This is a genomic window from Belliella calami, from assembly GCF_022549695.1.
In the GTDB taxonomy this organism is placed as follows: domain Bacteria; phylum Bacteroidota; class Bacteroidia; order Cytophagales; family Cyclobacteriaceae; genus Belliella; species Belliella calami.
Genome location: NZ_JAKZGS010000002.1, coordinates 115343 through 208483 on the forward strand (window position 1 = coordinate 115343; position 93141 = coordinate 208483).

Annotated in this window: 63 protein-coding genes (1 of these 63 running past the window's edge); 29 read left to right on the forward strand and 34 right to left on the reverse strand. The window is 36.1% G+C overall.

What is annotated here, in order from left to right:
• Both MM236_RS02880 and MM236_RS02885 read left to right on the forward strand, forming a co-directional pair.
• On the forward strand, nucleotides 1-763 hold the 3' end of the coding sequence (locus MM236_RS02880) for a SusC/RagA family TonB-linked outer membrane protein (protein ID WP_241273428.1). 2234 nt of this gene lie to the left of the window's left edge; only the last 763 of its 2997 coding nucleotides appear in the window; its start codon lies off the left edge, out of view; it ends in the stop codon at nucleotides 761-763.
• Between the two features lie 12 nt (nucleotides 764-775).
• Entirely contained in the window at nucleotides 776-2116 is a 1341-nt protein-coding gene (locus MM236_RS02885) for a RagB/SusD family nutrient uptake outer membrane protein (protein WP_241273429.1), read from the forward strand.
• A 448-nt stretch (nucleotides 2117-2564) separates the two neighbouring features.
• On the opposite strand, the gene MM236_RS02890 is transcribed toward MM236_RS02885, so the two are convergent.
• From MM236_RS02890 to MM236_RS02930, 9 genes are all read right to left on the reverse strand, one after another.
• Nucleotides 2565-4268, reverse strand: coding sequence for a sodium:solute symporter family protein (locus tag MM236_RS02890; protein ID WP_241273430.1), 1704 nt, complete (start codon nucleotides 4266-4268; stop codon nucleotides 2565-2567).
• 87 nt (nucleotides 4269-4355) lie between these two features.
• Entirely contained in the window at nucleotides 4356-6815 is a 2460-nt protein-coding gene (locus tag MM236_RS02895; protein ID WP_241273431.1) for a PIG-L family deacetylase, read from the reverse strand.
• 460 nt (nucleotides 6816-7275) lie between these two features.
• Nucleotides 7276-8484, reverse strand: a complete 1209-nt coding sequence (locus tag MM236_RS02900; RefSeq protein WP_241273432.1) for a tetratricopeptide repeat protein — start codon at nucleotides 8482-8484, stop codon at nucleotides 7276-7278.
• Nucleotides 8485-8498: 14 nt separating this feature from the next.
• Nucleotides 8499-11048 carry a DNA gyrase subunit A gene (gene gyrA / locus MM236_RS02905; RefSeq protein WP_241273433.1) on the reverse strand — a complete coding sequence of 850 codons (2550 nt, stop codon included), beginning with the start codon at nucleotides 11046-11048 and terminating at the stop codon, nucleotides 8499-8501.
• A 93-nt stretch (nucleotides 11049-11141) separates the two neighbouring features.
• Nucleotides 11142-12017, reverse strand: coding sequence for a hypothetical protein (locus MM236_RS02910; protein ID WP_241273434.1), 876 nt, complete (start codon nucleotides 12015-12017; stop codon nucleotides 11142-11144).
• Between the two features lie 296 nt (nucleotides 12018-12313).
• Complete coding sequence (locus tag MM236_RS02915; protein ID WP_241273772.1) at nucleotides 12314-12823, reverse strand: hypothetical protein; 510 nt, start codon at nucleotides 12821-12823, stop codon at nucleotides 12314-12316.
• 156 nt (nucleotides 12824-12979) lie between these two features.
• A complete protein-coding gene (rpe, locus tag MM236_RS02920) occupies nucleotides 12980-13633 on the reverse strand; it encodes a ribulose-phosphate 3-epimerase (protein ID WP_241273435.1) in 654 nt (217 codons plus the stop codon).
• A 55-nt stretch (nucleotides 13634-13688) separates the two neighbouring features.
• Nucleotides 13689-15335 carry a S8 family serine peptidase gene (locus tag MM236_RS02925; protein ID WP_241273436.1) on the reverse strand — a complete coding sequence of 549 codons (1647 nt, stop codon included), beginning with the start codon at nucleotides 15333-15335 and terminating at the stop codon, nucleotides 13689-13691.
• Nucleotides 15322-15981: a hypothetical protein gene (locus MM236_RS02930; RefSeq protein ID WP_241273437.1), complete on the reverse strand. Its 660-nt coding sequence runs from the start codon at nucleotides 15979-15981 to the stop codon at nucleotides 15322-15324. The genes MM236_RS02925 and MM236_RS02930 overlap by 14 nt, the downstream gene beginning before the upstream one ends.
• A 111-nt stretch (nucleotides 15982-16092) precedes the next feature.
• On the opposite strand from MM236_RS02930, the gene MM236_RS02935 reads away from it, so the two are divergent.
• Genes MM236_RS02935 through MM236_RS02945 form a run of 3 tightly spaced genes read left to right on the forward strand, consistent with a single transcriptional unit; the run spans nucleotide 16093 to nucleotide 18228 of the window.
• Nucleotides 16093-16719 (forward strand): beta/alpha barrel domain-containing protein, encoded by a 627-nt coding sequence (locus tag MM236_RS02935; RefSeq protein ID WP_241273438.1) that lies wholly within the window; start codon nucleotides 16093-16095, stop codon nucleotides 16717-16719.
• Nucleotides 16720-16746: 27 nt separating this feature from the next.
• A complete protein-coding gene (gene hemF, locus MM236_RS02940; RefSeq protein ID WP_241273439.1) occupies nucleotides 16747-17637 on the forward strand; it encodes an oxygen-dependent coproporphyrinogen oxidase in 891 nt (296 codons plus the stop codon).
• A gap of 12 nt (nucleotides 17638-17649) precedes the next feature.
• A complete protein-coding gene (locus MM236_RS02945) occupies nucleotides 17650-18228 on the forward strand; it encodes a phosphatase PAP2 family protein (protein WP_241273440.1) in 579 nt (192 codons plus the stop codon).
• Nucleotides 18229-18330: 102 nt separating this feature from the next.
• Here MM236_RS02945 and MM236_RS02950 read toward each other — a convergent pair whose 3' ends face one another.
• On the reverse strand, nucleotides 18331-18924 hold the full coding sequence (locus MM236_RS02950; RefSeq protein ID WP_241273773.1) for a riboflavin synthase: 594 nt from the start codon (nucleotides 18922-18924) through the stop codon (nucleotides 18331-18333).
• Nucleotides 18925-19050: 126 nt separating this feature from the next.
• Between MM236_RS02950 and MM236_RS02955 the strand changes: the two genes are divergently transcribed.
• From MM236_RS02955 to MM236_RS02975, 5 genes are all read left to right on the forward strand, one after another.
• Entirely contained in the window at nucleotides 19051-19707 is a 657-nt protein-coding gene (locus MM236_RS02955) for a protein-L-isoaspartate(D-aspartate) O-methyltransferase (RefSeq protein ID WP_241273441.1), read from the forward strand.
• 335 nt (nucleotides 19708-20042) lie between these two features.
• On the forward strand, nucleotides 20043-20579 hold the full coding sequence (locus MM236_RS02960; protein WP_241273442.1) for an acyl-CoA thioesterase: 537 nt from the start codon (nucleotides 20043-20045) through the stop codon (nucleotides 20577-20579).
• Between the two features lie 397 nt (nucleotides 20580-20976).
• Nucleotides 20977-21513, forward strand: coding sequence for a hypothetical protein (locus MM236_RS02965; protein WP_241273443.1), 537 nt, complete (start codon nucleotides 20977-20979; stop codon nucleotides 21511-21513).
• A gap of 171 nt (nucleotides 21514-21684) precedes the next feature.
• Entirely contained in the window at nucleotides 21685-22008 is a 324-nt protein-coding gene (locus MM236_RS02970) for a DUF3817 domain-containing protein (RefSeq protein ID WP_241273444.1), read from the forward strand.
• Nucleotides 22009-22017: 9 nt separating this feature from the next.
• On the forward strand, nucleotides 22018-23040 hold the full coding sequence (locus MM236_RS02975; protein WP_241273445.1) for a hypothetical protein: 1023 nt from the start codon (nucleotides 22018-22020) through the stop codon (nucleotides 23038-23040).
• Between the two features lie 56 nt (nucleotides 23041-23096).
• Here MM236_RS02975 and MM236_RS02980 read toward each other — a convergent pair whose 3' ends face one another.
• From MM236_RS02980 to alaS, 7 genes are all read right to left on the reverse strand, one after another.
• Nucleotides 23097-25553, reverse strand: a complete 2457-nt coding sequence (locus tag MM236_RS02980; RefSeq protein WP_241273446.1) for a leucine-rich repeat domain-containing protein — start codon at nucleotides 25551-25553, stop codon at nucleotides 23097-23099.
• The gene (locus tag MM236_RS02985; RefSeq protein WP_241273447.1) at nucleotides 25540-26379 is read right to left on the reverse strand and encodes a hypothetical protein; all 840 of its coding nucleotides are present in this window, start codon (nucleotides 26377-26379) and stop codon (nucleotides 25540-25542) included. The genes MM236_RS02980 and MM236_RS02985 overlap by 14 nt, the downstream gene beginning before the upstream one ends.
• Nucleotides 26376-26954: a hypothetical protein gene (locus MM236_RS02990; RefSeq protein ID WP_241273448.1), complete on the reverse strand. Its 579-nt coding sequence runs from the start codon at nucleotides 26952-26954 to the stop codon at nucleotides 26376-26378. Before MM236_RS02990 ends, MM236_RS02985 begins: the two co-directional genes overlap by 4 nt.
• A 27-nt stretch (nucleotides 26955-26981) precedes the next feature.
• A complete protein-coding gene (locus tag MM236_RS02995) occupies nucleotides 26982-27452 on the reverse strand; it encodes a nucleoid-structuring protein H-NS (RefSeq protein WP_241273449.1) in 471 nt (156 codons plus the stop codon).
• A gap of 257 nt (nucleotides 27453-27709) precedes the next feature.
• The gene (locus MM236_RS03000; RefSeq protein ID WP_500793348.1) at nucleotides 27710-28825 is read right to left on the reverse strand and encodes a redoxin domain-containing protein; all 1116 of its coding nucleotides are present in this window, start codon (nucleotides 28823-28825) and stop codon (nucleotides 27710-27712) included.
• Between the two features lie 5 nt (nucleotides 28826-28830).
• Nucleotides 28831-30291 carry an Asp-tRNA(Asn)/Glu-tRNA(Gln) amidotransferase subunit GatB gene (gene gatB / locus MM236_RS03005; RefSeq protein ID WP_241273450.1) on the reverse strand — a complete coding sequence of 487 codons (1461 nt, stop codon included), beginning with the start codon at nucleotides 30289-30291 and terminating at the stop codon, nucleotides 28831-28833.
• Between the two features lie 90 nt (nucleotides 30292-30381).
• Nucleotides 30382-33012, reverse strand: coding sequence for an alanine--tRNA ligase (gene alaS, locus MM236_RS03010; protein WP_241273451.1), 2631 nt, complete (start codon nucleotides 33010-33012; stop codon nucleotides 30382-30384).
• A gap of 124 nt (nucleotides 33013-33136) precedes the next feature.
• On the opposite strand from alaS, the gene MM236_RS03015 reads away from it, so the two are divergent.
• On the forward strand, nucleotides 33137-34114 hold the full coding sequence (locus tag MM236_RS03015; protein WP_241273452.1) for a M23 family metallopeptidase: 978 nt from the start codon (nucleotides 33137-33139) through the stop codon (nucleotides 34112-34114).
• Between the two features lie 506 nt (nucleotides 34115-34620).
• On the opposite strand, the gene MM236_RS03020 is transcribed toward MM236_RS03015, so the two are convergent.
• Nucleotides 34621-36372, reverse strand: a complete 1752-nt coding sequence (locus MM236_RS03020; protein ID WP_241273453.1) for an ABC transporter ATP-binding protein — start codon at nucleotides 36370-36372, stop codon at nucleotides 34621-34623.
• A 628-nt stretch (nucleotides 36373-37000) separates the two neighbouring features.
• Here MM236_RS03020 and fsa point away from each other — a divergent pair.
• The 5 genes from fsa to MM236_RS03045 all read left to right on the forward strand — a co-directional run bounded on the left by fsa (nucleotide 37001) and on the right by MM236_RS03045 (nucleotide 41261).
• Nucleotides 37001-37660 (forward strand): fructose-6-phosphate aldolase, encoded by a 660-nt coding sequence (fsa, locus tag MM236_RS03025; protein WP_241273454.1) that lies wholly within the window; start codon nucleotides 37001-37003, stop codon nucleotides 37658-37660.
• Between the two features lie 115 nt (nucleotides 37661-37775).
• The gene (locus MM236_RS03030) at nucleotides 37776-37979 is read left to right on the forward strand and encodes a fructose-6-phosphate aldolase (RefSeq protein WP_241273455.1); all 204 of its coding nucleotides are present in this window, start codon (nucleotides 37776-37778) and stop codon (nucleotides 37977-37979) included.
• Between the two features lie 2 nt (nucleotides 37980-37981).
• Complete coding sequence (locus MM236_RS03035; RefSeq protein WP_241273456.1) at nucleotides 37982-38695, forward strand: cell division ATP-binding protein FtsE; 714 nt, start codon at nucleotides 37982-37984, stop codon at nucleotides 38693-38695.
• A gap of 545 nt (nucleotides 38696-39240) precedes the next feature.
• Nucleotides 39241-40689: a S41 family peptidase gene (locus tag MM236_RS03040; RefSeq protein WP_241273457.1), complete on the forward strand. Its 1449-nt coding sequence runs from the start codon at nucleotides 39241-39243 to the stop codon at nucleotides 40687-40689.
• A 122-nt stretch (nucleotides 40690-40811) separates the two neighbouring features.
• Complete coding sequence (locus MM236_RS03045; protein WP_241273458.1) at nucleotides 40812-41261, forward strand: GNAT family N-acetyltransferase; 450 nt, start codon at nucleotides 40812-40814, stop codon at nucleotides 41259-41261.
• On the opposite strand, the gene MM236_RS03050 is transcribed toward MM236_RS03045, so the two are convergent.
• Complete coding sequence (locus tag MM236_RS03050) at nucleotides 41248-42357, reverse strand: glycerate kinase family protein (protein WP_241273459.1); 1110 nt, start codon at nucleotides 42355-42357, stop codon at nucleotides 41248-41250. The genes MM236_RS03045 and MM236_RS03050 overlap by 14 nt on opposite strands.
• Nucleotide 42358: 1 nt before the next feature.
• Complete coding sequence (locus MM236_RS03055) at nucleotides 42359-43717, reverse strand: alanine/glycine:cation symporter family protein (protein WP_241273460.1); 1359 nt, start codon at nucleotides 43715-43717, stop codon at nucleotides 42359-42361.
• Between the two features lie 309 nt (nucleotides 43718-44026).
• On the opposite strand from MM236_RS03055, the gene MM236_RS03060 reads away from it, so the two are divergent.
• Nucleotides 44027-45490, forward strand: a complete 1464-nt coding sequence (locus MM236_RS03060; RefSeq protein ID WP_241273461.1) for a Gfo/Idh/MocA family protein — start codon at nucleotides 44027-44029, stop codon at nucleotides 45488-45490.
• Nucleotides 45491-45622: 132 nt separating this feature from the next.
• Nucleotides 45623-47488 carry a mucoidy inhibitor MuiA family protein gene (locus MM236_RS03065; protein WP_241273462.1) on the forward strand — a complete coding sequence of 622 codons (1866 nt, stop codon included), beginning with the start codon at nucleotides 45623-45625 and terminating at the stop codon, nucleotides 47486-47488.
• 85 nt (nucleotides 47489-47573) lie between these two features.
• Here the strand turns inward: MM236_RS03065 and MM236_RS03070 are convergent, their stop codons facing one another.
• The 6 genes from MM236_RS03070 to MM236_RS03095 all read right to left on the reverse strand — a co-directional run bounded on the left by MM236_RS03070 (nucleotide 47574) and on the right by MM236_RS03095 (nucleotide 55163).
• Nucleotides 47574-48776 (reverse strand): DUF4934 domain-containing protein, encoded by a 1203-nt coding sequence (locus tag MM236_RS03070; protein WP_241273463.1) that lies wholly within the window; start codon nucleotides 48774-48776, stop codon nucleotides 47574-47576.
• A 73-nt stretch (nucleotides 48777-48849) separates the two neighbouring features.
• A complete protein-coding gene (locus tag MM236_RS03075; RefSeq protein WP_241273464.1) occupies nucleotides 48850-49320 on the reverse strand; it encodes a hypothetical protein in 471 nt (156 codons plus the stop codon).
• Between the two features lie 718 nt (nucleotides 49321-50038).
• Nucleotides 50039-51424 carry a TolC family protein gene (locus MM236_RS03080; RefSeq protein WP_241273465.1) on the reverse strand — a complete coding sequence of 462 codons (1386 nt, stop codon included), beginning with the start codon at nucleotides 51422-51424 and terminating at the stop codon, nucleotides 50039-50041.
• Between the two features lie 6 nt (nucleotides 51425-51430).
• On the reverse strand, nucleotides 51431-52780 hold the full coding sequence (locus MM236_RS03085; protein ID WP_241273466.1) for an HlyD family secretion protein: 1350 nt from the start codon (nucleotides 52778-52780) through the stop codon (nucleotides 51431-51433).
• A gap of 12 nt (nucleotides 52781-52792) precedes the next feature.
• On the reverse strand, nucleotides 52793-54493 hold the full coding sequence (locus tag MM236_RS03090; protein ID WP_241273467.1) for a peptidase domain-containing ABC transporter: 1701 nt from the start codon (nucleotides 54491-54493) through the stop codon (nucleotides 52793-52795).
• A complete protein-coding gene (locus MM236_RS03095) occupies nucleotides 54483-55163 on the reverse strand; it encodes a TetR/AcrR family transcriptional regulator (protein ID WP_241273468.1) in 681 nt (226 codons plus the stop codon). Before MM236_RS03095 ends, MM236_RS03090 begins: the two co-directional genes overlap by 11 nt.
• Before the next feature lie 213 nt (nucleotides 55164-55376).
• On the opposite strand from MM236_RS03095, the gene MM236_RS03100 reads away from it, so the two are divergent.
• The 3 genes from MM236_RS03100 (at nucleotide 55377) to MM236_RS03110 (ending at nucleotide 60451) form a co-directional block, all read left to right on the forward strand.
• Complete coding sequence (locus MM236_RS03100) at nucleotides 55377-58622, forward strand: TonB-dependent receptor (protein ID WP_241273469.1); 3246 nt, start codon at nucleotides 55377-55379, stop codon at nucleotides 58620-58622.
• Between the two features lie 132 nt (nucleotides 58623-58754).
• A complete protein-coding gene (locus MM236_RS03105; RefSeq protein WP_241273470.1) occupies nucleotides 58755-59432 on the forward strand; it encodes a Crp/Fnr family transcriptional regulator in 678 nt (225 codons plus the stop codon).
• The gene (locus MM236_RS03110) at nucleotides 59426-60451 is read left to right on the forward strand and encodes an alpha/beta hydrolase (RefSeq protein WP_241273471.1); all 1026 of its coding nucleotides are present in this window, start codon (nucleotides 59426-59428) and stop codon (nucleotides 60449-60451) included. The genes MM236_RS03105 and MM236_RS03110 overlap by 7 nt, the downstream gene beginning before the upstream one ends.
• Before the next feature lie 464 nt (nucleotides 60452-60915).
• Here the strand turns inward: MM236_RS03110 and MM236_RS03115 are convergent, their stop codons facing one another.
• On the reverse strand, nucleotides 60916-62007 hold the full coding sequence (locus MM236_RS03115; protein WP_241273472.1) for a 6-phosphofructokinase: 1092 nt from the start codon (nucleotides 62005-62007) through the stop codon (nucleotides 60916-60918).
• Nucleotides 62008-62103: 96 nt separating this feature from the next.
• Here MM236_RS03115 and MM236_RS03120 point away from each other — a divergent pair, with 96 nt between their 5' ends.
• The gene (locus tag MM236_RS03120) at nucleotides 62104-64206 is read left to right on the forward strand and encodes a M28 family peptidase (RefSeq protein ID WP_241273775.1); all 2103 of its coding nucleotides are present in this window, start codon (nucleotides 62104-62106) and stop codon (nucleotides 64204-64206) included.
• A 249-nt stretch (nucleotides 64207-64455) separates the two neighbouring features.
• On the opposite strand, the gene MM236_RS03125 is transcribed toward MM236_RS03120, so the two are convergent.
• From MM236_RS03125 to MM236_RS03145, 5 genes are all read right to left on the reverse strand, one after another.
• Nucleotides 64456-70944, reverse strand: coding sequence for an alpha-2-macroglobulin family protein (locus tag MM236_RS03125; protein WP_241273473.1), 6489 nt, complete (start codon nucleotides 70942-70944; stop codon nucleotides 64456-64458).
• 451 nt (nucleotides 70945-71395) lie between these two features.
• Nucleotides 71396-73201 carry a hypothetical protein gene (locus MM236_RS03130; protein WP_241273474.1) on the reverse strand — a complete coding sequence of 602 codons (1806 nt, stop codon included), beginning with the start codon at nucleotides 73199-73201 and terminating at the stop codon, nucleotides 71396-71398.
• 101 nt (nucleotides 73202-73302) lie between these two features.
• On the reverse strand, nucleotides 73303-74466 hold the full coding sequence (locus MM236_RS03135) for a THUMP domain-containing class I SAM-dependent RNA methyltransferase (RefSeq protein WP_241273475.1): 1164 nt from the start codon (nucleotides 74464-74466) through the stop codon (nucleotides 73303-73305).
• A 43-nt stretch (nucleotides 74467-74509) separates the two neighbouring features.
• Nucleotides 74510-75346 (reverse strand): DUF4249 family protein, encoded by an 837-nt coding sequence (locus MM236_RS03140; protein ID WP_241273476.1) that lies wholly within the window; start codon nucleotides 75344-75346, stop codon nucleotides 74510-74512.
• Nucleotide 75347: 1 nt separating this feature from the next.
• Complete coding sequence (locus tag MM236_RS03145; protein WP_241273477.1) at nucleotides 75348-77747, reverse strand: TonB-dependent receptor; 2400 nt, start codon at nucleotides 77745-77747, stop codon at nucleotides 75348-75350.
• Nucleotides 77748-78043: 296 nt separating this feature from the next.
• Between MM236_RS03145 and MM236_RS03150 the strand changes: the two genes are divergently transcribed.
• From MM236_RS03150 to MM236_RS03180, 7 genes are all read left to right on the forward strand, one after another.
• A complete protein-coding gene (locus MM236_RS03150; RefSeq protein WP_241273478.1) occupies nucleotides 78044-79117 on the forward strand; it encodes a Gfo/Idh/MocA family protein in 1074 nt (357 codons plus the stop codon).
• Between the two features lie 240 nt (nucleotides 79118-79357).
• Nucleotides 79358-81499, forward strand: coding sequence for a PAS domain-containing sensor histidine kinase (locus tag MM236_RS03155; RefSeq protein ID WP_241273479.1), 2142 nt, complete (start codon nucleotides 79358-79360; stop codon nucleotides 81497-81499).
• A 447-nt stretch (nucleotides 81500-81946) separates the two neighbouring features.
• Entirely contained in the window at nucleotides 81947-85021 is a 3075-nt protein-coding gene (locus MM236_RS03160) for a PAS domain-containing sensor histidine kinase (protein ID WP_241273480.1), read from the forward strand.
• Between the two features lie 224 nt (nucleotides 85022-85245).
• Complete coding sequence (locus MM236_RS03165) at nucleotides 85246-85680, forward strand: response regulator (RefSeq protein ID WP_241273481.1); 435 nt, start codon at nucleotides 85246-85248, stop codon at nucleotides 85678-85680.
• Nucleotides 85681-85751: 71 nt separating this feature from the next.
• Nucleotides 85752-86186 (forward strand): response regulator, encoded by a 435-nt coding sequence (locus tag MM236_RS03170; RefSeq protein ID WP_241273482.1) that lies wholly within the window; start codon nucleotides 85752-85754, stop codon nucleotides 86184-86186.
• A 6-nt stretch (nucleotides 86187-86192) separates the two neighbouring features.
• Entirely contained in the window at nucleotides 86193-87200 is a 1008-nt protein-coding gene (locus tag MM236_RS03175; RefSeq protein ID WP_241273483.1) for a PAS domain S-box protein, read from the forward strand.
• Nucleotides 87197-87604 carry a response regulator gene (locus MM236_RS03180; protein WP_241273484.1) on the forward strand — a complete coding sequence of 136 codons (408 nt, stop codon included), beginning with the start codon at nucleotides 87197-87199 and terminating at the stop codon, nucleotides 87602-87604. The genes MM236_RS03175 and MM236_RS03180 overlap by 4 nt, the downstream gene beginning before the upstream one ends.
• 259 nt (nucleotides 87605-87863) lie before the next feature.
• Here MM236_RS03180 and MM236_RS03185 read toward each other — a convergent pair whose 3' ends face one another.
• Together MM236_RS03185 and MM236_RS03190 are read right to left on the reverse strand one after the other, a co-directional pair.
• Nucleotides 87864-89507 carry a T9SS type B sorting domain-containing protein gene (locus MM236_RS03185; RefSeq protein WP_241273485.1) on the reverse strand — a complete coding sequence of 548 codons (1644 nt, stop codon included), beginning with the start codon at nucleotides 89505-89507 and terminating at the stop codon, nucleotides 87864-87866.
• Nucleotides 89508-89726: 219 nt separating this feature from the next.
• Nucleotides 89727-93141 (reverse strand): beta strand repeat-containing protein (locus MM236_RS03190; RefSeq protein ID WP_369415183.1); only part of this gene is annotated, 3415 nt, incomplete at its 5' end.

Here is a 93141-nt window from a genome sequence, read left to right on the forward strand (position 1 = left end):
CCTAACGGGGAAATTCATATGGAACACTAGTTTGAATATGACTTTCAATCAAAATAAAGTAACTGAGTTACCAGAAGGAGATCTTTTGGGTGGCATTGGCAATTTCAATCTAGCACGTGCAGGTTATCCACTGGGTAGTTTCTATGGTTGGGTCGCTCAAGGAGTCAATCCTGAAACTGGAATGATCGACTTTCTTCTGAATGATGGAACTTTAGGTGCTCCAAACAGAGAAGAAGATAGACAAATTATCGGCAATCCCCACCCACGTCTTTTCGGAGGTATTACCAATGATTTCTTCTACAAAAATTTCGACCTTAGTATCATGGGACAGTTTGTGGGTGGAGTTGATCTATACAATTACACTGCATTTTACAGACTAGCTGGAACAAATTTAAGTAGCAATGGAGATGAGGCATGGACGCGAAGATGGAGGCAGCCTGGCGATGTCACAGATGTACCAAGACCTTCTCCTGGAAACTTTGATAATGCAGCTACATCTACCCGCTGGGTAGAAGATGGAAGCTTCTTTAGAATTCGTAATATCACCTTTGGATACACACTTCCGCAAAACGTCTTGGAAAGGTTAAAGATTACAAACTTAAGAATATATACAACCATCCAAAACGCTTTTGTATTCACAAAGTATAGCGGTTTTGATCCGGAAATAAATGCGTTATCCAGTGATGGAATAGCTTATGGAACAGATCATAGTAATTACCCTCAGCCAAGAATTTTCACAGGAGGTATCAATCTAACTTTCTAACCAAGATCCATCATGAAAAATATAAGTAAAAATTCTATTTTGATGATAATGCTAACAATCATCTTAATTGCTTGTGACGACTTTATAGACCGTTCTCCTCTCGATCAATTGAACCAGGAAACATTTTTCACAGATGTGGCTACTACACAAACAGCTGTAATCGGTGCATATCGTACCCTAACAAGCAGTAGTTTGTATGGCCAAGCATTTATTGTAATTCCAGAATTTGCAGCAGGACATATGCGTCATATCAGTAACTTCCCTGAATATGTAGAGTATCAAAATTTCAACATTCGGATAGACAATCCATGGGCTTTGAATATATGGACAGCATCCTATGAAACCATCAATTCATGTAACAACATCATAGCTTATGCCCCGAATATAAATGAATATTCTATGAATGAAAATTTACAAAACATGGTAAAGGAAGCCCATTTCATTCGTGCATTGACTTATTTCAATCTTGTCCGTGCTTGGGGAGATGTTCCATTAATAACCAATCCTACTACTCCACAAACTACATCCGCAGAGATTCGAGTACCAAGAGATGCTGCAAGCTCGGTTTGTAATCAAATTGTAGCAGACTTGGAATTTGCATCAGATTTACCTAACAACAATGCAGGAAGCAAAGGAAGAGCTAATGGAATGAGTGTGAAAAGTCTATTGGCAAAAGTTCACCTTTATATGGGAAATATGCAAGAAGCAGCTGATCTCGCATCACAGGTGTTACAATCTGGAGAATTCACTTTGTTGGAAAATTATTCTGATATATGGACAGTAGAGAACTCAGCGGAATCAATATTTGAATTGCAGTTTGACGAGCAAGTCCCCAATACTTTTGTTCAAAATGCAAACCCTGCATCAAGACAAGAGTTTTTTGCATCTGATGCTGCAAGTCTACTGTTTGATGAAGAAGATGCAAGAAGGGAATTTACAATCAGAGAAGCTGAAGATAATTCAGGAAATATAAACCTCTATGTAGGAAAATACCGAACCTTTAATCCACCTACCCAAAATGTTCCTATTATTCGATTGGCAGAAGTCTATCTTATCTATGCTGAAGCAGTCTCATTTAGCAATCTGCAAGAAGGAATAACTGCTCTGGCAGCTATCCGAACTAGAGCTGGTTTGGCAACGGACTTTACTGGTAGTCAGGATGACTTGATTGCATTGATACAGCAAGAACGAAGAAAAGAATTGATGTTTGAGTTTGAAACTTGGTTTGACCATTGTAGAACAGGAGCTGCTGACGATATTTTGGAGGTTCCAAACTCTGATCGCTATTTATTTCCAATACCTCAGTTGGAACTTGATCTCAATGAAAATTTAACTCAGAACCCAGGCTATTAAAGTGTAAATCCCAGACAGAATCGTCTGGGATTTTTTTATGGCAATACAAATATTGAAGAGGATGCTCTTAAAGCTTCCCTTCTTAAACTTTGAACTATTTCAAATAGATTGTTTAATCTGCTTAGCCACAATAACACCAGTAGATGAATAAATCAATCGTAATTATGCGAAGAATCATCGGCAGTCCTCAGTCATTGCACAACAGTTGATTGAAATAAACTTCAAACAATACGATTAATGGTTTCTAGTTTAAAAGCGGATTTACAAATAAAAAATAATTCAAAGTCTAAACCAACTAGTATGAATACAATTGGGACAAGATCTGGAAACTTAAATCTCATTTACTTTTAAAGGCATTATCATCAAAGCCCTCTACAAGAATGAAACAGCTATTTAGTTTATTTTTTTTTATTTTGTATTACCATGAAAAAATCTGATCAATTGATTCTCACTTCCCCCTCATCAATTGAATGATTGCCGCAAACAACATTACTAAAAGACATCCGATGGCATTGTACCACAAATATCCAATATCAATGTTTACACCAAGCAATGACTCACCATTATGCCAATGGATAATCAGAATAACAGATTCGGCTAGCAAGGCAGCGATAAATACAGCATTTCCTTTCACCCATTTCATGTAAAAACCAACTAAGAAAACACCTAAAATTGTCCCATAAAACAAAGATCCTAATAAATTGACTGCTTGAATAAGGTTTTCGAACAGCGTGGCATAGGTTGCAAACAATATTGCAAACACTCCCCAAAATGCTGTCAGCCATTTTGAAGACAACATATAGTGTCGATCGGTACCTTTCTTGTTCAATGATCTTTTGTAAATATCAACAGTAGATGTAGAGCCCAAGGCATTCAACTCTGATGCTGTAGAGGACATGGCCGCGGAAAATATTACTGCAAAAAGCAACCCTATTATCCCCTTGGGCAAATAATCCATCACAAAACGCATAAAGATATAATCAGTATCCCTTGTTTCTGCACCTGCATCATTTTTTACAATCAAAGCTTTTACATCATCTCTGATTTGCTCTTGCTTGGCATAGCTTTCATGCATAGCTGACTTAGCTTGCTCTATCCCGTCGACATTTTCAGCCCTTACAGCTTCAAGCAAACTTTCAATACTTCCTGACTTTTCTGCAAATGCTTTTGAAAAATCTTCTTCCAAACTTAAATAATCTGTTCTAAATTGTGATTCTACCAATTTTTCTGTTTGAACTTTATTGAATACAACTGGAGGTTGAAAAAACTGATAAAATACAAAAACCATGACTCCTATAAATAGAATTATGAACTGCATCGGTACTTTGAGAAGTCCATTCATAATCAATCCCTTTCTACTTTGGGAAAGTGTTTTTCCAGTCAAATATCTCTGTACTTGAGATTGATCCGTTCCAAAATATGATAGAAATAAAAACAAGGCGGCAGTCATTCCTGACCAAAAATTATATCTATCGGACCAGTTGAAATCAAAATTCACAATATTCAAACGCTCCATTTTTCCCGCAACGTGCAAAGCTTCTGTGAATTTTACAGGAAGCATATTTATAACTAATATTCCCGCTAAAATCATCCCTCCCATCATCACCATCATTTGTTGCTTTTGAGTAATTGAAACTGCCTTTGTACCTCCAGAAACTGTATATACAATAACTAAAACTCCAATAAAAATATTTGTCAAAGTAAGGTTCCATCCCAATAACGTAGATAAAATTATAGAAGGCGCATAAATCGTAATTCCAGCTGCCAATCCTCTTTGGGTAAGAAAAAGCAAGGCTGCAAGTGTTCTAGTCTTAAGGTCAAATCTATTCTCCAAAAATTCGTATGCAGTGTAAACTTTTAGCTTGTAATAGATAGGAATAAAAGTGACTGATAAGATAATCATGGCAACAGGAAGCCCAAAATAAAATTGGATAAATCGCATCCCGTCTTCATAAGCCTGGCCAGGTGTGCTCAAAAAAGTGATTGCTGATGCCTGAGTTGCCATGATTGACAAACCAATGGTCCACCAATTCATGTCACTATCACCTCGCAGGTAATTGTCCATGCTCTTAGGACCGTATGTTTTGTACACTCCATAGCCAACAATCAAAGTTAGCGTCCCAAATAAAACTATCCAATCTAAATTGCTCATGAAAAAGCTTTGGTTAACCAGTAAAAAAGACCAATTAAAACAAATAAAGTAACTATCAATGCAATATACCAGTTATTCCAATTGACTTTATTTTCCACTTGGTTGCTCGATTAAGTTTACAAATATCTTGATAGCGCCAGGTACTCCAGCAGGAAGTTGCCTGAACCAAGAAATTCCCGAATATGTGTATGTCCCATCACCATATTTGGTGTGCAACAAGGAACCCTTACTTGATTTCTCCCCAGGATCTTGCATGGTGAATGGAACAGTATATTTGGAATCCCAATCAGTAGTAAAATAAAGTCCACGCTCTTGCACCCAGCCATCGAAATCTTTTTCTTTAATCTGGTTTGGATAACGCATCAAAGGATGATTGAAATCTACTTCAACAGGAGATTCTTCTACTGTCACTCTGTCTCTAGACAAAGAAAAAGGATAAGGCCCTAGGTCTCTTGTCAAAAGTGGCGAGGAAGTGTTATACTGAACAATAAGATTTCCTCCTTCTTTGACATATTCCATCAATTGATCTACATTGTTTGCAAGCTCTTGGTTTGTATTGAAAGCTCTGATTCCAACAATAATTGTCTCGAATTCTTTGAATTTGTTTTTCCTAAGGTCTCCATTTTCTAAAAATGAAACTTGGTAACCCAAATTTTTCAAAACTTCGGGAACATCATCTCCTGCTCCATTGATATATCCAATTTTTTGGCCACTGGTTGAAATATCCATTTTGATTAGGTCAAATGCAGCATCTACAAAATAGGTCAAATTTGGAATGTGTTTATAAATTATACGTTTTGTATCTTGGAAAAACACCCTTTCATCGCTAGAATTGAAGGATGCCAAAACAACTACTTTTTCTTTGTCAGAGTTCTTAATTCTAATCGAATAAATCTTTCTTTTCTTTCTTTCATCATTTTCAACAGCCAAAATTTCATATTGATCTTTTTTCAATCCTTCCAGTTCAATTTCACCATCAAGGATTTTATCCCTAAAAGAAACTTCAACCTTAAGATCAGGAAGAGCTCCTTTTACCAAAAACACACTGGACTTGTCAACATTGACATTTACTTCTGGCACCAATGTAAACGGCTGATTGATTTCTCCATCTACTTGATCATTATATTTATAACTGAGTGGTAGATTTAAGTTGATTTGCTCTCCTTCAATCTCAGTAAGTATTTTCAATTCAATCGTTGATTGATTGATTGGAGGTCCAATTTTCTTTGGGTCTTTAATATCAAATAAACTGTTGTCAATAGGATTTTCTAACCAAAATGGTTGTGATGTGGGAAAGTCTTGAGGAATCTTAAGCTTAATTAATTTATTAACAGGCTGATTGCCAACTGCATTTTGATCTAACTTCAAATTCAAAAAAGAATTTGTTGCTTCGATTAATCTTAGCGTCATATTTGATGGATTGTTAAAAATCAACTCTGCATCAACAGTTTCACCAGGGAATCCTATTTCTTTTTTTATTATAAACTCTGCCTTGACACCAAGTGCTCCTAGAATCAAATCATCAATTAACTTTTTCTTTTCCAAAAACCACAACTCCTCAGAATTTGATTGCTTCAAAAGTCTCTTTAATTTCAAAAAATTCTCAACATTTTGCGCTGGATTGATAAAATCAAATTCTTCAATCGCTTTATTGATTGATTTTTGAATTTGATCACCACCCTCAATTTGCAACCATCTATTTGGAATTCCTTCAAATGGATTATCCTTAAAATTTTCTCCTTTAATCTGTTCAATAAAATCCTTACCTGCTCCAATTTGGGAAGTTGAACCAAATCCTTGGGATTTATGCATCGTACGACTATCTGCAGCTATTTGAGAATAAGTAGTACCCAATAATGGATTAAAATCACCAACAGGAAATATATGGTAACTTTTCCCTCCTTCAGGCTCATACTGTCCTCCCCAATTATATGCATTCCAAAAAAGTCTTTTTGCTTTCCAGGTATTGGTGAATTTCAGCTGATCTTTGAAGAAATTTTGATTTCCAGAGATATCAAATGCCTCGGAAGAAAGGATAGCAGAAGTGGTATGATGACCATGGGTAGTCCCAGGGATGGTATTGAATCTATTGATGATAATATCTGGCTGAAAATTCCGGATAATCCAAACCACATCTGAAAGCAGTTTCTCTTTATCCCAGTTATTCAAGGTTTCATCAGGGTTTTTGCTAAATCCAAAATCCAAAGCTCTGGAAAAGAATTGCCTTCCACCATCAGTTTCTCTTGCTTTTAGCAATTCGTGGGTTCGGATCAAGCCAAGCTCTATTCCCAATTCTTTTCCTATTAAATTCTGACCTCCATCTCCTCTTGTTAGAGACAAATAGGCAACTTGGGCATGCTCACCATTTGCCAAATATGAAATCAATCTTGTATTTTCATCATCAGGGTGCGCCGCTACAAATAGGATCCTTTTTGTCTCTTTAAAAATCAATAAATCATGGTAAAGCTTAGAGGATGGATTTTGGGCAAAAACTTGAAGCAATATAAAACCAAATAACATGGTCAATAAACTGGTACGTTTCAACATATGGATTTACTGTTTGAAAGCTAAAATTTAGTCTTTGAATTTATTTAATAAAAACAATTTTTTACCAAAGGGTTTTGAATGATGTAAACATCTTTGTCGAAAGGTAAAAAATTCATGGAATTTATACACAAGTATATCGGTTTGTTAGGCTAAAATAGATCCTAAAAATATTCTATGACTATCCGTTTTTATCTAATTAGTCCCAACGATAGATTATTTGATGAGTAATTTCAAGTTTAGTTAACTATGCATCTGCATATCAATACGGGCTACGGTCTACTCACACAAGTTATTCACAAAAATCTAAAACAACCAAGGTCTCTTGACACCCAAAATTTCAGCTTATGTATGACCATCGTATATATTCAATTGCGAATTGATTAAACCTTTTAACGAAAAACCATAAAATAAAAAAAGCTACCAAATTGGTAGCTTTTTCTGTTTTATGGTTGAATAAAGATTAACCTTCCATCCAGTTTTCGCCTAAAATTTCAATCAACTTTTGATTGTATTTCTCAGCTTCTTCTTTGTTATCCAATCTTGTGTGTATTTGGAACAAGGTTTCCAATATCTCAGTCGATTCAGGCTTCAACTCTGATGCTTTTGTAAAATAAGGAACAGATTCTTTGTAAAGACCTTCTGCTTCTTTGTTCATAGCATCTGATTTTTCTTCCCATTCATCATCCGATAAACCACCAACTTCATTCAAGATTGTTCTTGCTTTTTCGATGAATATAGCACCAGCATAATAATTTCCTTCAAAGAAATCAGGGTCAGCTTCTACTGATTTTTTGTATTGAACCAAAGCTCCATCCAAATCTCCAGATTGCTCCAACAAGTAACCGTATCTTAAAAGAATACCGGTGTTCTCAGGATCATTTTTCAAAGCATCTTTTACAGAAACAAGTGCTTCATCCATTTTATCCAATTGAAGTAAGAATTGAATTTCAAATTCTGCAAGTGTTTTATCTGTAGGATCTTCTTCCTTAGCCAACTTAACTAATCTATATGCTTCTTCTGGATCTTTATCGATAGCACTAGCAATTTGAATTAAATAGTAATATGTGTTTAGTTTATTGTACTCTTCAATTTCCAAAAGTCTATTGAAAAACACTTTTGCTTCTTCAGTTTTGTCAAGCTGATTCGCCAAGAAACCTGCATTGAAATTCATTGTAGTATCAGTAGGGCTAATGTTACTTGCCAATGCAAAATATTCGTAAGACATCTCAAGGTTATCTTCCTCATATGTTGTTATTGCTTTTGCAAAAGCAGAATTCTTCAAAGTTTCTATACCATATGGTCTTAGATTTTCAGGCATTCCTGGTACATCGTCTTTCCAAAGGTCTTTCCCAACTTTACTGTCTTTGTCATTGTTGATCATTTCCATTGTCTTAGAAAAGGTATCGAAAGCTTCTTTTCCAACCTCTACTGTTGACATTTCATTTTCATCACCTGCGTCAAACATTTTCGTTTGAATCTGACCTTTAAGTAAAGTCGTAGCAGGATCATCTTTTGTTTCAGGATCAGATAATGCATCTTCTACTTCTGACAAGGCTGTAGTCAACTCGCCTTTTTTGTAGTTTTTTTCAGCAGATTTCACCACTTTCTTTTGGGCAAAACTGACAGTGACAAAACCTACTAATGCTAATGATAAGATTAACTTTTTCATTTTGTTCTTTTTTCTTAATTGTTTGGTTCCTCGGTTACATTGTTTTCTGAATCTGGGCTATCATCTTGGTTTGATCCTTCCTCTGGAATGGTCAAGTTTAATTCTTCCTCAGTTTCTTCTTCTTTTTTGATTTTTTCAACTGAAGAAATTTCATCATTTTCTCCAAGTTTGATAAGTCTAACACCTTGTGTGGCTCTACCCATGACCCTTAGATTTGAGACAGGAGTCCTTATGGTGATTCCGGACTTATTGATAATCATCAAATCATCTGTGTCAACTACTTCTTTGATTGCAACTAGACTTCCGGTTTTTTCAGTGACACTCATTGCTTTTACTCCTTTTCCTCCTCTATTTGTGATTCTGTAGGCATCAAGCTCGGAGCGCTTTCCGTAACCCTTTTCTGATACGACCAAGAGCGTCGCATCCTCTCGAGATGCACATACCATGCCAATTACATGGTCATTAACATCACTTAACTTAATTGCTTTTACTCCTGTAGCTGTCCTACCCATTGGTCTGACTGTAGATTCATGGAAATGGATGGCTCTACCTGATTTGGCTGCAATGATAATATGGGAATCTCCATTCGTCATTTCCACTTGCATCAGTTGATCTTCATCCCTGATATTCAATGCAATGATACCATTGGTTCTCGGTCTTGAGTATTGCTCCAAAGTGGTTTTTTTGATGATTCCTTTTTTGGTAACCATCACTAGGAAATTATTGTTTATATAATCTTCGTCTCCTAAATCTCCTACTTGAATTATCGATCTAATTCTATCTTCTGATGTAATATTGATCAAATTTTGAATAGGCCTGCCTTTCGATGCTTTCGAACCTTCTGGAATTGCATATGTTTTCAGCCAGAATAACTTTCCTAAATCTGTAAATATTAAAAGATAATTATGTGTCGATGCTGTAAATAGGTACTCAGTCCAATCATCATTCTTGGTTGTCGCACCTCTTGAACCCACTCCTCCTCTACTTTGAGTTCTGTATTCGGTCAATGCTGTCCTTTTGATATAACCTTCATGGGAAACTGTAATAACAACTTCCTCATTTGGAATCATGTCTTCATAACTAAAATCTTCCGCATTATGCTCGATCTCAGTTCTTCTATCATCAGCATATCTTTGTTTGATCTCTGCAAGTTCATCTTTGATGATTTGCATACGTTTATCTTCATTGGCAAGAATTTCCTTCAACTCTTCAATTAGAAGCATGATCTGATCATATTCTTCCTGGATCTTATCTCTCTCCATGCCTGTGAGGCGCTGAAGTCTCATATCCAGAATTGCTCTTGCTTGAATTTCACTCAACTCAAAGCGTTCCATCAAACCGTTTCGGGCAGTCTCAGGATCTCTCGAACTTCTGATCAATGAAATCACCTCGTCAAGATTATCCAAAGCAATCAAATAACCCAACAAAATATGGGCTCTTTTCTCAGCTTCCCTCAGTTCATATTCAGTCCTTCTTATGACTACTTCGTGACGGTGATTGACATAATGCACAATCATGTCTTTCAAGTTCAACGTATAAGGTCTTCCTTTAACTAGAGCGACGTTATTCACTGAAAATGAAGTCTGTAACTGCGTTTGTTTATAAAGATTATTCAACACCACATTTGAAATGGCATCTCTTTTCAGTTCATAGACAATCCGCATTCCTTGTCTATCAGATTCATCTCTGATAGCTGAAATACCATCTATTTTTTTCTCTGTAATCAGCTGAGCAGTCTTCTCGATCATATTGGCTTTGTTCACCAAATATGGAATCTCAGAGATGATGATCATCTCCTTGCCACTGTCTTTAGTTTCTATCCCAGCTTTTCCTCGTACGATGATCCTTCCCCTTCCTGTTTCGAATGCAGCTTTTACACCATTATAGCCATAGATGATTCCTCCAGTAGGGAAATCTGGGGCTACAATAAATTCCATCAATTCAGAAATAGTAATATCTCTATTATCAATGTAGGCGGTAATGCCATCTACAATTTCCCCTAGATTATGGGGAGCCATATTTGTTGCCATACCAACTGCAATTCCCGAAGCACCATTCAATAGAAGTGCAGGGATTTTTGCTGGTAATACAACAGGCTCCTTCAATGAATCATCAAAGTTCAGTTGAAAATCAACAGTTTCTTTGTTGATATCGATCAAAAGCTCTTCAGCGATTCTTTTCAATCTTGCTTCTGTATATCGCATCGCAGCTGGATTATCTCCATCTACCGAACCAAAGTTACCCTGACCATCCACCAAAGGATATCTCAAAGACCAAGGTTGCGCCATACGAACCATTGTTTCATATACCGCAGAATCACCGTGTGGGTGGTACTTACCAAGTACCTCACCAACGATTCTAGCTGACTTTTTAAAGGATTTGTTGTGCAAAACGCCTAGTTCTTGCATTCCGAAGAGTATTCTTCTATGAACAGGCTTTAGTCCGTCTCGGACATCTGGAAGTGCTCTGGAAACAATAACCGACATCGAATAATCGATGTAGGCTCCACGCATTTCGTCTTCAATGTTAATCGGTATGATATTCTCTCTTTCTCCTTGAGCCATATTTATCTATTCTCAATAAGCTTGCAAGATAATAAAAAGATAACGGTTTTAAAATATGATTTTACACTCAAAAAGGGGGAATTTGAATAAGTTTTAATACCACTGACCTACTCTTCTATTCTGGAGATTGAATATAGAACTTCCTCTATATTCTACCCCATCATGTAAGTGCTTCATTACCACACCACAACCTTGCACTTTACATCTTTTTGTTCCTGGTAGGCTTATGGAAAGGCCAATTTGTGCAGCATATAAAGTCTGCCTAATATTTTGAAATTCTTCAATATTTGTACCCTCAAATGTCAAATTTCTGAATTCCGCACCCGTTTTCACAAAAAATCTTGCGTATTCCGAAAATTGCCGTTCTATTCTGAACGCAACTCCATAGTATGGTTCATTACTATTTACCAGGCGCGGGTCTGGTGATCTGCGAACGATTAAGCTCCCATATTCACCTTCCAAGATAAATCTCCAAGGATAATTTTGGCGAATCCTTTGATTTTTTTCAGACTGCATGTATATATTCTGTGTCGAATATCGTCTATACTTCCATTTTAGAAAACTTGCACGCTTTTTTGCATCATATAAAACCAACCCTAAATTCCCATAAAGCTTGTCGAATGTGTAGGAGCTGTTTTGAAACTCAAAACTATAATCAGAACCTTGCAAATTATTCATATTCCCAATTTCCCGACCATATCCTCCTCCCAAAATAAATAGGTTAAATACATTTAGCTTTACACCCAAATTAACTGGGACACCAAAGCCATTTCCATCAAACTTGGTAACTTCATTGGCTGGTATTTCTGTCGTATTCTCTAAATTCTGAAATTGGCTTATTGGGTATTCGCTCGGACTGGTTGACAAGAAGTCCATGTTGCTTTGTAGATAACTGCCTCCTGAAGATAGCTCAAAGCTGAAATTGCTAATACCTTTTCTGAAAACATTTCCAATATTGCTTTCACTCATTCTTCCACGATTTGCTTTCGTATCAATCCCGAAAATATCATCTTGTTGTGCATTTATTTCTATAATAGAAAATAAAAGAATTGTTGATACTAAAATTATCGACTTCAGATTCATAGATTTACTATAATTGGTGAAAAGAAAGCATATTTTGAAAGGTTGAAGATATTTGAATTTATCATATATCTAAAAATATCCAATGATTAAATAACGGGATTTCAACAAAAAAAATACTCTTTATGCATAAAAAAAGGAGACATTCAAATTGAACATCTCCTTTTCTAAATACTTATAGGAAATTACTTGTCTGTAACAGGATCTTCTCCTCCTTCAGCATTTTGCTTTTTCATTTCTGCAATCATGGTATCCACTTTTTCCTTTACTTCAGGGTTTTCTTTGATAGCTTTGTTTACCTTATTATATGTAGCTATTCCTAATATTTCATCATTTTTAATAAGATCAGTTTTATATTCTCTTGCTACATCTCCAAGGGAAGCTATAAAATCCTGAATTCTTTGGAACTCTGCTTTTTCTTCTTCCGTCAGATTGATTTCTGCTAACTTCTCTTCATTTCCCCAAGCACCTTTGATTTCATTATATCTTGCTCCTCCTCCTTCTATGATCTCGTTAGATTTGATCATATCTTCGACTTCAGACTGTTTGCTGGACATGAAATTCAAAAAATTGGCCTCCATAGCAGCAAATTTCATCATTTCCTCTTCCGTAACTTCTTCCGACTCATCTTGTGCATTAGCTTGCACACTCATCATACCTAACATTAAGAAGGCAAATACAAATACTCTTTTCATCATGACAATAGATTTAAATTAAGTTTTATGTTCAAAAACGATCCTCTAATAAAACGTTAAAAGACCATTATACCAAAAAAATATGCAAAAGATGTGCCTTAAATATTGTTAAAAGGTAATTATTTTAGATTAAAGGATTCTTTTACATAAATTAAACTAGTCAATTGTTTTCAGTTTTTTAATCGTATCCAAAGGATCGGTTGAAGAAAACACAAAGCTTCCTGCTACTAGAACATCAGCACCAGCTGCTCTCAACAATGGCGCATTGTTTTCATTTACACCTCCATCAATTTCAATTTCTGTTTGTGCACCATTTTCAGTGATTATCTCTTTTAGCCTCTTTACTTTGGCATATGTGTTTTCGATAAATTTCTGCCCTCCAAATCCTGGATTTACAGACATGATACAAACTAAATCAATATCATTGATAACATCTTTCAAAAGCTCAACAGATGTATGTGGATTAATCGCCACACCAGCTTTACAGCCCAATTGTCTGATTCCTTGTAGGGTTCTATGCAAATGGGTACATGCTTCGTAGTGAACAGAAATGATGGTGGCCCCTGCATTCTTAAATGCTTCCAAGTATTGATCGGGATTTACAATCATCAAGTGGACATCAAGTGGCTTTTTTGCATGTTTGTTTACAGCTTCTGTCACTGGAATTCCAAAAGAAATATTTGGCACAAACACACCATCCATTATATCAACATGGATGTAATCGGCTTCAGAGATATTGATCATTTCGATCTCTTTTTGCAAATTCGCAAAATCAGAAGCTAGGATTGAAGGGGCTATTTTAACTGACATTATTATTTTAGTAGGGTTATTATCCTGCAAAGGAAATAAAAAAGACTTAAGCCCCCTATCTTTTTATTAATTTTGTCCTTTTGACATCTTTACCTGACTGAAGTTCCAATAAATACATCCCCTTCACTAAAATAGGCAAATTCAATGAAAAAGGATTTTTATTCGAATCACGAGAAATTTCCCTATCGATAATCAAGGCCCCACTCACATCAAAAAGTCTAATTGCAACTTGATTTGACTGGCCGAAATCTACAAAAAGTTCTTGCCCCTCACTGGGGTTTGGATAGATTTTCCAATCTTCTACTTCTGCATTTTCTTCGACTGATAAAACCTCACCATAGTAAGCCCTCACAAAGTCTGGAATTCCATAACCCAATTCATTATCGGGATTTTCTGCCTGAGATCCACTTTTCAACAATGCATCGATCAATTGATTTTTTGTCCACTCTGGCTTTGCTTGCCAAAGTCCTGCAGCCAATGCTGTAATCTGTGGTGCCGAAAATGATGTGCCATTAGCGGGATTAACAGCTCCACTTGACCGAATCAAAAACACGCCATTGCCATAAGTGACTAATTCGGGTTTCAATTCACCAAGAGCATTAGGCCCTTGGGAACTGAAATTTGCCCGTTGTAAATTTATATCTACTGCACCGATGGACAAAATCCCTTTCGCGTCAGCTGGTGCAGCTATAGACCTTTCACCTCTTCCCCCATAATTACCAACACTGTTCACCACCAAAATACCTTTTTGACCAGCGATGGATGCACCTTGAGAAATCACTGCTTTGGAACCATCAAGGTCTTCAGCAAAATAATCCATACGTGGGTCATCAAAGTCTATATAACCCAAAGATGAATTAATGATATCTACACCCAAACTATCGGCAAACTCGGCAGCTTTCACCCAATTATACTCTTCTATTCTGTATTCCGAAAGCACATCCTCAGTAATACAAAGGATAAAATCCGCATCTGGTGCTCCAGAAACCAATTGCTCAGGCATATTTGCCCCGATCAACGATAGGACGTTTGTCCCATGTTGATTCCTTGTATATACATCTGTATTTGTGCAATCAATAAAATCCTTTGTTGCAACAATCTGATTGTTTTCAAACAAATGATTAAAACCTTCTAACTTATCCACTCCAAGAAATCCACCATCAAAAACGGCTATTATAACCCCTCTTCCAGTAAATCCCTCTTCATGCATTTGCTGAATACCCAATAGCGAATTCTGAAAATCATAGACTTCAGAAGTGGATTTCGTGGATTTACTTTTCTGTTTCAGGTTTTGGATATTCGCTCTTTTATCCCTTCGAATTATCCTCCCTCCCACGTTGGAAACTGGTGAAACAAATTCTACTTTTTCTACAAAATCAAAACTGGAGATCACATCTATCTGTTCCTGATTTGCAATGACCAAAGAAGCATTCATCCACTTTGTATTATAAATCAATTCCATTGAATTCTCCAATACTAGCACTTCATATTCTTTAGAAATTGGAAGATCCAAGCTATCTAATGGAATGCTTTGCTTTACTCTTCTTTCAAGTGATTTTGCAGTTAAAAATCCAGAGCCATCCTCCAATGTAAATTGCTCTTGGGGTTTGTATTTATAATGCACAGCATACTTGCCCTGTCCACTTGATAAATGGAAAACCAAAGCAAAAATTAATGCAAATAAGATTCTAATTTTTACCATAGTTGATAATCCTCAAATGTCTCAAACTCCCTGAATCTATCAACTCCTCACCCAAACAATCATTTCTGGAACAATAAGTAAAAACCTCATAAAATTGCTCTATCATTCCAATACCTTTCGCATAAACTTCATACCTATTATCCCGCAAAGTGATTTTGTCGTCTTCTTGACTTTGCGAAACCTGAACAACTTGTGAGTAATTAGTTGGCCCTAGTTGATAGGTTCCAAAAAGGTCAATATTGAATATTTCTGATTCTTTTGATGAATAAACTCGTCCATCCCAAGATTTGTTAAGACGAGGGGGAAAAGAAAAAGTGACGACAACTTCATTTTCTTGCATCCTGACCAATGTCTGGTTTCTAATCAATAGGGAAAAATTCCCTTCTATCAACCATTCAACCCTATCAATGGATTTTTCTCTCAAAACTACAAAAACCTCTTCTGCAGCTTCATTGATATAAGAATAGTCAATCACATCCCTAAAAAAATAGACAAATTCCTCTGAGTCATTTTCACCAAATGTGACTTTTTCTTCAACTTCATATTCCCAAAACATTCCAGTTTCCAAAGGTTGATAGTCTAAGCCCAAGTCCACATTCACATCATCCATTTCCCTACAAGAAAACAGACCTACTGTAACTACCATTAAATAAAGTTTAATCAAATCTCGCATATGCGCATACTATCAAGGGGCTAAAAATACATTTTTCGAACGAAATCTTTTACCTTCGCATCTATAAAATCAATAATACTTGTCATGTCATTAAAAACTTTTGTAAAAATAAGCAACATCAATAACCTAAGCGATGCCAGATATTGTGCCGGAATGTACGTTAACTTGATGGGATTCAGTCTTGAAGAAAACAATAAAAACTTTATCTCCCCTGAAAAGTTCAAGGAAATCACAGATTGGCTGTCAGGTTTGGAATATGTTGCAGAATTTGAAGAAAGTCACCCAGATACTATTTTGGAAATTGTAAAAGCCTACCCTGAGATTAATTATCTGGAAATTCAAGAAGAAATCCATCTAAAAATGCTTGTAAATTCAAGCTTCGGACTGATTTTGAAATGTAAAGTTGAGGATTTAGACACAATCGATGATCTAATCTCCAAGTCAAAGTCGTATGCTGATTTCGGGGTTACGTTACATTTGATAAGTGACACCTTGGAATTAGACGAAGCGACGTCCTCAAAAATCAAAGAACTTGCAGAAAAATGCCAAGTACTCTTGGGATTTGGGCTGGATGCATCGACAATTGAGGATGTTTTGGTTGAAACCAAGGTAAAAGGAATATCACTTGAAGGAGGTGATGAAATCAAGCCAGGCTTGAAAGATTTTGATGAACTGGCAGATATATTGGAAGTATTGGAGTTGGAGGACTGATTTTACATTAAAGATTGAAAAAATAGAATGAACAAGGATCAAATCGCAAATGATTTCAAAAAGATCCAAGACCATATTTGTAAAGAATTGGAATTGGCAGATGGGAAAGCAATATTCAAAGAAGATCTTTGGAAACGCCAAGAAGGTGGTGGTGGGAGAACCCGAATAATCCAAAATGGAAATATAATTGAGAAGGGAGGAGTTGCTTTTTCGGCAGTAGAAGGACCTACACCAGACAAAATTCTTCAAAAACTTAATCTTGAGAAATCTGATTTTTTTGCAACTGGAGTTTCTATCGTAATTCATCCAGAGAGTCCAATGGTACCTATCATTCACATGAACATTCGATATTTTGAAATGAGCAATGGTGTGAATTGGTTTGGAGGCGGCATTGATTTGACTCCACATTATGTAGATGAAAAAGATGCTAAATTTTTCCACCAAGCTGTAAAAGACACTTGTGATCAATTTGATGAAAGCTATTATCCAAAATTCAAAAAATGGGCAGATGATTATTTTTTCATCAAGCACAGAAATGAAACTCGCGGTGTTGGAGGGATTTTCTTTGACCGATTGACATCAAAAGATCCTGAGGAGATGAATAGCATTTTTGAATTTGTAAAAGCCATTGGCTATTTATTCCCGAAGGTTTATACACATTTTATGAAAAATAATCATTCGATACCTTTCGGAAAGAATGAAAAAAGTTGGCAAGCACTCAGGAGAGGTCGTTATGTAGAATTCAATTTGGTCTGGGACGCGGGCACAAAATTCGGTTTGGACACCAATGGCAGAACAGAAAGTATATTGATGAGTATGCCACCGCTAGCAAGTTGGGAATATATGCATCAAGTAGAAGCAGGTTCAAAAGAAGCCAAAACACTAGAATTATTAACAAAAGGAGTAGATTGGGTTTAACAATTGATGACAATGGTAGAAAGTTTAAAATCCTGGGATGAAAGCTTGTTTATATATTTGAATGGTTTTCATACTGACTTTCTTGATCCTATTGTCTTTCAACTTACCCATACCATCCCTTGGATACCACTTTATTTATTTTTGGTTTTTCTTGTTGTCAAAAAGTATGGTAAGCAATCCTGGTGGGTTTTCATTAGTGTAGGTCTCACTATTCTGATAGCGGATCAATTCACATCTGGTTTTATGAAACCCTTCTTCGAGCGTCTCCGGCCTTGCCATGACCCAAGGTGGGAAGGAATAATCCATAATTTCGGGAAATGTGGCGGTATGTATGGATTTGCATCCTCTCATGCATCCAATAGTTTTGGCATAGCAACAATAATGGTTCTTACCCTAATTGATCGTTTTCCGGCAGTAAAATGGCTTTTCCTTTGGGCAGCATTATTTTCTTACACAAGGATCTACCTTGGAGTTCATTATCCAGCGGATGTTATTGTAGGGGCTTCTATTGGGACTTTTGGTGCTTTTTTATCGTATCAGATAGGAATGTTTTTGAGTTCTAAAATAACTAGAAAAACACCCCTAGGTTAAATTGACCAAGCGTTTGAATAGTATTCATAACCTACAGAGTTTATTCTTTCTGACAATCCTACATTACAAGTAATCAAATTATGATTTGATCTAAAGCATCATTCAGGAAGAATAGCCTCTAATTATCCTTTGAATATATTTCCCAATCACATCAAATTCCAAGTTGACTTCTTCACCGATTTGTAACTGATGAAAATTGGTGAATTCATAGGTATAGGGAATAATTGCAACTGAAAAACATCCGTTTTTTGAATTGAAACAAGTTAAGCTTGTTCCGTTTATTGTGATTGATCCTTTTTCGACAGTGACGTTCCCAAGGTTTGAATCAAAGGAAAAATCAAACACCCAAGAGCCATCTTGCTCAGAAATACCATCTACCCTTCCGACTTGATCTACATGGCCTTGGACGATGTGTCCGTCAAACCTTCCATTTGCAGGCATACATCTTTCGATGTTTACCTTTTTTCCAACTTCCCAATTTTTAAGACTCGTTTTTTTTAATGTCTCATCGATAGCTGTCACTTTATAAACCTCCCCATCTATAGCCACTACTGTAAGGCAAACCCCATTGTGAGCGACAGATTGGTCAATTTTCAATTCATTGGTAATTGATGAATGAATAAAAAAATGAAAATTCGTACCCTCTTTTTCTATTTTCTGTATAACCCCAAGGGTCTCAATGATTCCTGTAAACATTTTTTCTAATATTATTCCTGAATTATTCAGATTGTAAACTTCAAATTGAAATTGCTTCAAATTAAGCCATTTTAAACATTAACTTAGCAGTCTCAATTAAAGTTTCTAAAATATTCATTTATATCAATGCTCAGACTTGAGGATACTTATAGACATAAGGGTCAAAGAAATGCCTTAGTAAAATTACTTGAAAAAAAAGGCATCAAAGATGTTAACGTCTTGCAAGCAATCAAAACAATTCCCCGTCATTTTTTTTTCGATACTGCTTTGGATTCGCATGCCTATGAAGACAAAGCATTCCCTATCGGTGAAGGTCAGACTATTTCTCAACCCTATACGGTAGCTTTCCAATCAGAATTGCTTGAAGTAAAACCAGGGGACAAAATCTTAGAAATAGGAACTGGATCAGGATATCAAGCTGCTATCCTCCATCTACTTGGAGCGGAAGTGCATAGCATAGAGTATCAAAAGAAGCTATTTGAGAAAACAAAAAAATTCCTCACCAAGTTAGGCATTTCAATCAACTTCTATTTCGGGGACGGTTCGCAAGGAATACCAGAAAAGGCCCCTTTTGATAAAATCATCGTTACTGCAGGAGCTCCAGTTATTCCAAACTCTCTTCTCAAGCAATTGAAAGTTGGAGGGATTTTGGTCATACCTGTGGGTGATAGGAAAACCCAAAAGATGATGAAGCTATCCAAAAAAACCGAAAGAAAGATTATCCAAGAGGAGTTTGATAATTTCGCTTTTGTGCCACTACTAGGTGAGGAAGGTTGGGGGTAGTTGATTGGGTTATTGGAAGATTGGGAGATTGGGAGATTGGAAAATTGGTTGGAAGGTTGCAAGGTTGGAAGGTTGGAAAGTTTGGGGGTAGTTGATTGGGTTATTGGAAGATTGGAAGATTGGGAGATTGGAAAATTGGTTTGAAGGTTGCAAGGTTGGAAGGTTGGAAAGTTTGGGGGGTAGTTGATTGGGTTATTGGAAGATTGAATACCTAAGTTTTCATACTTCTAAACAGTTATAAAAATCAGAATTCAACCAAACAATATTTTGATATTGACGTTAGATAATTTCTAAATAGATAATTTATTCTGTATTATTGTCTAAAATTTAATATAATGACTAAAAAGAGATTTGCAAAGCAATCAGAAGTAATAATGACCGAAATGGTCCTTCCGAATGACACCAATACTTTGAACAACCTCATGGGAGGGAAATTGATGCACTGGATGGATGTAGTAGCAGCCATAGCAGCTCAAAAGCATTCCACCAGAATCGTCGTGACAGCTTCAGCGGATAGCATTTCATTCAAACACCCTATCGCTTTGGGAAATGTAGTTACACTGAAAGCAAAAGTAACCAGAGCTTTCAATTCTTCCATGGAGGTATATATTGAAGTTTTTGCAGAAGACATTCCAGCTAATAAAAAAATAACAACTCATAGGGCATTTTTTACATTTGTTGCTGTGGATCAAGGAGGTAGACCAATAGAAGTTCCAGAGGTAGAGCCTGAAACAGAAGAAGAAATAGAACTTTATGAAGGTGCGTTGAGAAGGAGACAACTTAGGTTAGTGTTGGCAAAAAGAATGGATCCGAAAGATGCTGTAGAACTGAAATCAATCTTCAACTTAGACGAGAAAAAAGAAGAAAACTAATATTTCACAAACTGATTTTTGATGTTTGTTTCACGCAGAGACAGCAAAAGCGCAAAAGGATGTTTGTGAGTTGGTGCTGTTTCGTGCAGAGATTTGGGAGTTTAAATGAATGCTAAGCTTTCCATGGTATCTGTTTTTACTCAGAGACAGCGAAGACGTAAAATGATAGTGTTAATATAGGTGAACTGACAATTCGTAGGTTATCTTGACACTATCCCAAGAAAGGTGAAGGGATAAATCTTCACCTTTTTCTTGAATTTTTCAATTTTACATATTCTTTTTGAATTTTTTTGTGCTGAGATCTTCTCTGAATACTCTTCGAAGTCAAGCTTGCATTTTTTACTTCAATCAACTGGAATTGCTTGTTTGCCTGAGAATTTTTATCCAATTTAGCCTTATGGAAAGCATGAATTTACATCATTTGGGAATGTTTTTGGATTCTGACATCGTTATTGTCCAAGATGAAATCCCAGAGATTATGGCGAAAAAATTAAATAGGGATGAAGTAACAGATTCAGAACAAACCATCCAAGAAATAGCGGAAGAAGAACATGATTTAATTTATGAAGGAAATTTCGAGAAAGGCATTTTAATTGTATATGAAGGTAGTCATTTGGAAGCTGATTTGAGAGAATTCCTATTCAAAATTCTTGGTGCTGTAAACTGCTCTCTCAAAGACATTGCATTGAGTTCATCAGAATCAGTAGAAGAAGTTTCCCTTGGCAAGATAGACGAGTTAAATGCAAATAAAATATTGATTTTTGGAAAATTGAACCATAAATTATATCAATTCAAGCAAAGGGATTATGAAATAAGAAATGATAATGGTATTGAATACCTTTATTCTGACGATCTCAGATCAATTTTCTCAGACGTCGCCCTCAAAAAGTCTCTTTGGAACATGCTTCAAATTTTGTTTGGAATCAAAAAATAATTTGATTATCTGCAATGATACTAAAAGTTTAATTTCCATATGAAAACATTCGAAGAATCGTTATAGGTTATTTGTTGATTAGTTATCAGTGTACAAATTGATTTAAAAAGTATCATTTTGTTTGACAACTGGTAAATAAACGGATTAAAAAAAATAAATACAACTATCATTATGGCAACTATAGAACAAAAGGAAAAGTGGTTAAAGAGGTTTAGAAAGATAAGTATACTAGAAGGAATATCATTTCTGTTGTTGCTATTTGTTGCTATGCCTTTGAAGTATATGTTGGATATGCCGATGGCTGTCAAAATTATTGGTTGGATCCATGGAGCATTATTTATCATTTACATTTATGTTATTTTCCCTACTGCAAAAAAACTTGATTGGAACTTTGCAAAAACCCTTTTTGGTTTGATAGCAGCAGTTTTGCCATTTGGTCCATTTATTTTTGATAGGAACCTTAAGAAAAAGGAAAAAGAGATGATTGATTCCTAAATTACTATTATGGCCTTAATCAGTAAAAAGAAAATCGTGTACCCGATCAGTTTGGGTTTGCGCAAATACTTATTTAAGTATGGCCGTATAGTAGATTTTCCTATACATTACAAAGATCTTTTGAGGTATAATACTTCGATCCCATTATATGACTATAAAGGAAATGACACTTTATGGGAATCCGTTTTTTATAGTGAATCTGACAGAGAGGAAATTCATTACAATGTAAAAAAGATCTACGCCTTACTCAAAGCTGAAGGAGACATTTCAGTAATGAAGCACCTTTATGTAGATAGGATCGACTTGTGCAGTTATGGAAATACACAACCCTTTCGAGTCAGAATAGTAAACCGGATCAATGATAACTTTGATTATTTTTATGTCAAAAATGCCGACGCCTCAAGGGTTTATGGACTAGAGTTAGAACATCTACTCTCTCCTAACAGGATAAGCTATTTGGTTCATGAAAATACATTGATCGAAGAGCATATTGCTGGAATACCTGGTGAAATGTTCATGAAATTACATATACATGATCAATTGCTAAACCCAATCAGATTGGCAAAAGAGTTTGTAAAATTCAATGAAAGATGCTTTGTCAGACTCTTGGGAGATATGCATTCCTCTAATTTTGTAATAGATGTCACTCCTGATTTTGAAGAAACACATTATAGAATCAGGGCAATTGATTTTGATCAGCAATCCTATGAAGGAAAAAAATCAATCTATCTACCCCAATATTTCAAACAGAACAACGCATTGATCCAGCTTGGCTTACAACATATCACTTCTGAGTCGATGGTACAGTACCAAAGAGAGGAGAGAGCATTGATAGCAAACAGGTTGAAATCTTCTCACAAAGAGATTGAAGATCTTCTCAAAAGTATGGAGCACGATACAATCTCTACAAGAGAAAATATTGGTTCTTTAAAAATTGACTTGGCTAGACATTATAAAAACGAGCAGTTTCTTAATTGTAAAAATATGGGCTCAATACTTCGGGAAAGCCTAGAGCAAGTGCACAAAAAATAAAGAGGCAGAAAGTTAAACTTTCTGCCTCTTTATTTTTTGTGCACATTTATGAATAATTAATAATACCTAACTTCACATTCAGGGTTTAATTTCTTGAAATTATCCACTCTTCTTTTATTGATCCGAGTATTAAAACAACTAAGCTTTTTAAGGTTCGTTAATCCCTGGACTGGATTCAAAGATTTCACATTTGTACTGGCAACATCCAACTCTTCCAATTCATACAAAGAATCTAATCCTCTCAGATTTTTAACATTGGAACCTGAAAGGTTAAGAACTTTCAGTTGCGAATGGACACTCAATGGCCTCAAATCGTCAATACCTGTATTTGACAAATCTAATTCTTGAAGATTGCTAAGTTGGGAAAGGACAGTAAGGTCAGAAATTGGCGCTTGGCTGATTTTTAGTTTTTCCAATTGTTTCAGACTTCCAATATCGGAAAAATCCATGGCAGGGACATCAAAAATATTCAATTCCCTCAAATTAATAAAAACACCTAAATTTCTGAAATTAGAAATAGATTCCTTCTCAATGCTCAATTTAATTGCTGTACTCCAAACATGTAAATCTTCAGAATTTGGATCTTCAGAAGTATTGAATTGCTTCTTGAAAATTGATTTCCAAGTATCATCTAACTGATCCCACCACGCAAGTAATAACTCTGATCTATAAACCACATTTAAAGACGGGGTTTCATATACAGCTGCTACAACTTCTTCGGCAGGAATTTCTGCATTTTCTACATTCAAATACTTCAATGTTTTTGATCCAACCAAGGGCGAAATACTAGTAATAGGATTGTTTCTAAAATCTAAGTATTCAATATTTTGTAAATTTGAAAGAGGCTGCAAAGAAGTTACAAGAGCATCCCTACCTGTGATTTTCGTTAGCGTTTTGATATCCGAAAGCGGAGAAAGGTCTATAACTTTGGTATTGTCAAAATATAACGAGTTTATTTTCTTGAACTTTAAAACTGGGCCAAGATTGGTAATTTCGCTATCAGATAGATCCAGAGAATCAGAACTGATAAGAGTAGAAAGATCTTCAATAGATGGTTCAGACTTTTCTAGATTAGTATTTATTTTGACAAATACATCCCTCCAAGGTTGGGTTAATCCCTCCCACCATGTCTGTAAATTTTCTACATGATGAATCATCAATACTGATCTATTCCTTCTGGAGAATTCATCAGCTTCCCATTCTTGAATCCTTGTCCTATCTGCATAGATTTTGGTTAATGAAGAAATTTTATCCAATGGATTCAAATCTGAAACTTCAGTTTGATTTATATTGATCACCTTAAGGTTCGGCAAAGTATTCAAAGGTGTTAAATCTACTATATTAGTCTCCTTCATGTTTATACTTTCAAGACTTTCCAGCTTTGAAAGTAATTCAAAATTGATCAGATAATTGGAGCTTATGTCAAGGCTGGTCAATTTATTCAACTCTTGAATATTTTCTAGGTTATTAAATCCACTTTCGGTCAAATAAAGTGATCTTAAAGACTCAAAAGAATTCAAAACGCCAAAGCTCATAATTGGTGTTTTCTCAGCTCTAAGTGTAGAAAGGTTTTTGAGATTTCCCAACTCGCTGATATCACTCACTTGTGTACCCGAAATATCCAAGTAAGTCAACCTGTCAGAATACTTTATAAACTGTATATCCTGAGTTGGTGTATTAGCAATATTTAAGTGTGTAAGGAAAGTAACATTACTTATCGGATTTAATTCCTCTATTTTAGTATTGCTAATGTCAATATATTTCAAATCCCTCAAAGCTTGAATAGGCTCTAGGTCCAAAACATATTCATTTCCAGATAAGTCAATTGAATCAATTGTACTAATTTTATATAAATGGTCTAAAGTGATAGAATCCTCTTGAATTAACCCTAATTTACTTTTGAAAAAGTCGGTCCAAGTGTAAGAGAGCGTAGTCCACCACTCCTGAAGTTCTTCATCTCTATTCAACTTAGTTGTATAGATGCTGGCAATCTTCAGCTCGTTGGTTCTTTTATCGACATTAACCTCTACAAATCTCTCTCTTGTATTGGTGATTTTTTCAAGATTTAAACCTGTTGCTGTTAGCGTCCTATCCAAAGTGACAATGTAGGACAACTCGTCATTATCTCTTAAGAAGGGTTTTACTTCCCTTACCTTGAATTTGAATGAAGCATCTTTGAAGAAGAATTCAATATCTTTCAAATAAGCTGTCACATCTTTATTGGTAATGACTTTTCTATCAAGTAACAAATCATCCTCAACTTGAACTTTATCATCCCTAAAAATTTTCTTATAACTTTCTCTAATTATTACATCTTTATCTCTGGCAGGTGTATCTTTACTACCTACAGTATTAAAATAAAACTCCAAAAATTTCACTTGATCTTCAGCTTTTTGCCCAAGATCTTTGATCTCTTGTTTGGAATAATCACCCATAGCTTGCTGCCCAAAAACTCCAAGGGAGTTGACAAATGCTACTGTAAAAAGAAGATATTTAATGCTATTTTTGATCATATATGTATTTCTGAACAACGTCTTTATCTCCAGCGTCAAGTTTAACTAAATTACTTATCAACCAACCTGTATTGAATCCTGGTCTATTGAATTGATTAAGCTCAAAGTACCAATTGTTGATTTGGAAAAAATGAAATTTAACGTCTGAAATATTGTCAAATTTCAAATTACCATTCTTCATTTCATAAAGAAATATCGTCAGATAATCTGGTTGATATTCTTTTGGGGTGTAAGACTCAGGTTTGTCGTTTTCCTGAAATGCTTTACGCAAATTCATAAATCCAATTTCATGGCTCAAAGGATGTAAAAATCCTTTTGCATCTCCTTCAGGTTTGTTGAACAGGTTTTTGAAAGGTTTGAAATTGATTTTATCGACAACCCATTCATATCCCAGACCTTCTGGTTGTAATTTCATAAATAAAGTTACTTCCTCTTTTTTTCCTTTGAAAATAAAGGTAGTCTGAACTTCTGCAAACCATTCACCTTTATGAAAATTTAAATATTGTGGTAGGTTTTCTGAAAGAACATCTTTGAGAAATTCTGATTTCAAAGAATTTTCAACACTTGAAGTTTCGTTGTCAAAAAGAACACTGATAAATTTACCTCTAAGTTCTCTATCTCTAAACTGTGCGTCAGTGTCATAGTATCTTTTTTTACCATCTGCACTTTCTTCTCCATTGAATCTTCTAAAAAATTGATTTACCTGTTTTGTTGAAGCGGCAAACCTTCCATCATCCTGTGGCGAACCGGGGCTATACAAACCTTGCCCCGGTGCCAACTGAATGGATGTAATTATTAATAATAAAAGGACAGTTAATTTTCTCATGCTGAAGTTTCAGTCACACGGATATCACCTAGCATAACATCCCAGAATTCGATAGTACGACCAGCGATCTGAGTTTGTTTTTTCTCAACATAGATAGTAATATCTTTCTTTGTTGTATCTCTGTAATTCAGACCACTCTCCAAAGAAGTCCCTTCGAATCTTTGATAAACAGTAACTACACCTACGTAACGACCGTCAGGCTGTCTTTCCAAATCCGAAATATAATGGATATCGTACCAAGTGATATTCACTCTATCATAGTTCAATGCCATCAATCTTTCAAAGTATCTTCTAACTTTGTAATAAGCGATTTCTTTTCTATTGATAGAAGAAACACCCATTTCAGCATCTGGAGCAAAAAGCTCTTCAGCTCTGTCCATTACCCTGTTTGCTTCAGAAAACTGTGTTTCTTTGCTTCCTATAATGGTAATATATTTACTCAAATCTTTAACTTTTTCCAAAGCTAAAGAATCAATAGCCTGCTTTCTTGATGGACTGATGTCATTTGACTGAGCCAAAGTGATTGACGCAGAAGCCAAAAAAACAAGTAGAAATAAAGGAATGTATTTTTTCATGATTTTTATTAATTCAATTTGGTGGGATTATTTACGACGAAGTTCCAGTTCAGAAACTCTTCCTGAATTATCCAAACGGATATCGCTGATGAAATTCAAGTTCTTCTTAGTGTCTTTCAAATAATTAAGATATTTTGAAATTGTCGTAGGCTCATCATAATCTTTAATTCCACTTTCTTCATGAATTACTATAAGTACTGGTGTTTCTTGATTAGAGAACATACTCAATGCTTCTTGGATTGTACTGTTTGCCGCTTGAACATTGTTGGAATTAGCAACACTATTAAAATAATTCTCTAATTTACCTACAGCAACTTCCTCTGCAGAAGGCTGTGGAGTAGATGGTGTTGCTGGAGCTTCTACTTGCTCTACTGGGGCTGGTGGTGGTGTCTCAGCGACTACCTTCTTTTTGCTTTTACATGCTCCCATTGCCATTAAGCTGAACAGAGCAATAAATACCAATCTGTTTGCAGGTGATTTGAGGATTCTTTTTTTCATGTTCTGAATTATAAGTTTAGATTTTTTTTCTTTTAGAACACCACCAAATACTCAAAAAGCATTCCATAAAACTATTCACATGAAATAATTTTGGATTTATGCTAATTTACTCCTTATGATGTCTTAATTAAGGCGCAAATGTATAGGAAAAACTTCACATTTACAGCAAAACTATTTGCGACAAGATCACAATTTTTCTTAAAAAGAAAAAGGCCATCTTTAAATAAAAACGGCCTTCAGTTTAGTATTGAAACTATTTAATTAAATATTTCTGCAAGCTTATTTTCCAAACTCATACCCCTAAGATCTTTTGCTACTATTTTACCATCTGGATCAATCAAGTAGGTCGCAGGGATTGCATTGATTTGGTATTTGGCGGCAGCTTCAGAATTAAAATATTTCAAGTCCGAAACATGTGTCCAAGTCAATTCATCTTCTGCTATCGCTTTTTCCCATGCCTCCTTTGTTCTATCCAATGAAACGCCAAATACTTCAAAGCCTTTATCCTTATATTCGTTGTAAAGGCGGACCACATTTGGATTTTCTTCTCTACAAGGTTTACACCAAGCGGCCCAAAAATCTATCAATACATATTTGCCCCTAAGATCAGATAGACTCACAATATTACCTTCTGGGTTTGGCAAGGAGATCTCAGGTGCTTCTTGACCTATTGATAGTGCCCTAAGATCTTCCAGTTGAGCCATAAGGCTAGTAATCATCTTTGTATTTGGATATTTGTCATTCAACTTACCCACCAATTCATCCATGAAAATAAACTCCTGCTTTGGATTCAACATGCCCAAAGCAAACAGTGAGGCGAAGCTATCTCCCATTTCGTTTATCGTCTCTTTAACTTTATTAGAGTGATTGCCTTCCAAATTCATCGCTTCTTCCTGAATTGATTTGATTTTTTCCTGATCTTTGTTTGACATTGCTTCGTAATAAGCATCATTGAGGTTGTTGATTTGATCTTGATAATCTTCTCTCAACTTTTTTACCTTTTGCATGTTTTGTGAATCCACAGAACCTTCTATACTTAAGCTTTTTTCATCTTTTACATCATAATTGACTGTAACATCTTGATCATATAAAGCTAACATGATTGATCCTTTTTCTTGGATATTGATTTCATAGAAGCCTGGTTCATCAAGTTCCAACTCATATTCAAACTTCCCATTTGAATTTGCTTTGAGTGTATCCACTACTTCGGTACTATTATCAAGATATTTGATTAAAGTCAAATTGGAAGTTTCAGAATTCTCGATTTTTCCAGAAATCTTTACTTTCCCATCAAATACCTGTTCCTTTGATTCACAAGAAATCATTGGAGTTGCCAAAATGATAATCAAGAATGTTCTTAAGATATTCATCATAATAATCAATTTTCAAGTAATTCAGTTAAAATTTTTGTCGCCACTTTTGGATCAGCTTTTCCTTGGGATTTTTTCATTACCTGTCCCATGAACATGCCCATCAATCCTTTTTTTCCAGACCTATATTCTTCTACTTTGGCTGAATTTTCTGCCAATACACTTTCTACAATTGGCTTAAGAGAGCCTTCATCACTTTCTTGGATCAAATTAAGTGCTTGCGCTATTTCCAAAGGTGTTTTCTCTTTACCCTTTAGCATCTCGGGATACACTTTTTGTGAAGCCACCGAGAAATTTATTTTGCCATCATCTATGATGCCAATCAAATCCGCCAAACGTTTGGGAGAAATGGGGAAATCAGAAATATGCAAGGTCAACTCATTGAGATATGATTTCACTGGCCCCATCATCCAATTGGAAGCAGCTTTGTAATTCTGGGTTGATTCACATAATTCATTGAAATAAAGTGCGATTTCCTTTGAATCAGTCAATACTCCCGCATCATACTCAGGTAGTCCATAAGAGTTGACAAACTTATAATGCAACTCCCTAGGCAATGCAGGCATTTCTTTTCTAATTCCCTCTAGCCATTCTTCTGAGACAACAACGGGACTCAAATCAGGCTCTGGGAAATATCTATAATCATTCAAGTCTTCTTTGGTACGCATTGATGCAGTAAGACCTGTTGTCGCATCAAATGTCCGAGTTTCAGAAATGATTTCTTCATTGGCTTCAATCATATGAATCTGTCTTTCATATTCGTGCTCGATTGCTCTTGCCACATTTCTGAATGAATTCATATTCTTCACTTCAACTTTTTTCCCATATTCAGCCGCGCCTCTCAATCTTACTGAGATATTAGCATCACAACGCAAAGATCCCTCTTCCATGTTTCCATCACATATATCAAGATATCTTACCAACTTTTTGATCTCCACCAAAAATGCATATGCTTCTTCAGAAGACCTGATATCTGGTTCGGATACGATCTCAATAAGTGGTACTCCTGCCCTATTGTAATCTACCAAGGTATCCACTTCGCCAGCTAAATGCATTGACTTGCCCGCATCTTCTTCCATGTGGATTCTTGTAAGAGTCACTGATCTTTTAGTACCATCTGGCATCGTCAATGGGACTTGCCCTCCAACACAAATAGGATTCTTATCTTGTGTGATCTGATAGCCTTTTGGTAGATCGGGGTAAAAATAATTCTTCCTTGCAAAAATATTCTTTCTGGTAATTTCAGAATTACAGGCAATTCCCATTTTCACAGCAAACTCCACTGCCGTTTTGTTTACTTTTGGCAAAGTACCTGGGTGACCCAAAGTAACGACCGATATATGGGTATTCGGAAGATTTCCAAATTCTGTTGAATCAGTAGTGTACATTTTACTTTTTGTAAGTAACTGCGCATGGACTTCAAGCCCTACTACCAATTCATATTTATCTTTTATTTCTGCTGAAAGCATTTCTTATTATTCTTTTTGTAAAAACCGATAATGAAACTCAAAAATGGCTTAGAAAACATCTAAAACCAAATTAGATTTAAGTAAGTTGACTTAAAGCTGGGAAAACATGATCTTCGCTTTTTCTACAACTGATGGTAAACCCGCCAGATTTTTGCCTCCTGCAGTTGCAAAGAACGGTTGGCCTCCTCCACCACCTTGGATTTCTTTTGCCAATTCTCGTACTGTATTTCCTGCATTTAGTCCTTTGGAACTTACCAAATCGTCATTGATTACAACAGCAATCTGTGGCTTGCCATCAATCTCTGCTGCAATCACACAGATCAAATTCTTTATTTCATTCTTCAATTCAAATGCGATCTTTTTCAAAGCGTCCGCTGAAGGCAAATTGACTGTTGCAAACAATTGATTGGTAACACCGACTGCTTCGACTTGATTCAAAAGTGCATCTTTTATAGCATTGGCTTGCAGACTATGTAGTCCTTCGATCTCTTTTTTCAATTCGTTTTTTTCTTGAATCAATGATTCAATAGCTTTTTTGACATCTTTTGGACTTTTCAAAAGCTCTTGGATTTCCTTCACCAAAGTCAGTTGCTCATTAATATAGGATTCTGCTGCATCTGCGGTAATCGCCTCTATCCTTCTTACTCCGGAAGAAATAGATCCTTCAGAGACAATTTTGAACAAACCTATAACGCCTGTGGAAGCGACATGGCATCCACCACATAGTTCAACAGAAAAATCTTTATCAAATGTGATAATCCTAACATATTCACCATACTTCTCTCCAAACAAAGCTGTAGCACCTTGTTGTTTGGCTGCTTCAATAGGAACATTCCTTTGCTCATACAAAGCTATATTCTCTCTTATTTTCGCATTGACAATTGATTCTACTTTAGTGATTTCTTCATCTGTCAATTTTGAGAAATGGGCAAAATCAAATCTAAGCAAACTTTCATTGACCAAAGATCCTTTTTGCTGAATGTGGTCACCCAATACCTCCTTCAAAGCTGCTTGAAGCAAGTGGGTCGCTGTATGGTTATTGATCGTGAGTCTTCTTTTTTCAGCGTTAACTTTGGCTGAAAAAGTCGCAGTTGGATTACTTGGCAGCTTATCTACAAAATGAACAATCAGGTCATTTTCTTTTTTGGTATCGAGAACTTTAATTTTCTCTGCCTCTGATTCCAAAAATCCCTGATCTCCTACTTGCCCACCACTTTCTGCATAAAACGGCGTTTTATCAAGTACCAATTGATAACGGTCTCCTTTTTTATCCTTTATCTGTCTGTATTTGACTATTTTGCTGCTTGCTTCCAGATGATCATATCCTATAAACTCAACTCCCTCTTCATCAGATACCATTATCCAATCACCCGTCTCTTGCTCAGCAGCTGCTCTTGATCTATTTTTCTGCTTTGCCATTTCTTCGGCAAAACCTTTCTCATCTATTGAAAGACCATTTTCCCTTGCTATCAGGGAAGTCAAATCAAGTGGAAATCCAAAGGTATCGTACAATTCAAAAGCTGTCTTACCATCGATTACCTTTTCGGATTTTGAAGCCATTTCAACTTGAATTTGATCAAGAATTTTCAATCCATTGTCCAAAGTTCTCAAGAATGAGGCTTCTTCTTCCTGAATAACTTTAGCGATGAAATCTTGCTGAGCTGCTACTTCGGGGAATATTTCACCGAAATTCTCTGCCAAAAGAGGCATCAAATCAAACATAAAAGGTTTTTGGAAACCAAGGAAAGTGTAACCATATCTCACAGCCCTCCTCAAAATCCTCCTTATCACATATCCTGCCTTATTATTAGAAGGCAATTGCCCATCCGCAATTGTAAATGCTATCGCTCTGATGTGATCTACAATCACACGCATTGCGATGTCTATTTTTTCGCTTTCACCATATGTCTTTCCTGATTTTTGCTCAAGAATCTGAATAAATGGTATAAATATATCAGTGTCGTAATTTGAAGATTTTTCCTGAATCGCACGCACCAAACGCTCAAAACCCATTCCTGTGTCCACATGCTTTGCAGGCAATTCTTTCAAGGATCCATCACTGAGTCTGTTGAATTGCATAAAAACCAAATTCCAAATCTCAATTACTTGTGGATGGTCATTGTTTACGAGATCAAATCCACTTTCAGAAGCCCTTTCTTCATCAGATCTAAGATCAACGTGGATCTCAGAACAAGGTCCACATGGGCCAGTATCTCCCATTTCCCAGAAATTATCCTTTTTAGAACCGAATATAATCCTATCTTCAGGAACTATATTTTTCCAAAGATCAAAAGCCTCAATATCTTTGTCCAATCCATCTGAAGTATCACCACCAAAAACAGAGACATACAACCTGTCTTTCGGTAATTTGTAAACATCAGTCAATAATTCCCAGGCCCATTCGATCGCTTCTTTTTTGAAATAATCACCAAAAGACCAGTTACCAAGCATTTCAAACATGGTATGGTGGTAAGTATCCACACCTACTTCCTCTAGGTCATTATGCTTACCTGATACCCTCAGACATTTCTGACTGTTTGCCACCCTTGTAGCTTTGGCTATTTCATTTCCAAGAAAATAATCCTTGAACTGATTCATGCCCGCATTGGTGAACATTAAGGTCGGATCGTTCTTGACTACGATCGGTGATGATGGTACAAATTGATGCTGTTTTGATTGAAAAAATTCAATAAATGTACTTCTGATTTTCTTTGCTTCCATGTAAGCTTTTGACTATGTTCGGATTATAAATTCAAATTTTATATATTTGCACGCTTCCGGTTCGTTATCTCACCCAAGTACGTACAAGGAATGCAAAATTAGAAGATTTACCCTGCAAATTATAATGAGTAGAATAAAATATTACTACGATCCAAAAACCTGTAAATATGAAAGATACCAAAAAAGCAAATGGGATGTAGTCCTTAACGCATTGGGGTTCTTTTCTGCTGCTTCAATAATCGCAGTTGCAATTTTGATCGTATTCAACCTTTATTTCGATAGTCCAAAAGAAATCTTGCTTAAAAATGAAAATAAAGAACTCAAACTTTATTATCAATTGATGGAAGAGGAAATTGGGATCATGAGTCAAATGCTTGGTGATCTGCAGCAAAGAGATGACAACTTGTATCGTGTTATTTTTGAAACCGAACCAATCCCTACGGAAATCAGAAATGCGGGAATAGGTGGCGCTGATAGATTCAAGGATATCAAATCAAAAGGTTTGAAGCAAGAGCAACTCATCATTTCTTTGAAAAGTAAAGTAGAAAACCTTAAAAGACAATTGTATATACAGAATGTCAGCTATGATGACATTTCAGAAATGGCTTTGAATAAAGAAGAATATTGGGCGTCGATTCCAGCCATTCAACCAATTGTCAATGAAGAGTTAATCAACTTGGCTTCAGGTTTTGGAAATAGGCTACACCCAATTCTTAAAGTACGAAAGATGCATACAGGTGTGGACTTTTCTGCACCAAAAGGCACTCCAATCTATGCTACTGGGGATGGAGTGGTTTCAGATGTCAAAACTGTTTTTGGAGGTTATGGAAAATACATAGAAATAGACCATGGCTTTGGTTTTGTAAGTAGATACGGCCACATGAACGAATTCAAAGTGAGAAAAGGGCAAAAAGTCAAAAGAGGTGATCTAATCGGTACCGTAGGAAATACAGGTTCATCTACTGCTCCACATGTCCACTATGAAGTGATCAAAGATGGCGCATTTGTCAATCCAGTCCATTATTTCTTCAAAGACCTAGAACCAAGCGAGTACGAAAAAATATTGGAATTAGCTTCTAAGGAAAATCAATCCTTGTCTTGATATTGGTCGATTTGAATCGAATATAAGATATTGATGGATATTAGATATTATGAGTATCCGCAATGTTGCACGTAGGGTAAGAAGTACCTTTATAAGTTGCGGATACTCGTCAGCAGACAACAGCTCACAGTCAACAGAACCACACAAATCGTTCATCCAACAACCCATTGTTTGGCTACGTGCAAGAAAGCGGATAGTCATATTAGATATTGATGGATATTGGATATTGAAGGATATTAGATATTAATAGTAATTGATAGAATATCCACTTTCACACCAATAGCCAAACAAATTGGCGTGTTTTAAACCAATTGATGCACTGACAATTAATCAACTAATAACGAATAACCATTATCCGCAAGATCATTTGTGATAATGATACTTACTGGTGTCATTGAGAATAATCATTTTGGAAATTTAGAAGTTTTGGGTTTAGAATAAATTAAGAAGCATAAAAAAAGAGGAGCTGATTGGTCTCCTCTATTTTTTTTGACTATTGAAATTTATCAAATTCTCGCTTGGTAGGTATACAACTGATAGTATCTACCTTGCTTTTCGATCAATTCATCATGTTTGCCTTGCTCGACTATGTGGCCTTGTTCTATCACCAAAATCTGATCGGCCTGCCTTATCGTACTCAGTCTATGTGCGATTACAAATGTGGTTCTTCCTTCCATCAATTCTTTCAAACTTGCCTGAATCAAAGATTCACTTTCTGTGTCCAAGTTTGATGTCGCTTCATCCAAAACTAAAACACGAGGATCCGCCAATATTGCCCTAGCGATCGCTATCCGTTGTCTCTGACCACCTGAAAGCTTCACCCCTCTCTCACCGATCAGCGTATTCAGTCCATCTTCAAACCTATCTGTAAACTCATCAACATGTGCTGCTTTGACTGCCTGAATCAATCGATCATTCGATGCATTTGGTCTTGGAAATAGAATGTTTTCCTTGATAGTTCCTTCAAAAAGGAAATCATCTTGAAGTACTACCCCAAGCTGTGATCTATAACTGTCCAATGTGATCTTTTGCATATCCACACCATCCACAGTAATCAAACCTGCTTCTGGGTTCAAAAAAGATGCAGCGAGACCAGCTATTGTGGTTTTTCCCGAACCTGAAGTACCTACCAAAGCTGTCACCGATCCTGCAGGTGCCTCAAAGGAGATCTCATGCAAGACGTCTTTTCCTTCCTCGTATGCAAAGGACACATTATTGAAACTGATGTTACCGACGATTTTTGGAAGAGCAATATTTCTTTCACCTGAGGCATTTTCCAAAGGTGAATTCATGATTTCCTCTGTCCTATCCAGCCCTGCAAAAGCCTCTGTAAATTGACTACCAATGTTACTCATTTGTAATATCGGCGCTATCATAAATCCTAAGTACAATGTGAATGCTAGAAAATCCCCAAATGTCATTTGCCCATCCATGATCATGTACCCACCGATTCCCATGATTCCGGCAGAAGCCAAACCCAAAAGAAAAGTCGCTGATGAGGTAACTATACTAGTTGTGGTCAAACTTTGTTTTACATTCAAAAACAAGCGCTCCACACCCATTTCAAAACTTTTGATTTCTTGCTCTTCTGCGTTGAATCCCTTGATCACTCTTATCCCACCCAAAGTTTCGGTCAATCTACCTGTAACTTCTGCATTTATCTTTCCTCTTTCTCTAAAAATTGGTCGGATTTTACCAAAAGCTTTGAGAGAAATAAGTCCAAAAATAATCACAGGAACCAATACATAAAGTGTCATCAATGGACTGATGTAAATCAACAAAACCAAGGAAATCACCGCTGTCAATATTCCACCGATCATTTGCGCAAAACCTGTTCCGACTAAATTCCTTACACCTTCCACGTCAGTCATGATTCTGGAAACCAATTCACCTGTTTTGGTATTGTCAAAAAACCTTATTGGAAGCTGGATTATATGCCTCTGTACTTGAGCTCTCAATTTTGAAATCAAATGCTGAGCTTCCACACTGAGGATTTGTGTCAAAGCATAGGAAGTGACAGCTTGAATGGTAATTGCAATTGTAACACCTACTACAAGCCACTTGAGTGTATCGATATTATTTGATGGAATGACATCATCGATAAGAATTTTACTCGCCCCTGGCAAAACTAAGCCTGAGAGTCTACTGATAATGATTAGAAAAAGTCCAAAGAACAATTGTTTTCTCCTCGGCCAAATTATTGTTTTGAAAACATGAGACATCGTGACCCTGTTTTCACCTCTTTTTGATTTTGACATTTTTAAAATTAAAATTTGATAAAATTTCTATCCATAAATTTATTCATCGGGTCATGACCCGGTTCTTATATCAAAGGCCCTTTCAGGGCACTCTCTCTTGATTATCAAGTTTAACCTCCCGATTCTAGGGAAAGGCTCTTCTGGGTTTTTATCTCGTTACTTTCTTTTTTTTTGCAGGACATGAAACTTTTTGCTTCTTGTTTCTCCCTTCTCTGTCGTGAGTCTTAATGTCTCGTCCTAAAATTACCTGACACTTTTTTTATTGACTTCTCTTTATTTCCGATAGTCATTCAATTGCCCTTTCAGGGCAAATGTTCAACTGAAATCTTTTTAAACATCGGGTCATGACCCAATGCTTGGATCATAAGCCCCCTTAAGGGCATGTTCTTGGTTATTGCCTCTCGTTTCACTCAGGTCTCACACTCTTGTCTCAAATTTTGTGTCTCATATCTCACGTCTCACCTCTAGCTTCTCTCTTGCATCTCACTTCTTCCGCCCAATCACTCGCATTCAACATCAAAAGTCTAAAAATTAGTTCTTTTTTGAAGAAAGGAAATATTAGACCTTCCAAATACTAGATATTCCTTTAACTTTGTTGGATCAACATTAATCATTAAACCTATATAAAATGAAATTCTTTATTGACACTGCAAACCTTGACGAAATCAGAGAAGCATACGACCTTGGAGTTCTTGATGGCGTTACTACCAATCCATCATTGATGGCAAAAGAAGGCATTAGCGGAGACGCAAATGTTAGAGCTCACTACAAAGCAATCTGTGATATTGTAGATGATAAAGTAAGTGCTGAGGTAATCTCAACTGATTTTGAAGGCATGATCAAAGAAGGTAAAGAGTTGGCAAAAATCGATGATAAAATTGTGGTGAAAATCCCAATGATCAGAGATGGTGTAAAAGCGATCAAATATTTCAATTCTGAAGGAATCAGAACAAATTGTACCTTGGTATTTTCTGCAGGTCAGGCAATCTTAGCTGCCAAGGCAGGAGCTTCTTACCTTTCACCATTTATCGGGAGACTTGATGATATTTCTTATGATGGTCTTGAATTGATTGAGCAAATTGTACACATTTACCATACTTATGGTTTTGCAACTGAAGTTTTGGCTGCATCTGTAAGACATTCAATGCATTTGATCAAATGTGCTGAAATCGGTGCTGATGTAGTAACATGTCCATTGAAAGTAATCACTGGCTTGCTTAAGCATCCATTGACAGATTCTGGATTGGCTACATTCCTTGCTGATCATGCAAAAGCTGCTGGAAAATAAAATAAAAACCCACGGATTAGCATTTTGAAGTTTTATTGTGATTTTTCATAACAATTTAGGTTCAAAAGAAGTAATCCGTGGGAATATTCATCGTTATACAAACCGACCCAAATAGATGTACATCATAAAAGTCAAAGGCAAAGCTAAAATACCAGATTATATACAGATCAGAGATGAGAACTTTGTATTAGTAGCATATTTTAGAGCTGACAGACCTATGAAAAATGTAGAAAAATTCGGTTTGGAAGGAAAAGAAGAAGCATTAGAAGCTTTGATCAAAGATCTTCCTTTTGGGAAACTTCAAAAATTGGAATTGTAAGAATGGATTTCACAGGCGAACCGATCATAAAAGTACAAGATGCAGGAATCTTTCAAGGATTAGATGCAGTATTGCACAATGTAGATTTCAGCATTGAAAAAAATGAATTTGTGTTTCTCATCGGAAGGACAGGAAGTGGAAAAAGCTCCTTGCTCAAAACCCTCTATGCCGACCTACCACTTAGGATGGGAGAAGCAGAAATAGTCGGATTCAACCTAAATAAAATAAAAAATAAAGACGTCCCTTTTCTAAGAAGAAAATTGGGAATTGTTTTTCAGGACTTTCAATTATTCCCCGACAGATCAGTAGCTGAAAATATTTTTTTTGTGATGAAGGCTACAGGATGGAAAGACAAAAGCAAGATGAAAAGCAGGATGGCTGAAGTCCTTATGCAAGTAAATCTTGGTGATGCTGCCACCAAAATGCCCCATCAATTATCCGGAGGAGAACAACAAAGAGTAGTGATCGCTAGAGCCTTAATCAACGAACCCGCAATACTACTCGCTGATGAACCTACTGGAAATCTAGATCCTGATGTAGCTGATGGTGTATTTAAACTTTTTCAGGAAATCAACAAACAGGGGACTGCAATCCTGATGGCTACACACAACCATGATTTACTAAGAAAATATCCATATAGAGTATTGAAATGTGAAAAGGGATTGCTTTTGGATAGCAAGACTTCTGATATTTCTATCAACACTTCTTCATATTGATAATAGCGTGAGTTAAAAATAGGCTTAAATTTCTGCGTATAATTGACAATTGAAAGTCGAAAGAAAATAAAAGTCTAATATCAAATCAAGTGACTATTAGGTAGAAGTGGATCAAAATATTTACGGATATACGGAACTTTGCCACTAACTAAAAAAACCTGATTTAGCTTAGGTCCGATATTAATTCATATTAGATACTCGTAGATATTGAACATAAGCAAGCAATCAACCTTGGAAATAAAGCTACTGGCAAAGAAGCGTATGTTCATATAAAATATTTATGAAATTAGAAAAATGGTATCTTGTTTTTCTAAAATTTTGTTTGCTGATAACTTACATAAGTGTTAAAGAGTAGAATTAAAACAACACAGTATTTTTTTCTTTCTCACTTTGTTGAGATTAACTACAAAAGAATAATACAATAAAAGATATCAAAAATTTATTTTTTTCTCTTAAATTACTTGCCTTCAATCTATCATTTTGCGAAATCTACCTATTGGAAACAAAAAGCGATTGAGGCAGGTTAAATCAACAAATTAAAAGTTATGAATTCACTTAAATACAAGTTTAGAATTTATTTTCTCCTATCCATTTTGGCAATTACGCTATTTTCTTGCAAAGAAGATGATGAAATCGAGCCTGATGATGAAGAGGAAGTTATCGTATCTCCAAATGTTGCGATCAACAATTGGATTCAAGCTGTCATGAACGAGGTTTATTATTGGCTTGACGATATGAGATCCCCAATAGCAGTAAGTTCTGAGCCATCAGATTATTTTGAATCCTTATTATTTGAACCAACTGATAGATTTTCGATAATTTACCCAAATTTTCAAGAACTAAGAAATAGTCTATCTGGAGTTTCTACAGAAGCAGGATATGAATTTAGTTTAATTCGCGAAAGTCTCGACAATCAAAATGTCTTAGCTCCTGTTACTTATATAAAAAAGGGAAGTCCTGCTGATATCGAGGGTTTAAAAAGAGGAGATATTTTAACTCAAATCAATGGGACAACAATGACTTTAGGTAACTATCAATCATTACTGAGAAGTATTTCCTCAAATCACTCTGTAACCTTTAGAAGATTTGACGAAGGAAACAACACTTATGCCGCAGGACAATCAATTAATCTAACTACCACCTTAATTGAAGAAAATCCAAATTTCTTAGATACAATATATACGGTTGACAATCAGAAAATCGGATATTTTATTTATAATTTCTTTTCCCCTGGTGTTGAAGATTCTGAAGGAGAAGTGGATACAAGATATGATCAAGAAATGGATGAAGTTTTTGCTAACTTTAAAGCTGAAGGGATTAACCATTTAATAGTTGATTTTAGGTATAATGGTGGAGGCTTCGTTTCTAGTTCTGTCAATTTAGCTAGTTTGATTGCTCCGAACATAACCTCGACAAGTGTATTCTCCAAAACAAAATTTAACAGTTTTCTTTCAAGATTTTCTCAATTCCAAAATGTTCAAACAAATTTTAAAGTAAAAAGTCAAAACATTGGAAACTTACTTTCAGAAAATAAAATATTTGTCATTACATCAACTAGAACTGCATCCGCAAGTGAACTAGTGATCAATTCACTGAGACCTTATATGGAGGTAGTTATAATCGGAGATGTCACTAATGGTAAAAATGTTGGTTCAGTACTTTTTGAGGATGAAGATAACCCTGACAATAATTACGGATTGTTGCCTATCATCTCAAAAAGTTTTAATAGCCTAGATCAATCTGATTATGGAAACGGCTTTAATCCAGACTTTAATATCAATGAGCTTGATTTCATTAACTTAATTGATCTTGGAAACCTCAATGAACCTTTATTAAAAGCTACTATGGACAGGGTTTTGAATAGGCCACCTACAGGTAGAAGATCCAAAATAGAAAGAGAACACATTTCTTCCTCCTTGGACAGAAAAATCAGACAAGGGCTTTTACTTGAAGATTCAAAATCAGTAAAAGAAGCTTTCGAAAAAATAAAATAAAACAAAAAATACCGAATTAAATTTAATTTTCTAAAACCCGATATTGTCAAAAACGATATCGGGTTTTCCTTTTATTTATCAGCCTATAATCGTATTATCGCTAATTAAAACCGAAATTACCCATGGATTATAAGATAAGAGATTGCGAAGAAAAAGACCTAGAAGACTTGGTAAAATTGTGTGCTGCACATGCAGAATATGAAAAAGGAGAGTTTGAACCCACAGGCAAAGTAGAAGCACTCAAAGCTGGGATATTTGGAGATCCCAAAAGACTAAACTGCTGGGTGGTGGAATTTGATGGAAAAGTAGAAGGATTCGCTACTTATACTTTTGATTACTCTACTTGGGATGCTGCTTCATTTTTGTATATGGATTGCCTCTACCTGAATGAAAACATCAGAAGCAAAGGAATCGGCACTGAGATCATGAAGAGAATTCAAGCTGTTGCAAAAGAAAAAAACTGCGTCAATATCCAATGGCAAACACCTGAGTTCAATGCATTGGCCATCAAGTTTTATGTCGGGTTAGGAAGTACCGGAAAGCAAAAAATGCGTTTTTTTATGAAGCCTTGATCGATTTGCAAAGATCAATCGTGATTTGCTTTAAGTTAAGCTCAGCAGTATTTCTGAAATCGGGTTTTGAGAAATCCAAATCAGGTAATGACATCACCAAATCAAAGCCATCTTTTCCACCTTCTTCACCAGAGGTGATTAGGATGGTTTTCTTTTGATGTTTTTTTGCAATCTGCAACAACTCATAACTCCCCTTCCCTCCTGCTGATTGACTATCATATCTCCCCTCACCAGTAATTACCAAATCTGCAGTTGCTACCTTTTTTTCTATTTCTACTTTTTCAAAAAACCATTTTGAACCCATTTCAATAGTCAAATCAAAGAAATGTGCCAAACCAAGAGCAACTCCTCCTGCAGCCCCAAACCCATGCAAATCATTGATTTTCTTGGAACTTTTCTCTCCAAATATTCTAATCAAATTTTCGCAATAGGTCAAATAAGCAGCATGCTGATCCGATTTCAGCCCTTTTTGTAAACCAAAAACAGGAATAGCTCCAAACTCGCCAAAAAACTTATTGTCAACATCACAAAGAATAGTGAATTTCAAATCTCTTTTTATAATTGGCGCTTGGATATATTTGATTTTCGAAAGTAGATTGTCAGAAAACATACTCAATTCCCTGCCTTTTTCATCCAAAAAAAGAAATCCTAAAGCCCTCAAAATCCCAATCCCCAAATCAATGCTTGCACTTCCTCCCAATCCCAAGATGATATTTCTAGCTCCATTTGATACAGCATCTTTGATCAATTCACCTGTTCCATAAGAATTGGCTATCCAAGGATTGATTTCTTCTGATTTCAGAAATTTGATACCTGACACTGTAGAGATGTCCAAGTAAGCTTTTGCATGCACAGTATCCAAAAAGTAATAACCCAACCGCGGTCTTCCTATAGCATCCAAAGCGAAAAGCTCTTTCTGCTCCAATTTCAAAGCATTTCCCAACAAAAAACATGTCCCATCACCACCATCGGCAATGGGACATAGTTCAATGTTAAAATCTTTGTCACAATCCTTCAAAGTCTCTCCTATGATAGCGGCTGCAATATCTGCTTCCATCGTACCTTTGAAAGCATTCGGTGAGATTAAAATTTTCATGTCAATACTTTTTCTCAGCTTTCATTCTTTTGAAATAATCCTTGGAAGCAGCTTTTACTTTTGGAGCCAAATAGATCGTAGATATCATCGTCGGAATTGCCATTACAGCATACATCCCATCGATAAAACTAACGACCACTTCCAGTGAAGCCACAGCTCCAGCTACGATGGTAACGAGGTAAAAGTAATTATAGTAATTGGCTTTTTTGGGACCAAAAAGATAATTGAAACACTTATGTCCATAGTAAGAATAAGTAAACATCGTAGAAAGCGCAAACACCAAAACTGCTAACATCAATAGGTACTTTCCGAAACCAGGAAGTGCCATTTCAAATGCCGATAAAGTTAATTTTACACCATCATTTTCTGTACTTTCCCATACACCTGTCAATAAAATAACTAAAGCTGTCAACGTACATACCACAATTGTATCGATAAATGGTCCAAGCATAGCGATCAAACCTTCTCTTACCGGTTCATTATTTTTGGAGGCGCCATGCACCATAGGAGCTGTGCCAATGCCAGCTTCGTTGGAAAATGCAGCTCTCCTTGCCCCGATTACTATCACGGCACCTACTGCACCACCCATCACTGCATTTCCTGTAAAGGCATCTACAACGATAAGTTTCAACATTTCAGGTACATCACCTATATATTGGATCATAATGATGATCACAGTGATGAAATACAATCCAACCATAAATGGCACAAGCTTCGAAGCTACCATTGCTATTCTTTTGATTCCTCCAAGAATAACGACAGCTACAATCAACATCATTGATATTCCCAAGATCCATTTGGTAGTGTCACCACTATCCAAATTGTTAGGTTGTAAAAGGACTGTTCTGAGTACTGCAGTCAATTGGTTTGCCTGAAAAATAGCCAACAATCCCAAAACCCCAGCTACTGAAAATAAAATAGACAAAGGCTTCCATTTTTTTCCCATTCCTTCTTCGATGACATACATGGGGCCACCTTGAACTTCTCCACTTGCATCTTTACTTCTGAACATAATGGCAAGTGTACAGGAAAAATATTTTGTGGCCATCCCAACAAATGCAGACATCCACATCCAGAATATTGCACCAGGGCCACCCATATTGATCGCAATTGCCACCCCGCTGATATTTCCCAATCCCACCGTAGCCGCAATGGCAGCAGAAAGAGCTTGCGTAGAACTTATCTGCCCCGGCATATTTTGGTCGTCAAATTTGCCGCTAACCAACTTGATTGCGTGCCCTAAATGTCTGAAAGGCAGAAATCCAGAGTATAAAAATAAAAGTAAGCCACCCCCCATCAAAAGGACAAGCATAGGTGTGTCCCAAATCCAATTACTAAAATCTATTATAAACTGTCCCATTATTCAAATGTAAATGAAATAGCATATTAAGTGCATTTTTTTGATTTTGCAAAATAAAAGTTTTCAACTGCTGCTCATAAACCAACAATAAGACGCTTAAGAGATCCGAAATTTCACCTTGGATAAATTTATGTTTCGTAAAATACACAACAGGATTTATTGCGGTACTATAAAAATCAACCCATTCATCAATTTTTTTCAAAAAGATGATAAAAATAATGAAGAAATTTTCAAATCGAGCTCATATTTTAATATCTTGAAATTCAATTTACATCTAGTATCAATTTCACAATTCCCCAAATAAATCTAATGAAAAAAGATAAAGCAACTCCCGAAAACAATTCAAGGAGAAATTTCATCAAAGCATCGGCGACTGCACTAGCAGGATTTTATTTTGTACCTCGACATGTACTTGGAGGACCTGGTTTTATAGCACCCTCAGATAGGTTAAGAGTAGCAGGCATAGGAGTTGGAGGAATGGGAGGAGGAGATGTCAGAGGAGTTTTCAACAGTGGAAAAGTTGATTTTGTGTCTCTATGTGATGTGGATGACACACGAGCAAAGCAAAGTGTAGAAGCGCATCCTAAAGCCAAATATTATAGAGATTATAGAGAAATGCTCGAAAAAGAGCATAAAAACATAGATGCAATTACCATTTCTACACCAGATCACATGCATGCCATCCAGGCAATGGCAGCGATGCAACTTGGCAAGCATGTCTATGTCCAAAAGCCGCTTTCACACGATATATATGAAGCTCGCATGCTTACAGAAGCTGCTGACAAATATAAAGTAGTAACCCAAATGGGAAATCAAGGTTCTTCTGGAGAAGGAGTTCGAAAAATGGTAGAGTGGTATAATGCAGGACTTATCGGAGAAGCGACGAGAGTTTATTGTTGGACAGATAGACCCGTTTGGCCACAAGGGATTCCCTGGTCAGGTGAAAAAGCAACACCACCAGCAGATCTAGATTGGGACTTATGGTTGGGGACTGCGCCACAAAAGGATTATGTAGCTAATCTTATCCCATTCAATTGGAGAGGATGGTGGGATTACGGAACAGGAGCTTTGGGCGATATGGCCTGTCATATCATGGAACCACCATTTAGAGTCTTGGGATTGGGCTATCCTGAGTCAGCGGAATGTAGTGTCGGGTCTGTGTATGTGGGTGAATTCCAACGTGGATATTTCCCTGAAAGCTGCCCCCCTTCTTCCCATATCACATTGAAATTCAAAAGAGAAGGGAAAGAAGATTTGGCTTTTCATTGGATGGACGGAGGAATCCAACCAGCAAGACCGGAGGAATTAGGACCAAATGAAATGATGGGTGATGGAGGTAATGGTGTAATCATAGAGGGAACCAAAGGGAAAATGATGTGTGGAACATACGGTAGAGATCCAAAATTACTTCCAACAGCAAAAACCAGCGAAATAAACGTACCTGAAACATTGTACAGAGTTCCAGGAGGAGATTCCGGGCATTATAATAACTGGGTAGATGCTTGTATAGGTGGATATGGAAGCAAGGAATATGATCAATTGAGTTCTCCTTTCTCTGTAGCAGGACCATTGACAGAATCTGTGCTTATGGGTAACCTTGCTATTAGAAGCTATGACTATAGAACTCCCAGAGAAAATGGTAATGGATTCGATTATCCAGGTAGAGGCATCAAGCTCGTATGGGATGGACCAAACATGAAAGTAACCAATTTTGAAGCAGCCAATCAGTTTGTAAAAAGAGAATACAGAAAAGGTTGGGAATTAGGAGTATGATCAAGTGATTTAAATTAAAACCAATTGTTAAAGGAGCGGAAAAATCACCGCTCCTTTTCTATTTTAAATGAATCAAATTCTTAGTAGATTTAGATTCATAATATTGCAAATTCACAAACCAAATCTCCTATTATGCTCAACTATATACTTTTATCATTTGCCCTCGTGACAAACTTGTTCGCAAACCCAACAGAAAAATCAATCAAATCTGAGATCAAAGAAGTAACAGTCTTTCAAAATAGCGCTCAGATCAATGAGAAAAGTAGCATTAGTATCGGTGCAGGAGAGACAATTTTGACAATCAAAGGAAAGTCACCATACATCGATAGCAAAAGTATTCAGGTAAAAGGTTTTGGTGATTTCACTATTCTTTCAGTCAATGTACAATCTAACTATTTGGAAGAAAAAATCAGCAACTCGCTAGATAGCCTTCAGTCAATCCTCGATGACGAGAAGATTACCCTTCAAAAACTAGATGCTCAAGCAGAGGTGTTGCAGGAAAAAATGGCTGTTTTGAACACCAATAAAAATCTTGGAGGTCAAAATAACGGCTTGAGCATGATTCAGCTAAAACAAGCACTGGACTTTTACGAAAAAGAAATTTCTTCAATTAAAAACGATGAAATCCTAAACAGACAAAAATCGAATCAATCCAAAGAGAAAATCCAGAGGCTGGAAATGCAGCTAAACGAAAGTAGCAATAAACCTATCGTGCCTGTCAATGATATCATTATCAAAGTGAGTGCCGACAAACAAGTATCTGGTGAGTTGGCAATCTCGTATCTAGTAAATAATGCAGGATGGTTTCCGAAATATGATGTCAGGGCCAAAGATATTTCCAAACCACTAGATTTGAGATACAAAGCTGAAGTATGGCAAAATACAGGAAATGATTGGAACAATGTAAAACTCAAATTTTCCAATGCAACACCACAAAAAAGTGGCGTAATTCCTGATTTGAAAAAATGGGATCTCACTTATGCAAGACTTACTGTATTTGATCAAAATAACTACAGGAATATAGGTTCTGTAAATGGCATCATTACAGACAGCAACGGTCAGGCAATCCCAGGAGCAAATATCACAGTCAAGGGTTCATCAATAGGCACTACTTCAGATCTAAATGGCCGATATAGTCTGACCTTACCATCTTCAGCTCAAAGATTGATATATTCATTTATTGGTTACAGAAGTAAAGAATTTGCAATTTCAGGTGATTTGATGAATGTAATCTTAGAAGAGGACATGCAAGTCCTAAACGAGGCGGTGATAACAGGGTATGGAGGATTAGAAGGAAGAGCTCCTAGATTGAGTGTCAGAAATTCAAATGCTTCTAAATCAAATTTGGTTGAATCATTTGATTTAGAAACAACTACTATCGAAAACCAAACTACCGTTGAGATCGCTGTTGACAAACCTTATACCATAACATCCAATGGAGATAAGCTTTTGGTTGATTTGAAAAAGTATGAAGTTGATGCTGTTTATGAATATTTTGCTATACCAAAAAAGGAAAAAGATGCATTTCTAGTAGCCAAATTAGTAGATTGGGAGAAATACAATCTCCTGCAGGGTGAGGCTAATCTATACTTTGAAGACACTTATATAGGAAGAACTATTTTGGAAGCAGAAAGTCTGAATGATACCTTATCTATTTCTCTAGGTCGGGACAGAAGCATTGTTATCGAAAGAGAAAAGATCGATCAAAGTTCAACAAAGCGACTAATTGGTTCAAATTACACCGAAACGAGAGCCTATAAAATAACAGTGAAAAACAATAAATCCTCCAATATCAATTTGAAGATCTTAGATCAATATCCCATATCTATTGTGAATGACATTTCTGTAAACTTACTCAAATCATCTAACGGCAATGTAAATAAGGAAACAGGAATAATCGACTGGGAACTTAAATTGAGTGCTGGTGAGCAAAAAGTATTGGAGTTAGAATATGAAGTCAAATATCCAAAGAGAGAAAAAGTGATTTTGGACAGGTGATCGAACTATTCTCTTATCATAAATTAAATATTCAAATGGGGTAAAATACTATACTATCCCATTTGAATATTTCACGAAATAAAACCTATTCAATATACTCTTCTTTTAGTTTCATAACCATAATTATTGGATTATCCTCAGCTTTTATATTGCCAATCCCGTCAACATTAATTTCCTTTTTTCTTTCTTCAAATAGCTGAGATGGAATTAAAACCTCTACCAAATACCCTCCATCAATGTAAACTTCATGATTAATTGGATGAAATGAGGTTAAATACACTTTCTCTGGAAAATTTGTAAAATCGTTTATTATATCATTTACATGAATGATTTTTTCTAAATTTTTGAATTTCATGAAATGATAAAGATTCCTTTTTGAATTTTTCTTAAAAAAGTAAGAAAAAAGGAAAAAACTTGAATTATTACTACTCAATACTGGAAATGAAGCTAGACCCTCGGTGAACTTTTCTAGATAATCCATTTGTTGTTCGGTACTTCTTAATCCTACAGCATTGTCTATTCCATATACACCAAAATCAACCGTGTATATAGGAAACGCCTCCATATTTGAAAGTCTAAAAAAGGAATTGTTATACATTAATGAGACAAATATTTCTCCCTTTTCATTTACTGTAAAATTTTCGGAATTTATTGTAAAATTAACACCACCAGTGGCAATGTTTTTCTTGAAAAGTCCTTTTTGAGTTTCATTCTTTTTAACTGCGATAATATCTGCATTGGTAACTTCTCCATTTACAAGATTTTCAATTTGTTGGGCAGAAAAATAATAAATATCCCCCTCTCTTCTACTTGAATTTGAAGAAGGAACGTATAGAGGACTTTCACTCAAAAAATCAAAGGTAAGATTCGAATATTTTAAAATACGGGCTTTTTCCCCTCGACCGTCCACTACTTCAATATATTCCTCATTGTCATCAACAAAGATATGACTTAAAAAATTATACTGGTCGGGTCCATCACCAAGCTTATCTAGCTTTGAAACGAACTTTCCATTTTTATCAAAAACAAAAACAATATCCTGCCCAATATCTACAACGTAAATGTAACTTTCTTTGATGATTATTCTATTAACTTGATCTCCAAGAATTGATTCACTCCTTGTTTCAAGTTTTATGTAAAAAACTGAATCTACCAATTCTGATAATAAGATAGACTCTTCTACACTTCTTGGATCCACAATAATTTTTTCAACATTGTGATTTTCTTCTTTACATCCGATAGAAAATAAAAAAGCTGAAACAATAACTAAAATATCTCTATATCTCATAAATCTTAAAATTCAAAACAAAATAACCATAAATCAACTTAAATTAAGAAGATTTATGGTTACTCAAAACTGTTTATCCACAACTACATCCCCAAGTATCGCATTTAGGCGACTTCCCCTCTGGGCAACACGCTTCACATTTACTTGTAGGCTTTCCATCAAATCCAAGTCTAGTATAGCTACATGATCCCCCAGGACAGTCAGGTGCTACACTCGCTTGAGCCATTGCATCATTTCCCAAATTAACCAAGGTAATTGATGGAATTATTTTGTCATTGTTAAAGTCCAAACTCACCATAATGTTTAAAACTAGCATTAAACTGAATGCTCCCGCAGCTACAAAGCGTAGCCATTTGCTTGTTTTTAAATTGTTTTTCATTGTATTTTTTCTTTTGTTAAAAATATATTTAAATTCCTTTAAAGTATTTCTACTAATAAAGCTGGAAACAAGAAAGAAAGAAAGAAAGAAAGAAAGAAGCAAATTCTTAGTTAAAAAAATTAAAGCAAATTTTGATAATTCCAAATTAAAATTAATAAAATTCAATTTATTCTTTTTAAAGGACAATTATAATTTAAATTAAAAAAACCAATGACTATATATTTGGCTAAAGCCTTTGGTCTTTTTTCATATTACTTTTCCTCCAGCTAATGCAGGAGGCAAATCAATTCCAACGGGCAAATATTATTTTTTCAAAAAAAAAAAAAAACAAATTGTTTTTTTTGTAAAACATCGATAAATCAAAATTTTTTTATACTGATAAGCTTCAGAACCTTATTATTTTACGATATTTTTTCTATAAATTTATTGTGGCTTTTGAATATTTTCAGCAACATTTAATAAAACCTTTTAACTAAAATTCAATCTTATGAAGAAGCATTATCTACTATTAATTGCTTTATGTTTTGGATTGTTTTCAGTTTGTGAGGGACCACAAGAAGAACAAGGTTCACAAGGTCTTCAAGGTAAATAAGGACAACAAGGCGCTCAGGGTTTAACTTGTGGCGTCAAATTCGAGATCTTCAATTATCCAGTAAAACACTTCAAGACTAACGCAAACAGGTTTATAGACATCCCTTTTATTGGTCCTCAAATGGACAATGTTACTTTTTTAGCATTTTTGATTGATACATCCAAAGGGGTGATTTACCCAGTCCCAGACCCCGGAAGTTCTGCTACTTCGATGTACAGATTTTGGTGGTTGCGGATTGGCTCTGCCCCATAAGTGTAAGGATAAATAAATACAAAGTTGAATTATCTACCTCTATTCATCAAACCCAAGGCCTGCTGCATTGAGCATTTTGGCATAGGCGATTTTTTTCTTTGCCGCAAGGTCATTGAGGATCAACCTTCCATCCAATACACTCACTTCACGGGCATTGATCAAGAACAGGGAACTTTCACCGATACTAAATCGAGTTTGTTCACCTTCCAACAACCTTTCCAAACCAATTATATTGGCATTGTAAACAGTCAATTGCTGTTGCAAAGTTTGAAATTTATTGATTTCCGCTTCAAGTTTTGCCCTTAGCTGAAGGAATTTCAAATCTCTCTCATTTTGCTTAAAATCTATCTTAGCTTTTGTCAATCCCAAACCTCCTCTTTCTTTCCTTAACAAAAGCGGTGTCTGTATGGTGAAACCCCATTTGTAATTGTTCTCAAAAAAAGGTGATTCATTAAATTGACCAATTGATTCTGTAAGGAAATTATAGTTGACTTTTACAATAGGTTTGAGTTGCTCAGCTTTCCATCTCCTTTCTATTTCCAAAGATGCCAGATCATAATCGGTCAATCTCAAAAGTGGATGATCCACTACCAATCCCCTCAAAGTAGCCTCATTATAGTCAAATGGGGTTTGCTCCAATACATTTTCTGGAAAGGTTGTGAGAGCAATATTCATGGGATTATCTTCTTCATCCCATAGGAATGTTTCCAATTCCTGAGAAGCATTGAAATAATCAATCTGGGCTGTCTGGAACCTATAAATCCTATTCATCACTTGCGTATAAGCTTCGATAGTGTCAATGGCCGGAAGATCCCCTTGGATAAAACTGGTTTTGATACCCTCAAAACGGACTTCTGCCAATTCTACACTCTCCTCCAAAATCATCATATTTTGATACGCAGCACTCCATTCCCAGTATGCAGCAGAGGCATCGAAATAAAGATCATTCAGAAATTGTTGCCTTTCAGTTTGAGTTACATCCAGATAAATTTCCGCTTGCCTCAAGGCTGCCCTCCTTTTATCTATAAATAACCCTTGACCCAAATTTACAGAAGCACCAGCGGCGATTAGGCCATTATTAGGAACCGTCCTCTCTGGATTGAGATAGGTACCTGAATTTTGTTCGAATACACCCTTCAATTCTACACCAGCCATAGTTGGAACCTTCACTCCTGCCTCACGCTTGTCATAGTATTCAGTATCATTGAATTGCTTATTGTCATAATTTCCAAAAAGCAATGGATCAAAACCGCCTCTGGCAATCATCATTTCCTGCTCACCAAATCGAAGATTGATATCGGCCTGTTTTGCAACAGGATGATAATATCTTACCCAAGCTAAATACTGCTCGTAGCTTAGTTGCTCTTGCGCTATCGCAGGAAAAATGTAAAAAACACTTAAACAAGTGAATATCAATCGCCTCATTATCAATTACTTTTTCTTGTTGGCTAGTTTCTCTTTTCTTGTATAATAATCTGCTGGGAAGCCATTGAGCTGACGCCAGATTTCATACCAAATTGGAACATCATTCAGCAATGCGATTCCATCTGCTCCAGAGCCGATTTTCAAAGCATAAGGCCATGGATCTTCTTCTGGGTCTTCTACGACTAGCACTCTGTATTTATTGTTTGGACCTGTGAAGTTGTCTATTGCTTTTACTTTTCCACCAAATGTACCATTTGAAAATTGCGGCCAACCAGAAAATACGATTGCCGGCCAACCATCAAATATAAACCTGACTTTATTACCTGGTCTAAGTAAAGGCAAATCGACAGGTTCAACGAACATTTCAACTGCCAGCTGTGCATCTGCAGGAAGAATACTCACTATCTCAGCACCTTCTTTGATGGTCTCACCTATACCTACTTGGATAGCTTGGGTAATATATCCATCCTGCGGGGCCAATATATGTCTGTATCCAGTCCTGAATTCATAATTGGTATATTGATTCTCCAATTTTGTAGCTGTTGCTTCTGCTTCGTATTGTGCAGACAAAGCTGAATACTTGTCAGACTCAGCTTTTGCCATTCTATCCCGAAAATCATTGTCAATGGCATTGAGTTCAATTTGCGCTGCAATCAATTCATTTTGTGCACTCAAGAGACTATTTTCTGCAGATATCAACCCTGCTTTTACTTCTTGGAATCTCAACTTTCTTGATTCAAAATCAGTCAACGACCGAAGTCCATCGAGATATAGCTTCTCTGCTCGATCCAATTGCTGTTGTCCAACTTGAAAATTTACTTTTGATTGTTCAAAACGAATGCTATCTGATTGTACTTTTAACTCAGCCATTCTCAATCTATTGACAGCTTGCTCCTTTCTTAATGCATTATTTGCTCGCAATGCATCTACTTGGATCTCTTGGGCAATTACTTTTTGTTCATAAGACTTTGCAGATAGGTTTTTTGCGGTAACTTGAAGCTGGGTTCTCTCTAGAAGTTGGGGGTCAAAATACTCATCTTTTGTTTCCGATATCAATAAAATGGTATCCCCTCGACTTACAAAATCACCTTCCGAAACATACCAATTTTCTATCCTTCCTGCAATGATGGAATGAACAGTCTGCGGCCTATGGTCTGGTCTGAGAGCAGTCACATAGCCATTTGACCTTACATTTTGAGTCCAGGGCAAGAAGAGAAATAGAATCATTCCAAGCAAAAACCACAAAAGTATTCTGATTCTTTTTTTGCTCTGATCAGTAGGCTTAGTCATTGAAAAACTTTTGAATCCATCAAAAGAAATCCCTTTCTCAGCATTATTTTTAGAAATGTTTAACATTACTCCTAAAGATTAAAGGTTTTTGTATTCAAAATATGAGTCACTTGATCCATCGAATGAAATTTTCCCGTCTTTTAATTCGATGATTCTTGGCGATTTTCTTAATATTTTTGGGTCATCGGATACCATTACTGTCGTCCAAGGACCTTTTAAGATATAGTCTCCTACTTCATCTTTGATTTGATCATCAAAATAATTAAACAAGTCTTCTAAAATCAAAGCTTTAGGAGTACCTACCAAGCATCTTGACATAATGATTTTACTTATTATTTTTTTGCTGAGACCCTTTCCTTCGGGCATCAACCCAGTATCCCAATCATTTGGCAAAGTATAAATATAATCCTTGAGTCCAACCAAATCTATAACTTCTCTGATTTGCTTGTCGTCCACATCTTTACCCAAAGTAATATTTTCGTAAATGGTTCCGTGGAAAATCGATTGGTGGGTCAAGCTATCCCCGATAAAGCTTCTATATTTATCCAGATTCATCGTTTCAATAGGCAATCCATTGACAAGTATTTTTCCTGAATATTCTGAATATAATCCCGCCAATAAATACATAATGGTACTTTTTCCACTACCACTTGCTCCTGTCAATATCACTTTTTCCCCTGTTTTCAATTCCAATGTAACATCATCCAAAATTTTGAATTGCCCATCTCTGGATTGATAAGATACATTTCTGAGCTTAAATTCAAGACCTTGAAATTCAGATGTCAAAGACTTGTCAGTCCCTTCTATTTTCTCTACAGGCAAATCCAAAATTTGACCCAATTTCTCAGTAGCAGTCAATGTATCATACACAGTCTCAAGTGTTAATATAAGTTTCTCTACTGAATTCACTACCAAAACAATGATGATTTCTGCAGCTACAAACTGGCCAATACTGATTTCATTATTGATCAACAATAAGCTTCCCGCTACAAGCAAAGAACAAACAATCAAAACTTTGAATGCTATCAAAATCTTGTATTGGAATATCAAAACTGCAAAATGCTTATTCCTAAACTCAACATAGGATTGCAACAGTTTGTCAACACGCATAAAAGGTAATTTTGAGTTACCTGCTAACTTGAAAGTAGCCATAGTACGGCCTATTTCTTCAAGCCAATAAGCCACTTTATACTTTGATGTTGATTCTTTGAGGGATGTTTCCATTCCCGCAGGACTAGTAAAGTAAAATATCAAGATCAACAACAATATCAGGACAAAGCCAAATATTATAAAGAATGGATGGTACATAGCCAATAATAGCAAGCCGAAAAACACCTGAATCGATGCTGCCGAGAAATCTATTAATATTTTGGCCATTCCTTTTTGCAAATTGACAGCATCAAAAAACCTATTTACCAAATCTGGCGCATGCTTGTCATGAAGATCGTCTAATCTTAATCTTGGTAGTCTATATGCAAAGCTAAATCCAGCCTTTGTAAAAATCCTTTGCTGCAATTTTTCTGTCAAATACAATTGGCTAATCTGCAAAAATCCCCCAAAAGAAATCCCTGCACCTACTACAACTACAAGAAGAATCCAAGATGTACTTATCCTTCCACCAAGTATAAAATTTAAGATAGCCTGAATTCCCAATGGTAAACTCAAAGAAACTATACCATTGAGAATTGCATAAAAATAAATGGCATAGACTTCTTTTTTTTCTTCATTAAGATATCTACCAAACCTCCTCAAAGGAGTTAATGCTGTGTCAATTTTCATTTTCTATTGCTTTAAATACCAACTTTTGAAAAAAGTCTACCCTCCTATTGTCCATTGGGTGAATATCAGTAAGACTTGGAATGTGTTTTGAATAATACGATTGCAATAAACTTGATTCCATCACTGTGGAAACTAGTGTTTTGGGAAATTCATATTTTGGGTTTAATTCTAAAATTATTGAAGCAATTCTTTCGCCCAACCTATTGTAAAGATTGAAAAAACCATTTTTATAATCTTCATCCACTTCTTTTGTTAGGTATGCTTTAGTAGATTCATCCACCAAAACTCTTTTGAGTGAAACAGGATCCACATAATCATTCACAATGTAAATTGGACCTTTGACTAAGATTTTGATCGCTATCAGTAATCTTTCTTTTGGATCTTTGATATTCATGGTACAGAGTATAAGATTTTGCTCCAAATATCCCCAATACCACAAAGTCAAAAACAACATTAACTTGTGTTTATTTTCAAAGTAACGATAGATCGCTGATTCTGTGCATCCTACTTTGACAGATAGCTTTTTAAAAGTAAAATGTTCCAATCCTAATTCTGGAATCAAATCTAAGCTTTTTGTGACTATTTCTTTTCCCAAATCGGAACTAAAAGGATCCTTGATGTAAATATCAGAATTCACATCGACCCTCATGTTTTTTAGTAGTTTTTCCATATTTCCATTTAAAAACAACATTACAACGAAGACCTTTTATAAATAGTTTACAAAAATACCTTTTTTGTTTGTATTACTCACAAAAAAATATGAAGGGATAATTTCCTTAAAGTTAAGCTTAGGTTAACAATGTGGAAATGTCGTATTACGACAATTCAAGAGCTTTGAGGCTGCTTAGCTTTATTCATTGAAAAACTTAACTACCCCCAAACAATGAAAAAAATATTACTCTTGACATTGGTTAGTTTTCTGATCTTTTTATCAGGGACCCAAAAGCATGCATTAGCACAGAATGCTTCTGCATCAATTTATGGAATTGTACGGAATGCAACTGGTGAAACATTGCCAGGTGCCAATGTGATTGTAAAAAATGAATCCACAGGTTTCTCTACTGGAGCTGTAACCAATCTTGAAGGAAGATTCCAAATCAATCAGGTACCACTTGGTGGACCTTACACAATTGGAGCTTCATTCGTTGGTGAAGGAAACGTAGTCAAGCAAGGATACATGCTCAATCTAGGAGATCAAGTCAAAGTAGATTTTGATCTAAGGGATGGGGACAATCAGCTGGAAACAATCACAGTGACTGCTGCTGATTATGCTCCAAACAGAGTATCTCCAATAGGTGGAGCTACAAGATTTGGGCTAAACGAAATCAAAAACCTTCCTACAAGCGGAAGAAGCTTTCAAGACTTGGCAAATTTGGCTCCTACTACCGCACCTGCTGGATCTTTAGCAATAGGTGGTACCAGAGAGAGCTCTACTTCCATCACACTTGATGGTGGCAACCAAAGGTTTATGATGAATGGTGGGTTGATTTCCCAATATACTGTTTCTATGGAAGCTATTCGTGAATATGAAATCACAACCAATGAATATAGTGTAAGGGAAGGTCGTCAAGGTGGTGGCGCTATCAATGTGGTAACAAAATCTGGTACCAATGAACTTGCTGGATCAGCGTTTTTCTACAACAGAAATCAAGCACTCACTGCAAGTGAAGACTATATCGGGAGGCCTATAAATGATTTCAACATTAACCAATACGGTTTTTCACTTGGTGGCCCTATCATCAAAGACAAATTGCATTTTTTTACAGCACTTGACTTCGAAGATAGAAGCGAACCGATTGCCATTATTGATGTCAGAGATGCTCAGACTGAAAGACTGGAACAAATCACTCAGCAAAATCTCGATAGATTTATCAATATTCTAGAAGAACAATATGGTCTTGATCTAAATAGACAACAAACAGGCTTGTTCAACAGAAAACCAACAAATAGAACCATCTTCGCAAAGCTGGACTGGCAGATCAACAAAATCCACAAGTTAACTTTCAGAAACAATATCTTCTGGGGAGGAAATGAATTTGTCGTTGGTGGTGACCAAACAGCACTTGCAGACTCAAAAGGAGATTTGGAAATCTTTGGACTAAATAGCCAACTGGCACTTCGTTCTACCTTTTCCCCAAAATTGACAAATGAACTCAAGGTTCAATACCTTCGAGCTCAGAGGAATTTTGTGGCAAGATCCTTTGCTCCAAGAGGTTTTGTTGGAATTGAGTCTTTTCAAGAAGATGGAACCAGACTCTTTAGACAATTTCAATTTGGCGGAAATAGAATTGCACCAGAAGAGCAAGGAGAAAAGCAAATTCAATTGGTGAACACTACATATTTACAAACAGGGAAGGTTTTCTGGACTTTTGGAACAGACAATTTAATTACATTTACCAATACCCTCAACACCAACGAACAAGGCGGTTTGTTCCAATTTGGAAGTTTGGATGACTTGGAAGCAAGGACACCATTTCAATACAGCAGATTGGTACCAAATAATCCTGATGGAAGATACACTCCAAAACTTCAACAAACTGCATTGGATCTTTCTGCATTTGCGCAAGCAGAATTGAATTTCACCAATAAGTTTAGTGGCTCTTTGGGAGTTAGATGGGATGCTACAGTTTTCATGACTACGCCAGCATACAATCCCTTGATAGAAGCAGAATTGGGAAGGCGAACTGATGTAGTAGCCAAAGATTACAACAATTTCCAACCTAGATTGGCCTTCACTTATGATTTCAATGAAGATCAGAAAAATGTCTTGAAATTCGGTTTTGGTGGATATTCTGCAAACATTGTACATTGGGCTCAATTGAGCAATATTTTACAAACAGGGACCCAACTTACCGATTTGCTACTTACCGGAGCTGCTGTACCTACACCTAATTTTCCAAACTACATTCAGGATCCTTCATCTGTGCCAGGTGTACCGGCAGGTGGTCAGGGAAGATCGCCATATATCAATTTGATTGGAGAAAATTTCGAAGCTCCTTACACTTGGAAAGGGAATGTAGCATACAGAAGATTCCTTACCAATGAGTTTTACTTTGGAGCCAATGCATATTTCGCAAGAACAGTAAATAACTACAGATATCAAGATTTGAACTTGAGAAATGAGTTTGCATTTAGACTTCAGAATGAAGGAAACAGAGGCGTTTATGCAGACCCAAGTCAGATTACAAATGTTAATTTGACATCTCCTGGAGTAGTAGTGTACCCTATCAATCCTTCGGTGGTCAATGCAAATCCAAATTTGGGTAGAGTCTTGGAATTGAATGGTGATTCAGATATTTGGCAAAGGGGAATCATATTTGAATCAGGATACATTTTCCCTAAAGGAGGTTCCATCACAGGTTCATTTACAATAAACAGAACAGAGGACAACAATTCATACAACTGCTGTATAGCCAGAACTTCTGTGACTACAGCAATTTTTGATGACCCAAGAGACCTTCAAAACAACAGAGGTGGAGCAAACACAGATTTCAGACATAAAATTGTATTGTTTGGATCTTCTCCAACATTTAAAAACATGACTATCTCTGCAAGATATGTTGGTCAGTCTGGGACACCTTGGTCTCCATTAGTTTTTGGTGATATCGTTGGAGATGGTGCAGGCCTTCTGATCAACACCAACAAAAGGGCATTTATCTTCAATCCTGAAACCATCAGGAATACGCCAAACTTAACTCCATTTGAGACATTGATTGCTGATGGAATGGATGTCGTGTTGAGCAACCCTGACAATATTGCCCGGGAATTATTGATAGACAATCTGGGTGAAGTAGCTCCGAGAAACGAAATTTACAATCCATTCTGGCACAATGTCGATGTTAGATTCACTTATAGACTTGACAATAATGTAATCCCTGGACTTGGCAAAAGCAATGTTGAATTCATTGCAGAGGTATTCAATTTCACCAATTTGCTGAACAGTGATTGGGGTGGTGCTTCTACTGTACCAGGCAGCAACCAAATCCTGCTACAGTCGCTAGGTTTGGATCCGATAGCTACCGCTCAAGGAAGACCTCAGTACGCTTACAGAGTCAACCCTACCTTTGGTGAAACGGTAAAAGCTAATGCTCCATATCAAGTACAGTTGGGTTTGAGATACACATTCTAATTTCATCTGCTTTATAACTTAAAAAGACCTGTGAGATTTTGCAGGTCTTTTTTTTCTAAAATTAAATAAAATCATATCTGGGTAACTTTGAAGTAATATTTGAATCCTAATTTCGGGAATTCACCCACGTATATGCCAGAGAAACTGAAAGTACACCTAATTACAGACTCAATCAAAGAATGTGGTATCGAAATCAACCAAATTCATCTAAATCCTGAAAAAGAAATCAATGAAGGCCTAGTATATGTACAAGAAGGAATAGCCAAAATATATGGAATCAATGAAAAAGGACTAAAAATAAACACAGACCTTATACTCCAAGGAGAAATATTTCTGGTACAAAAAGGAAACTATCAATCACGGGACAATTTCTACCTTGAAGGTCTCAAATATTCCAAAATATTTTTTCTCCCATTGGATCACCTTTCTTCTATTCAAAAAGAATTTCTTCCCGAGATTCAAATGAAATTTTACAATGAAAGGCTCAAAAGGATACATCAACAAAAAGTAAGAAACTATGATTTAGAACTTCTAGAGAGGGTGTTTTACTTACTATTTGATTTTTGTTTGATATTTGGGAAAGCTTCTGATGCTTATTATTCAATGCCCAATTTTTTTACCCATGATGAGTTGTCAAATATCTTGAGAAATTGTAGGCAAAATATCACAGCTTGCCTAAATAAGCTCAAACGTGATGGAATCATTCAGTATAATAGAAAAGAAATAAAGATTGAAAAAACTATCTTTGAAGAAAAGAAAGTAAAATACCTAAGTGGTCTCAAGAAAAACAAAGAAACAGTACAATGCTAAAAAGAATACTCCCGATTATCATGGCCATAGCTATAGTTTTGGTTGTTTTTTATATGCTTGGCCCCAAGGCCTCAGTTCAAAACCTAGCCGGTAAATACCCAGAGGTCCCTACAAACCTTATAGATTTGGAAAACTTTGTAATCCAAAAAGAAGACACTGTCAAAGGTCTGAAACCGGGAAATGAAGCAAAAATCATTTGGGCAGACCCTTTGAACAAAGAAAAGACTCCTTACAGCATTGTGTACATCCATGGTTTTGGTGCAAGTGAAATGGAAGGAAACCCTGTCAACCGCATGCTGGCAGAGCACTTTAGTGCAAATCTCTACCTTGCAAGGCTTCCTGAACATGGAATCAAAAGAGAAGATGCTATGAAACATATGTCGGCACAAAAACTTATGGATGCTGCAAGAGAAGCATTTATGATTGGGAAAAATCTAGGCGATAGCGTCATTGTAGTAGGCACCTCTATGGGTGGAGCATTGATACTCAATCTGGCTTCCGAAAGACCTGACATCAAAGCGGTCGTTCTCTACTCACCTGCTGTAGCGGTACATGGAGATCGGTTGGACCAATTTTTCGAACCTTGGAGTAAATACATTGCTGAAAACATTAAATTCAAAAACGGAATGAATCCAAATCCTCGAACAGGCGATAAAGCTAAATACTGGTCAGAGGCCTATCATGTCAATAGCTACGAAAGCTTAGCTATCTTATTGAAAAGTACGATGAACGATACGACTTTTGCAAAAATCAAGCAGCCACTATTTTTGGGATATTATTATAAAAATGAAAAAGAGCAGGATTTTGTAGTTTCCGTTCCAAGGATGCAAGAGATGTTTGATCAATTGGGTACCTCGGAGTCATTAAAAATCAAAGAAGCCTTTCCCGAATCAGCTGACCATGTGATAGCATCTGATATCACTTCAAAAGATTGGCAAGGTGTTTTGAAAAGTACGATAGACTTTTTGGAAAATGTAGCAAAAGTGAAAAAACAGGAATTAGTGATGGAGGAAAATTGAGAATTGATGTTTCAGAGGATTCTTACAAAAAGAACTCTAAGGAGCAGAGATACGCTATGTTGGATTTTTGAAGTGATGTTTTTAAAGTGAGAAGAAACTGTCATGTATTAACCCCAATGGGGTTAAAATTTAAATAGCCCCGGGTCGCAACCCGGGGATTAATGATGACACAGGAGACAACAACCCCGAAGTGGCCTGCCTGGCGTCAGACAGGGTTGAACTTCTTTAATCAATAGAAAATTCTTGACACTTTTTTTATACTTAACCTCTCGTTTTATAGGCAAGTCATTTAGACCAAAGGAGCCTGCCCCGTAGAATTACGGGGAGAAATCTCATACTGAATTTCACACTCCAACTTCAATTTTAACTTTCCAGTTTCAAATAGGGACGAGACCTCTCTCCCGAATGCTTTCGGGATCGAGGTGACTTAGTTGTCGCACATCTCCCCTCTTCCTTCTCTCCTATCAATCACCAAAAGACATACCCATTGCTTTTGCTCCTTGAACTAAGAAACCTTCTTTATCTACAAAATTGTAATCTTTGACTGCTTCTTCAAGGCTGACAGAACAGTAATTGTTGTTCTTAAATGATACCATTTCACCAAATTTTTCATTCTGAACTAATTCAAAAGCCTTAACTCCAAACATGGTGGCCAAAACTCGATCGTAACTTACCGGTGTCCCCCCTCTTTGGATATGCCCTAAGACGGTTTCTCTTATTTCTGGTTTACATCCCGCAGCTTTGAGTTCTGCGGAAAGTTGGAAAGCAACACCGCCCAATCTGAGGTGTTCTGAAACCATCTCTCTTTCTGATCCGATTACTTTACCATCTTTTGCCTTTGCTCCTTCAGCAATTACAATATTGACAAAACCACGTCCCTTTTCGTATCTACTTTCTATTTTTTCTTTGACTTTTTCTATGTCATAAGGAATTTCGGGAATTAAGCAAATCTCTGCTCCTCCAGCTATTGCCGTATGAAGTGCAATCCAACCAGCATCACGACCCATTACCTCCATGATCATTACACGATGGTGGCTTTCCGCTGTAGTAACTAATTTGTCAAAACTGTCGGTAGCTATTTGAACGGCTGTCTGAAAACCGAAAGTAGTATCGGTAGCTGATAAATCATTGTCAATTGTTTTAGGAACACCAATTATTGGGACACCCAAATCAAATAAGGCTTTGGATATTTTTTGGGAACCATCACCTCCTATATTGATAACTGCATCAAATCCAAGTGATTTGATCTTCTTTGCTAATGTATCTGTTCTATCTTCAAAAACTATATTTCCATTTTCATCTTGAACTGGAAACTGAAGTGGATTTCCTTTATTGGTTGTTTTCAAAATGGTACCACCTTTTACGTGGATTCCTCCGACTTTTGATTTTGTCAACTTCACAATGTGGGTAGGTTCTGCCATTACACCATTAAATGCCTCAATACTTCCATAAATTTCCCATTCTTTGGTTTTTTTGGCAGCTTTAAAAATCCCTCTAATCACAGCATTCAATCCTGGGCAATCTCCTCCTCCTGTACAAACTAGCAATTTTTTCATCTTTTTAAATTTAATATCTTCCGATCAAACAATTATTTCTTTCTTATAAAGATAGCTTAGATATATTTGTTTACTTACGATCAAAATTAATTTATGATGAAGAAAAATTTACTTTTATTCAAATTCTGCCTTTTGATGGTTTTATCTATCAACCTCCAGGGACAACAATTAGACGGCTTCCAAAAATCTTCTTCCGATAAGCAACTGGCAACGGAAAAGGAGTTTTTGGAAAAGGTCGACTTTTCGAAGTTCAAAAAGCACCTTACAGCCATCACATCTGATCCACATCCAGCAGGTTCGGAAGCAAATGAAAAAGTAAAAGACTATTTGGTCAAAACGATGCAGGCTGCCGGCTGGGATGTTCAAGTACATCCCTATGATGTTTATCTTTCTAAGGAGCCTGGAGAATCGCTGGTAGAGATAGTTAGGCCAATGAGGAAACCATTGAACCAACAGGAATATATTCTAGAGGATGATCCTTATTCTGCCCATCCGGATCTTTGGAAGGGATGGAATGCATTCTCAGGAAGCGGGGATGTGACAGCAGAAGTTGTTTACGCAAATTATGGTACAAAAGCTGATTTTGAAAAATTGAAATCATTGGGGATTGACATCAAAGGAAAGATTGTACTTGCAAGATATGGAGGGAATTTCCGTGGATTCAAAGCCAAATTTGCTGAAGAAAATGGTGCTGCAGGATTATTGATATTTACTGACCCAGGAGATTCTGGCTATATGCGCGGTTTGACCTACCCAGATGGGATTTTTTACAATGAATCTTCCATTCAAAGAGGATCATTACTGACAGTGGACTGGACAGGAGACGCATTGACTCCTTTCGAGCCAGCCTTGCCTTTGGATGGGAAAAAGAAGGTAAAAAGACTGGAAGAAAGTGAGGTTGGCTTACATACAATTCCAGTTACATCGCTTCCTTATGGATCTGTTAAGGAAATCATTGAGTTGATGCAAGGATCTCCCGTTCCTACTGGATGGCAAGGTGGCTTGCCATTTACTTATAGATTGGAAGGTGGAAAAGATCTTAAGGTCCGACTAAAAGTAGATCAAAAAAGAGAGTTCGTTAGGGCCAACAATGTCGTAGGAACTCTAAAAGGATCAGAGACGCCAGACGAATGGATTATTCTTGGATGCCATTTTGATGCTTGGAGTTTCGGTTCAACAGACCCAAATAGTGGCACTGCCATGCTTTTGAGCTTGAGTGAAACTTTAGGCCAATTAGCCAAAGATGGAAAAAGTCCAAAAAGGTCAATCTTGATAGCGCATTGGGATGCTGAAGAGCATGGGGTAATTGGATCTACGGAATGGGTGGAGCAATTCAGAGATGAATTGGGAGCAAAGGCAGTTGCATATATCAACTTAGATGCGGCAGTATCCGGTAGGAATTTTGGTGCTTCATCCTCTCCTACTTTAAAGAAAATCATCATGGAATCTGCCAAAGCTGTTGTATTTCCTGATTCAGCCAAGTCTGTTTTTGAAGTATGGGCAAAAAATCAACCTGAACCAACTATAGGCAATCTTGGTGGTGGCTCAGACCATATTGCCTTCTATATGCATGCAGGAATTCCATCTTTGAGCGGAGGTGCTAGCGGTCCGACTTTGTACCACACCAATTATGACAACCTACATTTCTACGAAAAATTTGCAGACCCTACTTTCAAAATGGGAGGAGCAGTAGAGCAGTTAGTAGGAGTTATGAGTTTAAGATTAGCAAATGCCGAAATCATCCCCTATCACAACAGTCGATATGCACAGGATTTGGAGATACATTTTGAGAATGCAACAAAAAAAGTGAAAGCATATGATAAGGATTTTGAAAGCTTCACCAAAGTAACAGAAGCCATCAGCGAACTGAAGTTGAGTGCCAATAGCTTGGATGAAAAAATTGCAAATTCATTGGCAAATGGAAGTTTTGAGAAGAAAAAATTGAAAGAAATAAACAAGGCTTTGATCAGTATGGAGAAGAGCTTTATTGATACTAAAGGTATGTATTTTGGATCTTGGTACAGATCACTTTATGCTGCAAACGATCCATTCAGTGGCTATGCATCTTGGATATTGCCAGGAATTGAATATGAAATCGAACTTAAATCTTCGGATAGACTTCAAGAATGGGACGAGCGATACAGTACTGCAATCTTGGATTTGAAAAGGAATATGGATGAATTGATTGGAAAATTGTAATATTCTGAAATTGTAAAAATAAAAAAAGACCGACTTCAATAAGCTTGAAGGTCGGTCCTTTTTATTATATAGAAACTAGAATCTTCGAAACCCATTTCTTTTGGCTGATGAAATATTTTCGATTTACCAAATTGATTAAATAGCTATATACATCTTGATTTACCTGAAATACTCACTGCTAATGGAATCGAGACACTTGACAATAGACACATGCCATAACCGTTTTTCCAAATAAATGTAAATATTCAACTATTTGATCTTCAACCTATTTCCAGGGGTATGACTTTTGAACTCTGGTGCATAAACACTCTCAATTTTTGTAATGCCATTGGCAAAATCTCCAGCTTGGCTAGCCCGAACTTCATATTCAAAAACATAAATCCCTTTCTTCAAACTATCAAAATAGAAGTGGGTCGAAGCATCTTTATGACTTTCGTAATACCCTACTCCATTTTGGAACTTGTATCCTGATAGGACTTGTATAGGCTCCAATCCTGAAGCCCTTTGATCTGATAGATGAACAAAGTCTATGTCCCTATCCAATTTTACTTCTATTCTAACTTTGACCAAATCACCTATTTTGATCGCATTTTCTTCAGAAATCCTCACAAATTGAATTCCAGTCGGTGTATTGATCTTGGTGAATAATTCCTTTGAAATTTCCACGACTCCATTTGACTTTGAAATTTGATTTAAATCTTCAAAATACTGCCAATAGAGCGCTCCCCAAAATACAGTTTCTCCGTTATTTACAATTGAAACATCAGCCATTTCAGTAGTGATGTCTTTTTGGTTCCAAGTTTTTTTCAGGTAACCACCATCCAAAATCTCTGTATCATTATTTGACTTTGATTTAAGAAAAACTTCATCCCCTACCATAACTTCTCCATCAAAATCTATTGCTGACCAAGAGCTGTAGTTATTGAAAATTGCTGAAACAGCACTTACAGTAGATTTAGATGTTGGCCAATGATTTGTCTGTTTTTGCCTCAAGAGCCATCTCACCAACCCATCTATGAACTTCCCATTTTGTTCTTTTGAATGAACCAGCTCACCAACTTCCTTAAACAAGTCTATCATTTGGGCATGAATTTCTATTGGAGAATTTGCCCAAGACATTGTTGTATTTTCCAATTTCCAATAATTCCCCATTTCTTCTGAACTAATGCTATTTTCCAAAAAAGACTCTAGGATTGACTTATATTCATTTTTGTCAAAGGCTTTCAAAATCCTAACTGCTTTGATCCTATCGGACATTTCTAAAGCTACCCAATTGCTCTGCAATTGAATAGTATAGAAATTCATAGCTTCTTTTAATTTATCTGAGTCAATGGAAGTTTCATTTACCAACAATGTGTACAACACATCAAGTTCTCTTGATCCTAATTCATAACCCGGAAGATAGTTTGAGTTATTTCCAATGCTTTTCAATTCTTTTTCCTTTTGAAGTTTGTCAAATTTTTTGATCAAATCTTTCTGCAAGAAACTCAATCCTTTTTCTATCATTTGATCCAATTCAACGGAAGAAAATTCAAAATTCATTCTTTTCAGTTTTCCGAATGATTGCAGAATATGGTTTGTCATTTGAAAATTAGAATATGTAGAACCTTTGTACCAAACAAACCCTCCATCTGACATTTGAAAGCTTTTTAGCTTTTGGAGGTCTTCTGCAATGGAATTCTTCAACTTAATTGGATCCAAAAGTTGACCCAGCCTTTTCACTTTGTTCTCGTCACTTTCAGCTTCTTTGAGCCAAGGAGTTTCCTCCAAAATAATAGATTTCAAATCTTTATTTTTAGCGAACTGATCTTCTGGAATGTTTCCATTTGCCAAATTTTCCAGAATTGACTTCAATTCTGGAATTGTATTGACAAGTTGTAGTCCTATGGAGTTTACAAAAATTCTAGAAAGTAATTGCTCTGAATTTTCGTCTGATAGATCGTCAATATATGGTATGGTCTGCAATACATACCACAATGGATTGCTAGTCAACTCAAAGGACAACTTGTGATTTATTATTGTTTCAGAATTGGGATTTTTTAATTTATCAAAGGTAAATGTTCTATTTTCTCCTTGATTTGCCCATACTGGCATTGTTTCAGTGATTAGGATCTTTTTTTCTAAAATGGGGAAAATGGATTGTTCCCCATCAGAAAAATCATCCGTAAGTGCCAAAACTTTGTATTGCAATAGCTGTAAACCTTTGGGAACTTCGATTTCCCAATCTACATTTATACTTTCGAATGGTTTTACCTCAAATTCAAAAACGGGAATTTTTTCCAATTCTCTTACATTTTGACCTGTCAGCTCATTTACAAAACTTAAATGAGCTTTTCCTTTTTGGATTTTAGGACTCAGATTGCTGACCTTAGCAGCTAAAACCACCTTATCCCCTTCTCTCAAAAATCTAGGAAAGTTAGGTGTAATCATCAATTCTTTTTGTGTTACCACTTCTGCTTCGCTGTAAGCAGTTCTCAGATTCTTACTATGGGAAAGGAGCATCAATTTCCAATTTGTAAGCGACTCTGGGGCATCAAAGGAAAAACCAAACTCACCTTTTTTATTGGTCTCCAAATGTGGATAGAAAAAGGCAGTTTCCTTGAAATCAGACCTTATTTTCACTTGATTGATTATCAATTTATCTGAAACAGATTGATCGAAATCAATAATTGATGGAGGAGGGACGTGGAAATCTCCATTTACTCCCATTACCCTTTCTTCCAAGACTAGTCCATCATCTGAAATTTCACTCACAGCTGCATTTGAATTACCTCTGACCATTATACTGACTTTTTCTTGGCTGTCATAACCTGTGACAGTTATTTGGTCTAGTTCTTTGAATTCCTCTGAAAGCATGATATGGAGTACATTATTGCCTTCAAGCCAAATCCTCTCTGACTTGTATAATGGATACTTAATCAATAATCCACTTTTTGAATCAGCTTTTAAGTAAAATTCCCCCTTCGAATTGGTATTGACAGAGGCTTCGGAATTATTGACTGAAACTACCGCAAATTCCAAAGGGTCACCGTACACATCTGTAACTATCCCTCGGACATAGCCATGCTGAACTTGATGATCGGTAGATTTCATAACCTTTGATTTCAAAAAATTCTCTCTAATCGTAGAAAGATAGGATCTATTGGTATAGCTATTTGAAACTAGGCTCAATCCAAATCTTTCAAAATCTGGAATTTCACCCAAACTGTGCTTTCCAAGATAGGAATATGAATTACCGATTAAGCTAGCATATCGGGCCTGTTTAAACCCATTGTTAGCTACAATCCTTACAGGTGGATAAAAATTTTGTCTTTCATTGTGATCAATAGACCATCTGTTAGGAATGTTGGAAAGTTGGTCCAAAGAAGCATCATACATACCTGCCAATACTTCTGAAGCGAATTTTTCCTTATCTTCTCCCTTAATCTTGAATGTCCAATGTTCTTTACTACCGGGCTCAAGCTTGTTTCGAAACGTTTCCATTACGATTTTGACAGGTTTCAAACCACCTTCTACAATAACATTTTCGGAACCCGAAAAGACCTCATTTCCAAAAGCATAATAATAATGGATAATTATATTTCCCTCATCTTCTTTATTGACCAGGATCTTGATTTTTTTTATTTCTTTGCTCAGTTTTAGGTTTTGCTCTGATTCTACTTTTCCCTTTTTTTCAACCAAAACTGTAACAAAAAGACTGTCGGCAGCTGTACCAATATCAAAATGAATTTCATCATCTACTCTATAAGTTTTCTTATCCATAGAATATTGAAAAAGTGCATTATCAGAAACAGTTTTGGAAGCTCTATCAATCAGCTCAAATTCTTTCTCGACAATGACTCTGAATCCCAAACTATCAATAGCAGAAATTTCCACAATATAAGTTCCAGGAATCCATGATGAATAATCTGGAAAATCGATTTCTTTGGAATCTGCGGTATTGAAATCAATTTCCTTTACTTTTTTTCTGTTGTTTTCATTTATCAAAAATTCATCAAAAGGGTATGCATCGTGAGGAAACAATTCAATAAATTCCTCCTTCGACCACCTTGGATAATCTGGGATTTGGCTTTTATTCATTGGCAAGGTTACCCGTTCTGAAAAGTTCTTCTTGTAAAAAGTGATGTTCCCTTTAGAATTAATTGCTTGTTCATTGAGATTCATCCCTGAAATTTTGATTTTTTCAACCGTACTGTTTTTGAAAATCTTTTCGGAAATCGAAGCATTTAAGATGATCGAATGATAGCCTGCACTGATGATTTTTTCAGAAGTCCTTGTTTCTCCATTGATATCTGTCACCTCTACTTCTAATTGGTATTGAAATACTGGCAAGTCATTTTTATCAATGCTTTGATCAGGAATGGCAACAAAAGCAAGCTCAAACTTCCCTTCCTGATCTGTTTTGGTGTTACCATAAATTATTTCTTGCCGAACTCCGCTTGAAAAATACCTTGATCCCTGTTTTCTGTAATACCATGGAGACATTTGGGTGGTTCTATAAATCCTGTACACAACCTCTCCATTGGAAATAGAATTCCCCGAAAATGCCATGGCTTCCCCTTTGATTTTTACGGTATCATTTACTTGGATGACTTCAGAGATTTCCGATATACTTACTTCAAATCGAGGCCTCTTATATTCTTCTACAGAAATAGAAACAGCAGAGTGTTCAAAATTAGTGTGATCATGATCCAAAAATCTACTTTTCACATCATCATCTTCTTCAATCCTCAAAAAGTAATTACCTGTCAATCCTGATGAAGGAATTTCAAATTCACTTGAGAAACTTCCAAATTTGTTTGTTGTAATTTTCAATGGTCCAATATTTTGGCCTTTTTGATTTGATAAAGTAGCAATTAGAGATTCTCCTTCCACTATTTCACTTTTCCCATTATCCTCTTTGACTAAAATTCCTTTAAACAAAACCTTTTGGCCTGGTCTATATATCTTACGGTCTGTGAAAATGAATGCCTTTACATTAATATTATTTTTACCATGATCGTTATGATTTTTGTAAAGACTTAAATTTTGAAAGCGAATGCTGTCATTTTCAAACTTGACTTCCATTGCTAGATTAGAAAAATATTCTGTGGGATTTACTTCTAAAGCTCCATTTTCATCTGCAAAAAACTTTTGGTTCAATAATGGAGATATTTGATTTTTTACATGTGATAGGAATTCTACAGATGCACCAGGAATCGATCTTCCACTATTCCTATCCAAAATTCTAAAGATTGTCTTTGCATCTTCCTCTAGTTTTATATAGGATAAATTTGAGACATCAAAAAACGAATAGCCATGGTTTCTGTTATTTACAGGATTTTGAGACAACAATAAATAAGAACCATTTTCCAACTCTGGTAGCATGGCTTCCATAGAATGTAAACAAAAATCATTTTCATTGATCAACTCTTCTGACCAACTCAACATTGATTCGAGACGACTTATCAATAAATTTCTCTCTTCAGGTTGATAAGTTCTTTGAAGCTCCATATTGATCTTCGGATCCAACTTGAATAGCTTAAAATTCAAACTATCAAGATTTTTGTAAGTGATGAATATTCTGGAAGAAGTGTGAATCGGAATTATTCCATTCATTTTTATCCTAGAATAAGGTTCTTGAATGGTGGACAAGAGTTCTGAACAAAAATTTGCTCCGGCACTTTTTGGGAAATCAAGCATAGCTTTTTCGCAAAGATCAACTGCCTTTTTTGCGTAACTAATGGAAGATTTAACCATTTCATTTTCCTCAGACTTAGCCAAAGTATAATAAGTATGAGCCAATCTATATTGAAGAAATGCGCTTATTTCTAATTTTTTATATTGGTCGATCAACCCACCTAATGCCTCTATATAATAGCTTTCCTTATCAACTGAAACAGATACATTTTTCAAATATTCCAAACGATCAGAAAGCCAAAAAGCAGTTGCAGTTTGATCATCTTTATTTTTGTGATTTTCAATAATATCACTGTATATATCAAGTACTATAGTTTCATGGGATTCATCTATGTCAGATTTATTCCCTTCAAAGAGATGATCGAAAAAAAATTGCTTATCAAAAATCCTAAATTTATCAAAAGGTATATTTCCAGGAGCTTCATTATTCTTGAAAAAATTAATAGAATTTTGAACCAATAAATCATAAAGACTCAATTCGTAAATGGAAGAATTATCATATTGATCTTCTGAAAGAAAGACAAAAAATCCCCAGGAAGATTTTGGTACTTCCTGTAAGGTTGAACTGTTTTCAATTGACTCCAAATAGAGAGTCTTTATATATTTTACTATTCCTACTGCATCCCAAGTCCTGAAATCTTCTGAATTGACTACTTCTACCGTTTGCATTCTATTCAAATATTGCCAACGATATCTAGAAAAATATTCCTGAAGCAAATTGGCAAATACACTTTGCAATATATTTTTATAATAGCCCTCGGCAAGATCTATTTCTTCTTCAAACCTTTTGAAAATTTTCAATTCAGCATCTTCTTCCAAAACCAATGTGAATTTGCTTTGATAGATTAGAGATTTTACGATTTGATCCCGATTGTTTTCTTCTTTTGCTTGATGATAAATGGAATCTACCAGCACCAATGCTGATTTAGGAAGGTCTTTTAGCTCAAAAATCTCTACTTGCTTCCAAGTTTTTTCAAAGTCAAAATCAATTGTTGCATTGACATTTTTTGAATAAACAACTAGAATAATAAATAGTACAACACAATAAAAATTTTTCATATGTTATGGTTTAGGCGAATATTAATCTAATTATTTTGAATTCAATTTAATATTTACGGTTAAAAACTTAATTTTGTTTAATCATCAAAAATTTGGAACAAAACAACTTGAAAAAAGAGACTTCTTAAGTAGGAAACAAAAAATGTTAAAAAATTCAAAAACATTTCAGATACAACTAATTTCCTCATTGTATATTTTACTCTATGTATATCCGCCTACTTACAAATAGCCACTTAAAATAATGTATTCAGTTCAATACATCAGCAGTTGTTGACCGTAAACTGTTGTCTATTGACGATTATCAGCATGATTTATATGTTTTAATATACGTACTTGTACACAAGCGGATAATCATATTTTAATTTATCTAAATAGCAATCAAACCACCCACAACTCTATTTCGAAGTATCTTTTAAGATTCTTTCGGTTTTTAGAATTGCGGATAAAACTTTTAAGCAGGAATCAACAACTTTTCAAGCATCATTAGCTTTTCTTCAAATTGCTCTTTCATCTTGATGATCTTTTCTTCTGTTTCTACTGGACCCTCTTCCAAAAGCCTTTTGTAGTAAGCGACTCCTTGTTTAAGGTTTGATTTAAATCTATCGACGAAACTTTCGAATTTTGCGGGTTGCTCTTCAAGATAATTGTCCATCTCATCTTTGAGATAATCAATATATAGCTGTAGTTCTTTGACAAAAACATGTGGACGTTCCATATCTCGTATGATTGAAATTTTACCATAGATGTGCCCAACCATTTCTTTCAAGCTAAACACACCTGAAAAATAAGCTAAGTTTGGCCCAGGGCAGATAGTGACTGCTTTTAGGTTTCTGGCAGGTGCTTCTCCATTTGTAAGCAAAACAGGAGCTCCTAATCCTTCGCAGAGACAGTCTTTTTCAAGAATCTTTGCTGTATTCTTCTCAAAGTCTAAAGCATCTGTAAACTTTGTCTTCATCTCCTTCAATTTAAGATTCAAGTATTGCCTCGAAGCCGTGCAAATTGGTTTTTCAGTAAATTCTGTATTAAATGAAAGGAATTTTTTGTAGCAAGGACTCCCTGGCCTGTCCTTTTCTACCCTTTGTCTTCTTTGATCTTCAGCACTGCTCGTTCTTAGATTATTGAACCGAACTCCCAACGGGGATGCATGGCTGAGATAATAATCGGATTTCTTAGCATTTATCAACTTTTCCAATGTTTCTTGATCTACATTCGTTGCTTCAGGAACCATTAGAAAAGGACTCCCCCAGCCTGTTCCGTCGAGTTTATAGTGATTTCTCAAGAACTCATCCTCGTAGGCTGTGCCAATTCCTCCCTGCACAGTGATCAAGACTTTTTCATCAGAGAGTAAAAGATGTTTTCCTTTTGCTAGTAGCGTTTGGTTGCAAGCTTCCCACAAGGTTTGGTTCAGCGTATCTCTGTTCGATTTGAACTCCTCCAAAATCGGTCCTAGTAGAATACCATCTGTCGCAAAGGCATGACCTCCACAGTTGAGTCCTGATTCAATCCTGAATTCGGACACCCAAAGTCCTTTCTTGGCAAGAAACCTCCCTTGAATAAGGGCAGATCTGTAGTCACTCACCTTTAGAATGATCCGCTTTTTGACGTTTCCTTTGGAATCTGGAAAAAAATCCTTGAAATTCTCCATATAGCTGAACAAAGCAGGATTTAATCCTGCCGAAAAAACCACAGATGAATTTAACTCACTATTTGCAAATCCTCGAAGTGCAGACAAAGCATCCGAATCCTCTCGAGGCAATTCGTCTCCGTTTGCAGCATAATTGAGCTTATCGACTTTTGTCATGATATTGACATCTATCTTGCCAGCTTTGATAAAATTTCTCAACTGATTTTCTACCAATACTCTGGATTCCGCATTCAGGCAAAGCATACTTTTGTATAGTTCAGCTGCTGGATGTGAATCAGAAAGAAGCTCAAAATAAGTATCTATCTCATTTCCTTTTCCAAACTCCTGTGATTTAAGATTTTCTAAATCTGCATCTACTTGTTCTGAAAGAAAATTAAGATAGGCGGTTATCCTTTTTGCTCTACTATCGGGTACTTTATCTTCAATTGGAAGATATGGCACTTTATTATGGCGGCTCTTGATTCGTCGCATATTTTCCAAAAGCGTGTCATCCATGATGGACACTACTGATGAAATACCATACTTTGCTACTTTTAGAGGTGTTTCCAAAGTGTAGCCGAGTCCCATTACAGGAATGTGAAAGCTATGTGGCTTGATATCGTTGAAAGTCATTTTCGATTTTATTTCAGTAATAAGCTTCAAAATTACTGCGATAAAACCGCCAAAAAACTAATATACATCAAGCCAATTCCTGATAAAAATCAGGAAAAATATTAGTCTTCTTTTTTGCCTTTGTACAATTCATATTTAAGAAGTCTACAATCGATAGTTCCATTGTAGAACTCAATCTTTCTAGAAGGCCTTAATCCTACCCTCTTTGCAAGATCCAAATTTCCAGTAAATACAAAGCCTGTGTAACCTGCACATTTTTGCTTCATAAAATCTCCCAGTCTTTTATAGGTAGCCTCGAGTTCATCTTCTTCACCCAATCGCTCTCCATACTCTGGATTGACCATCATGATACCCGCTTCACTCTCTGGAATTGTGGTATCTTCAAAATCACAGACTTCATACGAAACCAGATCCTCAACTCCAGCCGTTGCTGCATTTTCTTTGGTAAATAGCACAGCCTGTTCTGCTATATCAGATGCAAAAACTTGAATATCTCCAATTGGTGTGATCTTTTCTTCTAAATCGGCCTTCATCTTAAAATAGACTGCTTCATCATATCCAATGATATGCATAAATGAATAATGGTCTCTGTAAAGACCTGGAAATCTATTTGTAGCAATCAATGCAGCTTCTATTGCCAACGTACCAGAACCACACATTGGGTTGACAAATGGACTTTTTCTATCCCATCCACTAGCATAAATTGTGGCTGCCGCCAAAGCCTCGAGCATCGGAGCTTTACCAGGGATTTTCCTATAGCCATGCTTCGCAATAGTCTCGCCAGATGTGTTGACATATAGTGTCGCTTGGGTTTCTTTCCAAAATAATTGAAAGACCGCTCCTTCGTAAGCAGAGCCAGTATCAGGTCTTACTCCTGTATTTTCCCTAAATCTATCTACGATCGCATCTTTTATCCTGACATTCACAAAAAGTGGATTGTCAACGCTGTCATTTTCTACATGAGAATTTACTGAAAAATAAGTATCCTTTGTGATATATTCTTCCCACGGAAGTGTTTTCACTCTTCTGTAAATATCATCTGCATGATGCAGGTAGAATGATTTGATCTCAAAAAGAACATGACTAGCCACCCTCAAATGCATGTTGAGATACATACATTCATTCAATGAAGCATACAATTCTATATAAGTTCTGAAAACGTTTTTTGGCTTAAAACCAAGATCCTTAAGCTCTTGCTCTACGAATGGTGAAAACCTATCTTTAAAAGTAATGACTACTTTGCCTTTTTGCGTGAAATCTAACATAATGCAAAAGTAAGAAATCTCAGTGATACCCTAATTATTTTTATCAATCAGAATCATCTTCTATGATATTTACATTAGCACTTACGAATGGACTGACCATGAAATAACCCAAAACTTGTCCAGACCCATCAGCTGGTTTGATGTTTGATACGGGATTTTGGGGTGGTGGGCTAAATAAGCCTCCATCATTGAAAAGTAGATTTACCAGTTGGGACATATATTGATAAGCATCGTCATTGAGTCTATAGAGCTCCAATCTTACCCTATCGCCTTCATTGAATGGAAATCCACCCAACTCAAAACCCCTATCTAAAATAGAAGTCCCAAATGTATCATCGAACAGCAAATAATCAGATCGTCTGTTTAGAAGTGTATCATTTCTGACGATTTTCATTCTATAATTATTTTGCTCTACAAAAGGAATCTTTCCGTACAATGTCAGATAATATCCTTCTTCTCTGAAAACACGCTCCTCTTTATACTCAAAAGTCAACGAATCCAAAGTTGGGGGTTCGAGCATCGTTCCTTGAGCAATATACTCTTTGTCTTCAATGATTACATGCAATTCGTAAATCTCTCCCAATCGTCCCGTCCTATTATTAGCAGGAAGGTAACTTAAAAGTTGTTCATTGAATTGAAATGAAATTCTTTGACCATTATTCAAGTTTAAAATAAATACTTCTGCATCATTGATTACTTTGTTTGGTTCTTCAGAATAATAGTCCCTTGAGTAACTTACATGCACCTGATTAAGTCCTGCTGAATTCGTCCAAACACCCTCGATTACTGGTATTTGTCCTGATTCTTTCAATTCAAGAACAACTTCCTCCTGGCAGGAAAAAAAAATTAGTGCGATGAAAATATAAATAATGTTCTTCATATCAGAAATTGAAATTGTAAGTTACAGAAGGAAGGAAGGTAAATAAGTATGTCATTACCACTCCAGGTCTCCTTGATTCCACTATATTCGTTTGACTAGGAGTAAAATTGATCTGATCATTAAAGATCTCTGTAAATTGATACGCAAATGGGTTCTTTCTGCCATAGAGGTTATAAATACTGAAATTCCAACTTCCTTTCCATTTTCTCCCCTTATCTACATTTTTCCAAGTAACTGAGGCATCCATTCTATGGTAATCAGGAAATCTATCGTCATTTCTCAACCCACTGTATAAAGGCAGTCTTTGATTATCTACTTCATATGTACCTACCGGAAAGGTAACGGCCTGTCCTGTTGTATACACGAAAGTCAATCCCGCAGACCATCTTTTGTTGAATTCATGATTCAGAACCAGCGTCAAGTCATGCGGTCTGTCAAAGCGTGGATTGTACCATTGATCGAAACTAATCCCGTCAATTTGTCTCCAAGTTCTTGAATAAGTGTAGCTAAGCCATCCAGTGGTTTTTCCAGTGTTTTTTCTTAGGAGTAGTTCCAACCCGTAAGCATAGCCATCTCCTGTAAGGATTTCGGATTCTACATTATCTGTGAACAAGATATTTGCTCCTTGTCTCAAGTCGATGATGTTCTTTATGTCTTTGTAATAAAGCTCTCCGGAAACTTCCCATTTATTCCCTTCCAGGTTTTTAAACATCCCCACAGAAACTTGATCTCCCCTGATCGGCGGAACATAAGTACCAGCCAAAATCCATCTGTCAATAGGAAGACCTGCCGAACTGCTGGAAGCTACCTGAAGGTATTGGAAATTTCTGTTATAAGATGCTTTGATGGATAAGTCATCTTGGATCAAATACCTGAACGAAAGTCTAGGTTCGAATCCATTAAATCCTTTGATTTTTTGAAATGAGCTAAAGACCAAAGAGTCTGTGATCGCTACATCAGGGCTCGGAATACCACCTTCATAAATATAATCTACTCCCCTTCCATGAAGTTGAAATATCGCCCATCTGAGCCCTGCATCTACACGAAATCTATCTGTTACATCTGTAGCAGCTCCAATGAAAACATTGTTTTGCATTCCATTTCTTGGATTGGTGGCAATAGGTTCTATCGCACTTCCCGGAGCTGGATCCAGACTTATTGGTGCAAAATTATACAGTTGGGAATGTACACCCCAATTGATAAGCGTGTTTTCACTTACGTTAAAATTCCATTCAGCTTTCACACCCGATTCTGAAAGCCGATTCCCCCATTTGAAGCCATTGTCTGGATCATCAAAATTCACATTGTATTGATAAGCACTATGATATGCATTCAGGTCAAAAAATAATCTTTCGGAAATATTGCGATTCCAAGTAATTGAAGTTACCCAGTTGTTCCATCCAAGTCCAAACTGAGATGAAAGCCCAAGAAAGTCAGATCCATAATATGATGATACTGATAATTTGTCTTTCTCTCCGAGTTTGAAAGTAAACTTTCCGCTCAAATCATAGAAGTAGAGATCATTGCTGTTGATTTCGGGATCGGAAGATAATCGTAAAAACATATCTGCATAGGTTCTTCTACCAGATATTACAAAACTGGAATTTTCGGAAAACAATGGGCCATCGACAGTCAATCTAGAACTGATCGTACCGATTCCTCCTTCACCTCTCACTTTTTCATAATTTCCTTCTTTCAGCGAAATGTCGATCACACTAGAGATTCTCCCGCCGAAATTTGAAGGTATATTACCTTTGTAAAACTCTACTCCGCTTAATGCATCTGGGTTGAAAACTGAGAAAAAACCAAAGAAATGGGAAGGATTGTAAACGGGCGCCCCATCTATTTGTATCAAATTCTGATCTGCTGAACCCCCTCTCACAAATAATCCAGTAGTACCTTCACCAGCTGTCTGAACTCCAGGCAATAATTGTAAACTTCTCAACAAATCCACTTCTCCAAATAGTGCTGGGATATTTTTGATCGTCTCGATTGCAACGACTGATTTTCCCATATCCATACTTTTAACATTTTCATCCGGTCTCCTGTCCCTGATAATCACCTCTTCCAATGCCATTTGGGATTCTTGAAGGAAAAATCGCAATGGCTTGCTAAGGTCCTTTTGATTGATTACCCTAATGGATTCCTCAAAACCAATGTACGAAACAATCAACTTAGAAGGTAAGTCCACTTTTTGTAGACTAAAGTTGCCTTCCAAATCTGTTACTACCCCTTTTTGTGGCTGGCTTTCCCAATAGACATTTGCTCCAGGTAAGGGATTGTTGGTAGCAACTTCAAATACTTGTCCTACTACAAATGAGGATTCTTGTGCCTTACTTAGATTGGGATTTATCAGGGTGAACAGCGGTACTGTGAATATTAAAATCAATAAAAAACGCATAAGGAAAATTGCTTTCAATGGATAACGGCTTTTTAACCATTAATGATTGCGAATATCTGAAAAAAATATGAACATGAATAAAAAAAGACGACCTACAGCAAATTAGACCATGCAATTTCCCGAATAAGAGAAAGCATCAGTATCCTGATTTCCACAGGAGAAAAAAAGTAAAATCAAAAAACAGTGGGAAATCGTAATCGCTACACTTCTAAAATGGATCATATGGTTGAGAATTTGAATACAAATAAATATATTGATTTTTTAAATCAAAAAAAGCAAAGTACAATCTAAAAAACATGGACAAGATTAAAATACTCATCGCTGGTTGTGGAAATATGGGATCATCTCATGCAAAATCCTATCACCAAATGAAGGAATTTGAAATTTGTGGACTTGTATCACGAGGTGATAGCAAGGTAACCTTAAACAAGGAATTGGGCAATGCCTATCCATTGTTTGAAAACTTTGAACATGCCCTTCATGAAACCAATCCTGATGCAGTGTGTATTTCTACTTATCCTGACACCCACGAATCTATGGCAATCAAAGCCCTCGAAAAAGGCTGTCATATTTTCATAGAAAAACCTTTGGCAGATACTGTAATCGGTTCTGAAAGAATCGTAGAAGCAGCAAAAAAAGCCAACAAAAAAGTAGTCGTAGGATATATTCTGAGACATCATCCATCATGGGAGCGATTTATCCTAGAATCCCAAAAACTCGGAAAACCTCTTGTGATGCGTATGAATCTCAACCAACAATCTCATGGATATATGTGGGATGTACATAAGAATTTGATGCAAAGCTTAAGTCCGATTGTAGATTGCGGAGTGCACTATATCGATGTGATGTGTCAGATGACGAGAAGCAAACCTGTCGCCGTATCGGCAATTGGCGCAAGGCTCACAGAAGAGATCCCAATTGATAATTACAATTATGGTCAGTTGCAAATCCGATTTGAAGATGGATCTGTGGGCTGGTACGAGGCTGGATGGGGACCTATGGTGTCTGACAATGCTTTTTTTATCAAAGATGTATTTGGCCCAAAAGGATCTATTTCTATCGTAGCTGACAATGCTTCTAGCAAAGGGAAATCCGACAATATTGATTCACATACACAAACAGAAAAAATCAAAATCCACATTGCTGATTTGGACAAAAAAAACCAGTTTGTCAATGAAGATAAATGGATAGCAATGAATGACGAACCCAACCATCAAGAGCTCTGCAACAGGGAGCAGGATTTTTTCCTCAAAAGCATCCAAAATAATATAGATCTGACAGCGCATTTGGAAGATGCCATCAACAGTCTAAGGATTGCATTTGCTTGTGACGAATCGATTAAAACTGGAAAAATGGTATTACTAAAGTAAATAAATGTAGATCAAAGCAACCAATTTGGGTTTTGAAAAATGACTGGAACATTTCATGTTTAGGGATTATTTTCAAGAAGGAATACCAGAATAATTATCTCTAAAAATTTTAAATATCAATTTTTAATTATGATATTGATTATTCTTTCAGAATGAAAATTCACCCTTTCATTATCACCTCGAGCACCTCTTGTTCACCAGGCAAGGAAGATGTTTAATTTACCCATTTGCTGATTATATATGAAAAAAAATGATTCTCGTTTTGAGTCTATTTTTGAGATATTGCCTGTCCCTACTTGGGAAGAGGATTTTTCTGAAATTAAATCTTACTTGGATCAAATTGGTCTTCTTGGAAAGGACGAATTATTTATTAGGGAATATTTCAAAGTTAATTCGAATGGACTTAAAGACTGTATTCTAAAAGTCAAAATAATAAATATTAACAAAGCATGTTTGGAATTGCATGATGCAGTTTCTAAGCAGCAATTGATAGATAATTTTCTGAAAATTTTCACTGAAGATTCTTGGAGCATCCTGATAGATCAGGTTATTTGTATCTGTCATGGAAAATCAAAGTTTGACGTAACTACCAAGACCCGCTCACTTAATGGCCAAATAAAAGATATTGAACTAAAATGGTCAGTTGTACCGGGGTTTGAAGACTGTTTCAGCAGCGTAATCATCACAACCATAGATATAACTTCCCGATTAGATACCGAAAAAGCACTTTTGGAAAGGAACAGCTTTATAGAGACTACCCTTGAGCATTTGCCTATAGGAGTAGCTGTCAACAACGTGAAATCAGGTGAAGCGACCTTGATGAACCAAACATTTTCAAGAATCTACGGCTGGCCAGCAAATGAATTAAATAGTGTAAAAAGTTTTTTTGAAAAAATATTTCCTGATCCAAAGGAAAGAGACATAATCTCATCCCAAATCAATGCTGACCTTGAGAGCAATGACATCAATAGAATGTATTGGAATGACATTGAAATCACAACAAAAGAGGGTGAAAGAAAATTTGTCTCCGCAAAAAACATCCCGGTCTTTGATCAAGACATTATGATCTCCACCGTAATAGATGAAACAAAAAGAAAGCAATCTGAAGACGCCATAATCAAGAAAACAAAATATTTGGAATGCATCTCAAAGATTGTAGAATCTTTATTGACATATGAAGATTGGAATAATGTATTGAAGCACTCGTTGGCAGATATTGGAAAAGCAGTCAATTCGGATCGGGTTTGCTATTTAAAAAATTCAATTGATCCTACATCTGAAAAATTAATAGCCAGACAAGTGTACGAATGGTGCAAAGAAGGAATCACACCGCAGATTGACAAAATGCAATATCAAGAGATCCATTTGGAGCATTATCCGAATTTTTTGGAACGAGTACTCAATAAAGCACCTTATGCGGCTGTTTATTCACAAACAAAAGGGAATGAAAGAGAGCTTCTAATTGATCAAGGTATCAAATCAATAATTCTCTTGCCAATCTATTTCAAAAATACATTTTTTGGGTTCATTGGGTTAGATGATTGTAGAGCAGAAAGGGCTTGGTCAGAAGATGAAATCTCGTTTTTACAAACCATCACTTCAAATTTTGGTGTTGCCATAGAAAAAGCGGCATTCGAAGAATCACTCAAGCTAGTAAACTCTGAGTTGAAGGAAAGCAACAAGAACTTAGTACTTTCAAATTCTGAATTGGAGCAGTTCGCCTATGTTGCTTCCCATGATTTACAGGAACCTTTGAGAATGATTACGAGTTTTTTGGCACTGATTGAGAGAAAATACCAAGACAAACTAGATGAAAAAGGCAGGTCTTACATCCATTTTGCAACAGATGGGGCAAAACGCATGCGGAATATTATCTTGGATTTGCTGGAGTTTTCCCGAATTGGTAAAGTAGGTGGAATTGAAAATCAAAGTTTCAATTCAAAAGAAGTTTTAACTGAGGTTGAAAAGCTTTTGAAAACACAAATACATAATAGTCAAGCAATTATTATTTCAGAAAATCTCCCTTACATCTATTCCAAAAAAACTGCTTTTCAACAACTGCTGCAAAATCTAATATCAAATGCTATCAAATACCAAAATAAAGGTAATCAACCAATTATTCATATACAGTGTGAGGACAATAATCACGAATGGTTATTTTCAGTAAAAGACAATGGTTTGGGCATCTCCCCTGATTATTTTGAAAGAATTTTTATCATTTTCCAAAGGTTGCATGACAAAAATGAATATTCAGGGTCAGGAATTGGACTCGCCATTTGCAAGAAAATAGTAGAATACTTGGGTGGGAAAATATGGGTAGAATCACAAATCAATGTTGGAAGCACCTTTAACTTCAGCATTCCCAAAATTAAAATTGATTAAAAATCAGTATGTCTATCCGCTTGATTGCACGTAGCCAATCAATAGAATGTTTGATAAATGATTAGAGGTTCTATTGACAGTTGACAGTTGTCTGTTGACGAGAATCCGCAACACATAGTGCCTCTTCTGAGCCAACGTGCAACATTGCGGATACTCATAAAAATCAGTAATCAGACTTGAATTCACAAACTCAAAACAACCAAATCACCAAACGAAATTGAATAGCAGTCAATAATATAATACCTTAAAAATACCATAATATTTTTGGAGCTATAGTATTTATACTAAACACTGGACTACAATATTTGACAATGAAAGATTCTGAATTAAATATCATCAGCAAAATAAACCTCGGAAAACATTATCAGAAAAATGGGGTAAAATCTAGCCTTGGAGAAGGCAGTACATTCTATTTTTCATTACCATAAAAAATTAACCATTACTAAGATGGAAGACAACTCACTGATAAAGAAAATTTTCTACTCTTCTCCATTACCCTCTCTTTTGATATTGGCGAATGATCCTATTTTCACCTTAATTGAGGCCAATGAAGCATATTATAGAATATCTAACAGCAATCCTAGCGATCTTATTGGAAAGGGGCTTTTTGAGGCTTTCCCACAAAATCCCAATGAAGATTCTAGCCCACTCAACAAGCTGCTGAAAGCAATCAAAATTGTCATTGATACAAAAAAGTCATTCAAAGCACCGATTCAAAAGTATGATATCCCTGTAAGAGGTACAGATCAGTTTGAAGTCAGGTACTGGGATCCTCTTTTCACTCCGATATTTGATGAGAACGATGAAGTATCACATATTCTTCATACCACGGAAAATGTCTCCTCTGCCGTAGAAGTAGAAAAAGCACTTTTCGATTCTAACAAAAAACTCAATGAGTTGATCACCTCGATTGACGGTATTTTTTGGGAAGCAAAGCTGTCCCCGCTGATGTTCACCTATGTCAGTCCACAGTCTTACAAGCTTTTGGGGTTTCATCCAGAAGAATGGAAAGTGGAAGGATTTTGGGAATCCAGGATTCATCCTTTCGATCAAGAGTTTACAATTAACTATTGTTCAAATCAAGTTCAGAAAGGCTTAAATCACATTTTCGAATATCGATTTGTTGCAAAAGATGGCAACATTGTATGGTTGAATGATATAGTAAGCGTGATTACGGAAAATGGGAAACCAATTCTCCTTAGAGGAATCATGACAGATATCACTGCCAAAAAGAAGGCAGAATTGGAAAGGGATAAGAATAGAACCAAATTGGAAAACATCATGGATCGTTCTTTAGATATAATCTGCACGATTGATGAAGATGGTTTATTTAGGGAAATGAGTGCTGCAACGATGAAAATTTGGAGCTACCCACCCGAAGAATTGGAAGGGAAACCAATCTTGGATTTTATTTTTGGGGAAGATAGAGCGTCTACAAAAAATGCTCTGGAGAGCATTAGAAATGGAAACAGCATGACAAATCTAGAAAATAGATTTGTAAAAAAGAACGGATCAATATTGCCATTAATCTGGTCTATAAAATGGGATTCTCGGGACAAAACCTTCTATTGCATTGCCAAAGATGGTACAGAAAAGAAAAAAGCAGAAAGAAACAATGAACTAAGGATGGCGATCAATGCTATATTTTCTGAAGAGCTTGCGCTTGAAAAAATCATCCAAAAATCACTTGGACTATTTCTGAAATATTCAAATCTAGACTATGCAGAAGCTTGGCTACAAAGCATGGATTCGAACAACATTATCCTTACAGCATATGAAGGTCCAAAACACATCAATCCAATAAAAGAAATAAGGGCATATCACGACGAATCAGGCTTAATGGTTGAATTGAGCAAAAGCAGCAGTCCAATCTTCATCCAAGACCTGAAAGACCATAAAAATATAGTCAGAAATGATTTCATTGTCAACAATGACATCAGAACTGCATTGATATACCCTATTACCTTTGATGGGAAATTTATAGCTGGAATATTGCTTGCAAGTGTAGAAAGGGACGTGAATTTCGATGAAATACCGATTCTAGAAAGTGATTTTTTAGTAAAATTAGGGACAATGATTAGGAGAAAAAGAGCGGAGCATGAGCTCAATCTTTTCTTTGATTTATCTCCTGACTTGCTCTGTATTGCTGGATTTGATGGATATTTCAAAAAAATAAACAGATCATTTCCAAAAACTTTGGGATTTACAGAAGATGAAATCCTCCAAAGAAAATTTTATGATTTCAACCATGCTGATGATCAAAAAGCAACAGAGGATATCGTAAATATTTTAGAATCAGGTGAGTCAATTTCATATTTTGAAAATAGATATTTGACAAAATCAGGAAAATACATCTGGCTTGCTTGGACTTCAACACCGCTATTGGAAGAAAAATTGATCTTTGCCATTGGGAAAGATATTACAGAAAAAAAACTTCAGGAAGAAGCTATTCGAATCTCGAACAAAAAAGTGTCTGATACATTGGAAAGTATCCAAGACGGGTTTTATGCAATGGACAATCACTCCATTATTACTTACTGGAACAGTCAAGCAGAAGTTCTTTTGGGAAGAAAGAGAGATGAAGTCTTGGGAAAAAAAATATGGGAGATGTTTCCCGAGGCAACCAACCTTAAATTTTATCCAAAATTTTCGAATGCCAAAGAAACAAAAAAACCAATCAGGTTTGAAGAGTTTTTCCTTCCCTTAAATTCTTGGTTTGAGATTACAGCATTTCCATCAGAGGATGGTTTAACCGTACATTTCCGAGATATAACAGACAGGAAAGCAGCTGAAATACAGATGTTGGAGCTTAATAATATCCTAGCAAAAAATGCCAAAGAATTAGCCGAGTCAAATGCTGAATTAGAGCAATTTGCATTTATCGCATCCCATGACTTACAAGAACCCTTGAGGATGGTGACAAGTTTTCTCAATCAGCTTGAAAATAAATATTCGGATGTACTTGATGACAAAGGTCTACAGTATCTTCATTATGCTACTGATGGTGCCGTCAGGATGAGACAGATTATCCTTGATTTGTTGGAGTTTTCAAGAATTGGGAAAGTTGACCATTTGTTGGAAAATGTAGATTTGAATGATTTGATGCTAGAGATTGATCATATGAATTATGAGATAATCAAAGAAACCAAAACAGAGCTGACTTGGGATAATCTTCCTGTAGTCAAATTTGAAAAAGGTCCTCTCACACAAGTCTTCCAAAACATCATTTCGAATGCTATCAAATACCAGAATCATGGTAATACACCGAAGGTTCATATTTCTTATGAGCAGTCTGTCACTCATTGGACCATTTCAATTGAAGACAATGGAATAGGAATCGCACCAGAATATCAAAATAAAGTGTTTGAAATTTTCAAAAGACTCCATCGAAAAGAAGAATATTCCGGAACAGGTATTGGTCTTGCCATTTGCAAAAAAATAATCGAGAGAGCAGGAGGAAACATATTCGTCGAATCTGAAGAAGGTATGGGCTGCACGTTCAAATTCACCATAAAAAAGTAAATAAAAGCACCTAATTACACCATTCTACTGATCTAAATAACAAACAATAAAAGTTTGATTTTCATATAGTTATATTAAAAAAGTAAAATAGATGATTTTGGCCATAATCTACAAAAGAATAAAATCAGTTTAACCAAGTAGTTAATTAAACTTTTTTGTATATTACAGATGCCCATAATTATCACCAAAAAGCTATCTAAGACCTTGCTTACTTTATTTACAACATGGAAAATGTTCACATATTACTAGTAGAGGATAATGACGGTGACATTGTGCTCACACTCGAAGCATTGGAGGAAGCAAAAATGAAAAATTCAGTCAGTATCGTTAAAAACGGAGAAAAAGCAATTCAATACATTGAGAAAGAAAGTGAATTTGTAGATGTCACTTATCCCGACCTTGTTATTTTGGATGTTAACTTACCTCGGTTAAATGGACATGAAGTCTTGAAGTATTTGAAAAGTTCAGAAAAACACAAAAACTTACCTGTTATCATGTTGACAACTTCCTCTTCTTCATTTGACAATAATGAATCCACCAAAAATTTAGTAAATTGTTTTATTACCAAACCCATTACCGCAGAAGATTTTATTCGGGTAGTAACCAAAATTGACGATTTTTGGATCTCCGTAATAAACAAAAAACACCTTAATGACTGAGAGAAAAAAATGAGGTTAAAAAAAACAATTTTGATACAAGAATATTTATCTCTTAAATTACTTATTCAAGTATGAAAAAAATTCAAATCTTGCTGGTCGAAGATAATGAAGGGGATATTTTGCTTATCAAAGAAGCGCTCGACGATGGCAAAATCCTTCATGAATTAAATGTCGTCAAAGATGGGCATGAGGCAATTTTGTATTTGAATAAAGAACAGAAATATGCAAGTAGCGCTAATAATCCAGATATCATTTTGTTGGATATAAATCTTCCCAAGAAAAATGGTCACGAAGTCTTAAAACATATCAAAAAAACTGAAAAACTAAAGCATATTCCTGTAGTAATGTTGACGACTTCCTCCACTCCAAAAGATGTTTTGGATGCATATAAAGAACATGCAAACTGTTATATTTCAAAGCCTCTAGGAGGCATGGAGTTTCTCAAAGTCATTTCACAGATAGAAGACTTTTGGTTTTCCCTGGTAAAGCTCCCATCAAACAAATAGCCATTTATGACTGAAAGTATAAAAAAGGTACTTATTATTGAGGACAATATGGGAGACTTTGTGCTTATCTCTGATTACTTAGAAGAGGTATTTAGCAAACTTTTGATTGACCAAGTCAAGACATACAAAGAGTTTCTCAAAAAAAATCCTACAGAATATGATGTGATACTGCTAGACCTTAGCTTACCTGATAAAGATGGTGAAAACTTAGTCAATGAGGTACTTATGTATTCAGAAAATGTGCCAGTGATAGTCTTGACGGGATATTCAGATAAAGGATTTGCGATAAAATCCATAAGCTTAGGTACAGCAGATTATTTGTTGAAGGATGAAATGAAACCTGACATTCTCCAAAAAAGCATCATTTATGCCATAGAAAGGAAGAAGGTCTTCAACCAATTGGAAGATTCTGAAAAACGCTACAGAGAACTATTCCATTTGAGTCCACTTCCAATGTATGTAATTGATAAAAATTCCTATAAGTTTTTGGATGTAAACAGAACAGCCATTTCACATTATGGCTATACCAAAGATGAATTTTTGGATATGACTGTTTTTGATATTCGTCCAGAGTCTGAAAAACAAAGAGCAATGGATATAATTTCTGGTGATGGTGAAGGTTCGGAAATGAAAAACCCGGGTACATTCAAACACACCAAGAAGAATGGTGAAATGATCGATGTGGAAATAAGCTATAACGAGATTGACTTCAAAGGGAGAAAAGCCCTCCTAGTATTGGCAAATGATGTAACTCTAAAATACCAATATATCGATGCTATCGAAACACAAAACACCAAACTTAAGGAAATTGCATGGATTCAGTCACATGTGGTCCGTGCGCCATTGGCAAGGTTGATGGGATTAGTTAACATTATTAGTTTGGAAGGAGAGGATCCTGAACTGAGTAAAGTGGAAATTCTACAGCATATTGTAAATTCTACCCAAGAATTGGATAAAATCATCAGAAATATCACCAACAAAACAGAGCAAATAAATATTGACGAAATACAATGAAATATGAAATTCTAATTGTTGATGATGAAAAAATTATTATCAAACTTGTGAAGCATCTTGTAATCAAAAGTGAACTTCACCAAGATCCAAAAGGGTTTCTTGGTGGAATTGAAGCGCTAAACTACTTGAGCGAGTTAGAGGATACTAGCATCACCCAAATCATCTTATTAGATATCAACATGCCCGATTTTGATGGATGGGATTTTTTGGATTTGTTGGAAAAAACCCAAATCAGAATCCCTTATCATGTGATCATCATCACTTCATCCATCAATAAATCTGACAAGCAAAAGGCCAATCTGTACAAGTGCGTTTCGGGATATCTCGAAAAACCTGTAAGCATGGAAAACATGGAGGAAATCAAAAATTTAAGCAGACTTTCAAATTTCTTTGAACCACAATAAAGATGTGAATAGTTGGTCTTTATTCAACCACTCTTGAATTGAAATAAGCCTCCGCTTCTGAATTTATGTAAATTTTTCCTATTCTTTTTCTTAACCCTTATTCTTGACACTCTTTCTCATCCTAAGATCACTTGGGACTTTTTTGTCACATCTTGATCTTTTTTCATACTTTATGTGAAGACCTTCGAGGTTTTTAAAACCTCAAAGGTCTTTACAGTTACTCAATTGTAGGTTATCGTCGCTAGCTTCTACCTTCTCTTTACTTCCTTAGCAGATTTAACATTCCCTTTCTAGTCTCTCCTGTTTCCTTCACTTCCACAGTCCAGTAATAGGTACCTGTCGGCAGTTCCATATCATTTAAAGTCCCATCCCATCTTACATCAGGGTTTTGGGTATAGAATAGGCGCTTTCCACTTCTTTCGAAAACTTGTATTACTACCCCAGAGTAGAATCTCAATTCTTGGACACCCCAAGTATCATTGATTCCGTCATCATTTGGTGTAAAGCTGTTTGAAATTTCAATTTGGCTTACGGAAATTCTATTTCTTATTATTGTAAATTCCTTTTCAATAAGATTTCCATCTCGATCTTGAACTTTTACCAAAATTCGAAAGCTTGTCTTTCCATCAGCCCTAGATTCAGAACTCCAAACCAAGACACCATCCCTGATTTCAAAATATACATTGTCATAAGCCAAATCAGAAAGTTTAATCTCGTGTTGATCATCTACTGGATCAATGATCGTAAAACTACCAACAACAACCTCAACCCCACTCTTATCTCCATCAAAAATATTATTAGACAAAAGGATATCTTCAGGACTTGGCTTGGATAATACTTCAACCTGAATATTTGATTGTATTTGATACGCATCAAAAAGTCCTGGAGATAATTCAATACTTCCCAAAACTTCATAAACACCTCTTTTGAAAATATCTAATTTTGATTTATCCCAATTGACATCCAATCCTACAATCTTTCCTGATCCCAATACTGCCACCAAAGAATCCGGCAATAAGGAATCAATGCCCTGATATCCCCAAGGAATCTGAAGATCTGAAATATTCATAAACATAATCGGTGAGCGATCTCCAATGTAATCGGCAACTCCATCCTGATCAGAATCCAAATAACTAATTGGGTCTAGTGGATTTGTATTTTGAATTGTTTCGATATAATCAGGAACCTTATCACCATCTGTATCCAAATAATCAGCAGCGTCTTTTGGATCAGTTCCTTCTCTTATTTCAATAATGTCAGGAACCCCATCATCATCAGAATCCAACCTGTTGGTAGCTACTGTGAATACTGAAGATTTCGAACCTTTAAGGCTATAGCTTTTAAGGAAAACAGTTGTATCTTGGATTTTCTGATCATATTCCATCATCCAATCTACCCCATCTCTTCTCATCAGTGATTTAAGTTTGAAATCCGAAGGTTCTGATTCTTTAGTCCACGACAGTTGTAAATCAACTTTTTCATCACCTTCTTTCGAATTCAATGAACCCACTTTCCAAAAAAACGGCAATGCTTCTGCTTCATTCAAATCTTCCATTCCTATCGAAAAAGCTCCGGATTCAGAACGGTTAAATATTATAATATCTGCTTTGCTTCCAATACCAACTTGTATAATAACTTTTTCACCATTTTTTAAAACTCTGGTCTTTAGCAATGCCTCCGGACTAAGCAATTGAATAAAATCAGACTGAGTCAACTTGACTCTTTCAGCTTGGACAATTTGACTGTTGTCCTTGAGTTTTACGTCAGGAGCAGAAAAAATCACCGCATCTCCCATCAAACTAAGCTTTGCATCCCTGACCAAAGTTAGGTTCTGCGACAAAGCCTCTTCAGTGAAAAAGAAGGAAATGAAAATTCCTAAGAATATTTTGGAGTATATTTTCATGTTCTATAAGCGTTTTCCAGATTTATTATATTCAAGAACTTATGAATAGTGATTTTTTAAAAATTTAAATTTTATCAAACTTATAGAAAACCACAGAATTGCGTGTTCTTAAGCTTTAATGAAATCAAGTTCATATTACTATCAAATAACATTAGAATTTAATTTTAAAGATTTTCAAAAGATTAAGTAGTTTGTTCAGTCATCAAAAAGAATTGATTTTTAGAAGCCTCCTACTCTTGTTACCCTCCAATATGTCCCATCAAAAACAAGAGTAGTATTTTGATTTGAATCAATATTTATTCCTCCACTTGCTACAAATTTTTGAATTCCAGTATTGTTGGCACTATTAAAATTCAACAAGGATAGCCCTGTACAGCAATTTGAAGTTTGATTATTGACGGAATAAATATGTATTATTTGCCCAATCACACCTCCTTGTAATCCATAAATAGTAGTCCATGTTGAATTTGGTTTAACGAATATAATAGAGGCATTTGAAACGTTATAGTTATTCAATTCAGACCATTCAATTGTAACTGTTTTTAAAACTGTAATATTAGATGTTTGTGTAGGAGTAGTCCAAGAAGTTACTCCAGTACCATTAGTTGTTAAAACCTGTCCATTCAGTCCATCTGTATTAGGTAGCGTAATGGCACCTGTAGTAATTTTACCAGAAGTTTTAACATCTGTGATTGAAGTATTTCCGAGTTGGATTGTATTGCTTTCAGAAACTTTCGCATTAAAACCGATAGCTGTTGCATTAGTCATCGAACTGCTAGGTGCATTCTGATCCGTTTTTGCACCTAAAAACGTGTTCGAACTTCCTGTATTTCGCATTCCAGCTTCATATCCCAAACCTGTTACTTCATTTATAGAATTCCCTAATAACAATGAGCTTCTTCCCACAGCAGTATTATCAGAGCCATTATTTGAAGATAATGAAGCTGCACCAATAGCTATGTTATTGGCTCCATTGTCATTGGTTGACAATGTTGATGCACCAATTCCAATATTATAATTGGCCGAGGTATTATTCGATAAGGCATTATTTCCTATTGCAATTAAAAATTGACCAGTAGTATTATTAACTAGGGTGTTTTCTCCCATAGTTATATTTTGACCATTTATTTGACCATTCCCTTTACCAATTGTTAAACCATTTACATTAATATCACTACTGAATGTTTTTGCTCCTACAACTGTTTGATCACTTATCAAATCCATAAAATCATTGCTTGTAGCAGAAGCAGGAGTTAGCCAAGTCACTAAACCAGCACCATCTGTTGATAATACTTGACCTGATATACCATCTGAATTTGGGAGTGTAATTGTCCCTGTGGTAAGTTGGCCTGACGTTATGATATTTTGAGTCCCAAAGTTTGGATTGATTTTGACTCCTGCAATTTCGGCAGATGCACTTATATCAATATTGGTAATTGTTCCATCTAAAATCTTTGCAGTAGTAATCGAAGCATCAGCAAGCTTGGCGGTTGTCACTGCATTTTCGGCGATATCAGCAGTCAGGATAGTTTCATCCAAAATCATGTCACTGTTCACTTTGTTTACTCCAATGGCACTTACTCCTAAACTATTAAGAGTTATATCTCCCGATATTGCAACTTCTTTTGCTTCATTTGATGAATTTCCAAGGTAAATTCTTCCCTCTTCAAGAGTGTTGATTGTACTTATTGCCTCTGCGTTTGCCATAGCCTGAAAATCGAGCTTTTCATCAGCATCCTTTAAAGAAATTGCAGTACTTAGGTAGTTTGTTGTCTCTTTCGCAACGTAAGTACCATCAGACTCCAACCCTGCACCAACTTGGGTTGTATTCAGCTCTGATTGTACATTTCCAGTAATTGTATTCAAAGTGGCAACTTTCCCATCTACAAATGTCTTCACAGCTTTCTCAGTCGGAAACTTGGTATCTGTTTCATCAGCAAGTGTGACATCAGACGACTTGTTTGAACTATCTTCTTTCAAGGCAATGTTTGTGGCATTGGCTTGAATGTCAGTGGTGTTTGCCGAAACTGCCGTATTCAAAGTCGCAATATCTCCTGCATTTGCAGATATCGCTGTTTTGTTTTGGCCAACTTCCGTATTCAAATCACTGATGTCTTCGCTATTTGCTGTGATCTTATCTGTGTTGGCTTGAATGTCTGTTGTGTTGGCCGAAACTGCCGTATTCAAAGTCGCAATATCTCCTGCATTTACAGATATCGCTGTTTTGTTTTGTGCAACTTCCGTATTCAAATCACTGATCTCTTCGCTATTTGCTGTGATCTTATCTGTATTGGATTGAATGTCAGTGGTGTTTGCCGAAACTGCCGTATTCAAAGTCGCAATATCTCCTGCATTTGCAGATATTGCTGTTTTGTTTTGCCCAACTTCCGTATTCAAATCACTGATGTCTTCGCTATTTGCTGTGATCTTATTTGCGTTGGATTGAATGTCAGTGGTGTTTGCCGAAACTGTAGTATTCAAAGTCGAAATATCTCCTGCATTTACAGATATCGCTGTTTTGTTTTGGCCAACTTCCGTATTCAAATCACTGATGTCTTCGCTATTTGCTGTGATCTTATCTATGTTGGCTTGAATGTCTGTTGTGTTTGCCGAAACTGCCGTATTCAAAGTCGAAATATCTCCTGCATTTGCAGAAATCGCTGTTTTGTTTTGGCCAACTTCCGTATTCAAATCACTGATGTCTTCGCTATTTGCTGTGATCTTATTTGCGTTGGTTTGAATGTCTGTTGTGTTCGCCGAAACTGCCGTATTCAAAGTCGCGATATCTCCTGCATTTGCAGATATCGCTGTTTTGTTTTGTGCAACTTCTGTATTCAAATCACTGATGTCTTCGCTATTTGCTGTGATTTTATCTGTGTTGGCTTGAATGTCAGTGGTGTTTGCCGAAACTGTAGTATTCAAAGTCGCAATATCTCCTGCATTTGCAGATATCGCTGTTTTGTTTTGCCCAACTTCCGTATTCAAATCACTGATATCTTCGCTATTTGCTGTGATCTTATCTATGTTGGCTTGAATGTCAGTGGTGTTTGCCGAAACTACCGTATTCAAAGTCGCAATATCTCCTGCATTTGCAGATATCGCTGTTTTGTTTTGGCCAACTTCCGTATTCAAATCACTGATGTCTTCGCTATTTGCTGTGATCTTATCTGTGTTGGCTTGAATGTCAGTGGTGTTTGCCGAAACTGTAGTATTCAAAGTCGCAATATCTCCTGCATTTACAGATATCGCTGTTTTGTTTTGGCCAACTTCCGTATTCAAATCACTGATATCTTCGCAATTTGCTGTGATCTTATCTGTGTTGGCTTGAATGTCAGTGGTGTTTGCCGAAACTACCGTATTCAAAGTCGCAATATCTCCTGCATTTACAGATATCGCTGTTTTGTTTTGTGCAACTTCCGTATTCAAATCACTGATGTCTTCGCTATTTGCTGTGATCTTATCTGTGTTGGCTTGAATGTCAGTGGTGTTTGCCGAAACTACCGTATTCAAAGTCGAAATATCTCCTGCATTTACAGATATCGCTGTTTTGTTTTGTGCAACTTCCGTATTCAAATCACTGATGTCTTCGCTATTTGCTGTGATTTTATCTGTGTTGGCTTGAATGTCAGTGGTG

Coding starts and splice junctions, on each gene's coding strand:
- MM236_RS02885 (WP_241273429.1), top strand. CDS start 776: ATGAAAAATATAAGTAAAAATTCTATTTTGATGATAATGCTAACAATC.
- MM236_RS02890 (WP_241273430.1), bottom strand. CDS start 4,268: ATGAGCAATTTAGATTGGATAGTTTTATTTGGGACGCTAACTTTGATT.
- MM236_RS02895 (WP_241273431.1), bottom strand. CDS start 6,815: ATGTTGAAACGTACCAGTTTATTGACCATGTTATTTGGTTTTATATTG.
- MM236_RS02900 (WP_241273432.1), bottom strand. CDS start 8,484: ATGAAAAAGTTAATCTTATCATTAGCATTAGTAGGTTTTGTCACTGTC.
- gyrA (WP_241273433.1), bottom strand. CDS start 11,048: ATGGCTCAAGGAGAAAGAGAGAATATCATACCGATTAACATTGAAGAC.
- MM236_RS02910 (WP_241273434.1), bottom strand. CDS start 12,017: ATGAGTGAAAGCAATATTGGAAATGTTTTCAGAAAAGGTATTAGCAAT.
- MM236_RS02915 (WP_241273772.1), bottom strand. CDS start 12,823: ATGAAAAGAGTATTTGTATTTGCCTTCTTAATGTTAGGTATGATGAGT.
- rpe (WP_241273435.1), bottom strand. CDS start 13,633: ATGTCAGTTAAAATAGCCCCTTCAATCCTAGCTTCTGATTTTGCGAAT.
- MM236_RS02925 (WP_241273436.1), bottom strand. CDS start 15,335: ATGGTAAAAATTAGAATCTTATTTGCATTAATTTTTGCTTTGGTTTTC.
- MM236_RS02930 (WP_241273437.1), bottom strand. CDS start 15,981: ATGGTAGTTACAGTAGGTCTGTTTTCTTGTAGGGAAATGGATGATGTG.
- MM236_RS02935 (WP_241273438.1), top strand. CDS start 16,093: ATGTCATTAAAAACTTTTGTAAAAATAAGCAACATCAATAACCTAAGC.
- hemF (WP_241273439.1), top strand. CDS start 16,747: ATGAACAAGGATCAAATCGCAAATGATTTCAAAAAGATCCAAGACCAT.
- MM236_RS02945 (WP_241273440.1), top strand. CDS start 17,650: ATGGTAGAAAGTTTAAAATCCTGGGATGAAAGCTTGTTTATATATTTG.
- MM236_RS02950 (WP_241273773.1), bottom strand. CDS start 18,924: ATGTTTACAGGAATCATTGAGACCCTTGGGGTTATACAGAAAATAGAA.
- MM236_RS02955 (WP_241273441.1), top strand. CDS start 19,051: ATGCTCAGACTTGAGGATACTTATAGACATAAGGGTCAAAGAAATGCC.
- MM236_RS02960 (WP_241273442.1), top strand. CDS start 20,043: ATGACTAAAAAGAGATTTGCAAAGCAATCAGAAGTAATAATGACCGAA.
- MM236_RS02965 (WP_241273443.1), top strand. CDS start 20,977: ATGGAAAGCATGAATTTACATCATTTGGGAATGTTTTTGGATTCTGAC.
- MM236_RS02970 (WP_241273444.1), top strand. CDS start 21,685: ATGGCAACTATAGAACAAAAGGAAAAGTGGTTAAAGAGGTTTAGAAAG.
- MM236_RS02975 (WP_241273445.1), top strand. CDS start 22,018: ATGGCCTTAATCAGTAAAAAGAAAATCGTGTACCCGATCAGTTTGGGT.
- MM236_RS02980 (WP_241273446.1), bottom strand. CDS start 25,553: ATGATCAAAAATAGCATTAAATATCTTCTTTTTACAGTAGCATTTGTC.
- MM236_RS02985 (WP_241273447.1), bottom strand. CDS start 26,379: ATGAGAAAATTAACTGTCCTTTTATTATTAATAATTACATCCATTCAG.
- MM236_RS02990 (WP_241273448.1), bottom strand. CDS start 26,954: ATGAAAAAATACATTCCTTTATTTCTACTTGTTTTTTTGGCTTCTGCG.
- MM236_RS02995 (WP_241273449.1), bottom strand. CDS start 27,452: ATGAAAAAAAGAATCCTCAAATCACCTGCAAACAGATTGGTATTTATT.
- MM236_RS03000 (WP_500793348.1), bottom strand. CDS start 28,825: ATGATGAATATCTTAAGAACATTCTTGATTATCATTTTGGCAACTCCA.
- gatB (WP_241273450.1), bottom strand. CDS start 30,291: ATGCTTTCAGCAGAAATAAAAGATAAATATGAATTGGTAGTAGGGCTT.
- alaS (WP_241273451.1), bottom strand. CDS start 33,012: ATGGAAGCAAAGAAAATCAGAAGTACATTTATTGAATTTTTTCAATCA.
- MM236_RS03015 (WP_241273452.1), top strand. CDS start 33,137: ATGAGTAGAATAAAATATTACTACGATCCAAAAACCTGTAAATATGAA.
- MM236_RS03020 (WP_241273453.1), bottom strand. CDS start 36,372: ATGTCAAAATCAAAAAGAGGTGAAAACAGGGTCACGATGTCTCATGTT.
- fsa (WP_241273454.1), top strand. CDS start 37,001: ATGAAATTCTTTATTGACACTGCAAACCTTGACGAAATCAGAGAAGCA.
- MM236_RS03030 (WP_241273455.1), top strand. CDS start 37,776: ATGTACATCATAAAAGTCAAAGGCAAAGCTAAAATACCAGATTATATA.
- MM236_RS03035 (WP_241273456.1), top strand. CDS start 37,982: ATGGATTTCACAGGCGAACCGATCATAAAAGTACAAGATGCAGGAATC.
- MM236_RS03040 (WP_241273457.1), top strand. CDS start 39,241: ATGAATTCACTTAAATACAAGTTTAGAATTTATTTTCTCCTATCCATT.
- MM236_RS03045 (WP_241273458.1), top strand. CDS start 40,812: ATGGATTATAAGATAAGAGATTGCGAAGAAAAAGACCTAGAAGACTTG.
- MM236_RS03050 (WP_241273459.1), bottom strand. CDS start 42,357: ATGAAAATTTTAATCTCACCGAATGCTTTCAAAGGTACGATGGAAGCA.
- MM236_RS03055 (WP_241273460.1), bottom strand. CDS start 43,717: ATGGGACAGTTTATAATAGATTTTAGTAATTGGATTTGGGACACACCT.
- MM236_RS03060 (WP_241273461.1), top strand. CDS start 44,027: ATGAAAAAAGATAAAGCAACTCCCGAAAACAATTCAAGGAGAAATTTC.
- MM236_RS03065 (WP_241273462.1), top strand. CDS start 45,623: ATGCTCAACTATATACTTTTATCATTTGCCCTCGTGACAAACTTGTTC.
- MM236_RS03070 (WP_241273463.1), bottom strand. CDS start 48,776: ATGAGATATAGAGATATTTTAGTTATTGTTTCAGCTTTTTTATTTTCT.
- MM236_RS03080 (WP_241273465.1), bottom strand. CDS start 51,424: ATGAGGCGATTGATATTCACTTGTTTAAGTGTTTTTTACATTTTTCCT.
- MM236_RS03085 (WP_241273466.1), bottom strand. CDS start 52,780: ATGTTAAACATTTCTAAAAATAATGCTGAGAAAGGGATTTCTTTTGAT.
- MM236_RS03090 (WP_241273467.1), bottom strand. CDS start 54,493: ATGAAAATTGACACAGCATTAACTCCTTTGAGGAGGTTTGGTAGATAT.
- MM236_RS03095 (WP_241273468.1), bottom strand. CDS start 55,163: ATGGAAAAACTACTAAAAAACATGAGGGTCGATGTGAATTCTGATATT.
- MM236_RS03100 (WP_241273469.1), top strand. CDS start 55,377: ATGAAAAAAATATTACTCTTGACATTGGTTAGTTTTCTGATCTTTTTA.
- MM236_RS03105 (WP_241273470.1), top strand. CDS start 58,755: ATGCCAGAGAAACTGAAAGTACACCTAATTACAGACTCAATCAAAGAA.
- MM236_RS03110 (WP_241273471.1), top strand. CDS start 59,426: ATGCTAAAAAGAATACTCCCGATTATCATGGCCATAGCTATAGTTTTG.
- MM236_RS03115 (WP_241273472.1), bottom strand. CDS start 62,007: ATGAAAAAATTGCTAGTTTGTACAGGAGGAGGAGATTGCCCAGGATTG.
- MM236_RS03120 (WP_241273775.1), top strand. CDS start 62,104: ATGAAGAAAAATTTACTTTTATTCAAATTCTGCCTTTTGATGGTTTTA.
- MM236_RS03125 (WP_241273473.1), bottom strand. CDS start 70,944: ATGAAAAATTTTTATTGTGTTGTACTATTTATTATTCTAGTTGTTTAT.
- MM236_RS03130 (WP_241273474.1), bottom strand. CDS start 73,201: ATGACTTTCAACGATATCAAGCCACATAGCTTTCACATTCCTGTAATG.
- MM236_RS03135 (WP_241273475.1), bottom strand. CDS start 74,466: ATGTTAGATTTCACGCAAAAAGGCAAAGTAGTCATTACTTTTAAAGAT.
- MM236_RS03140 (WP_241273476.1), bottom strand. CDS start 75,346: ATGAAGAACATTATTTATATTTTCATCGCACTAATTTTTTTTTCCTGC.
- MM236_RS03145 (WP_241273477.1), bottom strand. CDS start 77,747: ATGCGTTTTTTATTGATTTTAATATTCACAGTACCGCTGTTCACCCTG.
- MM236_RS03150 (WP_241273478.1), top strand. CDS start 78,044: ATGGACAAGATTAAAATACTCATCGCTGGTTGTGGAAATATGGGATCA.
- MM236_RS03155 (WP_241273479.1), top strand. CDS start 79,358: ATGAAAAAAAATGATTCTCGTTTTGAGTCTATTTTTGAGATATTGCCT.
- MM236_RS03160 (WP_241273480.1), top strand. CDS start 81,947: ATGGAAGACAACTCACTGATAAAGAAAATTTTCTACTCTTCTCCATTA.
- MM236_RS03165 (WP_241273481.1), top strand. CDS start 85,246: ATGGAAAATGTTCACATATTACTAGTAGAGGATAATGACGGTGACATT.
- MM236_RS03170 (WP_241273482.1), top strand. CDS start 85,752: ATGAAAAAAATTCAAATCTTGCTGGTCGAAGATAATGAAGGGGATATT.
- MM236_RS03175 (WP_241273483.1), top strand. CDS start 86,193: ATGACTGAAAGTATAAAAAAGGTACTTATTATTGAGGACAATATGGGA.
- MM236_RS03180 (WP_241273484.1), top strand. CDS start 87,197: ATGAAATATGAAATTCTAATTGTTGATGATGAAAAAATTATTATCAAA.
- MM236_RS03185 (WP_241273485.1), bottom strand. CDS start 89,507: ATGAAAATATACTCCAAAATATTCTTAGGAATTTTCATTTCCTTCTTT.